The sequence below is a fragment of the Thermosulfurimonas sp. F29 genome (assembly GCF_019688735.1).
Taxonomy (GTDB): Bacteria; Desulfobacterota; Thermodesulfobacteria; order Thermodesulfobacteriales; family Thermodesulfobacteriaceae; genus Thermosulfurimonas_A.
In genome coordinates this window covers 619,284-732,518 of the sequence record NZ_JAIFYA010000002.1, presented here as the reverse complement: position 1 = coordinate 732,518, position 113,235 = coordinate 619,284, and the positions used below count along the sequence as shown (strand labels likewise).

The following is a 113,235-nucleotide window of genomic DNA, read 5'->3' as shown; positions in this document are numbered from 1 at the left end:
CGTCTTTTACGAAGGTCTTCCAGAGCGCCCTTTCCTGCGGGAGCCACCTGCGCCCCAGGCGTTTCCAGAGGTACCATTCCTCAAAGTAGAGGACCTCTCTTTCCCACACGACTCCCTCGTCGTAGTGGAGGGTTTCCAGGACCGCCTCCCGGGGAAAGTAGGGGGCAAGCTCCTGCATCCTTACCAGGAGGTGGATCACCCGGGGATAAAGGCGTTCCCGTTCCGGGTGTTCGGAAAGCCGGGTGTTTCCCAGATCCTCCACCAGTAGCACCCCTTCCGGTTCCCGAAAGGCCAGTATCTCCGGAACCGGTATGCCGTGTGCCCGGAAGAAGAGCCCCAGGCGGTAATAGCTCCGGGCCTCGCGCCGGCCCGGGTCGCCCGGCTGGGGCCAGATCAGGATCAGGGTCTCTCCTCCGGAAAGTTTGAGCCGGAAAAACCTGCGGGCCGAACCGTCTCCGGCAAGCGGCTCTATCTCGTCTATCCGCAGGCCCCACCAGGTCCTTATCAGCTCGCGCAACTCGGAAAGGGGAATCATGGTCCCGGGGCAAAGGGCACCATCACGCCGGAGCGCAGATCCTCCAGGGCCTGGCGATAGGTTTCCGGGGTGCCTATGTCCTGCCAGTAAAATCCGGCGGCCACGAAGGCCCCGGGAAAGAGCCCCCGGGCGATGAGTCTCTCGTAAGCCGGCACCAGTTCCCTTTCCGGGGGAAGGCCCCTAACCCACTCCGGGGAGACCACCTGAATGCCGGTGTAGGCGTAGCCCTCCGGGGAATCCTCACCGAAACCCACCACCCGTCCCTCCCTCACCCGCACCCGGTTCAGCCCCGCCCGCCGGTGACAGAACATGAGGCAGGGCTGCCTCTGGCGGAAAAAGGCCTCGTAGACCACCCGGAAGGGAAAGTTGGTGAGGATGTCCCCGTTGATCACCAGCGTGGGCTCGGTGAAAAAGGAGGAGGCGTAACGCATAGCCCCGCAGGTGCCGAGAAGCTCGGGCTCCACGAAGATACGGAGGTGAGTTCCGGGGTGGTTTCGCCTGAAGGCTTCCGCAAAGGCCAGGATCTTCTCCTTGAGGTGCCAGGCGTTGAGGCCGATGATGTGAAATCCCTGAGCGATGAGGTTTTCCAGGATTATGGAGAGCAGGGGTTTCCCCTGTACGGGAAGAAGAGGTTTGGGCAGGTAGTCCGTATAAGGCCGGAGACGCTCCCCCCGGCCGGCGCAGAGCACGAAGGCCCGCATTTAGGTCTGCTGGGCCTTAACCGTCTCGGTCTTCTCGAGTTTTTCCACCTCCTCTTCCACTTCGGCCTCCCGCAGGGCCTGTTTGAAGGAACGAATGCCCTTGCCCAGCCCGGCTCCGATCTCCGGAAGCCGTTTGGCCCCGAAGAGGAGAAAGGCCAGGAAGAGGATAACCAGAAGTTCCTGGGTACCCAGTCCGAACATGGGAGGACCTCCTTTTAACTTTTGGGTTCAAGTAACCATACCACGAGGATGCTTACCTCGTAAAGGAGGACCAGGGGGATGGCCAGGAAGAGCTGGTTGACCACATCCGGGGTGGGGGTGAGGATGGCGGCCACGACGAAGGCCGCCACGATGGCGTAGGGACGGCCCCGGGAAAGGGTGCTCGCCCGCGTAAGGCCCAGCTTTCCGGCCACGGCCAGGGCCACGGGGATCTCGAAACAGAGTCCGAAGACGGCGAGCATCCTCACGGCAAAACTCACATAATCCCGGAACACGGGTTTAAACTCCAGAAGATCCCCCCCGAAACCGGCCAGAAAACGGAAGGCCTTGGGAAAGACCAGGAAGTAGGCGAAGGCCGCACCCCCGAGAAAGGCCAGACACGAGAAGAGGATCAGGGGACGGGCGAAGCGTTTTTCGTGGGCGTAGAGCCCCGGGGCCACGAATCTCCAGGCCTGATAGATGATCACCGGGCTGGCCAGCACCGCCCCGCAGATGAGGGCCACCTTGAGGTAGGTGAAGAAGGCCTCCTGATAGGCGATAAAGATGATCCGCTGCCCTTCGGGCAGAACCGTCCGGAGCGGTTCTAACAGGAAGTTCAGCAGGGGGTCCAGCTGCCAGTAGCAGATCGCCGAGGCCGCGAGCCAGGCCAGAAGGCTTTTTATCAACCGCTCGCGCAGTTCGATGAGATGGGCGGTGAGGGGGAGGTTCTGATCCTCTTCGGGGAGTCCCTGGCTCACGGTCGCCTCAGGAGAACCTCCATTTCGGCGGAAAGGTCCTCAGGGGTGAGACCGGCCCGGGCGAAGATCTCGTCGGGTTTGCCCGAGGTGGGATACTCCGTAAGGCCCTTGAGACTCAGGGGGACCGTTTTTCCGGAAAGGGCGAGAATCCGGGCACAGAGGGCCCCGAGGCCGTTTTCCACCAGGTGATCCTCCACCACCACTATGGGGCCGATCTCCGCCGCGGCCAGAAGGTCCTCCCGCGGAAAGGGGCGCACCGAGGCTATGTTGAGGACCCCCACCGAGATTCCCTTTTCGCGAAGGATCTCCCTGGCCGCAAGACACCGGTGCACCATGACCCCGCAGGTCACGAAGGTGCCGTGCTCCCCGCGGCGGAGCCAGTCCGCCCGGCCGGGCTCGAAACGATAGTCCCTCCCGAAAAAGGGACGCCCATCTTCGTCGGTGATCACCGGCACCTTGGAGCGTCCCATACCCACGAAGACATTGCCCGGGCGGTTGGCCACGAAACGGATGATCCGGTCGGTCTGATTGGGATCCGCCGGGAGATAGATCTCGAAGTCCTTGAGGCTCAGGAGAAGTCCCAGATAGTCCACGCACTGGTGGGTGGGGCCGTCCTCTCCCACATCGGCCCCCAGGTGGGTGCAGACTACCTTCAGGGCGGTGCGGTTAAGGGCGTTCAGGCGCAGTTGATTGTAAACCTCGTCCACCCCGAAGACCCCGAAGGTGGAAAAGAAGACCAGGAACCCTTCCTTGGAGAGGGCTCCGGCCGCGGCGGCGGTGTGATGCTCCTGGATTCCGGATTCGTGAAAGGCCCGGGGGGAGTGTTTGCGAAAGGCGGTCATTTTGACCGAACCCTCGAGATCGCAGGTGAGCCCCAGGACCCTCGGGGGTTTTCCGGGGAGGTTGTTGCGCTCGGCAAGATCCCGAAGGGCCTTTCCGTAGGCGGAACGGCAATCGGTACGGGTATCCGGATCGTAGAGCACGGGCTCGCCGGGGTCTATCTCCACGGGTTCCGGCTCGTGCGGCTGGTGAGGGAAGGAGACGCCGGCGCTCCGGCGCTTTTCCATCCAGCCATCGAGTTCTCCGGGATCAAAGCCCAGCTCGGAAAGCGCCTTCCGACACAGGTCCGGGGGAAGCGGGGCCCCGTGCCATTTGGCGTCGTTTTCCATGAAGGAGATTCCGTGCCCCATGACCGTGTGAGCCACGATGGCCACCGGTCGTCCCGGAAGCGGCACCTCTCCCAGGACGAAACGCCTGAGCGCCCGGTAGAGTGCCGCAAAGTCGTGACCGTTCACCTCGAGCACATTCCATCCGGTGGCCTCTATCTCGGCCACGAGGTCCTGGGGCATGACCTGGTAGGTGTCCCCCCCGATCTGGAGACGGTTGTAGTCGATGAGGACGCAGAGGTTGTCCAGCCCGAACTTGACCGCCCAGCGCCGGGCCTCGATGACCTGGCCCTTCTGTTGTTCCCCGTCTCCCATGAGACAGAAGACCCGGGCCGGGATCCCCTTGAGTTTGAGGGCCCGGGCCATGCCGCAGGCCGCCGACAACCCCTGCCCCAGATTGCCCGTGTTCCACTCCACCCCGGGGACGGCCTGTTCCACATGCCCGGCGAAGGCCGAACCGGCCCGGCGAAACTCCAGGAGGAAGGGCTCCTCCGGAAAGAAACCGTATTCGCAGAGCACGCTGTAAACCCCCGGGCTGATGTGACCGTGGCTTACCACCACCCGGTCCCTTTCCGGATGGCGGGGATTTTCGGGATTTACCCTGGCCAGGGCGTACACCGCAAGAAGAAGCCCCAGAGAGGATAGGGAGCCTCCCGGGTGTCCGGATCCGGCAAGGGTGGTGGCCAAGAGAACTCTTCTCGCGCAGCGGCGAAAGGCCTCCTCGAACCACTCCAGGGCTTCCGCTCCGGGCTCGGGCTTCCGGGGGTCCAGTTTCAGCATGACGATCCTCCTTGCGAGGAAAGTTACGGGAGAGCTATACCCCTTCCTGAAAAGTTTTCAAGGGACCCGAGGGATTCCCTTCAGGGGGCCTTTTTCTCCCGTTTCATCGCGATGACCCCGGTGCGCACGATCTCCTTGATGCCGAGGGGTTTCAATAGCTCGATCACCGCCTGGAGTTTGCTCTGCGGACCGGTCACCTCAATGGTATAGGTGCGCGGGCTCACATCCACCACCTTGCACCGAAAGATGTCGCACATCCTGAGGACCTCGGCCCGGGTCTCCTTTTCGGCCCGCACCTTGATGAGGGCCATTTCGCGCTCCACGAATTCGCCCTCCTCGGTCACATCCACCACCCGGTAGACATCGATGAGCCGCCGGAGCTGCTTGATGATCTGTTCAATGATCAGGTCGTCCCCGCGAGTCACCAGGGTAAGATGGGAGAGGGTGGGGTCCAGGGTTTCGGCCACGCACAGGCTATCGATGTTGAACCCACGGCCGCTGAAAAGGCCCGCGATTCGGGCGAGCGCTCCCGGAGTGTTTTCCACCAGCACCGAAAGGGTGTGTTTCTTTTCCGACATTTTCGCCTCCTACACCAGGATCATTTCCGTGGTGGCCCTTCCGGCCGGAACCATGGGGAAGACGCCCTCCTCGGGGGCGATGTGAATGTCCACCAGGGTGAGCCGGTCGCTGGCCAGGGCCTCCCTAAGGACCGGTTCCACCTCCTCGGGCCGGGTGGCCCTCAGCCCCAGGGCCCCGTAAGCCTCGGCCAGTTTCACGAAATCCGGAAGGACCTGGAACTTCACCGCCGAATACCTGCGCTCGTAGAAGAGTTCCTGCCACTGACGGACCATGCCCAGGTAACCGTTGTTCAGAATGATCACCTTTACGGGGAGGCCCTGCTCCATGGCCGTGGCCATTTCCTGGATGTTCATCTGGATGGAACCGTCGCCGGCTATGTCAATGACGGTCTTGTCGGGGTTTCCCATCTGGGCCCCGATGGCCGCCGGGAATCCGAAGCCCATGGTGCCGAGCCCTCCGGAGGTGATGAGGGTGCGGGGCTTGTCGAACTTGTAGTACTGGGCCGTCCACATCTGATTCTGCCCCACCTCGGTGGTCACGATGGCCTCCCCCCGGGTGAGCTCGTAGAGCTTCTCGATCACGAATTGAGGCTTGATGTAGTCCCCTTCCTGCTTGTAGGTCAGGGGATAGCGTTTCTTCCAGATCTCGATCTGTTCCCACCAGTCCTTGAACTGTTCGCGCCAGATCTTTTCCGGGCGCCCCACCTCCTTTATCACGGAGAGGAGTTTTTCCAGGGCCCGCTTGCAGTCGCCCACGATGGGCACATCCACCCGAACATTCTTCTGAATGGAGGTGGGATCTATGTCTATGTGGATAATTTTGGCCATGGGGGCGAAGGCGTCCACCTTTCCGGTAACCCGGTCGTCGAACCGGGCCCCCACGGCCAGGATCAGGTCGCTGTTGGCCACGGCCATGTTGGCGTAATAGGTGCCGTGCATGCCGAGCATGCCCAGGGACTGGGGGTGCGTGCCCGGGAATCCCCCGAGCCCCATGAGGGTCATGGTGACGGGAAGGTGCAGGCGTTCGGCCAGTTCGCGGATCTCCTCGTGCGCACCGGAGGCGATGGCCCCGCCTCCCACCAGCACCACCGGACGGGTGCAGCTCTCGAGCAACCGGTAGGCCTTTTCCACCTGGCGGGGATGGGGATCGTAAACCGGATTGTAACTCCGCAGACGGATCTCCTCCGGCCAGTAGAATTCGGCCTTGCCCTGCTGGACATCCTTGGGGAGGTCCACCAGCACCGGGCCGGGACGACCAGTGCGGGCTATGTGAAAGGCGGCCTTGAGGATGCGCGGAAGATCCTCCGTGCGTTTCACCAGGAAGTTGTGCTTGGTGCAGGGACGGGTGATCCCGGTGATGTCCACCTCCTGGAAGGCGTCGTTTCCGATGAGTTTGGTGGGCACCTGTCCGGTGAGGATAACCATGGGGATGGAGTCCATGTAGGCCGTGGCGATCCCGGTTACGGTGTTGGTGGCTCCGGGACCGGAGGTTACCAGACACACCCCCACCTTACCCGTGGATCGGGCATATCCGTCGGCCGCGTGCGCCGCCCCCTGCTCGTGACGCACGAGCACATGCTTGATCTCCGGAGTCCGGTACAGTTCGTCGTAAATGTCAATAACCGCTCCCCCGGGATAACCGAAAATCACCTCCACTCCTTCGCGTTTCAGGGCCTCCACGATCATCTGGGCCCCGGTCATGACCTTGCTCACCGCCTAACCTCCTTCCCGTTTTATTAGTTCGTAAATCCGATCCTTAAGGGCCAGCTTCTCCTTCTGGATTCTCTTCTTCCGCACCTCCTCCTCCGCGGTCAGGTAAGCCTTGCGCACCAGCTCGGAAAGCTCCTTCTCCAGAGCCTGATGCCTTTCGAAAAGCTCCCGTATCTCCGGATTCCTTTCGGCATACCTCTTCACCAGTTCTTTGTCCATAGGCCTCTCCTTTTATTGGGATTTGGAGGGGTTGTCAAGGTTTGTGAAAATGGTCTCAATAAGGCGGGAAAAACCATCTTCACTTTCTATGCTAGCCCGGAAGAATCGCTTAAGTCAAGCCCTTTTCTTTCTAATGAAAAATTTCACGATCCCTGCCTCCCTTACCCAAAAATAGGATCGGATCCTATTTTTGGGGGGTCGGATGTGGTTGAAAGGGAAGGTAAGGCGTAGTAAAAGGTAAGTTCCGAATTTTTTAGAGGGAGGGTGCGTGATGGCGGAGGCTCGAAGGTACAGGATAGCGGTGATTCCCGGAGACGGAACCGGTCCGGAGGTTATCCGGGAGGGGGTTAAGGTCCTTCAGGCCGCGGCCGGCCGCTTCGGTTTCGACCTGGAACTCAACTACTTCGACTGGGGTGGGGAGCGCTACCTCCGTACCGGGGAGACCATCCCCGAAGGCGGGATCGAGGAACTCAAAAAGCACGACGCCATTTACCTCGGGGCCATCGGGCACCCGGAAGTGAAGCCGGGGATCCTCGAGAAGGGGATTCTCCTCAGGATCCGCTTCGAGCTGGATCAATATGTGAACCTCCGGCCCGTGAAGCTCTATCCCGGGGTCTGGACCCCCATTAAGGACAAGGGGCCGGAGGACATCGACTTCGTGGTGGTGCGGGAAAACACCGAGGGGCTTTACGCCGGAGGCGGAGGATTCCTGCGCAAGGGCACTCCCCACGAGGTGGCCATACAGGAGTCCATCAACACCCGTTTCGGGGTGGAGCGGTGCATCCGGTTCGCCTTCGAGTACTGCCGCAAGCGTAACAAGAAAAAGAAGGTCACCCTGGTGGGCAAGACCAATGTGCTCACCTACGCCTGGGACCTCTGGGAGCGGACTTTTTACGAGGTGGCCCGGGAATATCCCGACATCGAAGCAGACTACGCCCATGTGGACGCCACCTGCATGTGGTTCGTAAAGAATCCCGAGTGGTTCGATGTGATCGTTACCGACAACATGTTCGGGGACATCATTACCGACCTCGGGGCCATGATCCAGGGCGGTATGGGGATCGCCGCCGGAGGCAACATCAATCCCCAGGGGGTTTCTATGTTCGAGCCCATCGGCGGTTCCGCCCCGAAGTACACCGGAAAGAATGTGATCAATCCCCTTGCGGCCATATGCGCGGGAATGATGATGCTCGAGCACTTGGGCGAGGAGGAGGCGGCCCGGGCCATCGAGAACGCGGTGATAAAGGTCTGCCGGGACCACCTCAAAAGTATGTCGGCCGGCAAGATGGGCTACACCACGAGCGAGGTGGGTGATCTGGTGGCCAGGTACACCGAGGAAGGGGTGGAGCTTTAGGCATGACCGAGCTTGAGGCGGCGCGCCGGGGAGAGATCACCGAGGCCGTCCGGAAGGCCGCCGAGGCCGAGGGCGTGAGCCCGGAATTTATCCGCGAGGGGGTGGCCAGAGGCACCATCGTGCTAATCAAGGCCCCCCAGAGCGGGCGGGTGGTGGCGGTGGGCGAGGGGGTGCGCACCAAGGTAAACGCCTCCATCGGGACCTCGAGTGACCTCTGCGATCTGGAGCTCGAGAAGCGCAAGGCCCGCCTGGCCGAGGCCCACGGGGCTGACACCCTGATGGAACTCTCCGCCGCCGGCGACATCGACCTCATCCGGCGGGAGATCATCGGGAGCGTGAGCCTTCCCGTGGGCAATGTCCCCCTCTACCAGGCCTTCTGCGACACCCTCCGGAAGTACGGCGATCCGGCCAGGCTCGATCCCGAATATCTCTTCGAGCTCATCGAACGCCAGTGCGCCGACGGGATCGCCTTCATGGCCATCCACTGCGGAATAAACCTCTTCACCCTGGAGCGTCTCAAGGCCCAGGGATACCGCTACGGAGGGCTGGTCTCCAAGGGCGGGGCCCTCATGGCCCAGTGGATGGTGAAAAACGGGAGGGAGAACCCTCTTTACGAGGAGTTCGATCGGCTGTTGGGGATCCTCAAAAAGTACGACACCGTGCTTTCCCTGGGAAACGGGATGCGGGCCGGAGCCATCCACGACTCGCTGGATCGGGCCCAGGTGGCCGAGCTTCTCATTAATTGCGAGCTGGCCGAGCGGGCCCGGGAGGCGGGTTGTCAGGTCATGGTGGAGGGCCCGGGGCATGTGCCGCTTGACGAAATCGAGACCTCGGTGCGGCTGGCCAAAAAGATGAGCGGGGGAGCCCCGCACTACATGCTGGGGCCTCTTCCCTGCGATGTGGGAGCCAGCCAGGATCACATCACCGCGGCCGTTGGTGCGGCGCTTTCGGCCTGGTACGGGGCGGACCTCATCTGTTATGTAACCCCGGCCGAGCACCTGGGTCTTCCCAACGAGGAGGATGTGGTGGTGGGGGTGCGGGCCGCGCGGCTGGCCGCCCACATTGGAGATACCGTCAAGCTCCGGGGCCGGGCCGACCGGCGAGACAAACTGGTGAGCAAGGCCCGGCGAGACCTTAACTGGGCGGAACAGCTCAAACACCTTCTCTTCCCGGAAGAGGCCCGGCGGTTCATTGAGGAACGCCGCTCCGTGAAGGGCAAACGCTGCTCCATGTGCGGAGAGCTCTGCGCCCTGGACAACGCTGAGGCGGTCTTTAAGGACTTCCTGCGGGGGGACAGGAAGTAAAAGGGGGGCTTTCAGCCCCCCTGACTATACCCTGAAACGGGCGGCGTGTTCCTTCATCCGTGTAGAGATTTCCCGCAACTCCTGGGCCGAACGCTGGATGTTTTCGGCGATCCTTAGGAACTCCTCGGCCACGGCCCGGGCACTTTCCGCCGCGGCGGAGACCTCCCGGGAGCGTTCGAGCCCGGCCTCCACATTGGTGCGAATCTCGGACAGCACCGCGGTCTGCTCCTCGGCGGCGCCGGCGATGTGAGCGGCCTGTTCACTCACCCCGTTCACTATCTCCTCCACATCCCTCACCGCCCCCACCGCGGCTTCCACCTCGGCCCGGATGGTCTCCACCGTGCGCCGGATGTTGTCCGTGGCCTCGGTGGTCTGCCGGGCCAGTTCCTTCACCTCGCCGGCCACCACGGCGAAGCCCTTTCCGGCCTCCCCGGCCCGGGCCGCCTCGATGGTGGCGTTGAGGGCCAGCAGGTTGGTCTGGTTGGCGATGGCCTCGATCACCTCCACCATCTCACCGATCTTCTGGGAGGAGGCGTCGAGCAGCCCGATCTTTTCCGTGGCCAGCTGCACCCGGCCTCGCACCTCCTCCATCCCCTGAGAGGTCTGGGTGATACCCCTCACCACCTCCTGCACCGCCTCGGCGAACTGATCCAGGGCCTTGGAGATGTCCTCCATGCCCTGCGAGGCGGCCCGGGTCAGCTCGCTCATCCGGGCTACCTCTTCCTTGACCCGTTCGCTTCCGCCCTGGACCTCCTCCGCCCGCCGGGCCGTGTCTTCGGCGATGGCGGAAAGATCCCCGGCCTGTTTCTGCATTTCCCTGACAAAACTGCTGAAGGCTTCCATCATTCGATTCAGGGACGCGGCTAGACGACACATCTCCGAGGCGCCGCTTTCGGCCACCGAGACATCCAGTCGCCCCCCGCTCACCCTTTCGGTGGCCTCAAGCAAAGCCCTCATGGGGCGGGAAACCCCCACCCAGATAGCACCTACTACCACCCCTGCGGCCAGAATCAGCATCAACACCGTCTCAATCACGCTTCGCAAGATGTTCTTTTTAAGTCTGCCCAGAAGCGGACGCAGATCCATAAAACGTACATAAACCCCCACGGCTTTCCCACTGTAGTCTCTTACCGGGGAAACGAGAAGCAGACGTCCCTCCCTCTCCAGGGTAAAGCTCTTACTGAGGCCCTTTTCCACGAGATCCTCGCTAACCAGGCGCATCTCCTCGGGGTGTGCGGCAAGAAGGATCTTGAACCGCCCCAGGTGTTGGCCCACCCTCTCGGTCATCACCGTGGCCTTGACCGTCTCGATCCAGAAGAGGGCGTTTTCCACCTTAAGGGTTTTGCGCAGGGATCTGGCCACCGCGGTGAGACTGGAGAAAACTTCCACGCTACCCACCACCCGTCCCTTATAGATGATCGGCACTACGCCCCTTACGGCGAGTCCCGCCCGGCCCGGCTCAATCCCCATGACCGGCCTTCCGGTGGTCTGGGCGGTAACCACCGTCTTGCGAAATCCGGATATATCGTCCCCCCACTTGTCCGGTTTCCAGACCCGAAGGAGACTCACCCCCGGCGGCACATGGAAGTGGATCTTGAGGGGAAAAGCCCTTCCCCGGTTGATCTCCCGGGAAAGCGGTCCGGCGATGGAGAGAAGCTTCTCCCGATCCCGCTCGGCCACGGCCCTCTGGATCTCCGGCATGGCCGCTAGGGTGAGGGCCAGCTCCAGATACTGACGTTCGAGATCCTCGGTAAGGGTTCGGAACTGCTCCGTTTCGTGGGAGAGACGAAGCATGTAACTTTCTTTATCTCGCCTGGCCCATCGATAGGCGTCCAATATGCGAAAAAAAGTAAAAATCAAGAGAATTGCAATCACGGGAACTACAATTCTTACTGCCAGTGGAACCCGAGTACATTTCATAGTAAAAAACCTCCTAGTTACACTGAGTATTTTTGGTAATTAAATCAAATTTCTGAAAATGAATCAAGGATCGGGTGGAGACTCTACGGGTCGGAAAGGGACCACCTCTCCGGGGGAAGGCCGCCGGCCACGGCCCGTCCCAGGGCCTCGGCCTCCGAAAGCGCCGTGGGGTGTTCCCTCACGGCGCCCCGTTTCTCGATCCCCCGGTAGAAGAGTCCGCCCCGGTAGGTGACTCCCACGGCGTCGAAGAAGTAGCGCACCACCCGCTGCACCCCCTCGAAGAGTTTCTTCCCCCGGGTGGCCCCCAGGCATAAGAGAAGGCCGTGGGCATCTCTCGGGGAGAGGTTCTTCAGCACATAGCGGCGCACCCAGAGGGCCTGAGCCCTTTCCACCAGGGCCTGGGTGCGGGAGGTGAGGTTGTAGAAAAAGATGGGCGAGGCCAGCACGATTACATCGGAGTCCAGAAGATCGGTATAGACGGGGGTGAGGTCGTCCTCGAGCACGCATTCCCCGGTGCGGTCGCAACCTCCGCACTCAAGGCACCCCTTGTAGTCCATCCGATAGAGATCGTAGCGACGCACTTCGGCCCCGGCCTCTTCGGCACCCCTCAGAAAGGCCGAAAGGAGAAGATCGGTGTTGCCACCAAAACGCGGACTTCCCTGAAAAGCCAGTATCTTCACCGCGAGCTCCTTTTCTATCCTATTTGAAATGGGATTCCCGGGATGGCCGGATGCTCCGGTACCCTCTCGTACGGCGTCTTCGGCTCCTCGTAAATCTCCTTAACCTTGCTCCCTATACGCCTCTTCTCAATCAGCTTCACCGAAGGCCGAAAGACCTCCGGAACCTCCAGGCCTTCCTCCTTATCATACCGAAAATAGCCAAAATATCTTCGGGCTACCGTCCAGTTCTTCTGTTCCACCCGTAGTATTTTTTGGCGTAAGAGAGGACAAGCTTCTTACGGGTCATAAGGTCAAACTCCTTATCGGGCATAATTCTCCTCCCCTGGAGGATGATCTGGGGAGGAGGTCAAAGGTTTTTGAGCAGATTTTTAAATGAGGCAATTCGGAAGGTTGACAACCCCGTCGGAGGTTGCTAAAAATTCGAAAATGTCAAGGGAAGGCGCGTAGCTCAGTGGGAGAGCGCTTGCTTGACGCGCAAGAGGTCGGCGGTTCGATCCCGCCCGCGCCTACCATTGAAAGACGAGGCCTCTTCGGGGAGATCCCCAAGAGGCCTTACTTTTATTTGAAGGGAGAGGGGGAGGTGAAAATCCGGATTTCCTGGCAGGGAAAAGAGGTCGAGATTGAAAGCGGTTCTCCGGGGGCGGTACTGGTCGAGGCCTTCGGCTGGAAGGATCCCCGTCCGATAGCTATTCGGCTGGGGGGCGAACTCCTGGATCTTCATTCCCCACTTAATCGCGAAGGGGAGGTGGAGCCCGTTTTTCCCGAAGACCCGGAGGCCCTTCCGGTCCTGCGACACACCGCGGCCCATGTACTGGCTCAGGCGGTAAAGGAACTCTTCCCCGAGGCCAGACTGGGTATAGGTCCGGCCACGGAGGAGGGTTTCTATTACGACTTCGAGGTGCCCCGTCCCTTTACGGAGGAGGATCTCGAGGCCATCGAAAAGAAGATGAAACAAATCGTAAAACGCTGCTATCCCCTCCGGAGGGAGGAACTTTCGAAGGAGGAGGCGGAGAGACTCTTTTCCGAACGGGGCGAGACCTACAAGGTGGAACTGATCCGGGAGATACCGGAGGATAGGGTAAGCGTGTATCGTCAGGGGGATTTTGTGGATCTGTGTCGCGGGCCTCATCTGCCGCACACGGGGATGGTGAAGGCCTTCAAGCTCCTTTCCGTGGCCGGCGCCTACTGGAGGGGAGACGAACGCAATCCTCAGCTCCAGCGCATTTACGGCACGGCCTTTTTTGATAAGGAGGCCTTAAAGGCCTATCTTGAAAGGCTCGAGGAGGCCAAAAGGCGAGATCACCGGAAGCTGGGCCGGGAGCTCGAGCTTTTCAGCATCGAGGAGGAGGTGGGCCCGGGGCTCATCCTTTGGCACCCCAAGGGAGCCATCGTGCGCAAGGAGATAGAGGACTTCTGGCGCGAGGAGCATCTGCGCCGGGGGTATCAGCTGGTCTACACCCCCCACATCGCCCTGCGGGACCTGTGGAAGGTGTCCGGACACCTGGACTTTTACGCCGAAAACATGTTCGCTCCCATGGAGATCGACGAGAGGGCCTACCAGCTAAAACCCATGAACTGTCCCTTTCACATCCTCATATACAAGAGCCGCAAGCGAAGCTATCGGGAGTTTCCCATCCGCTATTGCGAACTGGGCACCGTGTATCGCTACGAGAGAAGCGGGGTGCTGCACGGTCTTCTGCGGGTGCGGGGATTCACCCAGGACGACGCCCACATCTTCTGTCGGGAGGATCAGCTGGAGGAGGAGATCTTCAGGGTGCTCGATCTGGTGGTCTATTTCCTTTCCGTGTTCGGGTTTGAGGAGTATCAGATCTATCTCTCCACGCGCCCGGAGAAGTATGTGGGTTCGGAGGAGATCTGGGAGAAAGCCGAGGGGGCGCTTGCGGCGGCTCTGGAGAAGAAGGGTCTTTCCTACGAGATCGATCCGGGGGAAGGGGTTTTTTACGGTCCGAAGATCGATCTCAAGATCCGGGATGTGCTGGGACGATTCTGGCAGTGTTCCACCATCCAGGTGGACTTCAACATCCCCGAGCGGTTCGATCTCAGCTACATCGGGCCGGACAACCGGCCCCATCGGCCCATCATGATCCACCGGGCCCTGCTGGGTTCACTGGAGAGGTTTTTCGGAGTTCTCATCGAACACTACGCCGGGGCCTTTCCGGTGTGGCTGGCTCCGGTGCAGGCCGTGGTGCTCACGGTGGCGGATCGGCACCTGCCCTTTGCCGAGGAGGTGCAGCGAGAACTTTCCCGGGCGGGCATTCGGGCGGAACTCGACGCCCGGGGGGAACGGCTTGGCTTCAAGATTAGGGAAGCCCAGGTGAAAAAAATTCCCTACATGGTTATTATCGGGGATAAGGAGGTGGAGGGGCGCCGGCTCACGGTACGGACGCGAAAGGGGGAAAATCTGGAACTGGGGCTGGAGGAGTTTTGCGCGCGGGTCAGGCGAGAGATCGCCGAAAAAATAGTCTTCTAGGAGGGGGTTTTTGGGAAGCATCGACAAACGCAAGTACAGGGTGAACGAAAGGATTCGGGCCCGGGAGGTAAGGCTCATCGGGCCGGACGGGAAACAGATCGGGATCGTCCCCCTGCGGGAGGCCCTGGCCAGGGCTGAGGAATACGGTCTGGATCTGGTGGAAGTGGCCCCTCAGGCCAACCCCCCGGTGTGCAAGATCATGGACTACGGGCAGTTCCTTTACCAGGAGGCTAAGAAGGCCAAGGAGGCCAAGAAGCGCCAGACGCAGGTGGAACTCAAGGAGATCAAGGTCCGGCCCAAGACCGAGGAGCACGATCTTCAGACCAAGATCCGGCACATCCGGCGTTTCCTCGAGGATCGCAACAAGGTCAAGATCCGGGTCTTTTTCCGGGGCCGGGAGATCGTCCATCCGGAGCTGGCCCATCAGGTCTTGCAAAAAATTCAGGATGCGGTTAAGGATTTGGGCCAGGTGGAAATGGCCCCCCGCATGGAGGGGCGGCAGATGATCATGATTCTGGCTCCGGTGAAAAAGTAGAACCTCCCTTCTCAGGGGTCGGGGCCGGCACGAAAATTTTCAGCTTTCGGGGGAAGGAATGGGCAAGAAAAATAAGATGAAGACCAATCGTTCGGCAGCCAAACGGTTTAAAGTTACGGGAAAGGGGAAGATCGTTCACTTTAGGGCCGGAAAGAGTCACCTTAACCGTAAGAAAAGCGCCAAGCGGAAGAGGAATCTTCGGCACGACAAGGTCCTCGAGGGCGGCTATGTCAAACATGTAAAGCGCCTGATCCCGTACAAGTTTTAATTCAAGCCGGGTGTTATAAGAATAAAAAAGAGGAAGGGAGGGCTTGAGCGATGCCTCGAGCGAAAGGCGGGTTTAAGACCCGGAGGCGACACAAGAAGTGGATTAAGATGGCCAAGGGTTACTGGGGACAGCGTAAGAATTGTTTCCGTCGGGTCCGTGAGACGGTGGAACGGGCCCTGGTGTATGCCTATCGGGATCGGAAACAGAAGAAACGCGATTTTCGTCGGCTCTGGCAGATAAGGATCAATGCGGCGGCCAGGCTCCACGGCCTCAACTACAGCCGGTTCATGGGGGGGTTGCGCAAGGCCGGGGTAGCGCTTGATCGGAAGATTTTGGCCAATCTCGCGATCACCGAACCCGAGGTCTTTGCCAGACTGGTGGAGAAGGCCAAGGCGGCCTGGCAATGAGGATGGACGGTCGCGGTTTTCGGGGCTCCCCGCGTCGGAGAACCCTGAGTGAATCCTATGACGGAAAAAGAGCTTGAGGAACTGAGGTCCCGGGCTCTTGAGGAACTCTCCGGGGCCCGGGATTTAAAAGTTCTGGAGGAACTCCGGGTTCGTTATCTGGGGAAAAGGGGGCTTCTCACCTCCATCCTCAAGACTCTTAAGGATCTTCCTCCCGAGCTTCGGCGCACCATCGGACGCCGGGCGAACGAAATCAAGGCGGAGCTCGAGGGTCTCGTCCGGCAACGGCGGGAGGCCCTGCTTCGGGCCGCGGAGGACGAGGCCCCGGGAGTGGACCTCACCCTTCCCGGTCGTCCCTACGAACTGGGAAGACTTCATCCCATCACCCAGGTGCTTCAGGAGATATGTGCTATTTTTCTGCGTCTGGGGTTCAGCGTGGCCCGCGGGCCGGAGGTGGAAACCGATTACTACAATTTCGAGGCCCTGAACATCCCTCCGGACCATCCGGCCCGGGAGATGCAGGACACTTTTTACTTTCCGGAGGGATTCCTCCTGCGCACCCACACCTCTCCCATTCAGATCCGCACCATGCTCTCCCGCAAACCCCCTCTCCGGATCATCGCTCCGGGAAAGGTTTACCGGTGTGACTCCGATGTGCGCCACACCCCCATGTTCCATCAGGTGGAGGGGCTGCTGGTGGATCGCGAGGTGAGCTTTGCGGACCTCAAGGGGCTTCTTACCTACTTTGCCCGGGAGATTTTCGGAGCGGATACCCGGGTGCGCTTCCGTCCCAGTTATTTCCCCTTCACCGAACCCAGTGCGGAGATGGACATAGAGTGCGTGATATGTAAGGGCGGTGGCTGTCGGCTCTGCGGGGAGACCGGATGGCTGGAGATCCTGGGGGCGGGGATGGTGCACCCCCATGTTTTTCGGGCGGTGGGTTACGATACCGAGAAGTGGCGGGGTTTTGCCTTCGGTCTGGGGGTGGAGCGCATCGCCATGCTCAAGTTCGGCATAGACGACATACGACTTTTTTACGAGAACCATCTGCGTTTCCTGGAGCAGTTCTGACATGCGGGTGCCCTGGAGCTGGCTTAGGGAATTCGTTGAGGTGGATCTCTCCCCGGAGGAGGTGGCCGAACTCCTCACCCTGGGAGGTCTTGAGGTGGAGGGGGTGGAGGAGGCCTACGAAGCACTGGGGCCGGTGGTGGTGGCGGAGATCCTTTCGGTAACCCCTCATCCCGAAGCCGAAAACTTAAAAATCTGCGAGGTCACCCACGGTCGGGAACGATTCGAGGTGGTTTCCGGGGCTCCGGGGCTTGAAAAGGGGCTCAAGGTGGCCCTTGCGCTTCCCGGGGCCGTCACCTTCTCCGGAGAGAGGATCCGGGAGGTCCGTATTCGCGGGGTGCTCTCCCGGGGAATGATCCTTTCTCCCTACGAGGCGGGGGTCGCCGGGGATAGGGATCGGGTGCTGGTCCTTCCTCCGGAGGCGGAACCGGGGGAGCCCTTTTACCGGGCTCTCGCGCTTTCGGAACCCGTGCTTGAGGTGGCGGTGACTCCCAACCGGGGGGACTGTCTCTCGGTGCTGGGGGTGGCCCGGGAGGTGGCGGCTCTCTGTGAAACGGAGGTGCATCTTCCGGATCCGCCGGACCTTCCCGAAGGGGAGGACATCCTTCGGGAGGCCCGGGTGGAGATCCTGGAGCCGGATCTCTGCGGACGCTATGCCGGTCGGCTCATCCGGGGGGTTTCGGTGAGGGAATCCCCCTTCGAGATGGCCCGCCGTCTCTGGATGTGCGGTTTGCGGCCCATCAACAACCTGGTGGATGTCACCAATTATGTAATGCTGGAGCTTGGACAGCCCCTGCACGCCTTCGACTGGTCGAAGATCCGCGGGCGAAGGATAGTAGTGCGTCGGGCCAGGGATGGTGAGCGCCTCCGGACTCTGGACGGAGAGGAGAGGGAACTTTCCCGGGACATTCTGGTAATCGCCGACGAGGAAGGAGCGGTGGCCGTAGCCGGGGTGATGGGCGGGGCGGAAAGCGGGATAGGGGAGGGGACCGGGGAGGTTTTTCTCGAGGCGGCCTGGTTCAACCCCTCCTCCATTCGGCGCACCGCCCGGGGCCTCAGACTTTCCACGGAAAGTTCCTATCGGTTCGAACGCGGCGTGGATCCCGAGGGGGTTCCCCTAGCGCTCGATCGCGCCGCGGCTCTAGTCCTGGAGACCGCCGGGGGGGCTCCGGTTCCCGGGAGGATAGATGTCTATCCCCGCCCCCATCGCCCCCCCCGGATCACGCTTCGGCTCTCCCGTCTTGAAGGGTATCTCCGGGTGGAGATGGCCTCCGAGGAGGTGGCTCGAGTCCTCGAGCGTACGGGAGGACGGGTGGAGGGTCGGGGAGAGGTTCTGACCTACGAGCCGCCCTCCTTCCGGCACGATCTTTCGCTGGAAGAGGACCTCATAGAGGAGGTGGCCCGCCTGTACGGTTACGACCGTCTTCCGGTGAGTCTTCCGGTGGGGGAGCTCTCGGCGGAGGCGCCGCACCGGGAGGACACCTTCGTGGAGCGCACCCGGGAGGTCCTGCGGGCCCTGGGGTTTTACGAGGTCATAAATTACAGTTTCATATCTCCGGAGGCGCTCGCGGCCCTCGAGCTTTCCGGGGAGGATCCCCGGGCGCGTCCGCTGCGGCTGGCCAATCCCCTTTCCGAGACCCAGTCCGTGATGCGCACGCTGCTTCTTCCGGGGCTTCTCGAGACCGCCCGTTTCAACTACTTTCGGGAGATAGATCGTCTTAAAGTGTTTGAAGTGGGACGGGTTTTCCTCCCCCGGGGAGGGGAGCTTCCCGAGGAACGGTTGCACTTAGGGTTTCTGATCATGGGGGAGGCTACGCCGGAGTTCTGGGGTGATAAGGGTCGTCCTGCGGATGTTTACGATCTCAAGGGGGTGCTGGAGCGTCTTCTATGCGAATGGCGGCTTGAGGGGGTGGAGCTAACTCCCGGCTCGGGAGAGCCCTTTCTCAAGAGGGGACTCTCCTTAAGCCTTGCGGCGCGGGGTAGAACCGTGGGGTTTGCCGGAGCCCTAAAGACCTATCTCCGGGCCCGGTTCGAGCTTCCGGAGCCGGTATGGGTGGCGGAGGTGGATCTATCCGCGCTTCTCGAGCTTCCGGAGTCCCCCAGGGTCTATCGGGGCCTTCCCCGTTTCCCCGCCACGGTGAGAGACCTTACCATGGTGGTGCGGGAGGATCTTCCCGCCGGAGAGGTCTTGCGTTTCGTGCGGGAGATGGGTATTCCTTATCTGGAGAGGGTGGAGGTGGTGGATGTGTATCGGGGAGATCCCATTCCGCCGGGAGAAAAGAGCGTGACCTTCCGGTTCGTCTATCGCTCCGCGGAGCGCACGTTGGAGGACCGCGAGGTGAACGCCGTTCAGGAGGAGGCGGTCCGGCGTATCCTGGAGACCTTTAAGGCCCGACCCAGATAAGATGTCCCGGGGAAAGACCATTACCAAGAGGGATCTGGCCCGCAGGCTTCACGAGAGGTTCGGTTTTTCGGAAAGGAGCATGTATCGTCTGGTAGAGGTACTGCTTGAGGAGATAAAGACGGCCCTTGAGCGGGGGGAGGAGGTCAAGATCTTTCACTTCGGTTCCTTCAGGGTGCACCGACGCAGACCCCGGCGCGGTGTGAATCCCCGTACCAGGGAACCCATTATTATTCCCGGAGCGCGTACGGTGATCTTTCGCCCGGCGCCCACCCTCAAAGCCCTGCTGCATGCGGAAGAATGATCCCGAAAGGTATTACACCATAAGGGAGGCGGCCGAACTTCTGGGCCTGGAGCCCCATGTGATCCGTTACTGGGAAAAGGAGTTTCCGCAGCTCAAGCCCCGGCGGGTGGCGGGGCGACGGTTTTACGGCCCGGAGGAGCTGGCGCTACTCCGGCGTATAAAACACCTCCTCTACGAAGAAGGGTACACCATCGCCGGGGCCAGGAAGGCCCTTTCCGGGAGTTCTTCCCGCGAGCTCTCCGCCGAAAAGGTCCTCTCCGAGATCCGCCGGGAACTGGAGACCCTCTACCGGATGCTCTCCTGAAACTGGACTTGACAGGTCGATTTTAGTATTTTAGATTTTTTAGATAAATAAAATCCACAAAAGGAGGTTTAGGGATGGCGGAGAGGCTAGGGATTTACCGATGCAATGTGTGTGGCAACATAGTGATGGTGCTCAATGCCGGGCGGGGGGAGCTGGTCTGCTGCGGCCAGCCCATGGAGAAGCTTGAGCCGGGCACGGTGGATGCGGCCCAGGAGAAACATGTTCCGGTGATCGAGAAGGTGGAGGGAGGCTACAAGGTGAAGGTGGGAAGCGTCCCGCACCCCATGGAGGAGAAGCACTACATTCAGTGGATCGAGCTTCGGGCCGATGGCAAGTCCTACATTCAGTTTCTTAAACCCGGTGAGGCCCCGGAGGCTTTCTTTGCGGTGGAGGCCGAAAGGGTGGTGGCCCTCGAGTACTGTAACCTTCACGGTCTCTGGGAAAGTAAGGTCTAGGGGAGGTGGGTTATGAAGAAGTATCAGTGCAGCGTCTGCGGTTACATCTACGACCCGGCGCAGGGGGATCCCGATCGGGGGTATCCTCCGGGAACGGCCTTCGAGGATCTTCCCGACGACTGGACCTGTCCGGTGTGCGGAGCCGCCAAGAGCGAATTCGCACCCTACGAGGAATAACGAAAGGAGGTGAGAGAGCATGGCCGCGGTCAGGATAAAGGACGGATTTTACTGGGTCGGTGCGGTGGACTGGAATGTTCGCGACTTCCACGGCTACACCACCCATCGGGGCACCACCTACAATTCCTACCTCCTGGTGGACGAGAAGATCGTGCTCTTTGACACCGTCAAAGCCCCCTTCTTCGAGACTCTCATGGCCCACATTCGTGAGGTCATCGGAGATCCCCAGAAGATCGACTATCTGGTCATCAATCACATCGAGCCCGACCACGGCGGGGCCATAGCCAAGGTGGTGGAGGCCGTAAAACCGGAGAAGATCTTCTGCACCCGGAACGCCCGGCTCGGGATGATCGGGTACTTCCACCGGGAGGACTGGCCTTTTGTCGAGGTCAAGACCGGAGACGAGCTCAAGGTGGGCCGACGCACCATCAAGTTCCTGGAGACCCCCATGGTGCACTGGCCGGACAGCATGGTTTCCTACATCCCGGAGGACAGGATCCTCATCTCCCAGGACGCCTTCGGGGAGCACTACGCCACCAGCACCCGTTTTGACGACGAGGCCAACTTCTGCGAGCTCTTCCAGGAGGTGGCCAAGTATTACGCCAACATCGTGCTGCCCTTCTCGCCGCAGGTCCAAAAAGTGCTCAAGACGGTGCGGGATCTCAAGCTCGAACTCGACATGATCTGTCCGGATCACGGGGTCATCTGGCGCAGGCATGTGAAGGAGATCGTTGAGGCTTACGACCGCTGGAGCCGGTACGAGGCCAGGCCCCGGGTGCTGGTCATCTACGACACCATGTGGAACAGCACGGAGAAGATGGCCCGGGCCCTTTACCAGGGGGTTCTTAAAGAAGGCGTGGAGGTGGAGTTCTTCAAGCTCTCCGTCTCCGACGAAACCGAGCTCATGGCCGAGGTACTAGAGGCCAAGGGGCTGGCCTTCGGGTCGCCCACCCTCAATAACGGGTTGCTCCCCACGGTGGCCGGTTTCACCACTTACATGAAGGGGTTGCGGCCCCGGAAAAAGCTCGGAGTGGCCTTCGGGTCCTACGGCTGGAGCGGGGAGGCCGTGAAACACCTCAACAGGATCTTCGAGGAGACCAAGACCGAGATCGTGCACGAGGGTTTCAAAGTCAAGTACGCTCCCACGGAAGAGGACCTCAGGAAGTGTGAGGAGATCGGGCGCCTTCTTGCCCGCAAGGTGAAAGAGGCCTGCGGTGTCCAGGGTTAGGGAACTCAAGCGGGAGGTCTGGGGTCTCCTCGAGCGGGCCCCGGACCTCCCCGTTCTATATCGCGAACTCGAGCGGTTTCCTCCCCGGAAGCTGGTGAGCCCTCTCATCGGGGCCTTCTGTCACCGGGACGAGCGGGTGCGCTGGCTGGCCATCGCGGGTCTCGGACCCACGGTGGCTCGCATCGCCCGGGAAGACCTGGAATCGGCCCGGGTGGTCATCCGGCGCCTCATGTGGATGCTCAACGAGGAATCCGGGGGCATGGCCTGGGGAGCCCCCGAGGCCATGGCGGAGTGTCTCTTCTGGCACCGGGGACTCGCCGAGGAGTACGCCCACATTCTCGTTTCCTACCTGCGTCCCGACGGCAACATGCTGGAATACCCCCCAGCTCAAAGGGGGGTGGCTTGGGGAATAGGCCGCCTGGCGCAGAAAAAAAGGGAAGAGCTGCTCGCGCTCGAGGCCCACGGGTATCTTTTTCCCCTTCTCGATTCGCCGGATGAGAGAGTGCGGGTCTTTTCCGCGTGGGCGTTTTCCTTTCTGGCGCCCTTTGATGGGGCGGAGCGAGTCCTCGCCGGACTGAAGCACGCCGAAGCCCCTCCCGTAAGGATCGTCTTTTTCGACGGAGAGAACCTGCGGGAGGTGGAACTCGGCGTCCTGTTGCGGGATTCTCTGGAAAGGCTCAGGCGAGCTTCTCCACCAGCTCGAAGGTGATCTGACGGCGTCGCACATTTACCTCTTTTACCCGGACGCGGACCCTGTCCCCGAGACGGAACATCTTTCCCGTGCGCCGTCCCACCAGCCGGTGGTTTTTCTCGTCCAGGAAGTAATAGTCGTCGTGCAGATCCACCAGCCGCACCAGACCGGAAACGAAGTATTCCTCCAGCTCCACGAAGAATCCGAAGGCCGCCACTCCCGAGATGATACCGGTGAAAACTTCCCCCACATGGTCGCGCATGAAACGCACCTGCACCCGTTCGAACATTTCCCGCTCGGCCTCCATGGCCGTGCGTTCGCGCTGAGAGAGGTGTTTACCGACCTCAACCAACTCCTCGTAAGAGTAGGGCGGGCGTTTTTTTCGGAGGGCCGCTTTTAAGGCCCGATGCACCACCAGATCGGGATACCGACGGATGGGAGAGGTGAAGTGGCAGTAGCATTCGGAAGCCAGTCCGAAGTGGCCGATGTTTTCCGGAGAATACTGGGCCTGTTTCATGGAACGCAGAAGCAGGGTGTTTACCAGATAGGCGTAGGGTTTTCCGGTGGCGAGCTCCACCACCTCCTGAACCCAGGAGGGGTCGGGCTCCACCGGGACCTCCAGCTCCAGCCCCAGACTTCGGGCAAATTCCGTGAATTCTTTCAATTTCAGGGGTTCGGGGGGTTCGTGTACCCGATAGAGAATGGGGTAGCCCCGTTCGGTGAGAAAACGAGCCACGGCCTCGTTGGCCGCAATCATGAATTCTTCGATGATGAAGTGAGCCAGGTGTCTTTCCCGTCTCACGATGTCGCGTACGGCTCCCTGAAGATCCAGGCGGACCTCGGGTTCGGGAAGGTCGAAGTCTATGCTTCCCCGGGAAAGACGCCTTTCCCGAAGGATCAAGGCCAGTTCGGCGGCGTTCTCAAGCATTCTCAGAAGAGGTTTGTACCTGCGGCGTAGCTCACGGTCCCGGTCCACCAGCATGGCCTTTACTTCCGTGTAGGTGAGGCGGGCGTGGCTGAAGATGACCGCGGGATAAAACCTGCTCCTTCGGACCCGGCCTTCCCGATCAAAGTCTATCTCCACGGTCATGGCCAGTCGTTCCACCCGGGGATTGAGACTGCAGATGCCGTTTGAGAGCTTTTCCGGGAACATGGGTACCACCATGTTCGGGAAGTAAACGCTGGTGCCCCGGAGATAGGCTTCCTGATCCAGGGGAGATCCGGGCGGAACATAGTGCGAGACATCGGCGATGGCCACATAGAGCTTGTAGCCCGTGCGGGTCCTGCGCACACAGATGGCGTCGTCGAAGTCCCGGGCGTTCTCCCCGTCGATGGTCACCAGCGGCACCCGGGTGAGGTCCCTGCGTCCCGCTTTGTCCTCCGGGCGCACCTCTTCGGGTATGTCTTCCAGGGCCTTGCGCACCCGACGGTTCCAGCGGTGAGGAAGATCGTAGTTGTAGATAACGGCCCTGGCCTGGGTGGAGAGATCCTCCGGGTCCCCCAGCACGGCCACGATACGGCCCTCGGGGATACGACGCCCCGGGGAAAAGTCGGTGATCTCGGCCACCACCAGGTCGCCGTCCTCGGCCCCCCGGGTCTGGTCCGGTGGAATCAGGATCTCGATGGGGAGCCGTTCGTCCTCGGGAACGACGGTGGAGACGCGGCGGCTACGGTAAAAGAAGCCCACGATCTTTTTGCGGCGTCGTTCCAGTATCCTTATAATTGAACCCTCGGGACCTTTTCTGGTGCGGCGTTCGATGCGGGCCACCACCAGGTCGCCGTCCAGGGCCCCCTTGAGCCGCCCCGGGGGAATGAAGACCGAAGGGGCCTTTTCGTCTTCCGGGTTCACGAAGGCGTAGCCATCAGGGTGGACGGCCAGGCGCCCGGTGACCAGCTGCATTTGTTCCGGAAGCCCGTATCGGCGCCCCTTTATGTGGATCAGGACTCCCTCGCGAACCAGGCGCTTTACGAGGCGCCTGAAAGCGGGTCTTTCGGTCTTGGGAATGCCGAGGAGGTGATAAATTTCTCGCAACAGAAGGGGTCTTCCAGCCTTTTTCAGGGCTTCTACTATTCTTTTTCCCGGATCTGCGGTCTTGCGGCCGGCCACCGGTTCATCTCGCAAAAAGGTTGAGGAGAGTGATCAGAATGGCTAGAAGGGAGAATCCTGCCCCCATGAACCACCGAAGAGAGGAGAGACGCTTTTTCATGGCCTCGAAGTATTTTTCCATTAGTATTATTCCTTTATTTCCCCGAGATCCGCGGCATCCGGGACCACCTCTATACCCAGGGTGGGCAGCAGCGGCAGGGCTCTGGGATCCACCATGGGGGAAACAATGATCTTGCGGTCCACCCTTCGTCCTTCCCGTTTTTCATAGAAACGTACCTTTCTTTCGAAGGCGTAAAGGTCGGCCTTGCTCACCGAGGACTTGATTTCGATTACCCACACCTCACCGTTCCTGATCACTACATCCAGCTCCACCTGATCAGGGTGTCCGAAGACCTCACCTTTTTCGTCGTAAGCCAGGTATCTGGAGACCCGGTAATTCGTAAGGGACTGGAGGACCTTCTGCATACCGGCTCTGAAGGCCTCCTCGGACTGCAGGCCCCATCGCGCTCCCAGGCCTCCGAGGGTTCTTTCCACCCGGTTCCAGAACTCCTTAAACCTTTCGTCCCATCGGCGATTATATTCTTCGAGCTGTTGCCGCCAGGCCCTCTGCTCTTCCTCGAATTTTTTCTCCCACAATTTTTGTTGCTCCTGGAATCTTTTCTCCCAGGCTTTTTGTTCCTCCTGGAATTTCCTTTCCCAGGCTTTTTGTTCCTCCTGGAATTTCCTTTCCCAGGCTTTTTGTTCCTCCTGGAATTTCCTTTCCCAGGCTTTTTGTTGCTCCTGGAATCTTTTCTCCCAGGCGCGATTCTGGGCCTCCAGTTTTTCCTCCCACCTGTCCTCCCTTTCCTGCAGATACTTCCAGATGCGCCGGGTCTCTTCCCGAATGTCCCGGATTTCTTTCAGGAGTTTTTCGAACCGGCTTTCGGCCTCATCTCGGGGAAGAGCCGTTTCCCGCAGAATTTTCTCTATCTCGAAGCGCACCTCGGGATGTTCCCGGAGGATCCGGGGAAGAATATCTCTCACGATTTTTTCTACTTCTTCATGCCGGGTAAGCATCAGGTACAGTATAACAGGAGTTATTTACTTCGCGAAGGGATTTAGGAGAGGTCGATGGGCTCGAAGCGACTGTTTATTTCGCGAAGAATGGAGATCTGGATCTCCCGCAGGGCCCTGAGTTCCTCCTCCACCCGAACGATCCGCTCGAGGAGGGAGAACTCCCGGGCCCGCTCCTCGTTGCGGCGAACATCTTCCTCCACCGCCCGGGCCACCAGGGAGCTCAGTCTGGCCTCAAGGATCCTTTCCACCAGGGCTTCGAGGTTCTGATTTTCCGTTTGCATCTTTCAGAGCCCAGAATAATAACAAACGGGCGAGGGGTAAACCCCCTCGCCCGTAAAACCCGCAGATCAGATCCTAATATTTTTACCGCTTGAGGTTGATGAGCTCGTCGAGCATGGTGTCGGTGACGGTGATGATGCGGGCGTCGGCCTGGAAGCCCCTCTGGAAGATGATCATCTTCACGAACTGTTCACCCAGGTCCACATTGGACTGCTCCAGGCTGTTGGGGGCGATGGATCCCAGCCCGTTGGTACGGGGTTTTCCGGTAATGGGGGGGCCGGAACCGGTGGTCTCCCTGAATAGGTTCCCGCCCACTTTGTCGAGCCTTTCCGGTGCGTTGAAGTTGGCCAGCGCCACCATCCAGAGGGGGATGACCCGGCCGTTCGAGTAGTGCCCGGTGATCACCCCGTCGGTGTCCACGGAGAGGGACTCCAGGGAGCCCGGACCGAATCCGTTCTGGTCGTAAAAAATGGTGGAGTTGCTGGTGGCGTACTGGGTGGTGCGCACGGATTCCGAGCGCCAGGAGTCCTTGTAATAGTAGCCGAAGTTTAGTTCGATCTGCTGGAGGGCCTTGGCGTTGGCCCCCTGATCCTGTTCGGAACCGGCGGGACGGTTGTCCACCAGATCTATACCCAAAAAGTCTGCAATCAGCAGGGGATAACCGTTGGCTCCGGTGGCTTCAAAGCCATCGGTGGGATCGGCCACCGGCACACCGCTGGTGTTAATAATCCTGACCGGAGCTCCGGTATTGGCATCCAGGCGATAGGTTTCGTAAAACACTTTTACATTTCCCTGATTGTCGAAAGCGAGACGGCCGTACATAAGTACTCCCCGTTTGCTTTGCGCAAAAGTGTTACCTGATTGAACTTCTCGGGTAACGGTGATATTGCCCTCCTCGGTGGTCCACTGCATAGGATCAGTATCTCTTACGAAATCTCTCTGATCCTCGCTCGGATTGCAGGTGACCAGAAATTCGTAGGTGTTGTCCCGGGTGGTGGTGTCGTAATAGATGGTGATCTCGTGAGGGGTGCCCAGGGAATCGTAGATGGTAAGGGTGGTGCGGTAAGTATATTCGGTGGAGGCTAGAGGGGTTTCATTGCGGGCATCCCAGCGATCGAATAGGGTCGGGATCTCCTGAAGGGGATATTCGGTGTCCGCCAGAGTGGTTACCGCCGTCCCGGTTCCGGAAGTAGGCACCTGCGACCAGTCTATGGTTACCATCTGGGTGGTTCCGTCCAGGAAGAACCAGGCCGAGGTGTCGGCCACATTGGTTCCCTGGGCCAGGATGGTGCCTCCCTCTCCGGTGGGATCCGCCGGAGCCGGGGTGGTCGGATTTTCTACTACATAGTAATCCCACCGACTATCCCCGCTGTCGTAATAGAGCCATATTCTCAAATTACGATCCGTACCGTTGGCATCTTTAACGGTGAAATCCCTATAGACCCAGGTGTCATTCTGAAGGTAGTCGTTGGCCCCCCCGCTCAAACTTATTTCCACTCTCCCCTCCCGGCCGGGGGCTGAAAGGCTGTCCGGGGAAGAAGTATGAGTGAGGGCGCTCCAGTCGATTATAACATTTTCTTTAGTATCGGGGAGTTGAAGGGTGGCCCGGGTACTCGTTACCCCGGTTCCCTGAGCCAGCACGGCTCCGGAAGGGCCGTTTTCCCTGAAGGTGTAATCCCACTTGTTAAGGGTGGCATTGTAGGTAAGTTCCACATAGATTTTGTGATCCACACCGTTCACATCCCTAATTACAAAAGTAGTGTTAACCGTGTTCCCATCATCCACATCTCCGTTGAGATTTACTATGATACTCTCCAGTTCCTCCCGGGCGTCGAGATTGGTGATGACATCTATCTTAGAGGTGGCCACGGGGGAGGAGGTCCGATCGATCCGGATGTCGGTGATGGCCCCGGTGATGTCCCCGGTATTTTCGTCTATCTGCCAGCCCTGTACCCGAAAGCCCGCCGGGTTCACCAGGTAGCCGTTCTTGTCCACGGTGAACTGGCCGTCCCGGGTGTAAAACACATTTCCGGTGGACCCCGGTTCCTTCACCATGAAGAATCCGTTTCCGGCGATGGCCAGATCCGTGGGGCTGGCGGTGGATTCGAAGGAGCCCTGCCCGAAGGTGGGGTAGAGGGCCTGGACCGTGGCTCCCCGGCCGAGCTGTCCCGAACCGCTCGCGGTGTTAATGCTCTGGGCCATCACATCCTGGAAGGTGACCCGGGCCCCCTTAAAGGCCGTGGTGTTGAGGTTGGCCACATTATCACCGACCACGCTCATCCCGTGCCCCAGGCTTTTCAATCCGCTCGTTCCGGTGAAAAGGGCGTCCGTAAGTGCCATGGCCTATCCCTCCTTCCTATAATTTTCGGTTATTTTCCAAAAAACTTCATTTTCCCCCTCCCCCTGGCCCCCTCCCGGAGGGAGGGGGGATTTTTTTAGCGGGCCCGCAGGAAGTCCTCCAGCATCTGGTCCGCGGTGGTGATGACCCGCGCGTTCGACTGAAAGGCCCGCTGAAGGGTAATGAGCCGGATCATTTCCTCGGCCAGATCCACATTGGAGCCCTCGAGAGCCCCGGATCTAAGACCTCCCGGCGCCATCCTTCCCGGGGAGAAGATCCGCGGAGTGGCCTCCGAGCGGGCCCGGAAGAGGTTTCCTCCGGCTCTAGTGAGGGAATCCTCCAGACCCGTGAAGTCGGCCAGAAAGATGCGGGCCACCTCCTGGGTCTGCTGATTGGTGTAATGGGCCCTCACCAGTCCTTCGCCGTCTATCTCCACCCGGTCGAAGACCCCCGGGGGATAGCCGTCCTGGTTCTGGTAATAGACGGCGAAAGGGGCGCCGTAGAGGTGAACGGAGTGGGGGGTGCGGACGAGGTCGGTCCCCTGATAATAGAACCCCAGGTCCAGCGTGACGGTCTGGGGAGCCCCGGTAAGGTTCAGGGTAAAGCGGGGGCGCCCCAGGGTGGTGAGATCCTGTGGGGTCGCAGAGCGCCCGCCCGCCGGATCAACATCGTAAAATTCCGCGGAGGTGATCTCACCGCTGGCTCCGAAGTTGAGGGTGCCCCACAGAAGGGCTCCCTGATAGCGACCGGTCCCACGCTGATCCTCCGCGGGATCCGCCAGGGCCACCAGTACCTCGTATTGATTGTTCTGGTCCGTGGTGTCGAAGTAAAGGTTAAGAAGGTGGGATACCCCCGTGGGATCGTAAACCTCCACCGAGGTCACGAATTCGTAATCCTGAGGGGAAATCGGCTCCCCGGCCCGGGTGGCGTCCCAGGCTTCGAGGAGACTCCTGGAGGTGGTTTCCCGCTCCTTCCGGGCGTCCAGGTTCATTTCCAGCGTGAGGGTTTCGGTGGCCTTGCCGGGTATGCTCTGAGGGATCTCTATCGGGGAAAGGGTGGTCAGACCGGGATTGGTGGCGTCGGGAGCGGCCCCGAGGAGACTCAAGCCCAGGGGAGTGATCATTCTCAGGGTGCCCTGTCCGGTGTCCTCCAGGGTGAACTGACCGTCCCGGGTGTAAAAGACCTGGTTGCCGTCGGAGACCACGAAAAAGCCCCTTCCGTTGATGGCCAGGTCCGTAGGTATGTCGGTGGTGTCCAGGCTCCCCGAGGAAAAGTCGATCTGGATGTCCTTCACCAGACTTCCCAGCCCCCGATCCCGGGGGAGGACCTCCCCCACGGCCCGGGTGAAAAGATCCTCGAAGAGGGCGCGGGAGCCCTTAAAGGCCGTGGTGTTAAGGTTGGAGAGGTCGTCCGCCACCACCCGCAGGCCGGTGCTCTGGGTCTTCACCCCGGAGGTCCCCAGGTAAATGCTTCCGAAAAGACTCATCCCCACCCCTCCTCTAGGAGTCCAGGATTTCCAGAATCTCGTCCAGTCCCACGCGCATCGTTTCGTTGACCAGGACCTTGTTTTCCTCCCCGAGAACGGCTCCGGTTACCCGACCATAGACCCTAACGGGAACGGAGGTTTTTTCCCTCCGGTCGGGAAGGATCACCTTTATGCGGTAGTTCCCGTCGGGGACGGGCTGGCCGTTTTCGTCCGTGGCGTCCCACTGAATCCGGTGCATTCCCGCGGGAAGGGCCCCCAGATTAAGACGCTTTACGATCTCTCCGTTTTCCCTGGTTATGACCACCTCCACCCGGTTGGCCGGATCCTTGAGCTCGAATTCCGCCCCGAGAAAGTGTCCGTTCTCCACCCGGCCCTTGTCCCCCTCCACCTTTACCCTCTTGCCCACCAGGGAGACCAGCGTGGCCATGGTCTGGTTTTCCGCCGTTTTAAGCAATTTTTCGAAGTTTTCGTTGAGGTCGAAGAGCTGATCCACCTGGCTGAAAAGGGCCATCTGCATGGCCATCTCGTTGTTCTCGATGGGTTTCATGGGATCCTGGTACTGGAGCTGTTTGATGAAGAGGAGCATGAAGTCCTCTCTGTCCAAGACCTTCTTCGGGGTCCTGGTTAGGGCGAGCGGCTGTCCGGTCTCCTTGTTTATTCCGGAAATCATGGGTTCACCTCCCTAAACGACGAGGTTGAGACGCCCGTTGTGCCAGCCCTCCCGGGGCGCGATCTTTAAAGCTTCTTCCCGGTCTCCATCCTCTATGCGCTCCACGCCCTTCTTTTGCGGTTTCTCCTCATGAGGAGTGTCCTCCCGAAAACGCCATCCGCTCTCGGAACCGGCAAGGGCGATCTGGAAGTCCGTGAGCCGGAGGCCCAGTTCGTCCAGGGCCTTTTCGAGGTGGGCAAGGTGCATCTGGAGCTGATGCGCGGCCTCGGGTTTTTCCACCCTGAGAAACAGGGTGACCTCCCTGTGACGGACCCGGAGATCCACCTCCACCTCTCCCAGATCCGGGGGCTCCAGCCTTAGCCGGGCCTTCTTTTCCCCGGAGGGATGAACCTCAAGGACCATGTCCTTTATCATCCGGGGCACTTCCACCGGCGGAATGTGAGAGGAGCCCGGAAGAGAAAAACCTCGCTGTGGCGGAACGATCCGCGGGGTCTCCGGAGCGGAATGAGCGTGCCCCGGAGGAGAGGTGAGTTTAAGGAAAGACGGCTCCCGTCCCTCCCGGGAGGCAGATCCCGAAGGGAGGGAGGGTTCCGGATCCCGCCCTCTCGTTCCCTCGGGTAAAAAGGCCCCCTGCTTCGAAAAACCGCGGCCCTCCCCGGGGGTGAAAAACCGGAGGGATTCGGCCCCGGGTTTCCCCTTCGTCGGCGCACTTTCGGCTTTGTAAAGTCCGACCTTCTTTTTTCCGGAAGGCGGGGCGTCGAAGCGCCGGGGCGGTCTTGAGGTAAAGGCGAGGAGCTCCTCCTCGGTAGTTTCGGGGAGGGATGAGGTTCCAACGGGGGGAGCCGAAGATCCATCGCGCCTTTCCGGATTTGCGGGCTTTCCGGACCCCGTCCCGGGATCCGAAAGCGGAGGAAATTTCTCCTGCGTGCGGGGAGCTTCCCCCTGAACGATCGGAGGATTTCCCGGTTCCCGGATGACGGGAGGGGCTTCCCGGCTGACTCTGGGGGATTCCGGAGAAGGTAGGGTGTTTCCCAGGAGCGGGCTCCCCGGAGGTGGAGATTCAGAAGGGGAGGTTGCGGCCTCCGGGGAGAGGGAAGCGGAGGGATCCGGGGGGATAAATCCCGGAAGGCCCCCCGTGGCCTCGTGAGGTCCTTCGGTTCCGGTCGTCTTTTTTTCACCGGGAATCCCTTTACGGTTTACGGAAAGCTCCTGAAGGAGGTCTTCCGTAGCGCTCTCCCCTTCCCTCGAGACCTCTCCCTGGGGGAAAAGAAGACTCAGGAGCAGGGCCAGGAAGTCCAGCACCTGAGGAGAAAAAGACCCTCCCCCTGCCTCTTTCCCGGAGAATAGTTGCGCAAATCCGGTGGCAAAACCGATCCTCTCCATAACCGGCTCCTTGCGAGAACCTTCGTCCGGTGATTACGCAAGACCTGTGCCAGGCTCTGAAAGGCCCTCGTGGCCCGATTCGCGGGAAAATTTTTCCTCTCCGGGAATATTTTTCCGGGAAGGTTTTACTTGACCGGTCCGGGGGGCGTTCTTACCTTAGTTCTCGGATCGTTTTCGAAAAACTTTAACTTCGGGAGGTTTGAGGAAATGAGACTGGATCGTTTCACCTTTAAGGCTCAGGATGCGCTTCAGGAGGCGCAGAGGATAGCCGAATCGCGCGGACATCAGCAGCTCGAGCCGGAGCACCTGCTCAAGGCCCTGGTGGAACAGGAGGGCGGCCTGGTGCCCATGATTCTCGAACGCCTGGGGGTAAACAACCGGCTGGTGGCCTCGGACCTTGACGAATACCTGGATAGACTGCCGCAGGTATCCGGCACCGGCTATCAGGTCTATCTTTCCATGACCCTGAAGCAGATCCTGGATCGGGCCGAACGCCTGGCCCGGGAGATGCGCGACGAGTACATCTCCACCGAGCACCTCCTCCTTTCCATCTTGGAGACTCACACCGAGGCGGCCCGGGTGCTTCAGAACAGAGGGGTCACGAAGGAGAATGTGCTCGAGACCATCCGCCAGATCCGCAAGGGACAGCGCATCACCGACCAGAACCCCGAGGACAAGTACCAGGCCCTGGAGAAGTTCGGACGCGACCTCACGGCCCTGGCCCGGACCGGCAAACTCGATCCGGTGATCGGAAGGGACGAGGAAATCCGCCGGGTGATCCAGATCCTCTCCCGACGCACGAAGAACAACCCCGTGCTGGTGGGCGAGCCCGGAGTGGGTAAGACCGCCATCGTGGAGGGCCTGGCCCAGCGCATCGTGGCCGGCGATGTGCCGGATCCTCTCAAGAACAAGCGCCTCGTTCAGCTCGATCTGGGGGCCCTCATCGCCGGAACCAAGTTCCGGGGAGAGTTCGAGGAACGGCTCAAGGCCGTTCTGCGCGAGATCCAGGCCAGCGAGGGGGAGATCATTCTTTTCATCGACGAGATCCACACCCTGGTGGGGGCCGGGGCGGCCGAGGGGGCCATGGACGCCGCCAACATGCTTAAACCGGCTCTGGCCCGGGGTGAACTCCACTGCATAGGAGCCACCACCATAGACGAGTACCGCAAGCACATCGAGAAGGACCCGGCCCTCGAACGCCGATTCCAGCCGGTAATGGTGGAGGAACCTTCGGTGGAAGAGGCCATTGCCATCCTCCGGGGGCTTAAGGAGAAGTACGAGGTCCATCACGGGGTGCGCATTACCGACAGCGCCATCGTGGCCGCGGTGACCCTCTCGCACCGCTACATCACGGACCGGTATCTGCCGGACAAGGCCATCGACCTCATCGACGAGGCCGCGGCCAAGCTGCGGATCGAGATTGACTCCATGCCCATGGAGATCGACGAGGTGGAGCGCAAGATCAAGCAGCTCGAAATCGAGAAGGTGGCCCTGGAGAAGGAGACCGATCCGCGGGCCCGGGAACGGCTTCAGAAGATCGAAAGCCAGCTCGAGGAGCTGAGGGCCCGGGCCGACGAGATGAAACGCCAGTGGCAGGAGGAACGGGAGGTCATCGTAAAGATCCGGAACCTCAAGGAGAGGATCGACCAGCTCCGCATCGAGGCCCAGCAGGCCGAACGCAAGGGGGACCTCAACCGGGTGGCGGAGATCATTTACGGCCAGATTCCTCAGCTTGAGAAGGAACTGGAGGAGGAGAACCGGCGTCTCGAGGATCTGCACCGGCGGCACGGGCGGCGTTTCCTCAAGGAGGAGGTGGACGCCGAGGATGTGGCCCTTATCGTGGCCAGGTGGACGGGCATTCCGGTCTCGAGGCTCCTTGAGTCCGAGCGCGAGAAGCTTCTCAGGATGGAGGAACGCCTCAAACAGCGGGTGGTGGGGCAGGATCACGCCATCAGCGCCATCGCCAACGCGGTACGGCGGGCCCGGGCCGGACTCAAGGATCCCAACCGGCCCATCGGTTCCTTCATGTTCCTGGGGCCCACCGGCGTGGGGAAAACGGAGCTCGCCAAGGCCCTGGCCGAGTTCATGTTCGACACCGAGGAGGCCATGATCCGTATCGACATGACCGAGTACATGGAAAAACACGCCGTCTCGAGACTCATCGGGGCCCCTCCCGGCTATGTGGGCTACGAGGAGGGAGGACAGCTCACCGAGGCCGTGCGGCGGAGACCTTACTCCGTGATCCTCTTTGACGAGATCGAGAAGGCCCATCCGGATGTCTTCAACATCCTGCTCCAGATCCTCGACGACGGCCGGCTCACCGACGGTAAGGGACGCACGGTGGACTTCCGCAACACCATCATCATCATGACCTCCAACATCGGGAGTCAGTGGATCCAGGAGATCACCGTCGACCGTCAGGAGATGGAGCGGAGGGTGATGGAGGCCCTGCGGGCGCACTTCCGCCCGGAGTTCCTCAACCGGATCGACGAGATCATCATCTTCAATCGTCTGGGGCGCGAGGAGCTCATGCGGATAGTGGACATTCAGATCCGGTACCTGCGGGAACGGCTCTCCGAGAAACACCTCACCATCGAGCTCACGGATCGGGCCCGGGAGTGGCTGGCCAATGTGGGCTACGATCCGGTTTACGGGGCGCGCCCCCTGCGCCGGGCCATCCAGCGTCATGTGGAGGATCCCCTGGCCATGAAGATCCTCGCCGGAGAGTTCGCCGAGGGGGATCACATCGTGGTGGACTACGACGAATCAGCAGGCACCCTGACCTTTCGCAAGGGATAGGAGGTCTTCCTCGTGGGACTGGTATATGTGAAGGGAATCGTATCCAACGGGCCTAAGGAGAGAGAGGAAAATTTTCTGGTGGACAGCGGGGCTACCTATTCTCTCCTTCGCCGGGAGGTCTGGGAGGAGCTGGGTCTTAAACCTTTGCGGGAGGCCGAATTCGTGCTGGCCGATGGCACCACGGTGAAGCGAAAGATCTCCGAGTGTTACTTTCGTTTTCCGTTCGGAGAGGGGCACTCTCCGGTGATCCTGGGGGAGGAGGGAGAGGACGAAAATCTCCTGGGAGTAGTTACGCTCGAGATTTTGGGAGTAATCCTGGATCCCTTCCGCAGAGAGCTTCGTCCGGCGAGGCTGCTTCTCAAATGAGGTATCGCGTGGTTTTTATGGGAACTCCGGAGTTCGCCGTTCCCGCCCTGCGGGGGCTTCTCGAGCGGGAGGAGGTGCTCGCCGTGGTCACTCGGCCCGATCGTCCCCGGGGACGGGGGTGGAAACCGCGCCCCTCGCCGGTGAAGGAGGTGGCCCGGTCCGCGGGGCTTCCGGTGCTGGAACCGGAACGGCTTCGGGATCCGGAGTTTCTTGAAAGCCTCCGGGAGCTTGCCCCGGACCTCGTCGTGGTGGCCGCCTACGGGAAAATTCTTCCCCGCGAGGTTCTCGAGCTTCCCCGTTTCGGTTGCTGGAACATTCACGCCTCCCTCCTTCCCGCCTACAGGGGGGCCGATCCCGTGCGCTGGGCCCTCATTCGCGGCGAAAGGGAGACCGGGATAACCATCATGCAGATGGACGAGGGGCTGGACACGGGTCCCATCCTCCTCCAGAAAGTCACCCCCATAGGGGAGGAGGAGACCGGAGGGGAACTCTACGAGAGGCTGAGCCGGCTAGGGGCCGTGGCCCTGATCGAGGCCCTGGAACTTCACCGGGAGGGGAAGCTCAAGCCCCGTCCTCAGCCGGAGGAGGGAGCCAGTTACGCCCCGCCCTTAAAGAAAGAGGATGCGCGACTGGACTTCTCCCTTTCGGCCGGGGAGCTCGCCGGTCGCATAAGGGCCTTTGATCCCCGCCCCGGGGCTTACACCTTCCTGAAGGGGAAACTCTTCAAGCTCTTCCGTCCCCGGGCCCTTGCGGGGGCTGCCGGGGTCCCGCCGGGAACGATCCTGGGGGTGGAAGAGGGGCGGTTGCTTGTGGCCTGCGGAGAGGGGATTCTCGCCGTGGAAGAGGTGCAGCTCGAGGGCAAGAAACGCCTTCCGGTGCGGGACTTCGTGAGAGGGCATGCCCTCGAGCCCGGCGAGCGGCTGGGCCCCTAGGCGAGGGTCTTACCGGTGGTGGTCATGGAAAGGCTGCAGTGCAGGATGCCCTTAAGGGCCCGGATGCGGTCGGCTAGATCCCGTACCGCCCCGGCCTCTCCCCGCACGATAATCACCTCCAGGCAGTGATCGTGATCCAGGTGCACATGCTGGGTGGAAATTATTCGGGCGTAATGGTCGTGCTGAATGTCTACGAGACGGTCGGTTAATTCCCTCTTGTGGTGGTCGTACACATAGGTGATGGTCCCCACCACCTCGGTTTGACTCTCCCTCCACTCCTCCTCCACCAATTTTTCCCGGATCAGATCCCGGATGGCTTCGGAACGGTTGCGGTAGTGCTTGCGGGCCAGATATTCGTCGAAACGCTTGAGAAGACTTTCCGGAATGGAGACTCCGAATCTAACGAGTTCACTCATACCTGACCCCCGTTTTTCGGAAAGATAGCTTGACTTTTAAAATAGCCTTTGCCTAAAATACCAGCAATGGCTGTTTACTTCACTTTCTGGAAGGGGGAGCGCTTTTTCGCTCTGGGAATAGAAAGCGTGGAGGGCGTGACTAGACTGGATACTTTGACCCCTGCGGACTGGGGGCCAAACTGGCTGGTAGGGTTCAGTTTTTTCCGGGGGCAGACCGTTCCGGTGGTGGATCTGGAGGCCTATCTCGGGGAACCGCGCCCTGTCCCTTTTCGTTATCTGGTGGTCTGCGGAACGGAGGAGAATCTCGGTTTCGGGGCCTCCCGACTGGGGCAACAGTATGATGTCGATACTGAGCCGGAGCCTGTGGAAGGGCTCCCTCCGGGTGTATTGGGCCAGTTGCTTCTGGGAGGTCGCTCGGCACTGGTGCTTAACCCGGCACTCATACTAAAAGAAGGAGGGCAACGATGAGATTCGGTTTCCGGGCCCGGTTCGTTCTGGGGGCCATCCTGGCTTTTTTGGTGGTACAGGGAGTGCTCTTCTATCACCATATCCAGACTCAAAAATTTCTGAGACAGAACCTCCAGGCAAACTTTGCTAACCAGTTTCGCACTCTCAAGGCCCGACTGGAGGAATTTTTTGATCAGCGTATTCTTGAGGTTCGAAGCTGGTCAGGAACCGAGGTGATCAAGACTGCGGTGCTCATAGGCGGCGGACAGGCCGGGGCGAACGATTACCTGGCCAACCTGCTCCGGGTGTATCACACCTATTACGACCTGTGGGTGATCGGTCCCCAGAAGAACATCCTTGCCTCCGGCCGTCCGGAGAATCTGGGAAAGACCCTGAAGCTCGTGCTCCCCGATAAGCCCGGGGTCTTCGTGCTCGAAAGGGTGAGTTTTGGCGGGAAGACCTACCTGGGGCTAGGTGCCATGGTGGAGGCCGGGAATAACGAGCGAGGCTGGTTGCTGGCTACCATTCCGGTGGAAACCCTGGGCCGGGAAATCAAGGATATGCTTATTCTTCCCGGGGCTGAAGCGGTATTGAGGGGGGAGAAGGGGGAACTCATCTGGGGATCTATCAGACTGCCCGCCTTTTTAAAGGCGGAGGCGGGCGTTTCCGAGGTGGATGTAGCCGGGCGTCGGTATTTTGCCGCCCTGCGGTCCCTTCCGATACTGGGCAAACGGTGGAGTCTGGGGCTGGCCGTGCCGGAGGAGACCCTGGCCGTGTTTCTGAAGTTCAATCAGCGCCTTTTCGTGGCGCTGGTAGTGATTGGCGGTTTGCTGGTGCTGGGACTATTCCTAGTGCTTGAGAAGAGTGTTACACGGCCTCTTCTGGCTCAATTACGGAGCCTGAGGGAGATCGTGGGGACTTTTGATCTGGAAAGACGCATGGCTCCCCGGGGAGTACCCGAGGTAGCGGATATTGCAGTGACCATAAATCAGTTTCTGGAGAAGCTTTCCGAGACCGTTAAGGGAATTACCGAAGCCGAAAGCGCTCTGCGAGAGCACGCCCGGGAGCTGGCCGAGAGTGCCCGGGAGATCGTGCATCGTGCCGAGACCAGCGCCCGGGAGACCGAAGAGGTCTTCCGGCTGATCGAGGGGCTGGAGGGTCTGGCCCGGGAGATTGAGGGGGCCGCCAACAAGAGTGCCCAGGCGGTGAGCCGGGCGCAGGAGGCCGTAACCGAGCTTTCCCAGATCGCGGAAAAGATTTCCGCTCTTTCCTCGGAAAACCACGAAAAGGGTGGAGTGGCGCTTGACCAGGTGCAGGACATGGTGCTCATGACCGAGGAGGTGCGGGAGAAGGCCGAGGCCCAGAGCCGCGTCTCCGCTGAGACGGCCCGCGTGCTGGCGGAGGCCGCGGAGGGAATGCGTCGGGCGCTCACCAGGTCGCAGCAGGCGGCGGAACGGGCCTCCCAGGCCCTCACGGAGGTTCAGACCGGAAAGGAGGCCCTCGGTGCCTCTCTGGAGACCCTCCGCGGGGTTACGGAGAGCGTGGCCCAGATGTCCGAAATCATCGATCTCATCCGGGACATTGCGGAGCAGACCAACCTCCTGGCCCTCAACGCCTCCATCGAGGCGGCCCGGGCCGGGGAGGCCGGGCGGGGATTTGCCGTGGTGGCCGAGGAAATTCGCCGGCTCTCCGAGCGAATAGCCGAAAGCTCCGACGAGATAGCCTCTCTCATCGAGCAGAACATCGAACAGGCCCGGAAAGGGAGCGAGGTGGCGGAGAAGGGAGCACGGGCCCTGGAGGGGATCCTGGAGGCCACGGAGGCCAACTACGAGGGGGTAAAGGAGGTGGCGGAGCTGACTAGGACTCAGGCCGACGAGGTGGCCAGGGCCGCCCGGGCCATGGAGGATCTGGAAAAAGCCGCACGGGAGATCTTTGAGTCCTCCCAAAAACAGGAGGAACTGGGCCAGAAGGCGGCTCGATCCATGTTTGAACTGAGAAAGGTGAGCCGGGACATTCTGGAGGTCACCGGAACCATCTCGCAGGTGGCGGACAGGCTGGGGGATGTCTTCGGAGAGGTGGTGGAACACTCCAGCATAATCAGTCGGGACACCAACACCCAGCGTGAGGAGACCGCCGAGGTGCGGCGCCGGATGCAGACCGTGGTGGAAGGGGCCTCCCGGAACGCCGAGGCCGCCACCGAGATGCAGGTGGATGTGGAGGAACTGGTGGCCGTGGCCGAGAAACTCCACGAGGCGGTAAGCTATTTCCGGGTAGGGTCCGCCCTGTGAAAAAGGTATTCGTGCTGGTGTGGTGTTTCCTCCTGTGGTCCGCGCCGAGTCTGCGGGCCGGGGATTTTGTCTTCGGGGTGGTGGCCGCCTCGGAGGTGAGGGAAACCTTTTTTCGCTTTAAACCCCTGGCCCGGGCCCTGGAACGCACCCTGGGAAGGAAGGTTCAGCTGGAACCCCTGCCCTGGCCCAGATTCGAGGCGGCCTTCCGGAGGGGGCGGTTCCACCTGGCCCTGGGGTCCTCGGGGTGCTATCTCCTGAAGGGCCCTTATGAGGGTAGGTGGGTGCTGAAGGATCCCCGTCGGCCGGTGGTGGTTTTCAGGGCCGGGGCGCTGGCCAAACTGTATCGCGGCCGAAAGGCGGCGGTCTGGCCCTACTCCCGTGGAGGATATCTGATCCAGGCCGCCTACTTTTCCGGAAAATTTGGGGGTCTCGATCCCCGGGAGGTCCTTTTTCTGGGTTCAGAGAAGCTGGTGGTGCTCGCGGTGCTCAACGGAAAGGCCTCTCTGGGGTGGGTCTCGCGACGCGCGGCCAGGCGATACGGTAAGTCCCTGAGGGTGGTGGAGATTCCCGGTGAAGAGCGGTGGATACTTTTCGTAAGGCGGGATCTGCCCCCTTCCACCGTCTCTGCGGTGAGATCCGTGATCCTGACCTTTTCCGGGAGGGGTCTCCGGTTTGAACCCCTATCCAGTCCTCCGGACCTCTCCTCTCTGCGCCGATTCGTGTGGTAGAGGGGCTACCCGCAGGTGCAGACCCTTCTGGCCGAGTACCTTTACCGGGGTCCCCGGAGGGATAACGGTTTCCGCGGAGGCCTCCCAGATCTCTCCGGAAACGAAGATCTGGCCCCCGGAGGGGCCCACCTCCGTGATGGTGCGACCCTCCAGACCCAGGAGTCCCTCCTTTCCGGATACCGGGGGGCGCCTCAGGGCCCGCGCCGCAAGCCAGGTAACCACCAGGAAGAACAGGGTTATGATCCCGGTAACGGGAAGCAGGGTGGAATAGGGGACCCTGAGTCCCTCAGGTCCTCTTCCGAAGAGCATGAGGGAGCCCAGGAAAAGACAGACGGTGCCCGTGAGAGCCAGAAGTCCGTAACTGGTGACCTTTATCTCCAGAAAGTAGAGCACTACGGAAAAGAGGATCAGAAGGAGACCGGCGTAATTCACCGGAAGGATCTGAAGAGCGAAGAGTGCCAGGATCAGGGAAAGACCTCCCAGCACCCCCGGCAGGATGGCCCCCGGGTGGGAGAGCTCAAAGTAGAGTCCGGCAAGGCCCAGCATGAGGAGAAAGTAGGCCACCTGGGGGTGGGCCAGCCACTTGAGAACCCTAGTCTTGAGCCCTTCCCGGAAGGTGATGATGGGGGCTCCGCGGGTTTTGAGGATCACGGTCTTTTCCTGAAGCACCACCCTGCGGCCGTTGAGTTTCTGAAGCAGTTCCGCGAGATCCCGGGCCAGGAGGTCCACCACCCCCTTCCTGAGGGCTTCTTCGGCGATGAGGGTTTCGCTTTCGGTCACCGCTTTTGCGGCGAACTCCTGGTTGCGTCCCCGGAGTCGGGCCAGGCTTCTTGCCCACGCCGAGAGATCGTTTTCGATCTTTTTGAGGGTTTTCCGGTCCATCTTCTGCCCCGTGAGGGTAACGGGGTGGGCGGCCCCCAGGTGGGTGCCCGGGGCCATGGCCGCCACATGGGCGGCTAACACCAGGAAGGTTCCGGCCGAGGCGGCGCGGGCTCCCGGAGGGGCCACATAGACCACCACCGGCACCGGTGAGGCCAGCACGGCCTTCACGATCCGACGGGTGGACTCCACCAGGCCCCCGGGGGTATCTATCTCCCAGATAACCGCCTGACAGCCCCGCCTCCGGGCCTCCCCGAGACTGGAGATCAGGAAGTCCGCGGACACCGGGGTGATGGCGTCGTCAAGCTTTACCAGGAGGACGGGGGCTTCGGTGGCCCCGGAAACCCGGAACCCCGGAAGGAGAAACAGGAGCAGCGCGAAAGCCAGCCCTTTCATTTCCCCTCCCGGATAAGACCCTGAAAGAGCTGAAGGTCCTCCCAGGCCGCCCTCTTGGCCGCGGGGTTGCGCAGGAGATAGGCCGGGTGATAGGTGGGCACCACCGGGATACCCTCCAGGTGATGCACCTTCCCCCTGATTCGGGAGAGGGGTTCTTCGGTGAGTAACAGGCTCCGGGCGGCCACCGCCCCCAGGGCCAGGATAGCCCGGGGTTTCACCAGCCGTATTTGCCGGGCCAGGTAGGGACGGCAGGCCTCCAACTCTTCCCTCTCCGGGGTGCGGTTGCCCGGGGGACGGCACTTGACCACATTGGTGATGTAGATTTCGGAGCGTTTCAGCCCGACGGCCGCAAGCATCCTGTCCAGCAACTTCCCCGCGGCTCCCACGAAGGGGCGTCCCTCCAGGTCTTCCTCCCGTCCCGGGGCCTCGCCCACCAGCATCACGGAGGAGGGCGAAGGGCCCTCCCCGGGCACCGGCTGAGTTCGGGTGCGGGAGAGCCCGCACTTTCGACAACTCCGGATCTCCCTGACCAGATCCTCCAGGGTCTCCGGCACCAGGGGATCCAGATCCAGAAAGGACTTTACCTCCGGCCAGGCCGGCACGGACTCCACCCCCAGAAGCTCAAAGTACTCTAGATAGGAACGCAGAAGTCGAATAAAATCTCTCATCGTCTCAATTTAGCGCCGGGGGGAGGAGAGGTAAAGGGTTGTGAAGATCCCCTTTTTGGGGTAGGAAAGGCCTAAAACTTTCGGGAAGGAGGCTTTCATGGCGGAAAAGATCCGGCTCAATCCGGACGGGACCCTTTCCGTGCCCGACGAACCCATCATCCCCTACATCGAAGGCGACGGAATCGGCGTGGACATAACCCCGGTGATGAGGAAGGTGCTGGATGCGGCGGTGGATAAGGCCTACGGTGGGCGCAGGCGCATCCACTGGAAGGAAATCCTGGCCGGGGAGAAGGCCCGTGAGGCCACCGGCTCCTATCTGCCGGAGGAGACTCTTAAGGCCATCAAAGAGCATGTGGTGGCCATCAAGGGGCCCCTTACCACCCCGGTGGGGGGCGGAATTCGCAGTCTCAATGTGACCATTCGGCAGGTCCTGGATCTTTACGCCTGCGTGCGTCCGGTGCGCTGGGTGCCGGGGACCCCTAGCCCGGTGAAACACCCCGAGCTGGTGGACATGGTGGTTTTCCGGGAGAACACCGAGGATGTTTACGCGGGCATAGAATGGGAGTCCGGTTCGAAGGAGGCCCGGCGGCTCATCGAATTCATCCGGGAGGAGTTCGGGAAGGAGATTCGTCCTGATTCCGGGATCGGGATCAAACCCATAAGCCCCTTCGGAACCAAACGCCTGGTGCGCAAGGCCATTCAGTACGCCCTCTCCCGGGGCAAGCCCAGCGTGACCCTGGTGCACAAGGGCAACATCATGAAGTTTACCGAGGGGGCCTTCTGCAGGTGGGGCTACGAGCTGGCCCGGGAGGAATTTCCGGATCGGACGGTGCCCGAGTCCGAGGTGGCGGAGCGCTATCCGGATGGCGTTCCGGAGGGGGTGGTGGTGATCAAGGATCGTATTGCGGATGCCATGTTTCAGTGGGCCCTTCTGCGTCCCGCGGACTACAGCGTGCTGGCCATGCCCAACCTCAACGGGGACTACATGTCCGACGCCCTGGCGGCGCAGGTGGGGGGGTTGGGAATGGCCCCCGGGGGGAACATCGGCGACGGGTACGCCGTCTTCGAGGCCACCCACGGCTCGGCTCCCAAGTACGCCGGTCAGGACAAGGTCAATCCCTCCTCGCTTATCCTTTCCGGTATGATGATGCTCGAGTACCTGGGCTGGGAGGAGGCCGCCCGGCTGGTCTGGGAGGGTGTCGCCCGCACCGTGCAGCAGAAGATCGTGACCTACGATCTCGCCCGCCAGATCGAGGGGGCGAAAGAGGTCAGGTGCTCGGAGTTCGGTGAGGCTGTGATCGAGAACATCAGGAGTCTTTAGGAGGGCCGGAATGGCGGACTGGCGTCCGCAGGAGATCGAGGAAAAGTGGCAGAGGATCTGGGAGGAGAAGGGGATTTTTCGCACCGAGGTGGACCCGGGGCGCCCCAAGTATTATGTGCTTGAAATGTTTCCCTATCCCTCGGGACGCATCCACATGGGGCATGTGCGCAATTACACCATCGGGGATGTCGTCGCCCGGTACCGGAAGATGCGGGGCTTCAATGTGCTTCATCCCATGGGCTGGGATGCCTTCGGGTTGCCCGCGGAAAACGCCGCCCTCCGGCACGGAGTGCACCCCGCGGACTGGACTTACGACAACATAGACTACATGCGCCGTCAGCTCCGCCGTCTGGGGTTCAGCTACGACTGGACCCGGGAATTCGCCACCTGCGACCACGAGTACTACCGGCACGAGCAGCTCTTTTTCATCCAGATGCTCGAGCGGGGGCTGGCCTATCGGAAGAAGACCCTGGTGAACTGGTGTCCGAGCTGTCACACGGTGCTGGCCAACGAACAGGTGGAGGACGGGGCCTGCTGGCGTTGCGGCACGGAGGTCACCCAGCGGGAGATGGAGGGCTGGTTCTTCCGGATCACCGCTTACGCCGAGGAGCTTCTTTCGGGTCTTGAGAGGCTGCGGGGTAAGTGGCCCGAGAAGGTCCTCACCATGCAGCGCAACTGGATCGGGAAGAGCGAGGGGGCCGAAATAGACTTTCCCGTGGAGGGACTTTCGGAAAAGATTACCGTCTTCACCACCCGTCCGGACACCCTCTTCGGGGTGACTTTTGTTTCGCTTTCCCCGGAACATCCCCTGGCCGAGCGCCTGGCCGAAAGGGCCGGGCTTTCCCGTGAACTTTCCGAGCTCCGTGAACGGGCCCGACGGGCGCGCCGCGAGATCGAGGAAGGGGTGGCGGAGAAGGAGGGGCTTTTCCTCCGGGCCTACGCCCTGCATCCCCTGACCGGTGAGAGGGTCCCCATCTACGCGGCCAACTTCGTGCTCATGGAATACGGGACCGGGGCGGTGATGGCCGTGCCGGCTCACGATCAGAGGGACTTCGAGTTCGCCCGCAGGTACGGTCTTCCCGTAAAGGTGGTGATCAACCCTCCGGACGGTGAGCTGGATCCAGCCACCATGGAGGAGGCCTACGAGGCTCCGGGCGTTATGGTGAATTCCGGTCCCTTTACGGGGCTTTCCAGCGAGGAGGGGAAGCGTCGAGTGGTGGAGCATCTTGAGGAAAAAGGGGTGGGGCGTCGGCGGGTGACCTACCGTTTGCGGGACTGGGGGGTGAGCCGGCAGCGCTACTGGGGCTGTCCCATCCCCGTGGTTTACTGTGATCGGTGCGGGATCGTTCCGGAGAAGCCGGAGAACCTTCCAGTAAAACTTCCCTTAAACGCCCAGCTCGACGAAGCCGGTCGCTCCCCGCTTCCCAAGCTCGAAAGTTTCGTCCAGACTTCGTGCCCCCGATGTGGAGGGCCGGCTCGCCGTGAAACTGACACCTTCGACACCTTTGTTGAGTCCTCCTGGTACTTTGCCCGGTTCGCCTGTCCGGAATCCCGGGATCCTCTCGACCGGGAAAAAGTCCATTACTGGCTTCCGGTGGATCAGTACATCGGGGGCATAGAACACGCCATCCTTCACCTCCTTTACGCCCGCTTCTTTACCCGGGTGCTCCGGGATCTGGGATATGTGGACTTTGACGAGCCCTTTGAGAGGCTTCTTACCCAGGGCATGGTCATAAAGGAACCCTACCGGTGTCCCCGTCACGGCTGGCTCTATCCGGAGGAGGTTTCGGAGGAGGGGACCTGTTTGCGGGAGGGTTGCGGGGAGAGGGTTAGGGTAGGGCGCCCGGAGAAGATGTCCAAGAGCAAGTGCAATGTGGTGGACCCTGACGAGATGGTCCGCCGTTACGGGGCCGACACGGTGCGGCTTTTCATGCTCTTTGCCGCTCCGCCGGAAAAGGACCTCGAGTGGAGCGACCGCGGGATAGAGGGAGCTTATCGATTCCTGAAAAGGCTCTACGCGCTGGTGACGGACCGGGCCGGAGAACTTAAAGGGGTAAAGGCCTATGCCGGGGACGGGCGCGATCTTTCGCCCGCACTTCGGGCCCTCCGCCGTAAGACCCATCAAACCATCCGTAAGGTAACGCAGGACCTCGAGGAGCGTCTCCACTTTAACACCGCTATCGCCGCGGTGATGGAGCTGGTGAACTTCCTCGAGGACACCCTGAAGGAGGTCTCCCCCGATGACCCCGCTTTTCCGCCCGTTCTCAAGGAGACCCTGCGGACGGTGGTACTGCTACTGGCTCCCATGACGCCCCACCTCTGCGAGGAGCTCTGGGAGGCCCTGGGGGAGGAGGGTCTGGTCTCCGAGGCTTCCTGGCCGGAGTTCGACGAGGAGGCGGCCCGGGAGGAGGAGATCACCATCGTGGTTCAGGTGAACGGGAAGGTCCGGGACAACCTGCGACTTCCCGCCGGGGTCTCCGAGGAGGAGGTGCGGGAGGCGGCCCTTTCCTCGCCCCGGGTGAAACGACACCTGGAGGGGAAAAACATCCGCAAGGTAATCTTCGTGCCCGGGAGGCTCATCAACTTTGTGGCCGGTTAGAGTCTGGTTGGGCCTTTTTCTGATCTTCCTGGGGGCCTGCGGATATCGCTTCCGGGAAAGACCCCCGGGATTTTCTCCGGACTGGCGCACCGTCTATGTGGCGATCTTTCGCAACCGGACCTCGGAGACGCGGGCCGGGGTGTGGCTGGCCGAAGCCCTGAGGAGGAGGCTGGCCCGGAGTTCGTTTCTTCGCCTGGTGGACTCACCGGAAAAGGCGGACCTGGTGCTTTCCGGGGAGGTGAAGAGTATCGCCATCGGCGGAGTGGCCTACAATGTTTACACCGAGACCCTGGAACGGAGGGTTTCCATAAGGGTGGTGGCGCGCCTGCGCACCCGCGGGGGGCGTCTGGTGTGGCGCAACGCACACCTGTCCCGTTACGAAAACTATCCCGTGGAGGGCACGACCTCCGGGGTACTCGATCCCGGTCGGGAGGCGGCCCTGCGTAAACTAGCGGAGGACCTTGCGGATATAATCTATCACCAGATTACGGCTTCTTTTTGATTTTTTCAAAATTGTAGCCCTCCTTTTTCCCCTTTTGAAGCCTTGACACGCAAGGCTTATCCGTTATTCTGGTTTTAGACCGCCCGTATCCCGTCAAATCCGCCGTTCGTGGTGCTCGGAAGGAGGTGATAGGTCATGCCCCATAAGGTGCAGTTTGTGAGAGACCTCTCGGAACTTCCTCTTTCGACCGAGGAGCGGGCCCGGCTTCAAAAAGTGGCGGACCGCTTTCCGTTTTTTTGTTCGTCTTATTACTTGAGACTCATTAACTTTAACGACCCCGCCGATCCTCTCCGCCGGGTGGTGGTCCCGGACGAGGGGGAGCTTGAGGTCTGGGGGAGGATCGATCCCTCCAGCGAGGGGAGTTATACGGTGATGGAGGGTGTGCAGCACAAGTACGACTCCACGGTTCTGGTCCTGGCCTCCAACCGTTGCGCCGGATTGTGCCGTTACTGTTTCCGCAAGAGACTTTTTCTGGAGACCCCGGAGCGCCGGGAGGAACGCCTTCGTGACCTGGACGGGCTGGTGCGGTATCTCGAAAGACATCCCGAGGTCACCAATGTCATCTTCTCCGGAGGGGACGCCCTCATGCTGTCCACCCCCCGACTCAGAGAACTCATCGAGGCCGTGCGCAGGGTGCCCCATGTGCGTTACATCCGTCTGGGGAGCCGCATTCTCTCCTACTGGCCGGAGCGCATCCTCAACGATCCGGAACTTCTGGAACTGCTCAGGACTTACAGCCGTCCGGGAAAGCGCATCTACCTTATCACCCACTTCGACCATCCCCGGGAGGTTACTCCGGAGGCCGAGAGGGCCTGCGAGCTTCTGCTCAGGGCCGGGGTGCAGCTCCTCAATCAGTGTCCCCTCATCGCCGGCGTAAACGACGACCCCGCGATTCTCGCCGAACTCTTCCGGAAGCTGGCCGGCCTGGGAGTGGCCCCCTACTATGTGTTTCAGTGTCGTCCCACCCTGGGGAACAAGCCCTATGCGGTGCCCGTGGAGAGGGGCTACCGCATCTTTGAGGCCGCCCGGGGACGGGTCTCCGGAATTGCCAAGCGGGTGCGTTTCGTGATGTCCCATGCCATGGGAAAACTGGAAATCGTGGCCCTTACCCGGGAAAACATCGTCTTTAAGTTCCATCGAGCGGCCCGAGAGCAGGACACCGGAAAGGTGCTGATCTATCGCCGCAACCCCGGGGCCTACTGGCTCGACGATTACGCCGAACCGATAGAGGAAGTCCCCCTCTTCGAGGAACCCTTAACCTAGATAGCGAAAACCCTCGAGGGTTTCCCGGACCTCCGCGGGGGGCACATACCGGATCCCCAGCTTGTCCGCCATGAGGAGGACCCCCCGGTCCGCGGAAAGAACGATTCCGTCAAGCTCGAGAGCGAGGAGGATCAGCTCCAGGTCCTCGCGACTGTCCACGATCCCCTCTCGAAGGGCCTCCCGGTATTTGCGCCGTAGAATGTTGATGACCTCCCCCGGTTTTTTCGCCGAGGAGAGGCGCACCGCCTCCTCAGCCACCCGGAGCCCCTTGTTTATGCGTTTGCGCAGATCCTCAATGAACTCGTAAAGAAGAAAGGCCGGGATCTGAAGCTCGTATTTCCGGGGGGACTTTACCTTGAAGATGGCCCGGGCCCGGGGAGGGATGCGCAGATCCTTGACCATCTTTTTGAGTTCCTCGTAGGTGGAGGAGGGCATGTAAACGGCGAGCCCCTCCGCCTCCGCGGCCAGTTCCAGAAATCGCCGGAAGGCCTCGGCGGGGCTTTCCCCGAACTGCCGATAAACATCCGGGTTGGTGAAAATGCTGGTGTCCGGGATAAGGCGTTCCTTTTCGAAAGTGGTAATCTCTAGCCCTCCCCGTAAAGCCAGCGCTGAACGATCCGGGCACCCACCAGATCCCCCCAGACATTCACGCTGGTTCGTAGCATATCCAGAAAACGGTCCACCGCCAAGATCAGTCCGATCCCCTCCAGCGGAAGCCCCACCGACTGGAGCACCATGGTCATGGTGACCAGGCCGGCGCTGGGGATGCCGGCCGCCCCCACCGAGGCCAGCACCGCGGTAAGGAAGATCAGAACCTGCTGGGAAAGGCTCAGGGAAAGGCCGTAGGAGTAAGCAATGAACATGGCGGCCACGGCCTCGTAAAGCGCCGTGCCGTCCATGTTCACCGTGGAGCCCAGGGGGAGCACGAAACCGGCCACCTCCGGCCGGATGCAGGCCTTCTCCTCGGCCACCTCCAGGGTCACCGGAAGGGTGGCCGAACTCGAGGCCGTGGAAAAGGCCAGAAGCAGGGCCTCCCGCACCGAGGCCAGATAGGTAAAGGGAGGGGTTCGGGCCAGCAGGGAAAGGAGGAGGGGCAGGGTGACGAATCCGTGAATCGTAAGCCCCAGAATCACCGTCCCCGCGTACTCCGCCAGGGAAAGGAGGGGTCTTAGTCCCTCCCGGGCCACCAGAGCCCCCACCAGGAAGAAGACCCCCGCGGGGGTGAGCCGGATCACACCCCGGGTGAGGGCCAGGAGGGCTTCGTTTGCGGCCTCGAGGAAGTTCCGGAGACTTTCCGTCTTTTCTCCCGCCCTGAGGGAGGCCGCGGCGAGAACCAGGGCAAAAAATATGAGAGGAAGCACCTCGGTGCGGGCGAGGCTCCGGAAAGGATTCTCCGGAAATAGACCCAGGAGAAGATCCGCAAGGGACACGGTTTTTAGGTGGGGAACTCCGGAGAAATTAAGGGGAGCCGCCGGTTTTATGAGGTTTACCAGAAGGAGTCCGGTGAGGACCGAAAGGGCCGTGGTGCCCAGGTAGTAAAGGAGGGTGCGCAGGCCGAGGCGCTCGATCACGCGGAGATCCCGGAGGCGTGCTACGCTCACGAAGACCGAGGTAAAGATCAACGGAGCCACCACCATCTTGAGGAGCCGCAGAAAGACGCGTCCCAGGATCTCCGTCTTGAGGAAGGGAGCGGGAAAGACGGCGGCCAGGAGTGCGGAAAGCAGGATGGCTATAAGGGTCTGATTTTCGATGCGCCGCAGGAAGGCCACTTTGACGGTTCCCCTTTTTTGCTATATATACCCAAAGCATGGCGAATCTCCAAATGGACACCGCGCGCGTTCTCGTCGAGGCCCTGCCTTACATTCGTCTTTTTTACGGTAAGGTGGTGGTGGTCAAGTACGGCGGCCACGCCATGGTGGATCCGGCCCTGAAGGAGGCCTTCGCTCAGGACATCGTTCTCATGAAGTATGTGGGGATTCGTCCGGTCATCGTTCACGGTGGTGGCCCTCAGATAAGCGAGGTCATGAAGAGGATGGGCCTCAAGCCGGTCTTCGTGGAAGGCCAGAGGGTCACCGATCCCGAGACGATGAGCGTGGTGGAGATGGTCCTGGTGGGCACGGTGAACAAAAGCATCGTGAGTTTGATCAATCGTCACGGGGGCCGGGCGGTGGGGCTTTCCGGCCGTGACGGTGACCTCATCGAGGCCGAAAAGATGCGGGTTTATCGCTACACCGGGGAGGATCGTCCCCCGGAGATCATCGACATCGGCAGGGTGGGGAAGGTGAAACGGGTCAACCCGGAGGTCCTTTTTACCCTCATGGAAAGGGACTTCATTCCGGTGATCGCCCCGGTGGGAGTGGGGCCGGACGGGGAGGCCTACAACATAAACGCCGATCTCGTGGCCGGAGCGGTGGCCGGGTCTCTTTCGGCGGAAAAGGTCATCTACCTCACCGATGTGGAGGGAGTCCTTGACCGGCAGGGGCGTCTCCTCTCAAGTCTTACGCTGAACCAGGTGGATGACCTGCTTGAGGAAGAGGTGGCCCGGGGGGGCATGATTCCCAAGCTGAAAAGTGCCAAAAAGGCCCTTTCGGCCGGGGTGAAGAAGGCTCACATCATCGACGGGCGGGTTCCCCACGCTCTGCTCCTCGAGCTCTTTACCGACCACGGGGTGGGCACGGAGATCGTAAGCGATGAGGGAGAAACTGTTCAGGCTCCTTAAGGAAAGGGCCTATCTGTTTAGGGAGGAGGGGTTCCGCCTGGCCTCCGGGCGGGTGAGCCGGCACTACCTGGATTGCAAACGGGTGACCCTCTTTTCTGAAGCTCTGCCGCTCCTCGGTCGTCTCCTCTGGGAGGAGGTGCGGGAGTTTGAACCCGAGGCCGTGGGAGGTCTTACCCTGGGGGCGGACCCGCTGGTGGCGGCGGTGTGCTTCGCGGCCGGACTTGAGGGATATACCCTGGAGGGTTTTATCGTACGGAAGGAGCCCAAGGGCCACGGTACGCAGAGGTACATTGAAGGGCATGTGCGACCGGGTATGCGGGCGGTCATCCTTGAGGATGTGGTGACCACCGGAGGGTCGGCCCTCAAGGCCTGCGGGCGGGCCGAGGAGTTTGGCCTCAAGGTGCTGGCGGTGGTGGCCCTGGTGGATCGGGAGGAGGGAGGGGCGGAGGCCCTTTCCGAAAGGGGGTTTCCCCTGAGGAGCCTCTTCCGCCTCCGGGACTTTTCTAATCCAGCCGGTTGAGTTCGTCGGAGGTAATCACCCGGAAGAGGACCTTTTTCTTGAGGGATCCCGGTCGGGCTTCCTGAACGATGAGGCTGCGTTTTCCCGCCAGAAACACATGTCGCCGAAAGCCGTCCGGCGGAGTATAGACCAGCTGTATCCCCTGAAGGCGTCCCTCACGATCCACCACCACATCCACCCGCTCGAGAAAGTTGATGTTCCCCGGCCCGAAGCTGGTGATCACATAACCGAGTTCGGTGGGAAAGGCCCGGGGAGCCGGCACCAGGTAAACCGCGTAGACCTCCTTCTCCGTGGTGCTGAGCACCTCGGAGCGAGCGGGAAGGGAAAAGTTCAACAGGACCACTAACGCCAAAACGAAGAACACCTTTCGCATGGACTCCACCTCCTTCGTGCTTAACTTTCAGTATAGGCGGCCTTCTTGACCTGGGTCAAGGTCGGGGGGTGGAGAAGGGATTATCTAATATTGTGGACCAAATAAATCAAGTAAAGGAGGTGCGGAGTATGTTTTGTAACCAGTGTGAACAGACGGCTAAAGGGCAGGCCTGCGTGAAGATCGGGGTCTGCGGAAAGACCCACGAGGTGGACGAACTGCAGGACCTTCTGGTGCACGCCCTGGTGGGGCTTGCGGAGGTTTCGCTTAAGGCCGGGGAGGCGGGCGTTCAGGACCGCCAGGTGGACCGCTTTCTTTGTGAGGCCCTGTTTTCCACCCTTACCAATGTAAACTTCGACCCGGAGCGGATCGCGGAATACATCCGTCGGGCCGTGGATCTGCGGGAGAATCTCCGGACCCGGGCCGGGGTGGAGGGGGTCTCGGAGGTGGCCCGTTTTGAACCCGCCGGCTCCTTGGATGGTCTGGTCAAACAGGGTGAAGAGGTGGAGCTCAAGCCGGAGAAGGCCAGGGATCCGGACATCTTCTCCCTCAAGCTCACCGTGCTTTACGCCCTCAAGGGCATTGCGGCCTACGCCTATCACGCGGCCAAGCTCGGCAAGGAGGACGAGGAGGTTTATCGTTTCATGAAAGAGGCCCTGACTAAGCTCTATCGCGACGACCTCTCCCTTGAGGACTGGGTGGGGGTGGCCCTTGAGGCCGGGAGGATCAACCTTCGGACCATGGAGCTCCTTGACGCCGCCAATACCGAGACTTTCGGGCATCCCGTACCCACCAAGGTGCCCCTGGGCCACAAAGCCGGTCCGGCCATTCTGGTCTCCGGGCACGATCTCAAGGATCTTTACGAGCTTCTGAAGCAGACCGAGGGCAAGGGCATTTATGTGTACACCCACGGAGAGATGCTCCCGGCCCACGGCTATCCCGAGCTCAAGAAGTTCAAGCACCTTTACGGACACTACGGGACGGCCTGGCAGAATCAGCAAAAAGAGTTCGCCGAATTTCCCGGCCCCATCGTCATGACCACCAACTGTCTCATGCCTCCCAAGGATTCCTATAAGGATCGGGTCTTTACCCTGGGGCCGGTGGGGTTTCCCGGAGTGAAACACCTTGCGGACGAAAACTTCGCCCCGGTCATCAAAATGGCCGAAAAGATGGGAGGCTTTAAGGAAGACGCCCCGGGCAAAGAGGTGATGACCGGGTTCGCCCGCAATGCCGTCCTTTCGGTGGCGGACAAGGTGATCGAGGCGGTAAAGAGCGGGGCCATCCGGCACTTCTTCCTGGTGGGTGGCTGTGACGGAGCCAAGCCCGTCCGAAACTACTACACCGAGTTCGTGGAGAAGGTGCCCAAGGACTGCGTGGTCCTGACCCTGGCCTGCGGAAAGTTCCGGTTCTTCGACAAGGATCTCGGGGACATCGGGGGCATTCCGCGGTTGCTGGACATCGGGCAGTGCAACGACGCCTACAGCGCCATCCAGATCGCCCTGGCCCTGGCCAAGGCCTTCAATGTGGAGGTGAACGAGCTTCCGCTCTCCCTGATCATTTCCTGGTACGAGCAGAAGGCCGTGGCCATCCTGCTGACCCTGCTTTACCTGGGGATCAAGAACATCCGTCTGGGGCCCAGCGTTCCGGCCTTTCTCACCCCGAATGTGCTGAACTTTCTCGCGGAAAAGTACAACCTGAGACCCATTTCCACCCCTGAAGAGGATCTCAAGGCCTGTCTGAGCTAAGTTTTGTCGGGGCCGGGGGGACCCCCGGCCCCAGATCTTGACGAGCTTAGAGTCTCAGTTTAAAAATTGAACGGATGCCGAGGTGGCGGAATTGGTAGACGCGCTGGCTTGAGGGGCTAGTGGGCTTCGGCCCGTGCGGGTTCGAGTCCCGCCCTCGGCACCATCTTTCCTTTGATTATCAAGGGTTTCAGAAAGTCCAAACTCCTCCTGGGGACAACCTGTGGACAAATTCTCGGGAACTCTTGATACATAAAGGATAGAGACCTGAGACTCTTCCTCAATAAGTGAGGTTTAGGGGATTCGATTTCCGATTTTGGGTGATTATTCCCGACTGACCTGCTCCCCATTTTTCGAACCACCTGGAATGTTAGGATTTATAGGAATGGCAACTCAAAGTAATGGAGGTTAGCCACGAAAAAGTTTGCTATCGACCGGATCATCAGAATCCTGGCCGAGGCCGACACCCCCGGTAACTCCGTAGCCGCTATCGCAAGAAAATACGGTGTATCGCGAGACCATCTACCGGTGGCGCAAAAAATACCGCGGGTTTTCCTCCTCCGAGGCCAAACGACTAAAAGCCCTGGAAGAAGAAAATGCCCGGCTGAAACGACTGCTGGCCGAAAAAGAACTCGAAATCCAGGCCCTAACTCAGGTAATTAAAAAAAATTTTTGACCCCGGAGGAAAAGAAAATGTTAGTCGCTGAACTGGTTGAAAATGGTCTTTCCTTAAATAAAGCCTTACGCCTGGTCGACCTATCCAAGTCCTCTTACTTCTATCGGAGTAAAAAGGCTTCTTACGAAGAAAAACTGGCCAACCAGTCTTTGTCTTCGCAAGAAGCGAGGCTGGCGGAGGCCCCCGAGAACGGAAGAAGCTTTTCCCATTGAGGTTGCCAGAAAGCCTTTGAAACGATGGAGCATGGACTTCAAGGAGGAACGGTTAGCTGACGGAAAAGTTCCGGATCTTTCAGGTCATGGACGAGGCTACCCGATTTTTTCTGGGAGCGTGGTGGGACAGAAGGATAGATGGGAAGATGGGTGCGGAGTACTTTGACCATTTATGCCGGCATTATGGGCCACCGGAGGAGATAAGGCGGGACGATGGTCCTGAGTTTCGCTCTAGGGAATTCCAGAGGGTTTGTAGGAGATGGAGGGTCAGACAGAGGGTAATTCCTCCGGGCAGTCCTTATTGGAATGGATTCATAGAGAGCTTGCACGGTAAAGAGGAAATTGAGCGGCTTTCCAGGGAGGAAATCGAGGATTTTTGGGATGCCCGTATTCCGACCCGGGATGTTGCTGTGCCGGAGAAATTTGGGAGGAAGATAGGTATACTCATGAGGAAAGTTGGTCCGGAAAGTGGCAGCGATGAGTAAAAACCCGTCCACTCAACGCCACTGTTTTACTTTCACCACCCCTTCGCTCAACACAGTTCCTCCGCCTTCACCCGGTATCCAGAGCTTATAGGAGATATCCCCTTCGGTGGATGGGAAGGAAAGGGTCTTGGTAAGATGAAATTCGTCCCTAGCTCCCATGGCTGAGGTGAGAAGAGGTGGAACCCGGTAGGGATAGGAATTCTCCCGTTGCCCCTGGGTTACAGTTAAAACCACCTCCACGGGAGGGGTGGCCTGCCGGGAGCTTCCGTTGCGCAGGGTGAAATCAAAGGGCACGTGGACCTGAGTTTGCGGGCTTATACGGACTTTAAATGTATGGGGGGTCCTGTCTTTTATCTCAAACAGATCTTCCGGGGCGGGAGGCTGTGAGGAAGGAGAGGATGTAAGAGTGCCGCTGACAGTATTGTTTAAGTCACAGAGCTCACTTATCTCTCTGGCCGGATTCACGGTTACATAGAAGACCTCTCCCCCACTAACGGGAACCGGAAACGATGGCCCTTCAATCTCAATCCATCTTCCTGCACCGATGGCTTTCACCGGGATGGGATCATGTACCAGGAAGTCTCCTTCTTTGTTCCATCCGGGAGCAGAAACAGACTGGCTCCTCTTGGGCTTATACTTGAGCCTCAGATAGCTGGGGTTGGCGATGCCATCGCCGATGTTTTTCACGATGAATTTCAGCCTGTTACCCTCCTGCTGATAGGCCACGCGCAGATCGGGCAGGGGCTTGATCAGATAGCCACGCTTTTCAAAGGTGGTCTCGCTGGGGCCTTTTGAACTCTTTCGCCCTACATGAATACTTATGTCATATCTTCCACCGGTTTTGAGATTGAAGGTTCTTTTAAGGGACAATTCCCTGTTATCCAGTAAAGGTCCTGCTAAAATCTCTTTTTGTTTAACCAGTTTTCGCCCTCTGGAAAAGGTAAAGCGCACAGGGAAGGGCTGATCCTGGTAGCCGCCTTTGTTTTCTATCATCAGGTTTATTTTAACCTTGTAGGGCTTAGTCTTGCATTTTGAAATCTCCTGCGAGATGGAACCGGCTTTTATCCTGAGTCGTGGAGGTGTTGATGAGCGGATCCGAAAGGCTTCACTTACCCCCCATCCGTCCCGGCCCTCCACCTTGATCCGATAGAGACCGTGGGGAAGCTCACGCCTTACCAGAAGATCAAAGGAGCGGCCCGATACATTTTCCGCAAATTTTATGGGCTCTCCGGGGTGATCCGGAAAGATCAGACTCAGGGTGTAGGGTCCCCGGGCCTCTCCGATCCAGGCAACCTGATAGGTCCTTCCCTTGGTCCAGACCTTGTCTTTTGTGGGAGAGATGATGGTGAGGGGATGGGGGTTTTTCTTCCCTGTTCCGAGGAGCGAGGAGTATTTCTTTTTCATGACCGAAGCTATGCCTGAAGTAACTCCCTGAGATTTTGCCACCCTGTATCGCCTTTCCAAGAGAGGAATTAAAGTATAGTTTCCATTACTTCCTCGCAAAATTTTAAGACTAAAATCGAGCCAAGGAGATTCACTAAGAATCCCCGGTTCCAAGCGGTAACCGTTCAATTTAAAACGTATAGTCTCACCAGGATACACAATTGAACTGCCATACATTTCTACGAGTTTAGTCTTCCCGTTAAATATTCCGAATATCTCCAGTACCTTTGGACACGGCACATGATCAGGCGAATAGCATTGAAGGACAAGAAAGGGTTCAAAGCGTGCCGAGGCATCAATGGTTTGTGTCTCCGGGATACCGTAGATCTCCTTGAGGATCAATTGCGGAGGGCGCGGGTTGTCCTCGGGCATCGGTTCCGTGTGCGTAAAGACCTGGAAACGTCCCGCAGTAAAATTATTGGTTTCATCAGACTCCGGAATAACCCCGTCAATGTCCACATAAGCGGAGTATCTCTTGATTCCTGTTGTGTAAAACCTTTTGGTGAAAGTATCCGTCCATTCTTGTCCTACATCCAGGGGAGGCACAGTGAAATAGTGGTTCTCTTTCCTTTGAATGGTCAGCTTCACCCTCGCGTTTTCTGTTGTAGGGGAATAACCGGCATTTTTCACCCTTACACGGAAGGTTACTTTATCAAGAAGATTTTTGTTTTTAATTCTATCTACCATTACGATAAGATCAGGACGTTTACAGGTCATTAGAAAAAACTCTTTAACTTCGCTGCTGGAAGAATACTGATGTGTAAAGTCAGGGTCCACTTTGATTATGTGTGACTTATCAGAGATGACAGGAAAGGTTATTGATACATAGGTCTTGCTGTTACGATTTAGAGAATTGATGACAAGAGTCTTCTCTTTTATCAGGTATCTATCTTTAACCCAACTTTGACACCCCGGGCAAAAAAATTCTCTTGTATCAACGGTTTTCGGGCACACTACCTCCACGTTCCACAACACCTTCTTCCTCTCCTGCCTCCAGCACCCTTCCCGGCACCCTCATACCCACCGCCCTGAACGCCTCATACGCCCTCCCCTCAAGCTCCGTCCTCACCAAATACTTCTTCCCGTCAACCGCAACCTCCACCGCCTTGAGCCTCTCAAGATCCCTCATCACCTCCCTGTAAGACCCCTTACATCCCGCCTCCTTAAGCCTCCTCATCATCACCACCTCCAGCACAAAGGCCAAAAAGCAAACCATTATGTGGCCCCGTATCCGCTTCTCTGTCCAGTGATAAATAGGCCTCAGCTCCAAACCACTCTTGATCTCCCGAAAAGCCCTCTCCACCCTCCAAAGATCCCTATACGCCAGCGCCGCCTCCTCCACCCCAAGCTCCGTATTCGTCTCAAGCACATACTTCCCATCATACCGCGCCTCCTCCTCCAATACCTCCCGATCTATCGTAACCTCCGCCCCCTTCACCTTCAAATATCGACGATAACCCCTATTCCCTATAAGCCCCTTAAGACCACCCGCCTTAAGCTTCTCCTCAAGCTTCCTTACCACCTCCTCCCTCGCAGCCCTCTCCCTCTCCGCCTCCTCCGGATTAAAACAAACCAGGTAACGCCTGCCTTCATGCCAGACCTCTTTTACCCTCAAATTCCCTTTCACCTTCCGGAAACGGCCCCCTCTACCCAAAACCTCCTTCATGGCCCTAAGCTTCCGCATCCTCACCCCCACCAAATACTCAAGCCCCAAAGCCTCGATCTCCTCCAAAATCTTCCGGCTCACCATCCCACGGTCAGCCACCAAAATCACCCGCCTCACCCGAAACCGACCCCGCAACTCCTTAAGCACCGCCCAAAATGTCTCTACATCCGCCGTAGCCCCGGGAAACACCTCGTGCCCTATCGGCATCCCCTCCCGCGTCATAAGTAAACCCAATATCACCTGCACACGGTCCGGCCTCCGGTCCTTCGAATATCCATACTCGCAAAACCCCTCCGCCCCTCTCCCCTCAAAATACGCGCTCGTCGTGTCCCAAAACACCAAATCAAGCTCCAGACTGAAAAGATCCTTTATCCTCTCGAAAAGCTCTACCTCAATCTCGTCCTTATGATCGGCCAAAAAATCAAGAGCCCGGTAAAAATGATGAAGCTCAAGCCTCTCAAACTCCGGCCGATATACCGTCTCCTTCCATCGGCTAACCCCAAGCTTCGAGGCCGGGTCACAGAGCCTGTTCAAAACCATGGCAAAAACCGCTTCTTCCACATCTATGGAAATTTCCGTCCCAGAAAGAAGCTTCCTCAGAATCCTATCAAGCTTAAGATCTTCCCATAGCCTTCTAAAGATCAACGCCGGACCGAAATCCTTGGCCCATTTGGCCTCAAGGGATCGGGCACAAGCCTCTATCCATTGCCTCCGGGAAAACCTGGCCAGCCCTTCTATCAGCTTGTCCAGTTGACCCTCCTTAAGTTTTTCCAGCCGTCCCAGGTTGGCTACGATCCTCTGGCGTACTTTTCCGTTAACCCGCTTGCCCTCAACGATATAGAGGTAGGTCCTGGTGGAGCCGTCTTTGTTTTTGAAGGTTTTGGTGCGGATATACATAGCACTAAAATAGTAGCATGATTTTCTTGTTTGTCAAGATGTAATTTTGTAGGCATAGCACAACATTTGAAGGCTAAGAGGATGAGTCGTAGGTGGAAGGAGGGAATTAGAGGGGCATTTAGGGGTTATTTCGGGCCGAAAATGCTCACTTGAGATTCCCCAGCCCCTTCCGACTGTCAAACTTGGGTTTAACATCTGGGCCTTGGACATATGCGCCTATTTTTACTTGAAAGGGTTGTAGGGCATCGTATCCTTCATTTTTTATTTCTACCTTAACCGTATATGAATTCCCCACCTCATAACAGCGTCCACTTGCATAATCACCATTTACAAATCCAGCACCTACCCGCAGCCGGGGCCGATCTATAGAAAAATTGGTATAAATGTAACGGTTTTCCCCTTGACGCCCGATTTCAAGCCTCAGGTGATATCTTCCCGGGGGCAGAAGGCGGGTGTCCATCCGGTAGCTGCTCGCCTGGGGGGACATGTCTCTGGCCAGGGTCAGATCCGGAATCAGGGGCGGGTTTTCGTCCGATATGAGCTCCAGTCTCAGTCGTGTGGTCAGGCCCCTTCATTTCCTCAGGCAGGGTCCACTCAACCCTATAGCTCTCCCCCACGGGGAGCACCTCACCCTTCCGCGGACGGACGAACATGGCCATACTCCCCTCGTAGGTGGAGATCCCCGGGGGTTTCTTTGCGGCCTTGAGCCACATCCGGTTTTTCAGGTGCTTCTCCATTCCCGGTTTGAAGGGAAAAGGTGTTTTTTTCTGGGGATGTCGGTTTTTCACCATCCTTCCGGGAACATGTCTTTTGAGGGGAAAGGCCCTTCGGGTCTTGGAGATGACGATCTTTCGGGCCGGTGTCCGGGGAAAGAAGGGGAAGCTCTTTTGCAGGGTGTTGTTTTTCCTGTTGACGGGATCCTTCACGGTGGCCCTGAGCGTGTTTATGCCCGCCCCCGGCTTGATTGTCCAGCTTATCCTTGTGCTCTGGCCGGGATTGAGGGGCTTGAGGTTCCAGGATTTGCCGAGCTTTCCCCTTTGCCGGATGAGGACGGCGGAGAGTTTTGTGGCCGGGGACCTTGCAGTGCCCACATTCGTGACGGTAATGGTCACGGTGGCTGAAGTCCCTTTCGGGCTGAAGGCGATGCTGGTTACGGCGAGATCGGCCATGGGGGGAGGTTTGATGGGAGTTTTGGGAAGCGAGGGGAAATAGAGCCCTTGCGAGAGGGATGAAGAAGCAGTAGTCATGAGAAAGATCAAGGCGAGACCACCAGCAATATATTCCCTGAATATCAAAAATTTTAGCTTTAAAGCTCTACTTCTAAACATCATAATTTTCCTTTCATTGTCTTTGTAAGTTTGTATCATCTACAGCAAGGGGAAATAGGAAACTCTTTTACCCTGGCCACGCGATGATTCCCTTTTCCATCCCGCCAGCTTACAATGGCACGGATTTTTACACGCTTGGCCCTTTTTGGAGGACGACGGAAACCAAACTGGCATATATAACGCCTTTCAAAATCACCCGGGAGCCTGTCACTAAAAACCCGGCACACATAAGCAAATTGTTCCGTGCCAGGAGTTCCTTTCATAACTGTTAACTGTCTCTGTACAATAACATCAACAATTCTCATTTCTTCACCTGTGTTTTCTATTGTTACCTCCGTATTACATGTGCAGCGAGGACCATAACCTCGTTCCAGTGCAATTTCTTTTACAAATATGTCAGGTTTATCAAAAGATCCCAAATGTCCGGGGCCTTTTATTGTGGGAAACTTCACAGCTATGTTTGAGATCTCATCGTGGATCCTGTAGTTGAGCACCTCAATTCTCAGGGTATAGGTTCCCACATCTCTGTAGCCCACCTTCCAGAGGAAATCATGGTTGTTTGGCCCCTGGTAAAGCCGCCTTTTTTTGTTTCCCTGTATGAGGTAGATCCTCACCGTGGCCGGGTTAGAAACCTCAACGGTCTGCCAGGTGATATGATAGCTTCTACCGACATACAATACACTTCCCGCACGAGGGCTGGTGATGGAAACACTGGGAAGATCCACCACCTCAAAAGGCTTGCCCTGTCCCCAGATGCGGCGGTCAACGGTCTCTATTTTTATCCGGTATCTTCCGCTGGGAATGTTCCGGGGGATGGTGATAAAGTTATAGAGACCATATCCTATTCGGGCGTCTGTGGCCAGGGTGAAGCTACGCAATCCGTGTTCTGATACAAGATAGATGGAAGCCCTGGCCTGTGAACCATCAATCCCGCACTCTATACTCCATCTCACCCTGGATCTTGTTCCCTTGTAGCAGACTCTTCGTCCCGAATAGCCATAAGGTGTGCCCTGAGGAACAAAGGGAGGTTCGGTAACCGTGATCAATTCGGCACGATGAGGCACAGAGCTCACCTCAAAGAACGCAGTCTCTCCATAGATTTGAGAATCTCCGGCCAGAACAACCCTTATCTTGTATTCACCATCGGGAATATTTCCCGGAACACCCCAGCCATACTGGCCCTGGCCATTGTTCCAGACCCCGGTGGCAATGATTATGGAGCGGCCGGACTTTGGGATCAAAAGGATGTTTACGGGACCCTGGATCGGTGATCCTCCCGAGGAGCGCCAGCGGATCAGGTGTCTGTAGTGCCCCTTATAAAGGGGCGTACATCTCTTTGGGGCATAGGAAACTATAAACGACCTGGCCGCCCAAACTCCCGTGGCACCTGAGAAGAAAAGGGCTAACACCACTATCAAGTTTAAAAATCTTTTCATGACCGCCTCCCTTGATTTAATCCCGAGGAATCCGAGATATTCCCTCAATAAACTCCCGACATGACGCACATTTTTCCCGGATCGGTTTCTACTTTTTGATTGTTATTGGGGTTCGTATCCACGAACGGTCTCTGTGGAGTTATCTTTGCCCAGATTCCCATGCGCGCACCTATAAGAAGGGGATGATTTACCACCGTCACCAGGACCTCTCTGGGCTGTCCTTTACAGGGAACGGTAAAGGTCTTGCTCTGGGTTACAATCCGATGAGCCGAAATGCTGTAGTAGCTGACCGTTAATGTACCGGTAGCACTCCTAACATTTCGGGCGCTACACCTGATTCCCACGGTGATGTCGTTCAGAAAAATGGCATCGACTTTGCCAAGTTCCGACTGACAGGGGGTGCAACCCGAGACATAATTTTTATTACCGGCGACGAATATGGAGAGATCCACCGGTATTCTTGCCGGGGGCGGGATGCGAACAGGTCCTTTTCCCTTTACGGTCTTCCCTGTGCGGAATCCTTCCGTCTGTCCGGCGGAACAGATACCCGAGGATAAGGCCACAGAAATTGCACATAACATGATTGCCCATTTTTTAACATCCATAATTTTCCCTCCTGCAATGAATTATGTTATATCCATTCCCGAGATAAAGTTTATAGAGGGACAAGGACTCCATTTTTCGTAGGCTTGGAAGCCTCTATAGGAGTCTGTCCCTCTGTCCCTCAACTCCCAATTGGTTGGTTGGGCGCAAAAGCCCCTGCCAAACGGGAGGATGGAGCTGAGGGACATATACCTTATCCCAGGAGGTAGCCTATGTTCTACATAGGTATCGATGTCGCCAAAAATTCCTTCCAGTTCTGTATCCTTCACCCACAAAAGGGAAAGCTCGTATCCAAAAACCTCCCCATGTCTTCCAAAGGCTTCGAAGACTTCCTCCAAACTCTCTCCGCCTATACCCCAAACCATATCGTCCTTGAATCCTCCGGACGCTTCCACCTCCCTCTCCTCGCCTTCCTCCTGGACCAGGACTTCCGGGTATCCCTCCTCAACCCTAAAATGGTTCATCACTTCGTCCGGTTCGTCTCCGCTAACAACCCCTCTAAGTCCGATAAAAAAGACGCCTTCCTCCTGGCGCTCTTTGCCCTCTCCAATCCCCACCTCCTTAAACCAGCTACCCTCCCCTCCGAAACCAAACTCCTGGCCCGACAAATCCAAAAACTCAAACAGGAAATCGCCGAGGCCAAAACCCAAATCAAACACTCCCTCGCCGCCCTTTTCCCCGAAGCCGAAAAACACTTCAATGTCTTCTCTCGGGCCTTCCTTGAAATCCTCAGCCGCTACCCCTCCGCTAAAAGAATTGCCAAAGCCGGTTGGGGAAAAATAGACTATATCCTCTCCCGACTGCCGGGCCGTAAACCTTCCTTCTCCGCTCAAGACCTCGTGCAGGTGGCCCAAAACTCGGTGGGGATCTCTCATAAAGGCCTGGAAAAAATCCTCCAAATTTACATCCAAAAGATCTTCTTCCTCCAATCCATGATCGAAAAACTGGAAAAAGACCTCCAGACGGAGATCGAAACTACCATGAAAACTCAGCTGGAATGCCTCTCCTCCATAAAAGGCATCTCCCGCGACCTCGCCTCCAGGTTCCTGGCCGAAGTCGAAAACATAAAACGCTTCAGTAACGCCAAAAAACTGATCAAATATGCCGGAACAGATCCCGTGGTCAAACAATCCGGAAAATGGAAGGTCCGTATGAACATCTCCAAACAGGGAAATCCTTACCTTCGAAATATCCTCTTCCAGATGGCCGTAGGAACGGTCAAGTGGGAGAAAACTTTTCAGCATTACTTCCGAAGGAAATACACCCAGTTCAGAAGCTATAAAAAAGCCATGATAGCCGTAGTTAACAAACTGATCCGGGTAATCTATGCCCTCTCTACTCGTAATCAATTCTTCGATCCTTCTAAACTTGCTCCTGCGGGGGTGCCCCATGCCTAGCTATCAATTCCTGATAGTTGACTCCTTATGAAAAATTTTTTAACAACTATATTTTTAGTGTCTCTTACCCGCGGAAAGGTTCAAAAGGGTATCTTCCCGGCACAATCCAGACCGGAAGAGGCGGTTCTCCAGGGCGCAGAGACTCCCGGGAAGGGGGGCCATCTTCTCCCGTGGAAGATGCCCCCGGTACTTCTCCAGGGCCAGGGCCAGGAGGCCGCTGGTTGCGGCCGCGGCCATGGAGGAGCCGGAGAGAAAATTGAAACGGTCTCCGGGGAAGGTGGTGAGGATCTTCTCCCCCGGAGCGATAATATCGGCTTCTGAGTCGGTTCTCATCCCCACCGCGAGCACCGCGGGATGGGACGCGGGAAAGAGGGGTTCCTTTTCCCCCGCCGGGGCCACCAGAAGGATACCCCGGGCCGCGGCTTTCTCGATCAGACGGGAGAGCAGGGGATCGCGGACCCGGCCCCCCAGACTCAGGTTTACAATTTCGGCCCCCTCGGTGATGGCCCGATCCAGGGCCCGGGCCAGGGTCTCGCTGTAACATTCCCCGGGCGGCTCTCCCGGGACCAGTTCACGGCAGGCCCTTAAGGCCAGAAGTTCCGCCTCCGGGGCCAGCCCTTCGATCCCGAAGTCGTTGATCGAAGCCGCAATCACCCCGGCCACCGCGGTGCCGTGGATCTCCGGACGATACCCTTCTTTCGGCACGAAGTTCAGGTGAAGACGCACCCGATCCCGGAGGTCCCGGTGCCGAAAGTCCACCCCGGTGTCCACCACCGCCACCAGCACCCCCTGCCCCAGGTAGCGACGGTGCAACTCATCCACACCCAGAAGATCAAGAATCGCCTGTCGGGCCCGCAGGGGCTCGGAGCGGGTGCGAAAGACGAAATTGGGCTGAGCCAGAAATACCCCGCCCTCCCGGGAAAGACTCCGCACCAGGGCCGGGATGTCCGCCCTCGGGTCGGGAGTTCGTAACAGGAAGACCCTGAGCCTCAGGGCCTCCAAGGAAAAGTTCCGGATCTCGGAAAGCCGGTATCTTTCCGTAAGGGCTCGCAGAAGCCCGGACGAAAATCTCCGACTCCGAAAAGCCAGCAGGATCTCTCCCGGCACATAGGTCTTTTCCACGGGGAGACGAAAACTCCAGATCGGGCTTTCGGCCACCAGACTGCGGGCGGAATCGAAACCGCTTACCCGCCAGAAATACCGTTTGCCCGGAGAGAAAAAGCGACGAAGGACGGGCTGCGGAAGGCGATAGGAGGTGGAACGGGTGTAGGCCGAAAAGACGGGGGGTTTGTCCGGGGACTCGAAGAACTGCACCAGATAGAGGGAGGTGCGGTTCAGGCCCTCCCAGCGGAATTCCGGGGCTTCGGACGTCAGCGAGGTCCCGTTTGCCGGTGAGATCAGCCGCAGGGTCAGCACGCGGGACTCACCGGTGGTTACGAAGTAAAGGATGGTGGGAAGTTCGAAGGCCGGGGGCGGATCCTCGATCACGAAACGCACCAGGTGGGTGCCGGGCTCGTAGGTGGGAAGAGGCGGGATGCGGGGGCTTTCCAGCACGAGCTCTCCGGAATAGGTGAGGTGGCGCTGCACATAGGAAAGGACGCGGCCGTCCACCTCCCAGTAGCCCCGCAGGAGATCGGAGCCGCTGTAGCGCAAACGGGCGTAGGCCCGGAGATCCCGGAAGTGGCGGGGCACGGTGATCTCGGCCCGACGATTCTCGAAGTAAAGCTCGAGGCGCCGGATGCGGAGTCCGCCGGTGGCCTCCGTAACGATGCGTATGGGAAGCCGGGTGCTCACGGTGACCGGGCCGGTGAAGGTGCGTTCGTAGGTGATGAGTGTCGCTCCACGCCTCAAGGCCCGCTCCAGAACCGCAACCGGGACGGTCAGATTTTCGGTAAGCACCGCCCGCCCGCCCCGAAGGGTCACCGAAAGGGAACGGGGAACCGTCCCCAGGGTTGTCGCTCCGAGCCTGAAATAGCCCCGCGAGGAGGTGAGGGTAACCGGAGCCGCGGTGGAAGACCGGAAGTTATAGACGAGGTGCCAGAGGCTGCTTTCCCCCCGGGGGACCCGGAGACTCGCGGGAGAAAGGGTGACCGTGACCGTAAGGGCGGGGGTGATGTTCACCGTGGTGGTGGCGGGATCGGGAGGATCGGGGGGATAGGCCAGATCACAGGAACCGGGATCATGTTGTACTCTTATAGTGTAGGTTCCCGAAGAGGTGTAAGCGTGGGTGGTGGAAAAAGAGCAAGGAGTGGTTGTACATGTGCCCAGAGTAAACCAGCTGGCACTATCCCCGTAATTGATCTGGAGAGTACAGGAAGTAATTCCCGAAGAAAAGGTCGCGGTAATATTGAAGTTGACGGTGTCTCCCACGCGGGCACTGCCCGGGGTGGCCGTGACCGTGATGGCCCCGGCCTTACCCGGCCACCAGAGGCCCCATATCACAAACAGAACAAAAATCGGATAGATCCTGCGCATGGCTCACCTCCTAAAGGGAAAAACTCCAGTTTACGGTAAGGATCAGGTAAATTCCGTATTCCTCGTCGGAATGGTCGTAAACGCGATCCTCGTTCCGCCGGTAGCGCCCCTGAAGCTGAAGGGTGCTCCTCAGGGAATCCTGAAAGAGCGGTTTCAGGCTGTAGCTCAGGTTGAGGTTCAGGTCGAGGTTGCGGTTGTCCACGGAATCGTCGTCCGCCCGCACCAGATTGTAGGCGCCGCTCAGGGCCAGGTTCCCCCTCCCGGCGAGAAAGTCCTTCCGCACATCCAGGGTCAGGGTGTAGGTGCGGGTCTTTACCCCGGAGGCCAGGTCCCGGGATTCGTTGTAGGAAAGGGAAGGACTTAGGGAAAAACCCTCTCCGCCGTAAGAGGGAGCCAGAGTAAGGACCAGATTGGCGGTATCCCGATCCTCCGGCGTGCGGTCGTTCATAAAGGAGAAGCTTCCGGAAAAGGCCAGATTCAGCCGGCCCAGAAGGAGAGTGGCCTGAGCGGAAAGGGTATCGGTATGCATTTTAAGGGGAGGGGTGCCCTCGGGTTCGTCCCGGCTGTCCTGGATGTTCTTCTGATAGGAAAGCCCCAGCGGGAGTCGCCGGAAGCGATTGCAGGTATAGGTAAGGCCGAGATCCGTGCTGTAGGTCCGGGGAAAGAGGGGATCCTTTTCCACATTGTCGTGGTATCGGGAGACCTCAAGCTGGAGATCGTGCACCCCCCGGGAGGCTCCGCCCCTAATGCGAAAACCCGCCCGATCCCTGGGAGGGGCCTGCCCCACCACGGCGTAATCCCGGCCGAAGTATTCGTAAGCGGCCTCGTAGCGATAGGCCCCCCACATTCCCCGGAAACCGGCCCGGTAGGCCGCCCCGCTTTCCTTGCCGAATTCGTCCGAGGTGTCGGGATCGTAGCGAGAGAAATCGGCCTCGGCCTCGGCTTCCAGTTTCTCGCTCAGGGGAGTCGAGACGAGAACCCCGAAGACCTCTCCCCTGGTGCCCCCGGCCCCGGCGAAGACCCCGAAGGACTCCCCGGGTTCCTCCCCTCCGGCGTATACGGTGGTGAGACGGAATTTTCCGTTGAAGAAGCGGGCCTCCCCGGCCACACCCAGGATGTGATCCTCGGTTTCGGTGCCGATTCCCGTGCCCCCCTTGAGTCCGAAGACCTGGGCGCTCTTTACGCTGAAGAATCGCAGGGCGTAATCCCCGAAACCGAAACGGAAATACCCGCCTCTTCGGGCAAGGGCGCTTACGGTGTAAGGGGTTTCACTGATCTGCACATCTCCGATTTCGGCCCGGAAACGCAGGGCATCCTTCTCATAGGCCCCGGTGAAAAGCCAGTGGGTCAGATCCAGACCCTTTTCCTGGGGAGGGCTCAGGGGAGTATTCTGATCCACGAAGCGCAACTCGGTGCGCAGTCCGGTGCTCCAGGGGCCATCCCTCAGACGGGCCTCGGAGGAAAGGTTGGCCTCCACCCGGGAGTCCGGCTCGTCGGGGGGAGAATCCGGCTTTCTCACGGTAAAACGGTAGTAAGCCGAAAGCTCGTTATCGACCCGGGCTTCCTCGAAGGGCCGGGTGTGACGGGTGTAAAAGAGGACGGTTTCCTCCAGGGGCTGTCCCCGGATGTCCCGCAGACTCACCACCAGCCGGTGTTCTCCCGGAGGCAGCACCCGAAAGGGCCGGAAGGAAACCTCTCCCTCCTCGAGTTTCAGCACCGGGGTGATGTCGGTGTCATCAAGAAGCACCAGCAGGGAATCCCTCTCAAAGGGCACCAGGATACGGAAACGGATCTCCGGGCGGCGGGCCACGAGACGGGCCCCCCTTTCGGGGGAAATCATCTCGAGCCAGGCTCCCTCCTGGGCCCTAACCCCCGCGACCAGAAAAAGAATACCCCCCAGCCCCAGGACCAGATGCCAGAACCTCATCCCCCCTCCTTTCCCCGGGAGAGCGCGGACCTTGCCCCGACCGGACAGGAATCTCCCTCAGGAGGCCCTTTCGGCCATGATCACCAGAGGGCTCTTCCTGAAAACGGTCAAAGCCTGTCTCGCCTCCCCGGGAGGAACGGTTATCACATAAAGCCCCGAGGGATAGGGACCGTCCACTATCCGGGCCCCCTGAGAGAGGAGCAGTTTCCTGATCTCTCCCTCGGTGGCATTCTGCCGAAACACGATGTTTATTCGATATCCCTTTTCGGAGCACACCGGAGAACTCAGGGTGTAATACCTGGGAGAGCGGAGGGAATGTATGCCGAGAAGGATGATGATCAGAAGCTGAAGGACGATTATCACCGCCTGCCAGGAATGCCGCCACCGCCGGCGAAGAAATATCCGCACCCGGCCGCCGAAACCACCCCGGGTTCTCCTCCGGATCTCCGCGTAAAGATCGGAGGAGGGACCAGGAAGAGTCCGGGCCAGATCCCCGTAAGCCTCCTTAAGGAGCCGCCACCCCTCAAGCTCCCTTTGTAATTCCGGGTCCCCGGCCAGGGCCTCCTCAAGCCTTTTCCTTTCTTCCTTGGGGAGGGATCCCGCCAGGTAAAGAGGAATGAGCGCTCTCAGATCGTCTTTTTCCCTAGAGCACATCATCCCTCTTCACCCCCATACCCTCCAGAATCTTTCGCAACTTTTTCCTGGCATGGAAAACCCGGGTCTTTACGGTGTTGACCGGAATGTTAAGGATCCCGGCAATCTCCTCATAGGTTAACCCGTGAAGAAAAACCAAATCCAGCACCTCCCGGTGTTTTAGGGGGAGGGCTTCCAGGGCTTTTCTCACCAGGGCCCGGATCTCCAACCTGAGACATTCCCGAAACGGATCTTCTTCGGAGACAGGGGAATTTTCCCCTTCCTCCGGATCCTCTTCCATCCTCCTCCCGCGGAGGGTCCGATAGGTGAGCCGGCGGGCGATGGCGTAAATCCAGGTAAGGGCCTTCGACTCCCCCCGAAAGCCCGGAGCCGAACGCCAGACCTCCGTGTAGGTCATAACCGTAAGTTCGTCGGCCATTTCCCTGTCTCCACAGAGACGCCAGATGTAACTCCACACCCTCCGGCCCGTAAGCTCGTAAAGCTCCTTAAGAGCCCCTTCATCGCCCTCCGCCAGGCGCCTCAGTAAATCTTCTATCACATAGTGCTCCGTTCAAGAAAAAAGGTTCAATAGTTCCCTTACGGACAGGATATAAAATTTTTGGAGTAAAATATCAAGTATGACGATAAAGCGGACTAATCCCAAGAGAAGAATAAACTCTCTCCAGATAATCCCAGAATTCCGGGAAGGACTTGGCCACGCAGGCCGGATTGCGGATGACCATGCCCGGGACCTTGAGGCCCAGGACCGCAAAGGCCATGGCAATCCGGTGGTCGTCGTAGGTCTCGATCTCGGCTCCCCGAAGGGGGGTTCCCCCCTGAATCTCGATCCCGTCGGGAAACTCCGTAAGAGAGACCCCGCACTTCTTAAGCTCCGTGGCCATGGCGGCTATGCGGTCGCATTCCTTGTACCGGAGATGCGGAGCCCCATAGATACGGCTACGCCCTTCGGCCACCGCAGCCAGCACGCAGAGCGTGGGGAAGAGATCCGGGGCCTCCCTGAGGTTGACCTCAAAGGCCCGGGGCCTTTCGGAAAAAGAGACCCGCACGCCCCCTCCCGCCGACTCCACCAGACCTCCAATCCCAGAGAGGATCTTGAGGAGCAGGGTGTCGGCCTGGGGAGAGTCCGGAGGAAGGTTTTCCACCTTCACCGAACCCCCGAGAAGGGCCGGAAGAATGAGAAAATAGGAGGCACTTGAGGCGTCGCCTTCCACTTCATAGGGCCGGCCCCGGTAGCCACCCTCGCGAACCCTGAAACCACCGGAAATCCTTTCCACCTCGGCTCCGAAGGCCCTCATCACCGAAAGGGTGAGCTCCACATAGGGGGTGGAGACCATCTCTCCTTCGATCTCAAGCTCAAGCCCTCCCGGAAGATAGGGACCAATGAGAAGAAGGGCCGAGATGTACTGGCTGCTGTGGGTGGCCGGAAGCCTGATCCGACCGCCGGAAAGCTCTCCGGGCAAGACCCTTACCGGAAGATAACCTTCGCGCTCGAGACACTCCACCCTCGCCCCGAGGTCCCTCAGGGCCGAAATCAGTGGCCCCATGGGTCTTTCATGGAGCCGAGGTTTTCCGTAGAGGACGACCTCTCCCTTCCGGGTAAGTGCGGCGTAAGCCAGGAAGAACCGGGACCCGGTGCCGTTGTTTCCGAAAAAGATCTCCTTCCCGGAAAAGGAAGGCCGGCCTTTTATCCCCGAGACCGTAAAAGATCCGTCCCTCAACTCCACCGCGCAACCGGAAACCCTTAGAGCCGCGGCCAGGAGCTCCGTATCCTCGCTGAGGAGTGGGTTCCGGATCTCCGAGAATCCCTCCGCCAGAGCCGCACACAGAAGGGCCCTCTGCGTAAGGCTCTTTGAACCAGGAAGCCGGAGTTTTAACGCCACCGGCCCCTTAAGAGGCCTGATCTCTCTCTTTTCCACGAAGGACCTCCAGAGCCGCCTCGTACATGAGTTCCACCGGAGGCTCGTATCCGGTAAAGAGACGGAATTGCTCCGCTCCCTGATAAACCAGCATCTTAAGGCCGTCAATGGTCTTACAGCCCGCGGCCGCAGCCTCGACAAGAAACCGCGTCTTGAGCGGTACATACACTATGTCCATGGCCACCCGGAAATTTTTGAAAACCTCCTCCGGAACCGGGCTCTCCCGGCTCTTCAACCCCACGCTCGTGGTCTGAATGACGATCTCTCCGGAGGCCCTCATGATTTCGGAGAGGGGATAGGCTCTCCCCCCGAAATCCCGGGCAAGCCTTTCGGCCTTTTCCACTGTGCGGTTGTAGATCTCGACCTCCGCTCCCAGCTCCCGCAGGGCATAGACCACCGCCCGGGCCGCACCCCCGGCCCCCACCACCACGGCCCGCTTTCCCGAAAGCTCGAGACCGGCCTCCTCGAGACTGCGCTTGACCCCGAGCCAGTCGGTGTTGGTCCCGAAAAGTCGCCCCTCCCGGTTCACCACCGTGTTGACCGCTCCGATCCTTTCGGCCACCGGATCTATTTCGTCAAGAAAGGACATTACGGCCTCCTTGTGGGGCACGGTCACCGAAAGCCCTCCTATCCCCAGGGCCCGGACTCCGGAGATGGCCGCCTCAAGCTCCTCCGGTCTCACCTCAAAGGCCCCGTAAACCGCGGATATTCCCAGGTGTCTCAGGGCCGCGTTGTGCATCACCGGTGAGAGGGAATGCGAAACCGGATAGCCTATGACCCCGAAAACCTTCACGAAATACGCTCCCCGGAAATGAGGTCTAACGCCCTGCGCAACTCCTCCACCGTAAGCTGCCCCGGGGCGGTCGCGCCACTGGGCTTTGCGGCTGCATAGGTAAAGGGCGCTCCCAGAAGCACCGAGACCACCCGGGTCCACTTCCCGAGCGGCCCCATGGCAAAGGCTATGAGCGGGAAGTCGAATCGTCGCCTGGCCCAGGAAATGAGACCGAGAAGCCGTAACCCGTCCTCCACCTCTTTCGCCATGCAGACCACCTTTCCGATGGCCGCCCCTAGCTCAACCATCTCTTTAATTTTGTCTTTTAAGTAATCTTCTTTTGGGGTATTTTTGAAGTTATGGTAAGAAAGAATGAGTCTTGTGGTGCGTGAGATTTTGTGGAGTTCCCGGATGGCCTCGGGGCCGGCGGCAAGTTCGATGTCTACATAGTCCGCCCCGGCGGAGGCGGCTTCCGAGAGCCATCGGAGGCGCTGGGGGAGCGGAACGGAACGGAAACCGCCTTCATCTTCCGCCCGGAAGGTGAAAAGAAGGGGCTTTCTTCGGGCGGGAAGAAAGGGCGCAACCGCGGGTTCCTCAAGGGCATCAAGCCTTATCTCGCAGAGATCGGCCTGTGCTTCGGCCTGCGCGAGAGTCGTAAGGGCGTCCTCAACCGTGGGTTCCGCAATGGAAACGCATATCATCTATTCCTCGGGAGGGGAGACCCGCGCCAGGTATTCCGCGATGGCCCGATCGTAACCGGAGGTAGTCTCAAAGACCTTACGGGCCAGCTCAAACCGGGTCTTGAGGGTGGTGGCCCCGTCGTGGGCCCTCATCTCGGAGAGCACCCTCTCGTAGTCCGCGGGATCCACGATCACGGTCACATATTTAAAGTTTTTGGCCGCGGCCCGAAGAAGGGTGGGCCCGCCGATGTCTATGTTCTCGATGGCGGTCTCAAGGTCCGCCCCCGAGGCCACCGTCTTCTCAAAGGCGTAGAGGTTCACCGCCACTAGGTCTATGGGCTTTATGCCGTGCTCCTCGATCTGACGCACATGCTCCTCTTTGTCCCTTATGAAAAGAAGTCCCCCGTGGATTTTGGGATGGAGGGTCTTCACCCGGCCGTCTAGCATCTCAGGGAAACCGGTAACCTCCGAAACATCCGTCACCGGGACTCCGGCCTCCCTGATCACCCGGGCCGTGCCCCCGGTGGAAACGATCTCCACCCCCATCTCGTGCAGGGCCCTGGCAAATTCCGCCACCCCGGTCTTGTCTGTAACGCTTATGAGCGCCCGCTCGATCTTTTTCATGATGCCCCTCCTTTCCTCAGGCGAACCCGTAGCGCCTGAGAATCTCCCGCAGTCTGGGTTCCTCCCGGGCATAATCCCGCAGTATCCCCAGAAGCCTTTCCACCGCTTCATCCCTGGCCCGATTTACGATGGTGCGCCGATCCCACAGGGCAAAGGCTATCACCGCTACCATGATGGAGGTAAAGATCCCGGTGATGATCCACAGAAAGGTATACAGCTGATCGAAACGGTGATTTACCTCCTCGAATCGCTTGTTGATGTCCTCGAATCGCTTGTTAATGTCCTCGAATCGCTTGTTGATGTCTTCGAATCGCTTGTTGATGTCCTCGAAGCGTCGATTCATGTCCTCGAAGCGCTTGTTGGTCTGTTCCATGAAAACCCGCAGGGTGGCTTTGATCTCGGTTACATCCCGCAGGAGTTGACGCTCCTCCTCGGGCGTAAAAGCCGGAGCCGAAGGAGTCCGGAGCAGAAAGAGGAAGATTATTACCCCGGCCACGGCCACAATTTCCCGGAATCTGTGCATTTCCACCTCCTCAGGCCACCCCTATCTCCTCGTCCGTAAGGTAGCAGGCCGGATCCGGGGCCCAGACATCGCCGGTGGCGGCCTCGGCCCGGACCCGGAAGTTTCCGGCACAGACCTCAAGGAAGCGGCACCGGGCACACCGGCCCTTCACCCACTTCTTCTTTTCCTTGAGCTTGGCCATGAGGGGGTCCGAGGTGTCCATCCAGATCTCGCTGAAGGGTCTCTCCCGCACATTTCCGAAGGAGTAATGCCGCCAGAACTGGTCCGCATGCACGGAGCCGTCCCAGGAGACGCAACCTATCCCCACCCCGGAATTGTTCCCACCGTTCATCTTGAGAAGTTCGTAAACCTCCTCGGCCCGGGGGTTACCCTCCCGTTTCATGCGCAGGTATAGATAGGGGCCGTCGGCGTGATTGTCCACCGTGAGGACCTCCACCTTAAGGCCCTTGTCGTGAAGTTCCTTGGTGCGATCGATGATGTAGTCCACCCAGCGCCGGGTCTCCTCGTGGGAGAGATCCTGTTCCATGAGACGCGAACCGCGTCCGGCATAGACCAGATGGTAGAAACAGATCCGCGGGATCTGATACTCCTCGACCAGGTCAAAGATACCGGGAATCTCTCCGGCGTTGAGTTTGTTAATGGTAAACCGCAGGCCCACCTTTATCCCCTCGGCCTTACAGTTCTCCACGGCCTCCATGGCCTTGTCGAAGGCCCCCTTCACCCCCCGGAAACGGTCGTGGACCTCACGAAGCCCGTCCATGCTGATGCCCACATAGGAAAGACCAAGTTTCTTGAGTTCCCGGGCCAGGGCCCGGTCGATAAGGACCCCGTTGGTGGAAAGCACGGCCCGCATGCCGAGATCCACGGCCTTCTTGATGAGGTCCAGGATGTCCGGGCGCATGAGGGGTTCCCCCCCCGAAAAGAGGACCACCGGGCAACCGAACTGCGCCAGATCCTCAAGGAGGGCCAGCCCCTCCCGTGTGGTGAGCTCGTCGGGGTGAGGGGAGGGATCCGCCGAGGCGTAACAGTGGACGCAGCGCAGGTTGCAGCGCTTGGTCACATTCCATACCACCACCGGCCGTTTGTCCGCGGAAAACTGAAGGAGATGGGAGGGCAGATCCTTCGCCCTGCGCCCGTACCGCAGGGGATCGGAGGCCTCCACCGTACCGCAGTAAAGCTTGGAAATTCCGATCATTACTTTACCTCGCCAGATGTCTTTTTATCAAATTGCGGAAACTTTCCCGATCAAAAGGATAACACACATAATCGTCACAGCCAGCGTCCCGGGCCTTTTCGGCCTCGGCATCCGTTAGACACTTGCAGATACCCACCACCGGGACCTCCGCGGTCTCAGGGTCGTTTTTGAGCAGCAGCACCACGGCGTAACCGTCCAGTTTGGGGATCTCCTTTTCTATTATTATAAGGTCCGGCGGCTGTCTGCGGGAGAGTTCGATGAGGCTCTCTCCGTCGGGCACATGCACCAGGCGGCACTTCAGATCCTTTATGGCCTCCTCCACCTTTGAGGCCACGCTTTCCGAGAGACTGAGATAGATCGTGGGAGTCCTGGGCATGGGACTAGTCCAGATGGTAGGAGGTGCTTACCAGACGATTGAGAAAGGCCTCCGGAGAACGGACCGCCTCCCGGGGAAGTTCAAAGGTGCGTTTTCCGGTGCGGTCTCCCACCAGTTTAAGGCCGTATTCCAGGACGCTGAGGATTCGATCGCAAAAGGCGTAAACGCCCTCGTCCCTGCGGAGCACCTCCTTCAGGATTAGATCCTTGGCCTCCTCCGAAAAAGACACGCGCAATCCGCTGCGCCGTTCGAAACTCTTCTCAAAGCTCCGGATCTGCCGCCAGAGCATCAGAAGCTCCTCCAGGGCCTGCTGGGGTTCTAGATCCTCCCGCCGATGAAGTTCCAATACCAGATCCAGCCGGGCCGGGGTCAACGGAAAGCGATACTTTTCGAAGAAGGAACGCTTGCGCTCCTTGAGGAAGGAACGCAGACGCTTTTCTTCGTCCCGCAGGGCCGCCTCGTACCATTCCCGCCACAGGGGGCGTTCCGGGTTTTCCCGCATCTCCCTCAACACCCCCTCGGGGTCCTCCACCACCTCGCGCGTTACCCCCAGAAAGGAAAGACTCATGGAGGGCAGGGCCTTTTCAAAGGGAATGAGGGTGCGTTCCAGCACCCGGGTTAGGGCCCGGGCCCCGGTGTTCTCCCGGGCCGCGAGTTCGGCCAGGTGTTGCAGGGCCTCGTCGGTGAAGGCCAGATCGATACCGTAGGCCCGGAAGTCCCGCTTCTTGCTCACCACGATGACGCTGTTGGGATTGGCCAGGATGTGGAAGAGGTCCTCCCGGGTGAGGGGGTCGAACACGGCGATGACCGGAAACCGCCCCACGAATTCGGACTCGAACCCGTAGGCGATGAGGTCCTCAGGTACCACGAACTTGAGGTAGTTGAGCCCCACATCCTCGCGCCCCTCGAGTTCGGCGAGGAACCCCAGTTTCTGCTTGTGGAGCCTCTTGCGGACGATCTCCTCGAGCCCGCCGAAGGCCCCGCTGGCTATGAAGAGGATGTAACGGGTGTTTATGGTGTTGCGACGCCGGCGTCCGGTCCGCCGGTAGTATTCCACGGCTTCCATCTGACTGATGGGATCGTGAGGGGTGCGGAGTTCTACCTCGGTCTCCTCCAGGGGCTTGAGCAGCGCCCTCTGCACTCCGGTGCGCGAGACATCCGGCCCCACGATGTTTCCGCTCGAGGCGATCTTGTCCACCTCGTCCAGATACACTATGCCGAAGCGGGCCCGCTCCACATTGCCGTCGGCCTCCTGGACCAGATCCCGGATCAGATCCTCCACATCGCCGCCCACATAGCCGGTTTCGCTGAACTTGGTGGCGTCGCCCTTTACGAAGGGTACCCCAATGCGCCGGGCAATGAGCTTGATCATAAAGGTTTTTCCCACGCCGGTGGGGCCGATGATGATGATGTTGTTCTTGACGAACCCCACCTCGTCGAAACGCTCGCCCCGTTCCAGAAAGTACTTGACCCGGTGAAAGTGGGTGCAGATCTTGGTGGCCAGTATGCCCTTGGCCTCCCTCTGGCCGATGAGATACTCGTCCAGATAGGCCTCAAGCTCCTCGGGCTTGAGGTCGAAGTTGATCAGGGAGTTCCTCTCCCTGTCGGCCCAGTTTATCCTCTGGGGCGCAAAACGAGCAGTCATGCGGGAACATTATAACAGTTCCTCGGGATCTCTATCAAGGGTCAATCGGACTCCGGGAGGAAGCAGGTTTTTTTCCTGCCGGTATAAAACCTCCAGGGCTCGCTCCAGCACCGAATTTTTCGCCGAGCGCAGGAGGACCTGCCAGCGATAGCGTCCGGCCAGCCGGTAAAGGGGAGCCGGAACCGGGCCCAGGACCTCCGCTTCCGCTCCATTCCTCAGGTGTTCGGCACATCGCCGGGCGGCCTCCTCGGCCCGCTCGGCCCTTACCGCGGAAAAGACCAGAAGGACCAGTCTCGCAAAAGGGGGGAAACCGAGGCGTTTCCTGGCCACGATCTCCTGCCGGTAGAACTTTTCGTAATCCTGGGCCAGGGCGGCCCGGATGACATAGTGCTCCGGAAGCCGGGTCTGGAGAATCACCCTTCCCGGGACGGATCCCCTTCCGGCCCGTCCGGCCACCTGCACCAGGAGCTGGAAGGTGCGCTCGGCGGCTCGAAAGTCCGGAAGGTGAAGCCCCCCTTCGGCCCAGAGTATCCCCACCAACGCCACCCCCGGAAGATCGTGCCCCTGGGCCACCATCTGGGTGCCCACCAGGATCCGGATCTCTCCCCGGCGGAGGCCTTTCAAAAGCTCATAAAGTTTTTTTTCGGAGGTTATCGTGTCCCGGTCGAGCCGGGCCACCCCGATCCCGGGAAAGTGCTTGGCCAGGGTTTCCTCCACCCTCTCAGTTCCGGCCCCCACGAGACGAAATTCCGTGCCCCCGCAGCGTGGACAGACCGGGAAGGCCGGGGCCTCGTGGCCGCAGTGATGACAGAGGAGACCCCCTCTGGAACGGTGATAGGTCAGCGTGAGGGTGCAGTTGGGACATCCCAGGGCCTCTCCGCAGTCGCGGCAGAAGGCCACGGGGGCGTATCCCCTTCGGTTCAGAAAGAGGAGGACCTGGTGCCCCCGGGATAGCGTTTCCCGCATAGCCGCAAGCAGCGGGGGAGTGAGGATCTCCCCGGGGCGTTTGAGAGGGACCACCTCTATCTTCGGAAGGTTTCTTCCCCCCGGTCGCTCCGTGAGGGTAAGGAGCCGATAGCGTCCGCTTCGGGCCAGGAAGTAGCTTTTCACGCTGGGGGTGGCCGATCCCAGGATCACCACCGCTCCGGCAAGCTTGCCCCGCAGCAGGGCCAGATCCCGGGCCTGATAGCGCAGCCCCTCGGACTGCTTGTAGGCCCCCTCGTGCTCCTCGTCCACCACGATGAGACCGAGGTCTTTCAGCGGGGCAAACACCGCGGATCGGGCCCCCACCACTACCCGGGCCTCTCCCCGGGCCACCCGGAACCACTCCGCCGACCGGGCCCGGGGAGAAAGACCGCTGTGGAGCACCGCTACCCTTTCCCCGAAACGGGCCACGAAGTGGGTCTCCACATAGGGGGTGAGGGCGATCTCCGGAACCAGAACCAGGACGCTTCGGCCCAGTTCAAGCGTCCTGGCCGCGGCCTCGAGATACACCAGGGTCTTACCGCTTCCCGTAACGCCGTGGAGAAGAAAGGGCTGAAAGCCCCGGCCCAGGACTCCCCGAATCTCATCGAGGGCCCTTTTCTGTTCCTCGTTGGGAACCGGGGGTTCGAGGCTTTCAAAGACCGGGCCCCGTCTCAGGCGGGGGAGCCTTACCTTTCGCCCCCTTCCGCGGCGAAGGAGGACTTTCACCTCCTCGACACCGAACCTTTCCCGCAGAAAACGGAGGGGCCATCGACCTCTGTCCGCGAGAAATCGCTCGAGGTCGTTTTCGGGTTCGACGAAATTTTTTTCCACCCAGGTCTCCAGGGGTGGCTCGAGTCCCGAAAGGTCGTCCACCTCCTCCAGGATCCCCGCGGCGAGCCAGCGCTCCACTTCCGCCCGGGAAAATCCCCTTCTCGGTATGGCTCTGCGGCTTCGGGGGCGAAGAAAGTACCTCAGGGATTCGGGGACTTCCCCGCTCTCAAGCGCCCGGCGCCCTTTGAGGCTCAGGCGCACCCGGGGCCGGATTTCCCGGAAAAGTCCGGGAGGGAAGGCCTGACGCACCACCTCCCCGGGCGGACACCGGTAATAATTCCAGCACCACCTCAAAAACTCCAGAAGCTCTCCGGGGAAAAGAGGCTCCGGATCCAGAACCTCTTCTACCTTCCGGATCTCGGTTTCCGGCGGAGGAGGTCCCTCGTTTTTTTCAAAAATTAGCCCCACCGTGCGCCTTTTTTTTACCGGAACGATGACCCGAATTCCCCGGGGAAGTTCCTCGGAGGATTCGTAAAGGAGAAGGTTTTTCAGGGGAAGGGGAACGACGACACTATAAAGGGGCACCGTCAGAGGAGGTCCGAAAGAAATTTCCGGATTTTGGGCCCCAGTTCGGGATCCTTCAGGGCCAGGGCGACGGTGGCTTTTACGAAGCCCTCGGGGTTCCCGGTGTCGTAACGGACACCCTTCAACTCTAGGGCATAGACCTCCTTACCGTCCCGGATCATGGCCGCGAGAGCGTCGGTGAGCTGTATCTCTCCGCCGGCCCCGGGGGGAATCTTTTCCAGATAGGTAAATATTTCGGGAAAGAATACATAGCGGCCTATGATGGCCAGTTCCGAGGGGGCCTCCTCCGGCCGGGGCTTTTCCACCACATCGTTTATTCGATAAAGGCCCTCCCTCAGCGGTTCGCCGTCTATTACCCCGTAACGGTGAACCTCCTCCCGGGGAAGACGCTCCACCCCGATGACCGGGGCCCTGAGCTCCTCCGCAGCCCGGATGAGCTGCCTGAGGCAGGGTTCCTCGGCCTCCACGATGTCGTCTCCCAGAAGGACCGCAAAGGGTTCGTCCCCCACCAGGGGAGCGGCCACCAGAATGGCGTGTCCGAGGCCTAGGGCCTTTTTCTGGCGCACGGCGGAAAGATTTTCCACGAGCCCGCTTACCCGGCGCACCTCATCGAGAAGGGCCTTCTTCCCCCTCTCCTCGAGCTCGGCCTCGAGTTCCGGGGAAAAATCGAAGTGGTCGAGTATGGCCTCCTTGCCCCGGGAAACCACGAAGATGAGGTCGCGGATCCCGGAAGCCACGGCCTCCTCCACTATGTACTGGATGACGGGTTTGTTGATCAGACACAGCATTTCCTTGGGCACGGCCTTGGTGGCCGGAAGCATCCTGGTCCCCAGGCCGGCTACCGGAAGTACGGCTTTGCGAATCATGCGGCACTTTCCTCCTTCAGGGCTTGATAATAGGGCTGGTAAAGGGCCTCCCAGTAACGGCGGGCCTTACCGTAGATTTCCTCAAAGCGTCCCAGGTGGTCGGGCTGGCAGATCATGTGCATCCCCGAATAGAAGACCTCCCGGGGCTCAAGCGTCTTATACCGGGAGGTAATCCAGGCCCGGAAGATACGCCGATAATCCTGCATGGGAAGATCGGAGGTAAGGAGTTCTTCGAAGGCCTGCACCTGATCCGCCTCCTCCGTGCCGTACACGAGGAGTTCCGGAATGAAGATGCGCAGCCAGCTTCGCAGCTCCGCAAGCGTGGTAAAACGCCTCAGGGCGAAGCCCTTTTCGGAGAGCACCCTTTCCACCGGGGAGAAATCCGCGGGAAGGTCCCAGTAAATCAGGGCCACCGGCCCGGTGAGGAGGAAGTCTTCCAGCACTCCGGATCCTTCTTCCTCCCGGCGAGGAAAGACCAGTTTCCCCCCGCACTGGGGACAGAAGAGGAGGTCCTCCTTTATCTCCTCGGGGGGACGCCGCAGACGGTACTTCCTTCCGCAGCCCTCACAGGTGAGTTCTATTTTTTCCACCGCCAGTCCCCCTCGTCTATTTCCAGACGCAGTTTTTCCACATCGAGATCCGAGGTCTTTTCCCCGCGGGAGGCCTTGACGATGTCGATCTCGCGCCCCACGATGTCCCTTCTCACGCAATAAGCTAGGGCCGTTTCCTCGGTGATCAAGCCCTGCTTGAAGAGCTCGATTATGTGCTGATCGAAGGTCTGCATGTGGTAGGGGCTACCCTGACGCATGACATCGTAGAAGGTGCGCCCCTCTTCCTCGCCGCGGAGGATGATTTCCCGGGCGCGGATGTTGTTGTAGAGGATGTCGAAGATGGCCACCCGGCCTCCGCCCACCCTGGGAAGGAGCCTCTGGCCCACGATCCATCGAATGGCGTCGGCCAGACGCCCCCGTACCTGATGCTCCTCCTCGATGGTGAAGAACCCCAGGATGCGATTTATGGTGTTGGCCGCCCCGATGGTGTGCATGGTGGACAGCACCAGGTGTCCGGTTTCGGCGGCGGCCAGGGCTATTTCCATGGTTTCCCTATCCCGGATCTCCCCCACCAGGATCACCTGGGGAGCCTGACGCAGGGCCGCCCTGAGGCCGTGGGCAAAACTGTCGAAGTCCGTGCCCAGCTCCCTCTGACTGAAGGTGGCCTTCTTGGGGGTGTGGACATACTCCACCGGATCCTCCAGGGTGACGATGTGCACCGCCTCCCGCTCGTTTATCTCGTTGAGAATGGCCGCAAGCGAGGTGGTCTTGCCCTGGCCGGTGGCTCCGGTGACCAGGACGATCCCGTTTTTTTCCTGGGCGATGCGGTAGAAGGCCTGGGGGAGCCCCAGATCCGCTATGGAGGGCACCCGGGCCGGCAGCTTTCGCATGACGATGTTGTAGGTGCCCTGCCGGGAGTAGATGTTGACCCGGAAACGGGTGCCGTCGGGCAGACGGTAGGAGAGATCGGCCGAGCCCGTCTCCACCAGATCCCGGAAGAGCCGGGGATTCTTGCGCATGAGGTTGAAGGCGATGGTTTCGGTCTGAAGGGGGGTGAGCTTCTCTATGGGCCAGTCGGGAAGGCGGACCTCGTGGAGACGCCCGTCGGCCGCCACCAGAAAGGGCCGACCGGCCACGAAAAGAAGGTCACTTACCCGTTCGTGGGACCGGGCCAGGGCCCCTATGAGCTCGCTTATGTCGATGTCCCGAATCATCCCGGTATCTCCGTAAAGTCAGCCAGTTCGGCCTTTTTCACGAAGGGCATGAATCTCGACTTGTCCAAGGCCTTGTTCAGGGCCTCCTCCGGGCTGATGATGCCCTTCTGAAGGTAGTCCATGATGGAGTCGTCCAGCGAGATCATGCCGTACTTGCGTCCGGTCTGAATGATGGAGGGAATCTGATAGGTCTTGCCCTCTCGAATGAGGTTGCGCACCGCCGGGGTGGCGATCAGGATTTCGAAGGCCACCACCCTTCCCGGACGGTCTATCCTCTTGAACATGGTCTGGGAGATCACCGCGCGCAGGGATTCGGCCAGCGAGGAGCGGATCTGCGGTTGCTGCTCGTGGGGAAAGATCTCGATGATTCGATCCACGGTCTGGGCTGCGGAGATGGTGTGCAGCGTGGACATGACCAGATGTCCGGTGAGGGCGGCCTCCAGCGCCAGGGAGATGGTCTCCAGATCGCGCATCTCACCCACCAGGATGATGTCCGGGTCCTCGCGCAGGGCCGCCCGCAGGGCCGCAGCAAAAGATCGGGTGTGGACCCCTACCTCCCGCTGGTTGACCAGGCAGTTTTTGGGTTGATGCACGAACTCGATGGGATCCTCGATGGTGAGGATGTGGTCCTTGCGCATGCGGTTGGCGTAATCCACCATGGCCGCAAGGGTGGTGGACTTTCCGGACCCCGTGGGCCCGGTGACCAGGATGAGCCCCTTGGGAAGGAGGGCCAGCTTGTTCAGGATCTGGGGAAGCCCCAGTTCCTCCACCGTGCGGATCTGACTGGGAATCAGCCGGAAGACCGCGGCCACTCCCCGGTGCTGCTGGAAGAAGTTGACCCTGAAACGGGCCAGCCCCGGTAGCTCGAAGCCGAAGTCCACATCCCCGGTCTCCTCGAATTGCTTGATCTTTTCCTCCGGGGTGATCTCGTAGAGCATGGCCTTGAGTTCTTCGTTTTCCAGGGGCTTGTACTTGACCCGCTGAAGATCCCCGTGGATGCGCAGGATAGGGGGGTTTCCGGTGGAAAGGTGCAGGTCCGAGGCCCCGGTGTCCACCATGAGTTTCAGAAAGGCGTCTATCTTGGCCATGGTCCTCTTCTTTTCCGAATCTTTTTGAGTATAATAGCAAAGATCGCCGAAATGAAAACCTTCGAAAAGTATATTCTTCGGCTGGAAGGGGTTTCCAAGTTTTACAGTCCCTATATCAGGGCGCTGGAAAATATTACTCTCGAGATCAAGCGGGGAGAATTCGTATTTATCACCGGATCCAGCGGGGCGGGGAAGACCACCCTTCTGAACCTCATCTTCGGTCTGGACACACCCTCCGCGGGCAGGATCTTTTATCAGGGGGAAGAATACGGACGCCTCTCCCGGGGGCGTCTGGCCAGGCTCCGACGCAAAATGGGTTTCGTGTTTCAGGATTTTCGGCTCCTTCCGGAAAAGACCGTCTACGAGAACATTTACCTCGGGCTTGAGGTTCTGGGGGTGTCCCCGGCGGAGGCCCGACATAGAATAGAGGCCATTCTCAGGCGTCTGGGACTTTTGGGGAAACGCGATCTTAAGGTGAAGGCCCTCTCCGGGGGCGAAAAACAGCGGGTGGCCATAGCCCGGGCGGTGGTGCGGGAGCCGGAGCTCATCCTGGCCGACGAGCCTACCGGAAATCTTGATCCCCAGCGCAGCCGGGAGATCCTGGAGATCCTGGAGGAGCTCAATGCCGAGGGGATCACCGTGATCGTGGCCACGCACGACGAGTCCCTTTACCGGGATCGTCATCGCCGGATTCTGGTCCTTAAAAACGGGAGGCTCGTGGGGGAATATGCTTAGACGGCTTGCGGCGGAGCTGAAACTTAATCGCGGCACCTACCTGATGACCCTCTTTATCCTGGCCTCCTCGGTGGCGGTGCTCCTCTTTTTCGCCTTTCTTTACTACAATATCTACATTTTTTCGCAGAAGACCGCCCGGAGTCTCGCCCTCACGGTTTATCTGAAGCCGGATCTCAATCCCGCGGAGGAAAAGCGAATTCTTCGGCGTCTCAAAGCACTTCCCGGTGTGCGGGAGGTTCGTCTCGTCCCGCGGGAGGAGGTGCTGAGGGAGCTAAAGAAGATCTTCCGGGAAAATCCCGAGATCCTGGAGGAACTGGATCTGTCCCGCTTGCCCCCCTTCTTTGAGGTGATCTTCGAGAATCCCCTTCGCGACCTTGAGCGCGCGCGCGGTAGCTTCCCGGAAATCGAACGCCTTCCCGGGGTCCTGAAGATACGCTATGCGGAAAGCTGGCTGGGGAGAATCTATCACCTGGCTAAGCTGATAAAGAGGCTCACCATTCTGAGCGGAGCCCTGCTCCTGGCCTCTCTGGCCTTTCTCATGGGGATTACCATCCATTACGGTCTTGAGAAACAGAAGGAGGAAATCGAGATCCTTTCCCTTCTCGGGGCCACCCCGGGCTACATCTCCCGGCCCAAGGTGGCGGTGGGGTTCCTGGTGGGGTTCGGTGCGGCTCTTATGGCCCTGGGAATTCTAGCCGGATTGAAGACCTATCTGGATCAGATGCTTCTGGGGCTCTGGCCGTTTGTGGATTTTCGCTGGAAGGACATTCCCCTCAAGTATTTAATTCTGGGAGCAGGAGGCGTGGGATTATTTTCCGCTCTGGTTTCGTGGTTTTCGGTGCGGCGCTACTTCTCCTGATAGCGACAGTCCCGGCCAGCGCCGCGGTCTCGCTAAAAGAGAAAATCCGGGAGAAGGAACACCTCCTCCGCAAAACGGAGCTAAAGGAAAAGTCCATTCTGCGGGAACTCCGGGATCTGGCGCGGGAAATCTCCCGCCTGGGAAGGGAAATTGCCCTCCTCGAGAAAGAAACGGCAATCATCCGTCAGGAGATAACCCGGATTGAAAAACGCATAAAAGCAATAAACGAGCAGGAGGACCTCCTCAGAGACCGGCTCAGCCGCGAACTTGCCGTTTTCAGCACCCTTTCCCGGACCGCCTGGCTAAACCTTCTCTTCGCACCCCGGGAGATAAACGCTTTTTTACGCAGGGAGGACTACCTTGAGGCCATCATCCAGAACGAACTACAGAAACTGAGGGAACTTAAAGCCTACCGCGAAAAACTGCTTACCCTCAAGAAGGAACGGGAAAGGGAACTGGCTCTCCTCGGAAAAAGAGAGGAGCAACTCCGCCGAAAAAAGAAGGAACTCCTCCTGGTCCGAAAGGAGAAAGAGACCCTCCTTGAGGCTGTCCGCAAAAACAAGCGCCTTTACCGGGAGACCCTGGATCTTCTGCTGGCCGCCCAGGAGGAGATCGAAAAGCTTGCCCGGGAAATAACGGCCACCCGGAGAAAGCTGGAAAAAATGAGTCAGGAGAAGGCACGCCCCTCCTCCCCCGGAATTGTATTGCGCCCGCTCTTTGAAGTAAAGGGGTTTCTGAGGCCCCCGGTCTCCGGAAGGGTGCTGCGCTTCTTCGGGCTTGATCGGGATCTCTTTACCGGAAAGATTTCCTTCAGCCCGGGGATCTTTATCGGGGCCCCTCCCGGCACCGAGGTGAGGGCCCCTTTTTCGGCCCGGGTGGTCCGTTTAAAATGGGTGGAGGGTCGCGGAAAGGTGCTGGTACTGGATCACGGCTACGGGTTCGTTTCGGTGATCGGAGGTCTCTCGGAGATAAAAGTCCTTCCCGGAACGGAGGTCTCCACCGGGGAGGTTCTGGGCAGGGTAGGGGCCTCGCCTTTTGGCCCCAGCGGGGTATATTACGAATTGCGCTACGAGGGGAAGCCTCAGAATCCCCTGGAATGGTTGAACCTTAAATATCTCAGACTGGTGAGGTAGAGGTATGAGACGCTTTACGGTTTTGTGGGTGGCCATCCTTTTCCTGTGGACCGGGCCGGTTTTTTCGGCGAAAAAGGCCTCCTCCACCACGGAGGACCCCTACGAGGCCCTGAAGTTATTCTCGCAGGTACTCGAGCTGGTGGAGGAAAATTATGTGAAGAAGGTCTCCACCAGGGATCTCATTTACGGGGCCATTCAGGGTATGCTTGCCAATCTGGATCCCCATTCCTCCTTTCTGAAACCCGACGATTACAGGGAATTGCAGATAGAGACCAAGGGGAGCTTCACCGGTATAGGGATCGAGATCACCATCAAGGACGGAGTGCTTACGGTGGTGGCTCCCATTGAGGGAACTCCGGCCTGGAAGGCCGGGCTTAAGCCCGGGGACAAGATCATCAAGATCAACGGGAAACCCACCAAGGGCATGAGTCTCATCGAGGCGGTAAAACTCCTGCGAGGGCCCAAAGGCACCAAGGTCACCATCTCCATATATCGGGAGGGCTTCAAGGAACTCAAGGACATCACCCTGGTGCGGGATGTCATTCCCATAAAGAGCGTGCGTTACAAACTGCTTGAGCCCGGATACGGCTATGTGCGGATTACGAGCTTTCAGGAAAAGACTCCCGTGGAACTGCGCCAGGCCCTTCGGGACCTGGAAAAGGACGGACTCAAGGGACTCATCATCGACCTGCGCAACAATCCCGGGGGTCTTCTGGATTCGGCGGTGCAGGTGGCTGACGAGTTTCTGGACAGCGGACTCATCGTCTACACCAAGGGGCGTCGCAAGGATCAGAACTTCAAGTTTGAGGCCCATCCTGATCACGGAAAACACCACTATCCCATCGTGGTCCTGGTGAACGCTGGCTCGGCCTCGGCCTCGGAGATCGTGGCCGGAGCCCTTCAGGATCACCATCGTGCGGTGATCGTGGGAACCCGCACCTTCGGAAAGGGCTCGGTGCAGACCATCATTCCGCTTCCGGACGGTTCGGCGGTGCGCCTCACCACGGCCCAGTACTACACCCCCAGCGGGCGTTCCATTCAGGCCGAGGGCATCGAACCCGACCTGGAGATCCCGGAACTCAAACCGGGTTGCCTGCGCAAGCATCCCACCATCCGGGAGAAGGATCTCAAGGGACACCTCGAGAATCCCGAAAAGGAAGAGGTCCAGACGGAGATCAAGGCCAAGGATCTTCTGGCCAAAGACTTCCAGCTTCGCGAGGCCCTGAAGATCCTGAAGAGCCTTCCGAACCTCACCAGGCTTAAGTACTAACCCTTGGCCAGAAGGAATTCCCGCAAGCGGCGCAGTCCCCACAGGCCCCGGGAGATTCCCGGGGCGCTGGCCTGGGCCTTTCTCGGGTTCCTTCTGCTCCTCGGGTTTCTTGCCCTTTTGCGGGTTCTCAAACCTCCCGGGGGTTCGCCCCCGAAGACCTCCCCCGCAGGTCCGGTGTCCCGGAAGGCTCCGCCGTCTTCCCCCCGGCCGGTGAAAAGGGAACGGGAATCCCCTTCCCGAAAGCGGAAAGAGACCTTTACCCCGCTTCGTCCGCGGGTGGCCATAATCATTGACGATATGGGGCAGCGTCCGGCCCTGGAGAGGCGTTTTTTTCGCCTGGGGCTTCCCCTCAATTTTTCCTTTCTTCCCGAGGCCCCCTTCACCCGAATCCTGGCCCGGGAGGCCCATGCCCGGGGTTTTACGGTCATGGTGCATATTCCTATGGAGGCCGAGGGCGGAAAGAATCCCGGCCCGGGTGCCCTTACGGTCTCCATGGGGGAGAGGGAGATCCGGAGCCGGGTGCGGCGCATGCTCACCCTGGTGCCCTACGCCGAGGGGGCCAACCAGCACATGGGCTCCCTCTTTTCCCAGGACCCCCTGCGAATGCGGTGGGTTCTCGAAGAAATAAAGAAAAAGGGGTTCTTTTTTGTGGATAGTCGCACCACACCCGCCACCGTAATTCCTTTCGTGGCTCAATCCCTCGGCATTCCATTTGCCGAAAGGCACTTTTTTCTGGATAATAACCTGAGCAAGAAGCAGATGGAAAAGAGCCTTGCGGATATGTTTCGCGAGGCCGGGAGGCGCGGAAAACTGGTGGTCATAGCTCATCCCCACAGGATAACCCTGCAGGTACTCGCCGAACACCGCAGAGAACTCCTTACGCGCCTGAAACTGGTTTCCATCAAGACCATGGTGGAGGTAAGGCGCTGATGGCTCGACCCAAGGGAGCCAAACAACTCGCCGAGGAACTCTGGAAGGCCCAAAGGAAGTGGAACGGGGTTCCCCGCTGCGCCATCTGCGGGGAACCCATTCCCGAGGTGAAACAGGCCTACCTCGGGCGCAAGGGTTGATTTAATGTGCTCGCGTGCCGGGAGCACGCCCTCCCTTCCATGAGGAAGGGGTGTACCCTCTAGGTTATTTTTCCACCCTGATTTTAATGGTCTTCCCTCGGGCCTCGGCCTTCTTGGGCAGCACGATCTTCAGGACGCCGTTTTTATAGGTGGCCTCCGCTTTGTCGCCCTCCACCTCCGCGGGAAGCTCCACAGTGCGCACGAAACTTCCGTAAACCCGCTCCACCCGATAGAAGTTTTCCTTCTTTTCTTCCTTCTCCTGTTTCTTCTCTCCCCGGATGGTGAGGAGGTTTCCGGAGATGTTCACCTCCAGGTCCTCCGGATCGAGGCCGGGCACATCCGCCCGCACCACCACGCTGTCCTCGGTCTCCGAAACATCCACCGCCGGGGCCCATTCAAAGCCCTCCCACCGCTCCGGGAAACGAACCCTTCCGAAAAACTCGTCCCAAATACGATCTATTTCCCGCCTCAATTCCTGAAGAGGACGCCATATGGTTAGCTCAGCCATATTAAGCACCTCCTTTTGGACATTTCTATTATTCTCTGCAGATAAAAATAAGTATGCCTTTCGTTAAGGCAAGTGATCGGGAGATGAACGACGAATTTAGAGGTAAACTCTTACCAGAGCGTAAAGGGGACGCAGCCTTTCCAGATAAAGTATGTCCTGCAGATAGAGCCAGAAGAGGATCTTGAGGATTAGAACCACCAGGGTGAGCCCCAGGATCAAGATGGTCAGGATCTTTTCCCGGCGAGGCCAGGGAGGAAATTTGCGTACAGGCATCGGGCTTAAGGGATCGAAGCCCCGCAGGAGCAGGGCCTCGGCTAGCCGACGGGATTCCTTCACCGAGCGGGTAAGAAGGGGTTTTACCATCGAGAGCTCCACAGCAATGGATCTCAAGGGGTGCCGGAGATCGAAACGATAACCCCTGAGCCTCAGGGCCTGACGGACGAGATGCAGGTCTTCGCTTACCCGGGGCAGGAAACGCACCGCCGAGGCCGCAAGGAGGGTAAGCCCTCGGGGAGCCGGAAGGGTTGCAAGCGCCCTCATGAGCATTTCCACGGGGGTGGTGGTCACCAGATAGAGTCCGGCTGAAAGTCCGGCCACCATCCTGAGGGACTGAAGGGCTCCGTAAGAAAGTCCCTCCCGGATGAGACAGAGTCCGGAAAAATATTTTCCCGGAGGAATAAGGCACCAAAGGACGGTGCGGGGATAGTCCTGATAGAAAAATCCCTGACTTATCGTGAGTCCCCAGACTGTGGCCCCGGTGAAAATCAGATAGGTTTTGAGGGTTCGAGGGGAGGGGCGGGAGAGAAGAAAGGCGGTCACGGAGAAGGCAGCCAAAACGGAGATGGCTCGAACTCCGTCCAGAAGCACGGAAAATCCAGAAATCGCAAACACCAGTGCCAGTTTGGTGTAGGGATGAAGGTCTCTCATGCGGTCCTCTTAACCCCGGAAGACAGTGGGAAACGGAGTATACGGCTGGCCAGGGCCCTGGCTATGTCCTCCTCGTGGGTGGAGAAAAAGAGGAGGTCGGCGGAAAGGGCGGAGAGAAGCCCGCTCAGATGCCGTGGATCCTGTGCGGTGGTCGGTTCATCCAGTAGGAGCACCCGGGGCTTTCCTGTGAGTATCGCTCCCAGGGCTACCCGGAGTCTTTCTCCTCGGGAGAGGGCCAGAGGATTCCGTCCCAGATGCCCCTCCAGATCTAGCTTTCGGGCCACCTCCCGAATTCGAATTTCCCGTTGCATTTTAGGGAGTCCCAGGTTTTGAGGGGTAAACTCGAGCTCCGAGGCCACCCGCTCGTGAACGAGCATGAGGTCGGGATCCTGGAGAAGGAGTCCCACCCTCAGGCTGTCGCGAGAATCGGGAAGATGCCATCTTATTTCTCCTCCGGAGGGCTTGAGCAGTCCGCCCAAAAGATGGAGAAAGGTGCTCTTTCCGGAGCCGTTTTCACCGAGAAGGGCTATCCTTTCTCCGGTTCGGAAAGCAAGATTCACCCCGGAGAAGATTGGCGGACGCCCCGGGTAAGCAAAGCTCAGATTGCGCAATTCGAGTCTTACCTCACCAGAACGCGAGGGACGCGGGCGAGGGAGACTTCTTTCCGGAGGGGTGAAGTTTTGCGGCCGGCCGTCGTAAACCTTGCGTCCCCCGCTGAGATGGATTATGCGGTCCACCTCGGTGATAGCCAGGTTCAGACGATGTTCCGCAAGCACTACGGTTATTCCACGGCGGGAGAGTTTCCGAAGAAGGGTCATGATCCTCCGGGCGGCTTTGTGGTCAAGCTGGGCCAGCGGTTCGTCAAGAAGAAGTAATTTCGGTCTCAGGGCCAGGGCCGCGGCCAGGGCCGCCCTCTGTCTTTCCCCTCCGGAAAGTTCGGAAAGTTTTCGGTCCTCAAACCCCCCTAGCCCCACCGCGGAGAGGGCCTCCTCTACCCGGAGGACTATTTCCCTTTCCGGATAGCCCAAATTCTCCAGCCCGAAGGCCACCTCGGAAAAGACCGTGTCCGCCACTAGTCCCTCAGCCGGATTCTGAAGCACTACGGCTACTTCTGGAAAAATGTCCGCTGGAGAAAAAGGGGCCTTTCGCCCCAGGACCTCCACTTCACCGGAAAATTCACCTCCGGCCTGTGAGGGAATGAGCCCGCACAGTACGGAAAGAAGCGTGCTTTTTCCCGAACCGGTCTCCCCGGAAAGAAGAAGTAATTCCCCCGGATACACCTTAAGGGAGACCCTTGACAGGGCTTCACGGCACCCCCCGGGATATCGATAGGAAAGATTGTTAACGCGGATCATGTATTACACCCGGGCGCTCGCGGGTTTATACCCGCAGCAAAGTTTAACAACATACGGGAGAGTTTGCACAGGCTCTTACGGTCCGGAAAGTCATGGTGTGAGAGCCTGGCAAAAAGAATTTTGCAAAGCTCTCTGAAGCAAAAAATAAAAAAAGGGGGGCTAAACCCCCAACGCGGTCCTGGTTCTATTCAGGTATGGCGAGGTTCCGGGAGGCCAAAGGGCTTTTTAGAAAATTTTTTAAAGGGGGCGTTTGCGGGGATTGGTGACCTCCTGCAAGGTTTCGCCCAGGAGGTTGAAGGCCAGCACGGTGAAGAGGATGGCCAGCCCCGGAAATACCGAAAGCCACCAGGCCACCTCCAAGCAGCTTTTACCCTCGGTGAGCATGTTGCCCCAGGAGGGCGTGGGGGGCTGTACCCCCAGTCCCAGGAAGGAGAGAGCGGACTCGATGAGGATGGCGTTGCCCACCCCCAGGGTGGCGGCCACCAGAATGGGGGGTAGGGCGTTGGGAAGGAGGTGCACGAAGATGATCCTCAGGTCCGAGGCCCCGCTCAATCGCGCCGAAAGCACGAACTCCCGTTCCCGGAGGCTCAGAAACTCCGCCCGCACCAGACGGGCCACCCCCATCCAGCTGGTTAGTCCGATCACGATCATGATGTTCAGGATGGAGGGCTCCAGATAGGCGATGACCGCAAGGATCAGAAAGATGGTGGGGAAACAGAGCATGATGTCGATCAGCCGGGAGATGAGGGTGTCCACCCAGCCTCCGTAATAGCCGGCCAGCGCCCCGAGCACCGTGCCCACGGCCAGCGACACTCCCACCGCCACCACCCCCACCTCGAGCGAAATCCTGGTTCCGTAAATCATTCGCGAGAGCACATCCCGTCCCAGAAGATCGGTGCCGAAGGGATGGTGCCAGGAGGGTGGGGCGAGCACCTCTTTTACATTTACGGCCAGCGGATCGTAGGGAGCCAGATAAGGGGCCGCTGCCGCCACCAGGATCAATCCGCCCACGGCCAGAAGAGAGAGCCGTCCCCAGGGATGCCGCCACAGCAGCCGCAGGGTCTCCATCAGCTTCGTCCCTCAAGGCGAATTCGGGGATCCGCCAGGGCGTAACCCAGGTCCGCCAGCAGGTTCCCCAGAAGGGTGAGCACGGACACGATCACCAGGTTGCCCATGATCACGGGGTAATCCCTGGCCATGACCGCCTGCCACATGAGCTGTCCCACCCCGGGGATCCCGAAGATGGACTCGAAGATGACGCTTCCGCCCACGAGCCCGGGCACCGAGAGCCCCAGAATGGTGATGATGGGAAGAAGGGCGTTTCTCAGGGCGTGTTTGTAAACCACCTCCCTTTCCGAAAGACCCTTGGCCCGGGCGGTAAGGATGTAGTCCTGGGAGAGGGCCTCGAGCATGCTGTGGCGCATGTAACGGGAGACCCCGGCGAGCCCTCCGAAGGCGGCCACGAAGACCGGAAGCACCAGGTGTTTGGCCCAGTCGAGCACCTTTCCCGTAAGGCTGAGGGACTGGTAGCCCATGAGACTGTGGAGGCCCGAGACCGGGAGCCATCCCAGCTTGATCCCGAAAAGGAGCATGAGAAGAAGGGCCAGCCAGAAGCCGGGCATGGCGTAGCCCACGAAGACCAGGATGGTGGTGGCGCGGTCGAAGAGGCTCCCCTCCCGCACCGCCGAGGCCACCCCCAGGGGGATGCCCACCGCCAGGATCAGCCCCATGGCCAGCACATTTATGAGGACGGTGATCGGGAGTCGTTCCCGGATCTTTTCCCAGACCGGCCGGCGATCCGGGGCAAAGGATCTTCCGAGATCAAGGGTGGCCAGTCCCTTGAGCCACCGAAGGTACTGCTTGTAAAGCGGCTGATCCAGCCCGAACTCCCGTCGCAGCCGTTCCCGCATCTCGGGGGTGAACCTGGGGTTGAATTCCGCCACCGAGCTCACCGGACTTCCGGGGGCCAGATGGATAACCGCAAAACTGATCACCGTGATCCCGAAAAAGGTGATGGCCAGGGAAACCAGGCGTCGGAGGAGAAATCTAAACACCGCTTAACCCCCGGGCCCTTTCGGCCTCGGTGGCCCGCAGGTAAAGAGGCACCAGCCGGGCCGGATCGGCGAATTCCCCGCGCCGGGCCTTTTCGGCGGCCAGCGCCGCCACCGCCGCGGCCCGCCCCTCCCGGAGATGCACCGGGGCCTCCCGAAAATGGGCCCCAAGCCTTTCCCGGAAAAAGGCCCCGTAAACCCTGAGCCCTTCTCCCACGAAGAGAGTCGGTTCCGTAATACTTTCGCAGAGTCTCTCCGGGGAAAGCACCGTGGGGGGGAGAAGAGGGACCAACCGTCCTTCCTCGCGGCGATAGAGGGCGGCAAAGACCTCGCCCCGCCTCGCGTCGAGCACCGGGCAGATCGGCCAGGGCACCTCCGCAACCAGCGCCGCAAGGGCTTCCAGGGTTTCCACCGCCACCACCCGACACCCCAGGGCCAGGCTCAGACCCTTTACCGTGGCCAGACCGATGCGCAATCCCGTAAAACTCCCCGGACCTATGGATACCGCCAGGATCTCCACCTCCCGCAGAGAGAGATCCAGCTGGCGCAGGAGAAACTCCACCGCCGGAAGCAACCTGCGGGAGTAGGTGATCGAACCGGAGAGGAGCACCTCCCCGAGGAGTCGCTCCCGGTGGAGGGCCACTCCGCCGGTCTCGCCCGAGGTTTCAAAGGCCAGAATCAGGGGTGAGGTATTCTGGGTACCCATCGCGGGAAGAGACGCACCAGGTCGTTGTAAAACACCAGAACCATCAGGGTAATGAGGAGGGCCAGGCCGACCTTCTGGATCCTTTCCTGGGTTTTGGGGGAGAGAGGTCGCCCTCGCACCGCCTCCACCGCATAGAAAACCAGGTGCCCTCCGTCAAGCATGGGGATGGGGAGCAGGTTGATCACCCCCAGGTTGACCGAGAGGATTCCCGCGAAGAGAAGCAGGGCCAGGAAACCCTCCCGGGCCTGCTGACCGGCCATCTGAGCGATGAGGAGAGGCCCTCCCAGCGAGGAAAGGGGAAGCACCCGTTCGACGAGTTTCACTATGGCCACCAGGGTGAGCTTGATGAGGGAAAGGGTGCGTGCGAGTCCCTCCCATACCGCCGACCACGGAGCCACCCTTTCCGTTTCGAACCTCCCGGAAGCCACGATCCCTATCACCGGGACCCGGATCGTTTCTCCGAAGATGTTCCGGGTCTCCTTTACTTCCGGACGGAGTCTTATCCGGAGGGTCCGATCGCCTCGCTTCAGGACGAGGAGAAGCGGGCGTTCGGTGTGTTTGCGCACCGCCCGGGTGAGTTCCTCCCAGGTGCGCACCCGGACCCCGTCCACGGAAAGGATCCGGTCTCCGGGCTTGAGGCCGGCCCGGGCCGCGGGGCTCTCCGGAAGGACCTTTCCCACCTCCGGCAGGAGAAGAGGGCGTCCCTTCACGACGAAAAACAGGGTGAAGACCAGCCAGGCCAGGAGGAAGTTGAACACGGGCCCCGCCGCCACGATGAGGGCCCTCTGCCACAGGGGTCTGGTGGAAAAGGCCCGGTGGCGCCATTCGGGGGGAACCTCCTCCTCGCCCTCCCCCAGGAGTTTCACATAACCCCCGAGGGGCACCGCCGAGACACAGAAGTCTGTTTCCCCAACGGTCTTTCCGAAGATTCGTGGGCCGAAACCTATGGAAAACCGCAGAACCCGGACTCCGCAGAGTCTTGCCGCCAGAAAGTGTCCCCATTCGTGAATGATGATGAGAAGCGACAGCACGAAGAGGGCCGCGGCTACGGTGAGCATGTCCACTCCTCAACCAGTCTTTCGGCCAGCGCCCTGGTCCTGCGGTCCGCCGAAAGGATTTCCTCTAAACTACCCGGTTTCCCGGAAAAGGAAAGTCTGGAGAGGGTCTCTTCGATGAGCACCGGGATCCGATCGAAGGAAAGACGACGCTCGAGAAAGGCGGCCACCGCCACCTCGTTGGCCGCGTTCAGGGCCACGGGCCAGAAGCCGCCCCGTCTTCCCGCCTCGTAAGCCAGGGTCAGACAGGGGAAACGCTCCGGATCCGGGGGCTCAAAGGTGAGTCGCCCCACCTCCACCAGGGAAAGACGCGGATAGGGCAGGGGAAGTCTTTCCGGGTAGGAGAGGGCGTAGGCGATGGGAAGGCGCATGTCCGGAAGGCTTAGCTGAGCCAGCAGGCTCCCGTCCCGGAATTCCACCAGGGAGTGCACGATGCTTTCGGGATGGATGACCACCCGGATGCGGTCGTAGGAGACCCGAAAGAGGTAGTGGGCCTCGATCACCTCCAGGCCCTTGTTCATCAGGGTGGCGGAGTCCACGGTGATCTTGGCCCCCATGCGCCAGCGGGGATGTTTCAGGGCCTCCTCCGGGCTGATGCGGGCGAAGCTCTCCCGGGGACGGGTGCGGAAGGGGCCGCCGGAGGCGGTAAGGATGATGCGCTTCAGGTCCCGACGGCGCTGGCCTTTAAGGACCTGAAATATGGCCGAGTGTTCGCTGTCCACCGGAAGTATCCGGGCTCGACTTTTTCTGAGGGTCCCCCGGACCAGTTCTCCCCCGGTCACCAGGGCCTCCTTGTTGGCGAGGGCCACGGTTTTTCCGGCGGAAAGCGCCGCAAGGGTGGGGGAAAGGCCGGCCATTCCCACTATGGCCGAGACCACCAGATCGGCCTCCGGATGGGAGGCCACCTCCGAAAGGGCCCTCTCCCCGCAAAGGACCTCCGTCTCTCCCGGCAGGGCCTCCCGCAGGGGGGAATAAAGATCCTCCCTCAGGATGACCACCACCCGGGGGCGAAAACGGCGGGCCTGCTCGGCAAGAAGTTTCCAGTTTCCGGCGGCGGTGAGGGCCAGGACTCGGAAGCGATCCGGAAATTCCTCCACCACCTCAAGGGTCTGACGGCCCACCGAACCCGTGGAACCCAGAACGACTATGTTTTTCAAGGGCCTCCCCCTCGTATCTCCAGATAGGCACGGAAGAGAGGGGCCAGGAAGATGAGGGCGTCTACCCGGTCGAGAAGCCCCCCGTGACCGGGAAGGATCCTCCCGGAGTCCTTGACCCCGCAGGCCCTCTTAACCATGGACTCCAGCAGGTCTCCGGCCGGGGCAAGGACCGAAAGGGAAAGGCCCAGAAGAAGGGCCTCCCCCGGAGGAAAAAGCCCGGTCCTCACCGCCAGCACGAAGGCCGCCGCCGTTCCGGCGAACACCCCGCAGAGGTATCCCTCCAGGGTCTTTTTCGGGCTTACCGCGGCAAAAAAGGGATGTCGTCCGAAGGACCTTCCTCCGAAGTAGGCCGCGGTGTCCTCCGTAAAGATCAGAGTCAGAAGAAAAAGCAGGCTGAGCCGCCCCGCCTCGCTCAAACGGTAAAGGGACCAGAATCCCACGAAGGTATAGATCAGTCCCGCAAGCGCCAGCGAGAAGGGAACCAGGAAGTTTTCCTTCTCGAACCGGAGGAGAAAGTAAAGGGTGGGGGTCGCGAGCAGTACCCAGAGAGCCCCGATGAGACTTCTTTCGGCCAGGAAAAAGGCCGCGAAGTATCCTGCGACGGCCAGAAGGAAGAGCCCCCGGGGGAATCCGGTCATCTCCCACCACTCGCGCAGGGCGTGTCCCCCGGCAAGAAGCGTTACCAGAAAGAGGGCCCACGAGGGTCCGCGGAGTACGAGCAGGATAAGGGGAGGAAGGAGGGCGACCGCGGTAAGGACCCGGAAAACGAGGTTTCTCATACCCTTCCGAAGCGGCGTTCGCGGCGCTGATAGTCCGCAAGCGCCTTCAGGAATTCCTCCTCGGTGAAGTCCGGCCAGAGGACCGGGGTGAAGTAAAACTCCGTATAGGCGCACTGGTAGAGAAGGAAGTTGGATAGCCTCATCTCCCCGCTGGTGCGGATGAGGAGGTCGGGGTCCGGAAGATCGACGGTGTAGAGGTGCCGGGAGAGGGTTTCCGGGGTGATGTCCTCCGGCCGCAGACGCCCGGCGCAGACCTCCTCGGCAAGCAACCGGGCCGCCCGGGCCAATTCGTGCCGGGCCCCGTAGCTCAGAGCCAGCACCAGGGTCATCCGCTCGCCGGAAGCGGTCTCCTTCTCCACCCGCGCGATCATCTCCTGTATGTCCCCCGGGAAACGCTCCCTCTCCCCGATCACGCGAAACCGAATGCCCCTCTCCAGCATGGTGGGAAGCTCCTCCCGGAGGTAGGCCCGCAGGAGGTCCATGAGAACCGCGACTTCCTCCCGGGGGCGTTCCCAGTTTTCCCTGGAGAAGGCGTAAAGGGTGAGCACCGGGATGGGAATTTCGCAGGCCTTGGTGATGATGCGCTTGGCGGTCTTCACCCCCTCCCGATGTCCGAAAAAGCGCGGAAGCCCCCGCCGTCTGGCCCAGCGGCCGTTTCCGTCCATGATGATGGCCACATGGCGGGGAAGTCTTTCGGGATCAAGCTCTACCACCGGTCTAAACCGTAAGTATTTCCTTCTCCTTTTCCTCGAGCACCTCTTCTATCTTTCCGATAAACTCGTCCGTGAGCTTCTGGACCTGATCCTGAAAGCGGTGGAAGTCGTCCTCGGATATCTCCCCCTCTTTTTTCATCCTTTTGAGTTCGTCCATGAGCTCCCGCCGGATGTTCCGGATGGCCACCCGGGCCTCCTCGGCCATCTTGCGAACCAGCTTCACCAGATCTCGTCGGCGTTCCTCGGTAAGAGGGGGGACGGTGATGCGGATGATCTTTCCGTCGCTGGTAGGCGTGAGCCCCAGGTCGGATTCCATGATGGCCTTTTCGATGGCCTTCACCGTGGAGACATCCCAGGGCTGAATCACGATGTAACGCCCCTCCTGAACGGTCACCGTGGCCATCTGGGGAATGGGCATCTTGGTGCCGTAATAATCCACCTTGATCCCCTCAAGGAGGCTTACGGAGGCCCGTCCGGTGCGCACCCGGGCCATTTCCTCCTTGAAGGCCTTGAGACTCTTCTGCATCCGTTTGCGTCCGTCCTCAAAAAGTTCCTTCATTTCCTCTCACCCCCCACCAGAGTGCCCACTTTTTCGCCCAGTACCGCCCGCTTTATGTTTCCGGATTTTAACATGTTAAACACGAGAAGAGGAAGCCCGTGCTCCCGGGCCAGGGAGAAGGCCGTGAGATCCATCACCGCGAGCCTCCGGGAAAGGACCTCCTCGTAGGAAAGATAATCATACCTTCGGGCCGTGGGATCCCGCACGGGATCCTTATCGTAAACCCCGTCCACCTTGGTGGCCTTGAGGAGGGCCTCGGCCCCCAGTTCCAGAGCCCGCAATACCGCGGCGGTGTCGGTGGTGAAGAAGGGGTTTCCCGTGCCGCAGGCCAGGATTACCACCCGTCCACCGGCGAGGTGTTCAAGCGCCCGATCCCGGTGGTAGGGTTCGCCCACCCCCTCCACGGAAAGGGCCGAAAGCACCCGGTTTTCCACCCCTTCCCGGCGCAGGGCCTCGGAGAGGGCCAGCGCGTTTATGAGGGTGGCGAGCATGCCCATCTGGTCGGCCCGCACCCGGTCGAATTCGCGGGTCGCGGCTCCCCGCAGGATGTTGCCTCCTCCCACCACCAGCGCCAGCTCCACGCCCACCGCCCGGGCCTCCGCCAGCTCCCGGGCCACATAACGGAGCCTTTCCGGGGAAAGCCCGCCGCCCCCCTCGCCCAGGGCCTCCCCGGAAACCTTAAGAAGAAGGCGCCGGTAGTGTGGTTCCACTACTCCTCACCCACCTGAAACCGGGCGAATCGCCTGATGACGATCTTCTCCCCGGTCTTGGCGATGAGCTCGTTCAGGAGGTCCTGAATGGTGAGATCCGGATTCTTGATGTAGGGCTGCTCCAGAAGCACCGCCTCCTGATAAAACTTTTCAAGTTTCCCCTGCACGATCTTCTCGATCACATTTTCGGGCTTGCCGCTCTCCCTGGCCTGCTCCTCGTAAAGTCTCTTCTCCCGCTCCAGCACCTCGGCCGGCACCTCCTCCCGCCTCACCGCGATGGGGTTGGTGGCCGCGATCTGCATGGCCACATTGTGGGCGAATTCCTTGAACTCGTCCGTGCGGGCCACGAAGTCGGTCTCACAGTTGACCTCCACCAGAACCCCGATCTTGTGGTTGGCGTGGATGTAAGCCGCCACCACCCCCTCGCTCGTGGCCTTGGCCGCCCTCTTGGCGGCGATGGCCAGCCCCTTCTTCCTCAAAATGTCCACGGCCTTTTCCATGTCCCCGCCGGCTTCCTCAAGGGCCTTCTTGCAGTCCATAAAGCCCGCCGCCGTGCGGGCCCGGAGCTCCTTGATCATGTCCATGGTGATTTCCGCCATCTTTTAACCCCCTCCTCTCCGGAATTATTCTTCCTCTTCCTCCAGTTTCTGGGCCTCTTCCTCCAGTTCGGCCTCCTTTTCCTCCTCCCTGAGGACCTCTTCTATGATGGCCTCGGCCTTCTCCTCCTCGGACAGTTCCTCCCCGGCCTCCTCCACCTCCTTGTCGGATTCGGCGGCCACCTTCTCCCGGTAAATTTCCAGCCCCTCCACCACCGCGTCGGCAATCCGGGAGGTGAGAAGCTTTATGGCCCGGATGGCGTCGTCGTTTCCGGGGATGATGTAGTCGATGAGGTCCGGGTCGCAGTTGGTATCGGTGATGGCCACCACCGGAATACCCAGCTTGCGGGCCTCGAGCACTGCGATTTCCTCCTTCTTCGGATCCACCACATAGAGGACCTGGGGCAGGGTTTCCATGTCCTTGATGCCCCCCAGGTTCCTTTCCAGTTTCTGACGCAGGCGTTCCAGCTTGAGCCGTTCCTTTTTGGGGAAGCGTTCGATGGTGCCATCCTCCATCCACTGCTCGATGCGGCGCAGCTTTTCCACGCTCTGTCTGATGGTGCGAAAGTTGGTGAGCGTGCCGCCGAGCCAGCGATGGTCCACATAGTACATGCCGCAACGGGTGGCCTCCTCCCGGATAGTGTCCTGGGCCTGGCGCTTGGTGCCCACGAAAAGGACCTTGCCCCCCTCGGCCACGGTGTTCTTCACGAACTCGTAGGCGATCTCGAAGTACTTCAGGGTCTGCTGGAGGTCGATGATGTGGATCCCGTTGCGTTCCCCGAAGATGAAGGGCTTCATCTTCGGATTCCAGCGCCGGGTCTGGTGACCGAAGTGCACCCCGGCCTCGAGCAATTGCTTCATGGTGATGTGGGACATAGGGAGACCTCCTTTCGGGTTTTTTCCTCCGCCCCGGATCCTCCCATCCGGAAAGACCGGACACCCCGGAGGATCCGTTTCCCGGGCGTGTGTTTTCGGCGGCCTTTTTACCACCTTTCGGAGGGCTTCGCAAGCGGGGAAGGTTGGAGTTTAATGGGGCCTGATGAGGCGCGGATGGGTGGCGATTTTAACCGTGATGTTGCTTGCGGCCTGTTCCGCCGGACCCGAGCGTTCCCTCCCCGCGCCCTCCTTTCCCGAAAAATTCGTGAACGCTCCCTCGCACTACACCCTTCCGCGGCTCCCGGATCGCTGGTGGACCACCCTGGGGATCGGAGAGCTCGACGAGCTGGTGGAGAGGGTGCTCAACCGGAATTACGACTTGCGGGAGGCCTCCTGGCGGATTCGGGAGCTTGCGGCCAGGTTCGGGATCCGGCGTTCGGAAAGGTGGCCCCGGGCCGAGGCCGGGCTTTCCGGCACCCGCCAGCGCCTCTCCTTCGTGGGGACCCCCTATCCGGGGGCTTCGGGATATATCTACGGCGAGTTCCGGGGACGCCTGGGAATCTCTTACGAGGTGGACCTCTGGCGGCGCATTTCCGCCGAGGCCGCTTCCGCCCGGTGGGAATGGCTGGCCTCCACGGAGGATCGCCGGGCCCTGGCCATCTCCCTGGTCTCCGAAACCGTCTCCCTTTACCTGCGGGCCGCCTTTACCCGCTGCGAGCTGGATCTTCTACGCCGGGAGAGAGGGGTGCTTTCCCGCTACCTCGCCCTTGTGGAGGGGCGTTTTGCGGCCGGACGGGCTTCGGCCTCCGAGGTTCTCGCCCTCCGCAGGCGCCTGGCCGCCCTTTCCGCGGAGATCCCGGAGAAAAAGCGGACTCTTTCCGGGATCTTCCAGCAGCTCGCCCTTCTGGCCGGGGACTATCCCTCCGGGCGATCCTTCCTGCGTTTTCCCGAGGGGATCTGTTCCCTGACGGTGCCCCTCCCACCCCCCGGTCTTCCCTCGGAGCTTCTCCGCCGGCGTCCGGACATACGGGCCGCCGAGGCCCGTCTCCGGGCCGCGAGGGCCCGGGTGCGGGCCGCGAGGGCCGCCCGGTTCCCCCGGCTCGTTCTCACCGCCGAGGAAGGACGGGTCTCGAACGCCCTTTCCGATCTCCTGGCCCACCGGAACCGCCTCTGGTCCCTCACCTTTTCCCTCACCCATCCGCTCTTTGAGGGCGGGAAACTCGCCGCCGGGGAGAGGGCCGAACGGGCCGCCCTCAGGGAGGCCGAGGCCCGTTACGCCTCAACCTTACTTACGGCCTTTCGGGAGGTGGAGTTCGCCCTGCTTTCCGAGGAGAGACTCCGCCGCCGGCTTTCGGAAACGGAAAGGGAGGTGCGGGCGTCGGAGACCGAACTCCGCTTCTGCACGGAGCGTTTCGGGGAGGGGCTGGTGACGCTCCCCGTGTGCCTGGAAAAGCGCCTCACCCTTCTCGAACTTAAAAGAAGGCTTCTTTCCGCACGGCTGGCCCTGCTTTTGAACAGGGTCTCCCTGTTTGAGGCTCTGGGGGGAGGATTTTCCGTGGACACCACCGGCGGAGGCCACCCATGAAAAAAGGGATCCTTCAGGCCCTGGCCGCGTTTCTGGTGCTTACGGTCGGGGCGGGGCTTTCGTACTACCTCGTCGTATCGAGACCCAGGCCCCGGGCGGTGAAGCGCCCCCGGGCCGCCTTCGCGGTGCGGGTGCTCGTGGCCCGTCCCCGGTCCTACACCTACACCGTGGAGACCACCGGCACGGTGGTGGCCCCGCGGCGCACGGAGCTGGCCGCGGAGGTGGCCGGAAGGATTATCTATGTGTCCCCCCGTCTTCTTCCCGGGGCGGTGGTGGAGCGGGGGGAGGTGCTGGTGCGGATCGACCCCACGGATTATCGGGCGGCCGTGTCCCGGGCCGAGGCGGAGCTCGCCGAGGCCGAAAGGGCCCTTGCCGAGCTTTCCGCCGAGGCGGAGCGCTCGGTGGCCGAATGGCGAACGCTTCATCCGGAGGAGCCTCCCCCGCCGCTAGTGGCCAAAACCCCGGAGCTTTCCGCCGCGAGGGCCCGGGTGCGGGCGGCCCGGGCGGCCCTCACCCGGGCCCGGGCCGATCTCGCCCGCACGGAGATAAGGGCCCCTTACCGGGGACGGGTCCTCGAGGCCGGGGTGGAGGTGGGCGGTTACGCCTCCCCGGGGCGGGTGCTCGCCGTCCTCTATCCGGTGGTGGGGGTGGAGGTCTACGCCCCGGTGGCCGATTACTTTCTCCCCTATCTCAGGGTGCCGGGATTTAACGCCTCCGGCAAGACCGAAGGGTCCCGGGCGGAGGTGGTCTGGAAGGCCGGGGATCGAATCTATCGCTACCGGGCCAGGGTGGTGCGGGCCGGAGGGGCGGTGGAGGAAAAGACCCGTCTCTTTCCCCTCTATCTCCGTCTGGAGGACCCTCCGGGCCGTCCTCCCCTTCTTCCGAACACCTTCGTTACCGTAAGAATATTCGGTTCCACCTATCCGAAGGTGTTCGTGCTTCCGCGGGAGGCCCTTCACCGGGTGCGGGGGGAGGCCTTCGTCTGGGTGGTGGGGACCGGTGAGAGACTCGAGCGCCGCCGGGTGCGGGTCCTCCAGGAGAACGAGGACACCGTGGTGGTGCTTTCCGGACTCAAGGCCGGCGACCGGGTGGTGGCCCAGAGGCTTTCCGGAGCCACGGAGGGAGCCCTGGTGAAGGTGGTCCGATGAGGTCGCTCATCTCCTGGTTTACCGAAAACCATGTGGCCGCCAACCTTCTCATGATCTTCGTGCTGGTCGCCGGGCTCCTTTCCCTTTTCACCATTAAGGTGGAGGTCTTTCCGGAGGTGGCCCCGGATCAGATCGTGGTCTCCGTGGAATACCGCGGGGCCTCGCCCCGGGAGATCGAGGAATCGGTGGTCAAGCCCATTGAGGAGCGGGTGGCCTCTCTTTCGGGAATCGAGCGGATCGTGTCCGTGGCCCGGGAGGGGGAGGCGCGGATCACCATCGAGGTGGCCCGCGGCCGCGATCCCGGGGAGCTTCTGGAGGAGGTAAAAACCGAGGTGGACGGCATCTCCTCCCTCCCGGCGGAGGCGGAGCGACCCGTGGTCAAGAGGGTGGTCCTCCGCAGCGAGGTGCTGAATCTCGCCCTCTACGGTGAGGTGGATCGGGAGACCCTCAAGTACTGGACCGAGAGGGTCAAGAACGCCCTCCTTTCTCTTCCCGGGGTGACCGAGGTGGAGTACTACGGACTCTTTCCCCGGGAGATTCACATCGAAATCCCGGAGGAGAAGCTCCGCAAGTACGGCCTCAGTCTTTCGGAGGTTGCGGAGATCATCCGTCGCGAGACCCTGGATCTTCCCGCCGGTCGTCTCAAGAATCCCCACGAGGAATACCTGGTCCGGGTGCGCGGTCGCCGATATTTCGGGGAGGAATACGGGACGCTCCGGATCCTGGCCGGGGACAAAGGCGGGGTGGTTCGTCTGCGGGATCTCGCCCGGATCCGGGAGGAACTGCGGGACAGCGTGGACTACGCGGTCTTTTACGCCGGGAAACCCGCGGCGGTGATCGAGGTCTTCCGCATGGGGGATCAGAGCGTGCTCACCATCGCGAACACGGTCAAACGCCACCTTCCGGAGATACGAGCCCTTCTCCCCCCGGGTCTTCACCTGGAAATCATGCGGGACTGGACCGAGGTCCTCCGGGCCCGGATGAAACTCCTTCTCAAGAACATGACCTACGGCATGATCCTGGTGACCGTCCTCCTGGGGCTCTTCCTGCACCTCAATCTGGCCTTCTGGGTGGTCCTGGGTATCCCGGTCTCCTTTGCCTTTGCCCTCTGGTTGATGCCGCACTTCGGGGTCTCGCTCAACATGATCTCCCTCTTTGCCTTCATCCTGGTGCTGGGCATCGTGGTGGACGACGCCATAGTGGTGGGGGAGAGTGTGTTCAAGAAACGCGAGGAGGGGCGGGATCCCTTTTCCGCCGCCGTGGAGGGGACTCTTGAGGTGGCCACTCCGGTGATCTTTTCCGTGCTCACCACCATCGCCGCCTTCTGGCCGTTGCTTTACGGGGTGGGGGCCATGGGGCGCTTCATGCGGGTGATCCCTCTGGTGGTGATCCTGGTTCTGGCCGGCTCCCTCACCGAGGCCCTCCTGGTGCTTCCGACCCACCTTCGCGGGGCCACCATTCCTCGCCGAAGGCCCCTTCTTTCGGGTCCGCTCGAGCGGTTCCTGGAAAGGATCTATCGGCCGGGGCTCGTCCGGATCCTTTCCTGGCGCTGGCTGACGGTGGCTTCTCTTCTTTCCCTCCTCCTTATCGTGTTTTCCCTGTGGCTCGGGGGGAGGCTGCGGTTCAGTTTCTTCCCCCGGGTGGAGGGAAATCGCCTCATGGCGGTGGTGCGACTTCCCGCGGGATCTCCCGTGGAGGAAACCCTGGCCGTGGCCCGTCGCATCGAGGCCGCGGGGGTTCGGGTAGTGCGGGAGGCGGAAAGGCGCTACGGACGCAGGCTCCTCGAGTACAGTCTCGTTTCCGTGGGGTCCACCATATCCACCCCTCACGGAGGCCCTCCGGAGATGGGCAGCCACATCGCCGGAATCGAGATCCGTCTGGTGGAGGCCGGGAAACGACCCGGGATAAGCACCCGGGAACTCGTTTCCGCCTGGCGCAGGGCGGTGGGGCCCGTCCCCGAGGTGGATTCCCTGGTCTTTTCCGGGGAACTCTTCTCCTTCGGGAAGCCCGTTTCGGTGGCCCTTTCCCATCCGGATGAAAGGGTCCTCCTTTCCGCGGTGGAGGATCTCAAAAAGAGACTCGCCGGAATGAAGGGTATTTACGACATAGAGGACAGCTATGTGGAGGGCAAGGAGGAGTTGCGTTTCCGTCTCAAACCCGGGGCGAGGTCCCTGGGGATTACCCTTTCGGATGTGGCCCGCACCGTGCGGGCGGCCTTCTACGGGGCCGAGGCCTTGCGCTTCCAGCGCGGCGAGGACGAGATCTCCGTCCTGGTGCGCCTTACCCGAAAGGAGCGGGAGACCCTGGAAACCCTCAAACACCTCCGGATTCACCTTCCGGGGGGTCGAAGCGTGCCGCTTCTCGAGGTGGCCGAGCCTTACTTTGCCCCCGGTTATGTGAAACTCGAGCGGCTCAATCGTCGGCGGGTGATCTATGTGCGGGCCGGGGTGGACGAAAGCAAGATCACCGGGAGCGAGGCCCGCAGGATCCTCAGGGAAAAAATCCTTCCCGAACTGGTGAAGCGCTATCCCGGGCTCACCTGGTCCTTCGAGGGGGAGGGGCGTGAGGAGGCCCGCACCCTCCGTCAGATCCGCAAGGAATTCGTCCTGGCCCTCGTGCTCATCTATGTCCTCATCGCCATTCCCCTTCGCTCCTTCACCCAGCCCCTCATCATCATGCTGGCCATCCCCTTCGGCATAGTGGGGGCCTTCCTGGGACATATCCTGCTGGGGTATCAGCTCTCCATCCTGAGTCTCTTCGGCATCGTGGGGCTTTCCGGGGTGGTGGTGAACGACGCCATCATCCTGGTGGACCTGATAAATCGACTGAAAGGGGAGGGAATCCCGCTCTCCGAGGCGGTGATTACCGCGTGCGTGCGGCGGTTCCGGCCGGTGATTCTCACCACGCTCACCACCTTCTTGGGACTTTTTCCCATGATTCTCGAAAAGAGCCTTCAGGCCCGATTTCTGATTCCCATGGCCATAAGTCTGGCCTTCGGGGTGCTCTTCGCCACGGTGATTACCCTGATCCTGGTACCCTCCTGCTACTTGATTCTTGAGGACCTTTCTGCCATTATTAGATTCGGGGAGAGGGCATGAACATCCTGGTTTCCATAAAACAGGTTCCGGACACCACGAACATCCGAATCAATCCGGAGACCGGGACCCTGGTGCGGGAGGGGGTACCCTCCATCGTAAATCCCTACGATGTGCACGCCCTGGCCCTGGCCTCGGAGCTCAAGAGGCGGTACGGGGGGCGGATTACGGTGATCACCATGGGGCCGCCGCAGGCCGAGGCCGCCCTGAGGGAGGCCGTGGAGTGCGGTGCCGACCGGGTGATCCTCCTTTCGGACCGGAAGTTTGCCGGGGCCGACACCCTGGCCACGAGCTACACCCTGGCCGAGGCCATAAGGCATCTCGCCCGCGAGACCCCTTTTGATCTTCTCCTTTTCGGGAAACAGGCCATTGACGGTGATACCGCGCAGGTGGGGCCCGGGGTGGCCCGAAGGCTTAACCTTCCTCTCATAACCTACGCCGTCAGGGTGGAAAGGCTGGATCCGGAGGCCCGGGAGATCGTGGTCCATAGGAAGACGGAACGAGGCCTGGAGATCCTTAAGGCCCCGCTTCCGGTGCTTCTCACCTGCGACAGGGAGGTGGCCGAGCCTCCCTTTGCCCCCCTTTCGGAGCTCATTCGGGCGGCGCGGGTGCGTCCCGAGGTCTTTACCGCCTCCGAGCCCGTGCCCTTTGCCCGGGAAAAACTGGGGCTCAAGGGGTCTCCCACCCGGGTCCATCGCGTCTTTACCCCGGAGCTTAAGAGCCCCGGGGAGAGGATCTTCGTGTCCGAGGTGGGGGTGGAGGAAGCGGTAAGAAGGATCGTATCGGCTCTCAAAGAAAGGGGGGTCCTGTGAACCCCCGGGTCTGGGTCTTCGTGGAACAGGAGGAGGGGAGAGCCCATCCGGTGTCCTGGGAGCTTCTGGGCAAGGCGCGGGAGCTGGCGAAGGACCTTTCGGGCGGGGTGGAGGCCCTGGTTCTGGGACACGGGGTCGAACCCCTGGCCCGGGAGGCCATCGCCTACGGGGCCGAAAGGGTCTATCTCGTGGACGACCCCGTCCTGGAATATTACCGGAACGAGACCTACGCCCACGGGATCATCAGGCTGTGCGAAAAGTATCGGCCGGAGATCCTTTTGCTGGGGGCCACCACCCTGGGCCGGGATCTTGCCGGCTCCATCGCCACGGCCCTTGAGACCGGGCTTACCGCCGATGTGACCGGACTCGAGATCGATCCGGAGACCAAAAACCTCATCATGACCCGTCCGGCCTTCGGCGGGAACATCATGGCCAGCATCCTCTGCCCGGATCACCGGCCCCAGATGTCCACGGTCCGCCCCCGGACCTTTCCCCTTCCGGAAAGAGATCCTTCCCGCGAAGGGGAGATCGTAAGGGAGGAACTGGGCCTTAGCGAGGACGAGGTGCGGGTCAAGCGGGTGGGCTTCATCCCGAAGGAGAAGACCGTCAATCTCGAATACGCGGAGGTTATCGTTTCCGGCGGACGGGGGCTGGGAGGGCCCGAGGGTTTTGACCTGCTGAAGGAGCTCGCCGCTCTCCTGGGAGGGGAGGTGGGGGCCAGTCGGGCGGTGGTGGACGCCGGCTGGATAGATTACGAGCACCAGGTGGGGCAGACCGGAAAGACGGTGAGACCCAGGGTGTACCTCGCCTTCGGCATTTCCGGGGCCATTCAGCACCGGGTGGGGATGCAGAACTCGGACTTCGTCATCGCGGTGAACACGGATCCCGAGGCTCCCATCTTCCGGATCGCGGATCTCGGCATCGTGGGCGACCTTTACGAGATCCTTCCGGCCCTCATCGAGGCCGTGAGGAAGGAAAAGGGCCATGGGGAGCCCTGAGGTCAAATTCTTCGACAGGGAGGAGGAAGCACGGAGGCTGAGGTCCATTCTCGGCGGGGTTCCGCATCTGCTGTATTTCGTGTACGGACCCATAAACACCGGTAAGACCGCCCTTCTCATCCACCTCCTGGAGACCCTGCCCGAGGGGTACTGTTCCTTTTACATAAATTTTCGCTGGCGCAATGTGCGAAAAGTCGAAGACCTCATAAGGGTCCTGTTTCTGGTAAGAAAACAAAAACATGCGGAAATAAAAAACTTTTTGAAGGAATTGATCCGGGAGAGTAGTCGCGCATTGCGGGTTCTTAAGGGCATTCCGATTCCCGAAGGAGTGTTCGATCTTCTCTTCGGAGATAAAGAAAGTGTGGAGGACATTTTTGCCTTTCTTGAGGATTATTTTACCGAAATTGAAGAAGAAGGATTGAAACCGGTGCTTTTTCTTGACGAGATGCAGACCATAAAGGATTTGCTGAACGCTTCGGGCCGACCGGTGTTGAGTGGGCTCTTCAATTTTTTTGTGGGGATGACCAAGGAGCGACACCTGGTTCACATTCTTTGTGCTACCAGTGACAGTCTGTTTCTGGAGGAGGTTTACCGGGATGCTCATCTGGAGGGAAGGGCCGGTTACCTCCTGGTGGACGATCTTTCGAAGGAGAGAGCCCTTGCGGTGTACGAGGAATTCGGTTTCCGGGAGAAGGAAGATATTTGGTGCTACCTCGGGGGGAAGCTGGGGGATATGATCCGGCTTTACGAGAAGAAGAGGGAGGGGTGGGGGGAGAGGGAGGCCCTCAGGGCGATGCTTCTTGCGGAACGCACCCGTCTGGAGTGGGTGTTGCGCCGGGCGGAAGAAAGGGGATTTGCGGAGGGGGTGGGAAGGGCCCTGGAGGTGCTGAGGCGGGAGGGGAAAAAGAGGTACATGGAGCTGCCGGACCGGGAGGTTCGTTTTCTGGTGGAGGAAAATGTTCTCTTTTACGATCCGGTGGAAGGGATGGTTAGGCCTCAGGGAAGGCTGATAGAGAGGGCTATGGAAGAGTTTGGGGTTGGGGGAGCATGAGGGGCGATTTTTCCTACGATGTGGTCGTGGTTGGTGGAGGGCCGGCGGGGCTTTCCGCGGCCATCGTCTGTGCCCGGGCCGGGCTTTCGGTGATTTTGCTTGAGCGCGGACGTTTTTCCGGGGCGAAGAACCTCTTCGGGGGAGTGGTCTATACGGAATCCATCCTTTCTCTGGTGCCGGATCTCTTTTCGGAAAAGAGGTTACCCTTTGAACGCCCGGTGACCGAGGAGGGCTGGTGGATCCTTTCGGAAAACGGGGTGGTGAAGATTACCCATACCGAGGAGACCCGCAGGACGGGTCCCCCCCGGGCCTACACGGCCTTTCGAGCCCGGTTTGATCCCTGGCTGGAGGGCAGGGCCCGGGAAGCCGGGGTCCTGGTGGTGCCCAAGGTCCGGGTGGTGGATGTGCTCCGGGAAGGGGGGAGAATGTCCGGCGTTCTGGTGGATCGCCCCCGAAGCTGGGATCGTCCCGAGCCCGCCGAGGTGCGAGCCCCGGTAACCATCATTTCCGAGGGGGTGAACCGGATCCTCACGCGGAAGGCCGGCCTCGTTCCCCGGGACTTCGCCCCCGAGGAGGTGGCCCTTTCGGTGAAGGAGGTCATCCAGCTTCCGAAAGGCGAGGTGGAAAAGAGGTTCGGTCTTTCGGAGGAGGAAGGGCTTGCGGTGGAGCTTATCGGGGAGGCCACCCTTGGGCTTCCGGGAAGCGGCTTTCTCTACACCAACACCACCTCGGTGTCGCTGGGGGTGGGGCTTTTTCTTTCGGACTTTGCCGAAAAAGGGATCAAACCCTACGAGCTTCTGGAGAACCTCAAGCGACACCCGGTGCTTTCCCGGCTCCTTTCCGGGGGCGAGATTCTGGAGTACGGGGCGCACCTCATTCCGGAGTGGGGGTTCGAGGGTCTGCCCCGTCTCTGTGGCGACGGGGTGATGGTGGTGGGGGACGCCGCCGGTCTGGTGAATCCCCTTTTCCGGGAGGGGACGAATCTGGCCATTTACTCCGGAATCATGGCGGGGAAGGCCGCCGTTTTTGCCCACGAGCGGGGGGATTTCTCCCGGGCCGCCCTTTACCTCTACGAGGAGGCCTTCCGTCAGAGTTACATTTACCGGGATCTGAAGTACTTTCGCAAACTCAAGAGGTTTCTCCGGGAAAACCGGCACTTCTTCGAAATCTATCCCGAAATCCTCAATCAGGTGTTGCACCTCTACCTCACCGCCCAGGGGCGGGCGAAGGAGGAGGTTTTCCGGGAGATCTTCACGCTATTCCGGAAGAAGCGAGGGCTTGCGGGTCTGTTGCGGGATTTTCTGAGGATGGGGAGATTTCTGCGGGGATGGTAGATCCGCGCAGGATAAGAACCATAGAGGACCTGAGAGAGTTTTTGCGGGAGTTTCTGGCCGGTCGAGGGGTAAGGGTGTATCTTTTCGGTTCCCGCGCCCGGGGGGAGGAGGCCCCCCATTCGGATGTGGACCTGGCCTTTGAGGGCGGGGAGGAGCTGGGGCCTCTCCTTGCCGAGCTTGAGGAAATCCTGGAGGAATCGCTTCTACCCCAGAAGGTGGATCTGGTGGATCTCCGGGTGGCCGGAGAGGAGTTGCGCCGAAGGGTGCTGGAGGAGGGAAAACTCTGGGTACCCTGAAACTGCGCCTTGAGGATTTTCCTGAAAAAGGAGGTGGGGGATGAAGCCCCTTCCCCGGGTCAACATTGACGACCGAATCTTTACCCTTAAGTACTATGTGGACGAAAAGTATGCCCATTTGAAAATAAAAGATCCCACGGTGTGCAAACGATGCGCGGAAAAGCCCTGTTTGCACTTCTGTCCGGCGGGGGTTTATCGTCTGGACCGCCGGGGAGAGATCACCGTGGGGTATCAGGCCTGCGTGGAGTGCGGTTCCTGTCGGGTGGCCTGTCCCCACGCCAACATAGAGTGGGATTACCCCCGGGGGGGCTACGGTGTGGCCTACAAGTTCGGCTAATCCGAAAGAGGCCGTTATCCTGGCCCTCAAAATCCTTCTGGTTTTTCTGGTGATAGCCGCGGGTTTGAGCCTGCGTTTCGACGATCTTCGTATCTGGGAGAAACGGAAAAATATATGGTATCTCGACGACAATCGTCCTATTTTTACCTCTTACGACGCCTTCTACTTTGCCCGTCTGGCCCGGGACTGGCAGGAGGGACGCTATCGTTCCGGGAAACCCGACCCCTATCGTTTCGTCCCGGACAATTACCTGACCGAAAATGTAACCTATCCCTTTCCGATCCCCCTCATGAGTCTTTCGGCGGCCAAACTTTCCGACTGGCTGGGGATCCCTCTTGAGAAGGTGGCCCTTTACTACACTCCCATTACCGCGGTGCTTTTCGTGATCCCCCTTTTTCTTTACCTGGAGAGTCTGGGTTACACCGCGGCTGGACTCCTAGGGGGGCTATGCGGGGTCACGGCCTTCATCTATGTGATACGCACCAGCATCGGCCGTTTTGACACCGATTCCCTCAATCTATTTTTTCCGATCCTCATAGCCTGGGCCCTTTTCATGTACTTTCGAGGCCGAAGACCCCTGGTGTGGGCCGGCGTGGCTTCGGCGGGGGCCTTCCTATATTACTGGTGGTACGCCCATCCCCACCTCATTCTGGTCCAGTTTCTGATCTTCGTCTTTCTTCTTTACCGGGAAAGGGGTGGTCGAAGAGAACTCCTCAGGAGGGACTGGTGGGCTATCGGGATCCTCTTTCTCCCCAACCTCTGGTATCTCTGGAAGTCCCCGGTGGCCCTTTTTAAGCAGATCTTTGAACTGATTCTTTCCATCGCCTCCTCCGCCCAGACGGGAATATTCCGGGACTATCCCAACATTCTGCAATCCATTTCCGAGCTCCAGAAGACCAAATCCGTCACTCAGGTGGCTGCGCTTACCGTGCAGAACAGATTTTTCTTCGTGCCGGGGCTTCTCGGGGCCCTGGGACTTCTTTTACGGGAAAGAAAAGCCCTGGCCTACCTCTGGCCTTACTTCGTCATCGGTCTTCTGGTATTCCGTTCAGGGAATCGTTTTGCCATGTATCTGGCTCCTTTCGTGGGGATGGGGTTGGGGTTTCTCGTTCATATTCTCGTGGAAAAAAGCCTTCCCCGCCTCGGCCTGGACCTTTCTTCCTCTCTGCGCAATCTGCTCGTCCTTCTGGTGATGGTCGTGGTGGGGGTGATTGTCTTCGGGGGGCAGAGAAGCAGTCGCGCCTATGTACCGGTGCCCAAGGCCAATTCCTTCGTGGCCCGGGACATGGAGAAACTCTCCCGTATTCTTCCGGAAGGGGCCTGGATCTGGAGCTGGTGGGATTACGGGTACGCCTTCGTTTACCTTTCCAGACGGGCGGTATTTATCGACGGCGGTTCGCAAACCACTCCCAAGACCTACTATGTAGCCCTTTCCTTTGCGTCTTCCTCGCCGGAGGAGGCCCGGAACATCACCGCCTTCGTGGCCCGGGAGGGGAAAACGGGCCTCAAGAAACTCCTCGAGGAGGGACATTCCGCCGAGGAGATTACGGATTCCGCCCGAAAGGGGCGCTTCTATGCACCTCCGGAACACCCCGTTTACTGGGTTTTCACCCAGGATCTCCCCCCGAAATACGGCTGGATAGGTTATTTCGGTACCTGGGACTTCCGCACCCGAAGGGGACATTTCGGTCTGGTGTTGGATCTCGCTCCATGTCGGAGGATGGGAAGGGGGCAGGTCCTTTTGTGCAGACGGGGAATAAGGGTGGATCTCGCCGCCCACAGGGTTTATCTGGGAGGCCGGAGCTATAATATTTCCAGGATGGTCTTTAAGACTCCCGAGGGAGTGCATTCCCGCAGCTTCGGGGAAAGAGGGTTCATCCTGGAGGTGGTCCCCACCCGTTACGGGGAAACCCTCTTTCTGGTGGACGAGCGCTCCTTTAAGAGTAATTTCAACCAGATGTACATCCTTCGTCGTTACGATCCCCGGTATTTTGATCTGGTAATGGACGATTTTCCCTTCATGGTGGTCTACCGGGTCAAGTGGAAACCGTGATTAATATTCCTTGAATACAAATTAATGGAATCACAAATAGTGAACCTTTCTGTTGGAACATCTTGATCCTAATTGCGGTGCTTCTAAGGAGATTCCGGGCGGAGGTTGAAACGGATTGGTTACCCGCACTCTTGGGGTTTCCACCTAGGAATTTTTGAGCCTTGTCCTGAACTTTCGGGGTAGAGGCGCTTTTTTGAAAGGCGTTGATGGTAGAAATTTTGATGCCAATCGCGGGGGTGAGGAGCTCGTAGGCGAAGCTAGAGGTACACGCTCAGAGCTTCCGCCTGGGGAATTTTTGCGTTATTTTGAATATCGCAGGAGGTAAATTTAAAGATTTGAAAAAACTTAAAGGTTATAAAGATTTCTATAGAATAAGAATAGGCGACTATAGGATTGGTCTTCAGATTAAAGAAAATAAGATTATTTTTGTTAGATTTTTGCATAGGAAGGAAATTTATAGGTGCTTTCCTTAGTACTGATGAGTCTGATTGGGTAAAAACAACATGCCGGTTGCGGTGGCGCTAAGCAGAGTTCGGGAGAAGCTTGAGGCGGATGCGCATTTCAGGGAGCTGGTGAAGGGCGGGGCCACTTTTTTCGTCCTTAGGATTCTCGGCATGGCCGTGGCCTACGCCTTTACGCCTGCGGTTACCCGCACTCTTGGGGCTTTCGCGTGGGGAATTTTTTATTTTTGACTATATATTAGGAAATCTTTGACACAAATTTAGCTATAATAGTGGAGGATAAAAATGCCTATTGTAGTAAGTATTCCTGATGAAATTTTAGAAGGTATGAAGTTGCCTAAAGATATTGCAGCAGCAAAAATAAAAGAAGAATTAGCTTTTTCACTTTATGAAAGAGGGATAATCTCTATGGGATTAGCAAGAAAATTATCCGGACTTAGTAAGTGGAAATTTATAGAAGCATTAGCAGAGAGAAAGGTGAAAAGGCATTATGGAGAGAGAGCTAATGGAAGATATAGAGTATGGAAGTAGTTAGTAATTCTTCTCCTATAATACATCTTGCCAAGATTGGAAAGCTTGATTTATTGAATCTTTTATTCGAGACAATAAAAATTCCAAAAGCTGTCTATCAGGAGTGTGTAATAGAAGGAGGTAGTAGGCCGGAAGTTAAGGTTATTAAAAATGCAAGATGGATTAAAGTACTTGAAGTTGACGATACAAATTTAATTAAGCTTTTAAAAACACAAATTGACGAAGGAGAATCAGAGGTAATTGTTTTAGCTTTAGAGATAGGTGCGGATTTAGTGTTGTTAGATGACTATGAAGTGAGAGAAAAAGCAAGATTGTTCGGATTTAAAGTGACAGAAACAATAGGTGTCTTGCTTAAAGCGAAGAAGAAAGGACTGATAAAAAGTTTAAAAAAAGAAATTGAGAATTTACAAAGTAGTGGATTCTGGATAAGAAAGGATCTTATAAAAGAAATACTAAGAGTGGCAGGTGAAAGTTAGAGATTTGTTTATTGGGGTATCTTGATCTCAATTGCGGTGGTACTGAGGAGATTCTAGCTAAGATTAAGGCGTATGCGGTTATCTGCACTCTCGGGACTTCTGTCTGGTGAATCTTTGTGATATATATCACTATGTTACAAATAGCTTTGTTGCTGGATAAGTGGGGGTGGCTTAGTCTTTTATGAATAATCTCTCGGTTGCGGTGGCGCTGGGGAGACTCCGGGCGAAGCTTGAGGCGGATGCGGTCATTCGTGCTATTGGAGCTTCTATTCGGACAATTCTTGCGTTATGCTTTGAAAAGATATTTGAGAGGTAGTTGACATGGAAATTAGGGAATTTCTAATCGAACACATAAAGTCCATGGTAAAAGAAGTAAGATGATTACTTCAGAAAGACGAGATAGGTTATGAATTATTTCTTTGACACTTCCGCTTTAGTTAAGCATTTCTCTAAAATACCTTCAATTCAGCAGTGGTTCATGAAGCGATAAATTTTTAAAAAGTCTAAAACCTTCCTTATAAAGGT

The 113,235-nt window shown here is 59.5% G+C and carries 111 protein-coding genes and 2 tRNA genes (1 of these 113 cut by a window edge); 53 read left to right on the top strand and 60 right to left on the bottom strand.

Annotated features, from left to right (window positions below):
• The 8 genes from K3767_RS08305 to K3767_RS08270 form a co-directional block, all read right to left on the bottom strand.
• A protein-coding gene (locus K3767_RS08305) for an aminoglycoside phosphotransferase family protein (protein ID WP_221173101.1) crosses the window boundary here: on the bottom strand, positions 1-535 show its 5' portion. The gene continues 395 nt to the left of window position 1, outside the view; the window shows 535 of its 930 coding nt (coding positions 1-535); its start codon is at positions 533-535; its stop codon lies off the left edge, out of view.
• Positions 532-1,236 (bottom strand): sugar phosphate nucleotidyltransferase, encoded by a 705-nt coding sequence (locus K3767_RS08300; protein WP_221173100.1) that lies wholly within the window; start codon positions 1,234-1,236, stop codon positions 532-534. The genes K3767_RS08305 and K3767_RS08300 overlap by 4 nt, the downstream gene beginning before the upstream one ends.
• On the bottom strand, positions 1,237-1,437 hold the full coding sequence (locus tag K3767_RS08295; protein ID WP_221173099.1) for a twin-arginine translocase TatA/TatE family subunit: 201 nt from the start codon (positions 1,435-1,437) through the stop codon (positions 1,237-1,239).
• A gap of 14 nt (positions 1,438-1,451) precedes the next feature.
• Positions 1,452-2,192 carry a twin-arginine translocase subunit TatC gene (tatC, locus tag K3767_RS08290; protein ID WP_221173098.1) on the bottom strand — a complete coding sequence of 247 codons (741 nt, stop codon included), beginning with the start codon at positions 2,190-2,192 and terminating at the stop codon, positions 1,452-1,454.
• The gene (locus K3767_RS08285; protein ID WP_221173097.1) at positions 2,189-4,138 is read right to left on the bottom strand and encodes a transketolase; all 1,950 of its coding nucleotides are present in this window, start codon (positions 4,136-4,138) and stop codon (positions 2,189-2,191) included. The genes tatC and K3767_RS08285 overlap by 4 nt, the downstream gene beginning before the upstream one ends.
• 80 nt (positions 4,139-4,218) lie before the next feature.
• The gene (gene ilvN / locus K3767_RS08280; protein WP_221173096.1) at positions 4,219-4,716 is read right to left on the bottom strand and encodes an acetolactate synthase small subunit; all 498 of its coding nucleotides are present in this window, start codon (positions 4,714-4,716) and stop codon (positions 4,219-4,221) included.
• Between the two features lie 9 nt (positions 4,717-4,725).
• Positions 4,726-6,417, bottom strand: coding sequence for a biosynthetic-type acetolactate synthase large subunit (gene ilvB / locus K3767_RS08275; protein ID WP_221173125.1), 1,692 nt, complete (start codon positions 6,415-6,417; stop codon positions 4,726-4,728).
• A 15-nt stretch (positions 6,418-6,432) separates the two neighbouring features.
• Positions 6,433-6,645, bottom strand: coding sequence for a YdcH family protein (locus tag K3767_RS08270; protein WP_221173095.1), 213 nt, complete (start codon positions 6,643-6,645; stop codon positions 6,433-6,435).
• Between the two features lie 271 nt (positions 6,646-6,916).
• Between K3767_RS08270 and K3767_RS08265 the strand changes: the two genes are divergently transcribed.
• Together K3767_RS08265 and thiC are read left to right on the top strand one after the other, a co-directional pair.
• Positions 6,917-7,999, top strand: a complete 1,083-nt coding sequence (locus tag K3767_RS08265) for a 3-isopropylmalate dehydrogenase (protein WP_221173094.1) — start codon at positions 6,917-6,919, stop codon at positions 7,997-7,999.
• Between the two features lie 2 nt (positions 8,000-8,001).
• Positions 8,002-9,303 carry a phosphomethylpyrimidine synthase ThiC gene (gene thiC / locus K3767_RS08260; protein ID WP_221173093.1) on the top strand — a complete coding sequence of 434 codons (1,302 nt, stop codon included), beginning with the start codon at positions 8,002-8,004 and terminating at the stop codon, positions 9,301-9,303.
• Between the two features lie 24 nt (positions 9,304-9,327).
• Here thiC and K3767_RS08255 read toward each other — a convergent pair whose 3' ends face one another.
• The 3 genes from K3767_RS08255 to K3767_RS12135 all read right to left on the bottom strand — a co-directional run bounded on the left by K3767_RS08255 (position 9,328) and on the right by K3767_RS12135 (position 12,043).
• Positions 9,328-11,097, bottom strand: a complete 1,770-nt coding sequence (locus K3767_RS08255) for a methyl-accepting chemotaxis protein (protein ID WP_221173092.1) — start codon at positions 11,095-11,097, stop codon at positions 9,328-9,330.
• A gap of 209 nt (positions 11,098-11,306) precedes the next feature.
• Positions 11,307-11,903, bottom strand: a complete 597-nt coding sequence (locus K3767_RS08250; RefSeq protein ID WP_221173091.1) for a flavodoxin family protein — start codon at positions 11,901-11,903, stop codon at positions 11,307-11,309.
• A gap of 14 nt (positions 11,904-11,917) precedes the next feature.
• Positions 11,918-12,043, bottom strand: coding sequence for a hypothetical protein (locus K3767_RS12135; RefSeq protein WP_255592347.1), 126 nt, complete (start codon positions 12,041-12,043; stop codon positions 11,918-11,920).
• A 297-nt stretch (positions 12,044-12,340) separates the two neighbouring features.
• On the opposite strand from K3767_RS12135, the gene K3767_RS08245 reads away from it, so the two are divergent.
• The 13 genes from K3767_RS08245 to K3767_RS08185 all read left to right on the top strand — a co-directional run bounded on the left by K3767_RS08245 (position 12,341) and on the right by K3767_RS08185 (position 22,247).
• Positions 12,341-12,415, top strand: a tRNA-Val gene (locus tag K3767_RS08245).
• 68 nt (positions 12,416-12,483) lie between these two features.
• Positions 12,484-14,394 (top strand): threonine--tRNA ligase, encoded by a 1,911-nt coding sequence (thrS, locus tag K3767_RS08240; RefSeq protein WP_221173090.1) that lies wholly within the window; start codon positions 12,484-12,486, stop codon positions 14,392-14,394.
• Positions 14,395-14,404: 10 nt separating this feature from the next.
• A complete protein-coding gene (infC, locus tag K3767_RS08235; protein WP_221173089.1) occupies positions 14,405-14,929 on the top strand; it encodes a translation initiation factor IF-3 in 525 nt (174 codons plus the stop codon).
• 58 nt (positions 14,930-14,987) lie between these two features.
• Positions 14,988-15,197, top strand: coding sequence for a 50S ribosomal protein L35 (gene rpmI, locus K3767_RS08230; RefSeq protein ID WP_221173088.1), 210 nt, complete (start codon positions 14,988-14,990; stop codon positions 15,195-15,197).
• Between the two features lie 50 nt (positions 15,198-15,247).
• Entirely contained in the window at positions 15,248-15,604 is a 357-nt protein-coding gene (gene rplT / locus K3767_RS08225) for a 50S ribosomal protein L20 (RefSeq protein WP_221173087.1), read from the top strand.
• Between the two features lie 57 nt (positions 15,605-15,661).
• A complete protein-coding gene (pheS, locus tag K3767_RS08220; protein ID WP_221173124.1) occupies positions 15,662-16,672 on the top strand; it encodes a phenylalanine--tRNA ligase subunit alpha in 1,011 nt (336 codons plus the stop codon).
• Position 16,673: 1 nt separating this feature from the next.
• Entirely contained in the window at positions 16,674-19,073 is a 2,400-nt protein-coding gene (gene pheT, locus K3767_RS08215) for a phenylalanine--tRNA ligase subunit beta (RefSeq protein WP_221173086.1), read from the top strand.
• A 1-nt stretch (position 19,074) separates the two neighbouring features.
• Positions 19,075-19,374: an HU family DNA-binding protein gene (locus tag K3767_RS08210; protein WP_221173085.1), complete on the top strand. Its 300-nt coding sequence runs from the start codon at positions 19,075-19,077 to the stop codon at positions 19,372-19,374.
• The gene (locus K3767_RS08205) at positions 19,361-19,678 is read left to right on the top strand and encodes a MerR family transcriptional regulator (RefSeq protein ID WP_221173084.1); all 318 of its coding nucleotides are present in this window, start codon (positions 19,361-19,363) and stop codon (positions 19,676-19,678) included. The genes K3767_RS08210 and K3767_RS08205 overlap by 14 nt, the downstream gene beginning before the upstream one ends.
• A 74-nt stretch (positions 19,679-19,752) precedes the next feature.
• The gene (locus K3767_RS08200) at positions 19,753-20,133 is read left to right on the top strand and encodes a desulfoferrodoxin (RefSeq protein ID WP_221173083.1); all 381 of its coding nucleotides are present in this window, start codon (positions 19,753-19,755) and stop codon (positions 20,131-20,133) included.
• A 12-nt stretch (positions 20,134-20,145) separates the two neighbouring features.
• A complete protein-coding gene (gene rd, locus K3767_RS08195; RefSeq protein ID WP_221173082.1) occupies positions 20,146-20,310 on the top strand; it encodes a rubredoxin in 165 nt (54 codons plus the stop codon).
• Between the two features lie 19 nt (positions 20,311-20,329).
• Entirely contained in the window at positions 20,330-21,538 is a 1,209-nt protein-coding gene (locus K3767_RS08190) for an FprA family A-type flavoprotein (RefSeq protein ID WP_221173081.1), read from the top strand.
• Positions 21,525-22,247, top strand: a complete 723-nt coding sequence (locus K3767_RS08185) for a DVU0298 family protein (RefSeq protein ID WP_221173080.1) — start codon at positions 21,525-21,527, stop codon at positions 22,245-22,247. Before K3767_RS08190 ends, K3767_RS08185 begins: the two co-directional genes overlap by 14 nt.
• Here K3767_RS08185 and rnr read toward each other — a convergent pair.
• From rnr to K3767_RS08150, 7 genes are all read right to left on the bottom strand, one after another.
• The gene (gene rnr, locus K3767_RS08180; protein ID WP_221173079.1) at positions 22,216-24,336 is read right to left on the bottom strand and encodes a ribonuclease R; all 2,121 of its coding nucleotides are present in this window, start codon (positions 24,334-24,336) and stop codon (positions 22,216-22,218) included. The genes K3767_RS08185 and rnr overlap by 32 nt on opposite strands.
• 126 nt (positions 24,337-24,462) lie before the next feature.
• Positions 24,463-25,359: a PD-(D/E)XK nuclease family protein gene (locus K3767_RS08175; RefSeq protein WP_221173078.1), complete on the bottom strand. Its 897-nt coding sequence runs from the start codon at positions 25,357-25,359 to the stop codon at positions 24,463-24,465.
• A gap of 74 nt (positions 25,360-25,433) precedes the next feature.
• Positions 25,434-25,673 (bottom strand): hypothetical protein, encoded by a 240-nt coding sequence (locus K3767_RS08170; protein ID WP_221173077.1) that lies wholly within the window; start codon positions 25,671-25,673, stop codon positions 25,434-25,436.
• 82 nt (positions 25,674-25,755) lie between these two features.
• Positions 25,756-28,011, bottom strand: a complete 2,256-nt coding sequence (locus tag K3767_RS08165) for a flagellar hook-basal body complex protein (RefSeq protein ID WP_221173076.1) — start codon at positions 28,009-28,011, stop codon at positions 25,756-25,758.
• A 95-nt stretch (positions 28,012-28,106) separates the two neighbouring features.
• Positions 28,107-29,495 (bottom strand): flagellar hook protein FlgE, encoded by a 1,389-nt coding sequence (locus K3767_RS08160; protein WP_221173075.1) that lies wholly within the window; start codon positions 29,493-29,495, stop codon positions 28,107-28,109.
• 13 nt (positions 29,496-29,508) lie between these two features.
• The gene (locus K3767_RS08155; protein WP_221173074.1) at positions 29,509-30,165 is read right to left on the bottom strand and encodes a flagellar hook assembly protein FlgD; all 657 of its coding nucleotides are present in this window, start codon (positions 30,163-30,165) and stop codon (positions 29,509-29,511) included.
• Positions 30,166-30,177: 12 nt separating this feature from the next.
• Positions 30,178-31,548 (bottom strand): flagellar hook-length control protein FliK, encoded by a 1,371-nt coding sequence (locus K3767_RS08150; RefSeq protein ID WP_221173073.1) that lies wholly within the window; start codon positions 31,546-31,548, stop codon positions 30,178-30,180.
• Between the two features lie 207 nt (positions 31,549-31,755).
• Between K3767_RS08150 and clpB the strand changes: the two genes are divergently transcribed.
• The 3 genes from clpB to fmt are packed head-to-tail and all read left to right on the top strand — an operon-like array spanning position 31,756 to position 35,645.
• A complete protein-coding gene (clpB, locus tag K3767_RS08145; protein ID WP_221173072.1) occupies positions 31,756-34,347 on the top strand; it encodes an ATP-dependent chaperone ClpB in 2,592 nt (863 codons plus the stop codon).
• A gap of 12 nt (positions 34,348-34,359) precedes the next feature.
• Positions 34,360-34,713, top strand: coding sequence for an aspartyl protease family protein (locus K3767_RS08140; RefSeq protein ID WP_221173071.1), 354 nt, complete (start codon positions 34,360-34,362; stop codon positions 34,711-34,713).
• Positions 34,710-35,645, top strand: a complete 936-nt coding sequence (fmt, locus tag K3767_RS08135; RefSeq protein ID WP_221173070.1) for a methionyl-tRNA formyltransferase — start codon at positions 34,710-34,712, stop codon at positions 35,643-35,645. The genes K3767_RS08140 and fmt overlap by 4 nt, the downstream gene beginning before the upstream one ends.
• Here fmt and nikR read toward each other — a convergent pair.
• Complete coding sequence (gene nikR / locus K3767_RS08130) at positions 35,642-36,061, bottom strand: nickel-responsive transcriptional regulator NikR (protein WP_221173069.1); 420 nt, start codon at positions 36,059-36,061, stop codon at positions 35,642-35,644. The two genes, fmt and nikR, sit on opposite strands and share 4 nt — an antisense overlap.
• 66 nt (positions 36,062-36,127) lie before the next feature.
• On the opposite strand from nikR, the gene K3767_RS08125 reads away from it, so the two are divergent.
• Genes K3767_RS08125 through K3767_RS08115 form a run of 3 tightly spaced genes read left to right on the top strand, consistent with a single transcriptional unit; the run spans position 36,128 to position 39,524 of the window.
• Entirely contained in the window at positions 36,128-36,529 is a 402-nt protein-coding gene (locus K3767_RS08125) for a chemotaxis protein CheW (RefSeq protein ID WP_221173068.1), read from the top strand.
• Positions 36,526-38,796 (top strand): methyl-accepting chemotaxis protein, encoded by a 2,271-nt coding sequence (locus tag K3767_RS08120; RefSeq protein WP_221173067.1) that lies wholly within the window; start codon positions 36,526-36,528, stop codon positions 38,794-38,796. The genes K3767_RS08125 and K3767_RS08120 overlap by 4 nt, the downstream gene beginning before the upstream one ends.
• Positions 38,793-39,524 carry a PhnD/SsuA/transferrin family substrate-binding protein gene (locus K3767_RS08115; protein ID WP_221173066.1) on the top strand — a complete coding sequence of 244 codons (732 nt, stop codon included), beginning with the start codon at positions 38,793-38,795 and terminating at the stop codon, positions 39,522-39,524. The genes K3767_RS08120 and K3767_RS08115 overlap by 4 nt, the downstream gene beginning before the upstream one ends.
• Here the strand turns inward: K3767_RS08115 and K3767_RS08110 are convergent.
• On the bottom strand, positions 39,477-40,799 hold the full coding sequence (locus K3767_RS08110) for a nodulation protein NfeD (RefSeq protein WP_221173065.1): 1,323 nt from the start codon (positions 40,797-40,799) through the stop codon (positions 39,477-39,479). The two genes, K3767_RS08115 and K3767_RS08110, sit on opposite strands and share 48 nt — an antisense overlap.
• Complete coding sequence (locus K3767_RS08105) at positions 40,796-41,467, bottom strand: uracil-DNA glycosylase (protein WP_221173064.1); 672 nt, start codon at positions 41,465-41,467, stop codon at positions 40,796-40,798. The genes K3767_RS08110 and K3767_RS08105 overlap by 4 nt, the downstream gene beginning before the upstream one ends.
• A gap of 97 nt (positions 41,468-41,564) precedes the next feature.
• On the opposite strand from K3767_RS08105, the gene icd reads away from it, so the two are divergent.
• The 4 genes from icd (at position 41,565) to K3767_RS08085 (ending at position 47,152) form a co-directional block, all read left to right on the top strand.
• Complete coding sequence (gene icd / locus K3767_RS08100) at positions 41,565-42,788, top strand: isocitrate dehydrogenase (NADP(+)) (RefSeq protein WP_221173063.1); 1,224 nt, start codon at positions 41,565-41,567, stop codon at positions 42,786-42,788.
• Between the two features lie 10 nt (positions 42,789-42,798).
• Entirely contained in the window at positions 42,799-45,387 is a 2,589-nt protein-coding gene (leuS, locus tag K3767_RS08095) for a leucine--tRNA ligase (RefSeq protein WP_221173062.1), read from the top strand.
• Positions 45,374-45,889 (top strand): LptE family protein, encoded by a 516-nt coding sequence (lptE, locus tag K3767_RS08090; RefSeq protein ID WP_221173061.1) that lies wholly within the window; start codon positions 45,374-45,376, stop codon positions 45,887-45,889. Before leuS ends, lptE begins: the two co-directional genes overlap by 14 nt.
• Positions 45,890-46,024: 135 nt before the next feature.
• Positions 46,025-47,152, top strand: coding sequence for a KamA family radical SAM protein (locus K3767_RS08085; protein ID WP_221173060.1), 1,128 nt, complete (start codon positions 46,025-46,027; stop codon positions 47,150-47,152).
• Here the strand turns inward: K3767_RS08085 and K3767_RS08080 are convergent.
• Positions 47,144-47,734: an RNA ligase partner protein gene (locus K3767_RS08080; protein ID WP_370630452.1), complete on the bottom strand. Its 591-nt coding sequence runs from the start codon at positions 47,732-47,734 to the stop codon at positions 47,144-47,146. The two genes, K3767_RS08085 and K3767_RS08080, sit on opposite strands and share 9 nt — an antisense overlap.
• Before the next feature lie 2 nt (positions 47,735-47,736).
• The gene (locus tag K3767_RS08075) at positions 47,737-48,921 is read right to left on the bottom strand and encodes a dicarboxylate/amino acid:cation symporter (protein ID WP_221173059.1); all 1,185 of its coding nucleotides are present in this window, start codon (positions 48,919-48,921) and stop codon (positions 47,737-47,739) included.
• A gap of 53 nt (positions 48,922-48,974) precedes the next feature.
• On the opposite strand from K3767_RS08075, the gene argB reads away from it, so the two are divergent.
• On the top strand, positions 48,975-49,871 hold the full coding sequence (argB, locus tag K3767_RS08070; protein WP_255592344.1) for an acetylglutamate kinase: 897 nt from the start codon (positions 48,975-48,977) through the stop codon (positions 49,869-49,871).
• The gene (gene pyrE, locus K3767_RS08065; protein WP_221173057.1) at positions 49,843-50,391 is read left to right on the top strand and encodes an orotate phosphoribosyltransferase; all 549 of its coding nucleotides are present in this window, start codon (positions 49,843-49,845) and stop codon (positions 50,389-50,391) included. Before argB ends, pyrE begins: the two co-directional genes overlap by 29 nt.
• On the opposite strand, the gene K3767_RS08060 is transcribed toward pyrE, so the two are convergent.
• Entirely contained in the window at positions 50,375-50,764 is a 390-nt protein-coding gene (locus tag K3767_RS08060; protein WP_221173056.1) for a hypothetical protein, read from the bottom strand. The two genes, pyrE and K3767_RS08060, sit on opposite strands and share 17 nt — an antisense overlap.
• Positions 50,765-50,892: 128 nt before the next feature.
• Between K3767_RS08060 and hcp the strand changes: the two genes are divergently transcribed.
• The 5 genes from hcp to K3767_RS08035 all read left to right on the top strand — a co-directional run bounded on the left by hcp (position 50,893) and on the right by K3767_RS08035 (position 53,876).
• A complete protein-coding gene (hcp, locus tag K3767_RS08055; RefSeq protein WP_221173055.1) occupies positions 50,893-52,506 on the top strand; it encodes a hydroxylamine reductase in 1,614 nt (537 codons plus the stop codon).
• Positions 52,507-52,582: 76 nt separating this feature from the next.
• Positions 52,583-52,669 (top strand) — tRNA-Leu (locus K3767_RS08050).
• A 339-nt stretch (positions 52,670-53,008) separates the two neighbouring features.
• On the top strand, positions 53,009-53,179 hold the full coding sequence (locus tag K3767_RS08045) for a transposase (protein WP_221173054.1): 171 nt from the start codon (positions 53,009-53,011) through the stop codon (positions 53,177-53,179).
• Between the two features lie 17 nt (positions 53,180-53,196).
• Positions 53,197-53,391 (top strand): hypothetical protein, encoded by a 195-nt coding sequence (locus K3767_RS08040; protein ID WP_221173053.1) that lies wholly within the window; start codon positions 53,197-53,199, stop codon positions 53,389-53,391.
• Positions 53,392-53,447: 56 nt separating this feature from the next.
• The gene (locus tag K3767_RS08035) at positions 53,448-53,876 is read left to right on the top strand and encodes a DDE-type integrase/transposase/recombinase (protein WP_370630451.1); all 429 of its coding nucleotides are present in this window, start codon (positions 53,448-53,450) and stop codon (positions 53,874-53,876) included.
• A gap of 12 nt (positions 53,877-53,888) precedes the next feature.
• Here the strand turns inward: K3767_RS08035 and K3767_RS08030 are convergent, their stop codons facing one another.
• From K3767_RS08030 to K3767_RS08010, 5 genes are all read right to left on the bottom strand, one after another.
• Positions 53,889-56,294: a CARDB domain-containing protein gene (locus K3767_RS08030; protein ID WP_221173051.1), complete on the bottom strand. Its 2,406-nt coding sequence runs from the start codon at positions 56,292-56,294 to the stop codon at positions 53,889-53,891.
• Positions 56,254-57,882: an IS1634 family transposase gene (locus K3767_RS08025; RefSeq protein ID WP_255592095.1), complete on the bottom strand. Its 1,629-nt coding sequence runs from the start codon at positions 57,880-57,882 to the stop codon at positions 56,254-56,256. Before K3767_RS08025 ends, K3767_RS08030 begins: the two co-directional genes overlap by 41 nt.
• Positions 57,883-58,295: 413 nt before the next feature.
• Complete coding sequence (locus K3767_RS08020; protein ID WP_221173050.1) at positions 58,296-59,210, bottom strand: CARDB domain-containing protein; 915 nt, start codon at positions 59,208-59,210, stop codon at positions 58,296-58,298.
• A 35-nt stretch (positions 59,211-59,245) separates the two neighbouring features.
• Positions 59,246-60,646, bottom strand: a complete 1,401-nt coding sequence (locus tag K3767_RS08015) for a GPI anchored serine-threonine rich family protein (RefSeq protein WP_221173049.1) — start codon at positions 60,644-60,646, stop codon at positions 59,246-59,248.
• 44 nt (positions 60,647-60,690) lie between these two features.
• Positions 60,691-61,251 carry a hypothetical protein gene (locus K3767_RS08010; RefSeq protein ID WP_221173048.1) on the bottom strand — a complete coding sequence of 187 codons (561 nt, stop codon included), beginning with the start codon at positions 61,249-61,251 and terminating at the stop codon, positions 60,691-60,693.
• Between the two features lie 210 nt (positions 61,252-61,461).
• Here K3767_RS08010 and K3767_RS08005 point away from each other — a divergent pair, with 210 nt between their 5' ends.
• On the top strand, positions 61,462-62,646 hold the full coding sequence (locus K3767_RS08005) for an IS110 family transposase (RefSeq protein ID WP_221171521.1): 1,185 nt from the start codon (positions 61,462-61,464) through the stop codon (positions 62,644-62,646).
• A 54-nt stretch (positions 62,647-62,700) separates the two neighbouring features.
• Here the strand turns inward: K3767_RS08005 and K3767_RS08000 are convergent, their stop codons facing one another.
• The 17 genes from K3767_RS08000 to K3767_RS07920 form a co-directional block, all read right to left on the bottom strand.
• A complete protein-coding gene (locus K3767_RS08000; protein WP_221173047.1) occupies positions 62,701-65,121 on the bottom strand; it encodes a S8 family serine peptidase in 2,421 nt (806 codons plus the stop codon).
• A 10-nt stretch (positions 65,122-65,131) separates the two neighbouring features.
• Entirely contained in the window at positions 65,132-67,048 is a 1,917-nt protein-coding gene (locus K3767_RS07995) for a hypothetical protein (protein ID WP_221173046.1), read from the bottom strand.
• Positions 67,049-67,105: 57 nt separating this feature from the next.
• Positions 67,106-67,705 (bottom strand): anti-sigma factor, encoded by a 600-nt coding sequence (locus K3767_RS07990; protein WP_221173045.1) that lies wholly within the window; start codon positions 67,703-67,705, stop codon positions 67,106-67,108.
• Positions 67,692-68,240 carry an RNA polymerase sigma factor gene (locus K3767_RS07985; RefSeq protein WP_221173044.1) on the bottom strand — a complete coding sequence of 183 codons (549 nt, stop codon included), beginning with the start codon at positions 68,238-68,240 and terminating at the stop codon, positions 67,692-67,694. Before K3767_RS07985 ends, K3767_RS07990 begins: the two co-directional genes overlap by 14 nt.
• A 73-nt stretch (positions 68,241-68,313) precedes the next feature.
• Positions 68,314-69,618: a 3-phosphoshikimate 1-carboxyvinyltransferase gene (gene aroA / locus K3767_RS07980; protein ID WP_221173043.1), complete on the bottom strand. Its 1,305-nt coding sequence runs from the start codon at positions 69,616-69,618 to the stop codon at positions 68,314-68,316.
• Positions 69,590-70,411: a shikimate dehydrogenase gene (locus K3767_RS07975; RefSeq protein ID WP_221173042.1), complete on the bottom strand. Its 822-nt coding sequence runs from the start codon at positions 70,409-70,411 to the stop codon at positions 69,590-69,592. The genes aroA and K3767_RS07975 overlap by 29 nt, the downstream gene beginning before the upstream one ends.
• Complete coding sequence (aroD, locus tag K3767_RS07970; protein ID WP_221173041.1) at positions 70,408-71,091, bottom strand: type I 3-dehydroquinate dehydratase; 684 nt, start codon at positions 71,089-71,091, stop codon at positions 70,408-70,410. Before aroD ends, K3767_RS07975 begins: the two co-directional genes overlap by 4 nt.
• Positions 71,092-71,694 carry an IMP cyclohydrolase gene (locus tag K3767_RS07965; RefSeq protein WP_221173040.1) on the bottom strand — a complete coding sequence of 201 codons (603 nt, stop codon included), beginning with the start codon at positions 71,692-71,694 and terminating at the stop codon, positions 71,092-71,094. It lies immediately after the preceding gene.
• A gap of 16 nt (positions 71,695-71,710) precedes the next feature.
• Entirely contained in the window at positions 71,711-72,217 is a 507-nt protein-coding gene (locus K3767_RS07960) for a hypothetical protein (RefSeq protein ID WP_221173039.1), read from the bottom strand.
• 10 nt (positions 72,218-72,227) lie between these two features.
• A complete protein-coding gene (gene ahbC / locus K3767_RS07955; protein ID WP_221173038.1) occupies positions 72,228-73,412 on the bottom strand; it encodes a 12,18-didecarboxysiroheme deacetylase in 1,185 nt (394 codons plus the stop codon).
• 4 nt (positions 73,413-73,416) lie between these two features.
• The gene (locus tag K3767_RS07950) at positions 73,417-73,788 is read right to left on the bottom strand and encodes a response regulator (RefSeq protein WP_221173037.1); all 372 of its coding nucleotides are present in this window, start codon (positions 73,786-73,788) and stop codon (positions 73,417-73,419) included.
• Positions 73,789-73,792: 4 nt separating this feature from the next.
• Positions 73,793-75,433: an AAA family ATPase gene (locus K3767_RS07945; RefSeq protein ID WP_221173036.1), complete on the bottom strand. Its 1,641-nt coding sequence runs from the start codon at positions 75,431-75,433 to the stop codon at positions 73,793-73,795.
• A gap of 9 nt (positions 75,434-75,442) precedes the next feature.
• On the bottom strand, positions 75,443-77,755 hold the full coding sequence (priA, locus tag K3767_RS07940) for a primosomal protein N' (protein ID WP_221173035.1): 2,313 nt from the start codon (positions 77,753-77,755) through the stop codon (positions 75,443-75,445).
• A 2-nt stretch (positions 77,756-77,757) separates the two neighbouring features.
• Entirely contained in the window at positions 77,758-78,621 is an 864-nt protein-coding gene (gene galU, locus K3767_RS07935; RefSeq protein WP_221173034.1) for a UTP--glucose-1-phosphate uridylyltransferase GalU, read from the bottom strand.
• The gene (locus tag K3767_RS07930) at positions 78,618-79,211 is read right to left on the bottom strand and encodes a hypothetical protein (protein ID WP_221173033.1); all 594 of its coding nucleotides are present in this window, start codon (positions 79,209-79,211) and stop codon (positions 78,618-78,620) included. The genes galU and K3767_RS07930 overlap by 4 nt, the downstream gene beginning before the upstream one ends.
• Complete coding sequence (locus tag K3767_RS07925) at positions 79,199-80,386, bottom strand: type IV pilus twitching motility protein PilT (protein ID WP_221173032.1); 1,188 nt, start codon at positions 80,384-80,386, stop codon at positions 79,199-79,201. Before K3767_RS07925 ends, K3767_RS07930 begins: the two co-directional genes overlap by 13 nt.
• Entirely contained in the window at positions 80,383-81,474 is a 1,092-nt protein-coding gene (locus tag K3767_RS07920; protein WP_221173031.1) for a type IV pilus twitching motility protein PilT, read from the bottom strand. Before K3767_RS07920 ends, K3767_RS07925 begins: the two co-directional genes overlap by 4 nt.
• A gap of 51 nt (positions 81,475-81,525) precedes the next feature.
• Between K3767_RS07920 and ftsE the strand changes: the two genes are divergently transcribed.
• Genes ftsE through K3767_RS07890 form a run of 6 tightly spaced genes read left to right on the top strand, consistent with a single transcriptional unit; the run spans position 81,526 to position 86,541 of the window.
• Positions 81,526-82,209, top strand: coding sequence for a cell division ATP-binding protein FtsE (gene ftsE / locus K3767_RS07915; protein WP_221173030.1), 684 nt, complete (start codon positions 81,526-81,528; stop codon positions 82,207-82,209).
• Positions 82,202-83,068, top strand: a complete 867-nt coding sequence (locus tag K3767_RS07910; RefSeq protein WP_221173029.1) for an ABC transporter permease — start codon at positions 82,202-82,204, stop codon at positions 83,066-83,068. The genes ftsE and K3767_RS07910 overlap by 8 nt, the downstream gene beginning before the upstream one ends.
• Positions 83,038-84,201 carry a murein hydrolase activator EnvC gene (locus tag K3767_RS07905; RefSeq protein WP_221173028.1) on the top strand — a complete coding sequence of 388 codons (1,164 nt, stop codon included), beginning with the start codon at positions 83,038-83,040 and terminating at the stop codon, positions 84,199-84,201. Before K3767_RS07910 ends, K3767_RS07905 begins: the two co-directional genes overlap by 31 nt.
• A gap of 4 nt (positions 84,202-84,205) precedes the next feature.
• Complete coding sequence (locus K3767_RS07900; RefSeq protein ID WP_221173027.1) at positions 84,206-85,471, top strand: S41 family peptidase; 1,266 nt, start codon at positions 84,206-84,208, stop codon at positions 85,469-85,471.
• 3 nt (positions 85,472-85,474) lie between these two features.
• Complete coding sequence (locus K3767_RS07895; RefSeq protein ID WP_221173026.1) at positions 85,475-86,401, top strand: divergent polysaccharide deacetylase family protein; 927 nt, start codon at positions 85,475-85,477, stop codon at positions 86,399-86,401.
• Positions 86,401-86,541, top strand: coding sequence for a hypothetical protein (locus K3767_RS07890; RefSeq protein WP_221173025.1), 141 nt, complete (start codon positions 86,401-86,403; stop codon positions 86,539-86,541). The genes K3767_RS07895 and K3767_RS07890 overlap by 1 nt, the downstream gene beginning before the upstream one ends.
• 64 nt (positions 86,542-86,605) lie before the next feature.
• Here the strand turns inward: K3767_RS07890 and K3767_RS07885 are convergent, their stop codons facing one another.
• From K3767_RS07885 to rpsB, 14 genes are all read right to left on the bottom strand, one after another.
• On the bottom strand, positions 86,606-87,049 hold the full coding sequence (locus K3767_RS07885) for an Hsp20/alpha crystallin family protein (RefSeq protein WP_221173024.1): 444 nt from the start codon (positions 87,047-87,049) through the stop codon (positions 86,606-86,608).
• A gap of 96 nt (positions 87,050-87,145) precedes the next feature.
• Positions 87,146-87,976, bottom strand: a complete 831-nt coding sequence (locus tag K3767_RS07880; RefSeq protein WP_221173023.1) for an energy-coupling factor transporter transmembrane component T — start codon at positions 87,974-87,976, stop codon at positions 87,146-87,148.
• The gene (locus tag K3767_RS07875) at positions 87,973-89,331 is read right to left on the bottom strand and encodes an ABC transporter ATP-binding protein (protein ID WP_221173022.1); all 1,359 of its coding nucleotides are present in this window, start codon (positions 89,329-89,331) and stop codon (positions 87,973-87,975) included. The genes K3767_RS07880 and K3767_RS07875 overlap by 4 nt, the downstream gene beginning before the upstream one ends.
• Positions 89,332-89,568: 237 nt before the next feature.
• Positions 89,569-90,399, bottom strand: a complete 831-nt coding sequence (locus K3767_RS07870) for an ABC transporter permease (RefSeq protein ID WP_221173021.1) — start codon at positions 90,397-90,399, stop codon at positions 89,569-89,571.
• On the bottom strand, positions 90,399-91,385 hold the full coding sequence (locus K3767_RS07865; RefSeq protein ID WP_221173020.1) for an ABC transporter permease: 987 nt from the start codon (positions 91,383-91,385) through the stop codon (positions 90,399-90,401). The genes K3767_RS07870 and K3767_RS07865 overlap by 1 nt, the downstream gene beginning before the upstream one ends.
• Positions 91,378-92,088, bottom strand: coding sequence for a tRNA (adenosine(37)-N6)-threonylcarbamoyltransferase complex dimerization subunit type 1 TsaB (gene tsaB, locus K3767_RS07860; RefSeq protein ID WP_221173019.1), 711 nt, complete (start codon positions 92,086-92,088; stop codon positions 91,378-91,380). The genes K3767_RS07865 and tsaB overlap by 8 nt, the downstream gene beginning before the upstream one ends.
• Complete coding sequence (gene rseP, locus K3767_RS07855; protein WP_221173018.1) at positions 92,061-93,146, bottom strand: RIP metalloprotease RseP; 1,086 nt, start codon at positions 93,144-93,146, stop codon at positions 92,061-92,063. The genes tsaB and rseP overlap by 28 nt, the downstream gene beginning before the upstream one ends.
• Entirely contained in the window at positions 93,134-94,300 is a 1,167-nt protein-coding gene (locus K3767_RS07850; RefSeq protein ID WP_221173017.1) for a 1-deoxy-D-xylulose-5-phosphate reductoisomerase, read from the bottom strand. The genes rseP and K3767_RS07850 overlap by 13 nt, the downstream gene beginning before the upstream one ends.
• Complete coding sequence (locus K3767_RS07845; RefSeq protein ID WP_221173016.1) at positions 94,297-95,079, bottom strand: phosphatidate cytidylyltransferase; 783 nt, start codon at positions 95,077-95,079, stop codon at positions 94,297-94,299. The genes K3767_RS07850 and K3767_RS07845 overlap by 4 nt, the downstream gene beginning before the upstream one ends.
• Positions 95,076-95,792 (bottom strand): isoprenyl transferase, encoded by a 717-nt coding sequence (locus K3767_RS07840; RefSeq protein ID WP_221173015.1) that lies wholly within the window; start codon positions 95,790-95,792, stop codon positions 95,076-95,078. Before K3767_RS07840 ends, K3767_RS07845 begins: the two co-directional genes overlap by 4 nt.
• Positions 95,793-95,796: 4 nt before the next feature.
• A complete protein-coding gene (gene frr, locus K3767_RS07835) occupies positions 95,797-96,351 on the bottom strand; it encodes a ribosome recycling factor (protein ID WP_221173014.1) in 555 nt (184 codons plus the stop codon).
• Positions 96,348-97,061, bottom strand: coding sequence for a UMP kinase (pyrH, locus tag K3767_RS07830; protein ID WP_221173013.1), 714 nt, complete (start codon positions 97,059-97,061; stop codon positions 96,348-96,350). Before pyrH ends, frr begins: the two co-directional genes overlap by 4 nt.
• A complete protein-coding gene (gene tsf, locus K3767_RS07825; RefSeq protein WP_221173012.1) occupies positions 97,061-97,660 on the bottom strand; it encodes a translation elongation factor Ts in 600 nt (199 codons plus the stop codon). Before tsf ends, pyrH begins: the two co-directional genes overlap by 1 nt.
• Positions 97,661-97,684: 24 nt before the next feature.
• Positions 97,685-98,533, bottom strand: a complete 849-nt coding sequence (rpsB, locus tag K3767_RS07820; protein ID WP_221173011.1) for a 30S ribosomal protein S2 — start codon at positions 98,531-98,533, stop codon at positions 97,685-97,687.
• 163 nt (positions 98,534-98,696) lie between these two features.
• Between rpsB and K3767_RS07815 the strand changes: the two genes are divergently transcribed.
• From K3767_RS07815 to K3767_RS07750, 14 genes are all read left to right on the top strand, one after another.
• A complete protein-coding gene (locus K3767_RS07815; RefSeq protein WP_221173010.1) occupies positions 98,697-100,118 on the top strand; it encodes an efflux transporter outer membrane subunit in 1,422 nt (473 codons plus the stop codon).
• On the top strand, positions 100,115-101,266 hold the full coding sequence (locus K3767_RS07810) for an efflux RND transporter periplasmic adaptor subunit (protein WP_221173009.1): 1,152 nt from the start codon (positions 100,115-100,117) through the stop codon (positions 101,264-101,266). Before K3767_RS07815 ends, K3767_RS07810 begins: the two co-directional genes overlap by 4 nt.
• Positions 101,263-104,364 carry an efflux RND transporter permease subunit gene (locus K3767_RS07805; RefSeq protein ID WP_221173008.1) on the top strand — a complete coding sequence of 1,034 codons (3,102 nt, stop codon included), beginning with the start codon at positions 101,263-101,265 and terminating at the stop codon, positions 104,362-104,364. The genes K3767_RS07810 and K3767_RS07805 overlap by 4 nt, the downstream gene beginning before the upstream one ends.
• Positions 104,361-105,173 (top strand): electron transfer flavoprotein subunit beta/FixA family protein, encoded by an 813-nt coding sequence (locus K3767_RS07800; protein WP_221173007.1) that lies wholly within the window; start codon positions 104,361-104,363, stop codon positions 105,171-105,173. The genes K3767_RS07805 and K3767_RS07800 overlap by 4 nt, the downstream gene beginning before the upstream one ends.
• The gene (locus K3767_RS07795; protein WP_221173006.1) at positions 105,170-106,171 is read left to right on the top strand and encodes an electron transfer flavoprotein subunit alpha/FixB family protein; all 1,002 of its coding nucleotides are present in this window, start codon (positions 105,170-105,172) and stop codon (positions 106,169-106,171) included. The genes K3767_RS07800 and K3767_RS07795 overlap by 4 nt, the downstream gene beginning before the upstream one ends.
• On the top strand, positions 106,158-107,222 hold the full coding sequence (locus tag K3767_RS07790) for an ATP-binding protein (RefSeq protein WP_221173005.1): 1,065 nt from the start codon (positions 106,158-106,160) through the stop codon (positions 107,220-107,222). Before K3767_RS07795 ends, K3767_RS07790 begins: the two co-directional genes overlap by 14 nt.
• Positions 107,219-108,556 (top strand): FAD-dependent oxidoreductase, encoded by a 1,338-nt coding sequence (locus K3767_RS07785; protein ID WP_221173004.1) that lies wholly within the window; start codon positions 107,219-107,221, stop codon positions 108,554-108,556. Before K3767_RS07790 ends, K3767_RS07785 begins: the two co-directional genes overlap by 4 nt.
• Positions 108,550-108,852, top strand: a complete 303-nt coding sequence (locus K3767_RS07780) for a nucleotidyltransferase family protein (RefSeq protein WP_221173003.1) — start codon at positions 108,550-108,552, stop codon at positions 108,850-108,852. Before K3767_RS07785 ends, K3767_RS07780 begins: the two co-directional genes overlap by 7 nt.
• A gap of 40 nt (positions 108,853-108,892) precedes the next feature.
• Positions 108,893-109,189 carry a ferredoxin family protein gene (locus tag K3767_RS07775; protein ID WP_221173002.1) on the top strand — a complete coding sequence of 99 codons (297 nt, stop codon included), beginning with the start codon at positions 108,893-108,895 and terminating at the stop codon, positions 109,187-109,189.
• A complete protein-coding gene (locus K3767_RS07770; protein WP_221173001.1) occupies positions 109,167-111,242 on the top strand; it encodes an STT3 domain-containing protein in 2,076 nt (691 codons plus the stop codon). Before K3767_RS07775 ends, K3767_RS07770 begins: the two co-directional genes overlap by 23 nt.
• Positions 111,243-111,547: 305 nt before the next feature.
• On the top strand, positions 111,548-111,715 hold the full coding sequence (locus tag K3767_RS12295) for a type II toxin-antitoxin system RelE/ParE family toxin (RefSeq protein WP_370630445.1): 168 nt from the start codon (positions 111,548-111,550) through the stop codon (positions 111,713-111,715).
• A gap of 30 nt (positions 111,716-111,745) precedes the next feature.
• The gene (locus K3767_RS07760) at positions 111,746-111,934 is read left to right on the top strand and encodes a hypothetical protein (RefSeq protein ID WP_221172999.1); all 189 of its coding nucleotides are present in this window, start codon (positions 111,746-111,748) and stop codon (positions 111,932-111,934) included.
• A 54-nt stretch (positions 111,935-111,988) separates the two neighbouring features.
• The gene (locus tag K3767_RS07755) at positions 111,989-112,234 is read left to right on the top strand and encodes a UPF0175 family protein (protein WP_221172998.1); all 246 of its coding nucleotides are present in this window, start codon (positions 111,989-111,991) and stop codon (positions 112,232-112,234) included.
• Positions 112,225-112,710 (top strand): DUF3368 domain-containing protein, encoded by a 486-nt coding sequence (locus tag K3767_RS07750; protein WP_221172997.1) that lies wholly within the window; start codon positions 112,225-112,227, stop codon positions 112,708-112,710. Before K3767_RS07755 ends, K3767_RS07750 begins: the two co-directional genes overlap by 10 nt.
• Positions 112,711-113,235: the final 525 nt, after the last annotated feature.

What these genes read in the sequence shown, in the direction of transcription:
- K3767_RS08300 (WP_221173100.1), bottom strand. Translation starts at nt 1,236, where the DNA reads ATGCGGGCCTTCGTGCTCTGCGCCGGCCGGGGGGAGCGTCTCCGGCCT.
- K3767_RS08295 (WP_221173099.1), bottom strand. Translation starts at nt 1,437, where the DNA reads ATGTTCGGACTGGGTACCCAGGAACTTCTGGTTATCCTCTTCCTGGCC.
- K3767_RS08285 (WP_221173097.1), bottom strand. Translation starts at nt 4,138, where the DNA reads ATGCTGAAACTGGACCCCCGGAAGCCCGAGCCCGGAGCGGAAGCCCTG.
- ilvN (WP_221173096.1), bottom strand. Translation starts at nt 4,716, where the DNA reads ATGTCGGAAAAGAAACACACCCTTTCGGTGCTGGTGGAAAACACTCCG.
- ilvB (WP_221173125.1), bottom strand. Translation starts at nt 6,417, where the DNA reads ATGACCGGGGCCCAGATGATCGTGGAGGCCCTGAAACGCGAAGGAGTG.
- K3767_RS08270 (WP_221173095.1), bottom strand. Translation starts at nt 6,645, where the DNA reads ATGGACAAAGAACTGGTGAAGAGGTATGCCGAAAGGAATCCGGAGATA.
- K3767_RS08265 (WP_221173094.1), top strand. Translation starts at nt 6,917, where the DNA reads ATGGCGGAGGCTCGAAGGTACAGGATAGCGGTGATTCCCGGAGACGGA.
- thiC (WP_221173093.1), top strand. Translation starts at nt 8,002, where the DNA reads ATGACCGAGCTTGAGGCGGCGCGCCGGGGAGAGATCACCGAGGCCGTC.
- K3767_RS08255 (WP_221173092.1), bottom strand. Translation starts at nt 11,097, where the DNA reads ATGCTTCGTCTCTCCCACGAAACGGAGCAGTTCCGAACCCTTACCGAG.
- rpmI (WP_221173088.1), top strand. Translation starts at nt 14,988, where the DNA reads ATGGGCAAGAAAAATAAGATGAAGACCAATCGTTCGGCAGCCAAACGG.
- rplT (WP_221173087.1), top strand. Translation starts at nt 15,248, where the DNA reads ATGCCTCGAGCGAAAGGCGGGTTTAAGACCCGGAGGCGACACAAGAAG.
- pheS (WP_221173124.1), top strand. Translation starts at nt 15,662, where the DNA reads ATGACGGAAAAAGAGCTTGAGGAACTGAGGTCCCGGGCTCTTGAGGAA.
- pheT (WP_221173086.1), top strand. Translation starts at nt 16,674, where the DNA reads ATGCGGGTGCCCTGGAGCTGGCTTAGGGAATTCGTTGAGGTGGATCTC.
- K3767_RS08210 (WP_221173085.1), top strand. Translation starts at nt 19,075, where the DNA reads ATGTCCCGGGGAAAGACCATTACCAAGAGGGATCTGGCCCGCAGGCTT.
- K3767_RS08205 (WP_221173084.1), top strand. Translation starts at nt 19,361, where the DNA reads ATGCGGAAGAATGATCCCGAAAGGTATTACACCATAAGGGAGGCGGCC.
- K3767_RS08200 (WP_221173083.1), top strand. Translation starts at nt 19,753, where the DNA reads ATGGCGGAGAGGCTAGGGATTTACCGATGCAATGTGTGTGGCAACATA.
- rd (WP_221173082.1), top strand. Translation starts at nt 20,146, where the DNA reads ATGAAGAAGTATCAGTGCAGCGTCTGCGGTTACATCTACGACCCGGCG.
- K3767_RS08190 (WP_221173081.1), top strand. Translation starts at nt 20,330, where the DNA reads ATGGCCGCGGTCAGGATAAAGGACGGATTTTACTGGGTCGGTGCGGTG.
- K3767_RS08170 (WP_221173077.1), bottom strand. Translation starts at nt 25,673, where the DNA reads ATGCAAACGGAAAATCAGAACCTCGAAGCCCTGGTGGAAAGGATCCTT.
- K3767_RS08165 (WP_221173076.1), bottom strand. Translation starts at nt 28,011, where the DNA reads ATGGCACTTACGGACGCCCTTTTCACCGGAACGAGCGGATTGAAAAGC.
- K3767_RS08160 (WP_221173075.1), bottom strand. Translation starts at nt 29,495, where the DNA reads ATGAGTCTTTTCGGAAGCATTTACCTGGGGACCTCCGGGGTGAAGACC.
- K3767_RS08155 (WP_221173074.1), bottom strand. Translation starts at nt 30,165, where the DNA reads ATGATTTCCGGAATAAACAAGGAGACCGGACAGCCGCTCGCCCTAACC.
- K3767_RS08150 (WP_221173073.1), bottom strand. Translation starts at nt 31,548, where the DNA reads ATGGAGAGGATCGGTTTTGCCACCGGATTTGCGCAACTATTCTCCGGG.
- clpB (WP_221173072.1), top strand. Translation starts at nt 31,756, where the DNA reads ATGAGACTGGATCGTTTCACCTTTAAGGCTCAGGATGCGCTTCAGGAG.
- fmt (WP_221173070.1), top strand. Translation starts at nt 34,710, where the DNA reads ATGAGGTATCGCGTGGTTTTTATGGGAACTCCGGAGTTCGCCGTTCCC.
- nikR (WP_221173069.1), bottom strand. Translation starts at nt 36,061, where the DNA reads ATGAGTGAACTCGTTAGATTCGGAGTCTCCATTCCGGAAAGTCTTCTC.
- K3767_RS08125 (WP_221173068.1), top strand. Translation starts at nt 36,128, where the DNA reads ATGGCTGTTTACTTCACTTTCTGGAAGGGGGAGCGCTTTTTCGCTCTG.
- K3767_RS08120 (WP_221173067.1), top strand. Translation starts at nt 36,526, where the DNA reads ATGAGATTCGGTTTCCGGGCCCGGTTCGTTCTGGGGGCCATCCTGGCT.
- K3767_RS08110 (WP_221173065.1), bottom strand. Translation starts at nt 40,799, where the DNA reads ATGAAAGGGCTGGCTTTCGCGCTGCTCCTGTTTCTCCTTCCGGGGTTC.
- K3767_RS08105 (WP_221173064.1), bottom strand. Translation starts at nt 41,467, where the DNA reads ATGAGAGATTTTATTCGACTTCTGCGTTCCTATCTAGAGTACTTTGAG.
- icd (WP_221173063.1), top strand. Translation starts at nt 41,565, where the DNA reads ATGGCGGAAAAGATCCGGCTCAATCCGGACGGGACCCTTTCCGTGCCC.
- leuS (WP_221173062.1), top strand. Translation starts at nt 42,799, where the DNA reads ATGGCGGACTGGCGTCCGCAGGAGATCGAGGAAAAGTGGCAGAGGATC.
- K3767_RS08085 (WP_221173060.1), top strand. Translation starts at nt 46,025, where the DNA reads ATGCCCCATAAGGTGCAGTTTGTGAGAGACCTCTCGGAACTTCCTCTT.
- argB (WP_255592344.1), top strand. Translation starts at nt 48,975, where the DNA reads ATGGACACCGCGCGCGTTCTCGTCGAGGCCCTGCCTTACATTCGTCTT.
- pyrE (WP_221173057.1), top strand. Translation starts at nt 49,843, where the DNA reads ATGAGGGAGAAACTGTTCAGGCTCCTTAAGGAAAGGGCCTATCTGTTT.
- K3767_RS08060 (WP_221173056.1), bottom strand. Translation starts at nt 50,764, where the DNA reads ATGCGAAAGGTGTTCTTCGTTTTGGCGTTAGTGGTCCTGTTGAACTTT.
- hcp (WP_221173055.1), top strand. Translation starts at nt 50,893, where the DNA reads ATGTTTTGTAACCAGTGTGAACAGACGGCTAAAGGGCAGGCCTGCGTG.
- K3767_RS08040 (WP_221173053.1), top strand. Translation starts at nt 53,197, where the DNA reads ATGTTAGTCGCTGAACTGGTTGAAAATGGTCTTTCCTTAAATAAAGCC.
- K3767_RS08025 (WP_255592095.1), bottom strand. Translation starts at nt 57,882, where the DNA reads ATGTATATCCGCACCAAAACCTTCAAAAACAAAGACGGCTCCACCAGG.
- K3767_RS08020 (WP_221173050.1), bottom strand. Translation starts at nt 59,210, where the DNA reads ATGTTTAGAAGTAGAGCTTTAAAGCTAAAATTTTTGATATTCAGGGAA.
- K3767_RS08015 (WP_221173049.1), bottom strand. Translation starts at nt 60,646, where the DNA reads ATGAAAAGATTTTTAAACTTGATAGTGGTGTTAGCCCTTTTCTTCTCA.
- K3767_RS08010 (WP_221173048.1), bottom strand. Translation starts at nt 61,251, where the DNA reads ATGGATGTTAAAAAATGGGCAATCATGTTATGTGCAATTTCTGTGGCC.
- K3767_RS08005 (WP_221171521.1), top strand. Translation starts at nt 61,462, where the DNA reads ATGTTCTACATAGGTATCGATGTCGCCAAAAATTCCTTCCAGTTCTGT.
- K3767_RS08000 (WP_221173047.1), bottom strand. Translation starts at nt 65,121, where the DNA reads ATGCGCAGGATCTATCCGATTTTTGTTCTGTTTGTGATATGGGGCCTC.
- K3767_RS07995 (WP_221173046.1), bottom strand. Translation starts at nt 67,048, where the DNA reads ATGAGGTTCTGGCATCTGGTCCTGGGGCTGGGGGGTATTCTTTTTCTG.
- K3767_RS07990 (WP_221173045.1), bottom strand. Translation starts at nt 67,705, where the DNA reads ATGATGTGCTCTAGGGAAAAAGACGATCTGAGAGCGCTCATTCCTCTT.
- aroD (WP_221173041.1), bottom strand. Translation starts at nt 71,091, where the DNA reads ATGATATGCGTTTCCATTGCGGAACCCACGGTTGAGGACGCCCTTACG.
- K3767_RS07965 (WP_221173040.1), bottom strand. Translation starts at nt 71,694, where the DNA reads ATGAAAAAGATCGAGCGGGCGCTCATAAGCGTTACAGACAAGACCGGG.
- K3767_RS07960 (WP_221173039.1), bottom strand. Translation starts at nt 72,217, where the DNA reads ATGCACAGATTCCGGGAAATTGTGGCCGTGGCCGGGGTAATAATCTTC.
- ahbC (WP_221173038.1), bottom strand. Translation starts at nt 73,412, where the DNA reads ATGATCGGAATTTCCAAGCTTTACTGCGGTACGGTGGAGGCCTCCGAT.
- K3767_RS07950 (WP_221173037.1), bottom strand. Translation starts at nt 73,788, where the DNA reads ATGCCCAGGACTCCCACGATCTATCTCAGTCTCTCGGAAAGCGTGGCC.
- K3767_RS07945 (WP_221173036.1), bottom strand. Translation starts at nt 75,433, where the DNA reads ATGACTGCTCGTTTTGCGCCCCAGAGGATAAACTGGGCCGACAGGGAG.
- galU (WP_221173034.1), bottom strand. Translation starts at nt 78,621, where the DNA reads ATGATTCGCAAAGCCGTACTTCCGGTAGCCGGCCTGGGGACCAGGATG.
- K3767_RS07925 (WP_221173032.1), bottom strand. Translation starts at nt 80,386, where the DNA reads ATGATTCGGGACATCGACATAAGCGAGCTCATAGGGGCCCTGGCCCGG.
- K3767_RS07920 (WP_221173031.1), bottom strand. Translation starts at nt 81,474, where the DNA reads ATGGCCAAGATAGACGCCTTTCTGAAACTCATGGTGGACACCGGGGCC.
- ftsE (WP_221173030.1), top strand. Translation starts at nt 81,526, where the DNA reads ATGAAAACCTTCGAAAAGTATATTCTTCGGCTGGAAGGGGTTTCCAAG.
- K3767_RS07910 (WP_221173029.1), top strand. Translation starts at nt 82,202, where the DNA reads ATGCTTAGACGGCTTGCGGCGGAGCTGAAACTTAATCGCGGCACCTAC.
- K3767_RS07900 (WP_221173027.1), top strand. Translation starts at nt 84,206, where the DNA reads ATGAGACGCTTTACGGTTTTGTGGGTGGCCATCCTTTTCCTGTGGACC.
- K3767_RS07890 (WP_221173025.1), top strand. Translation starts at nt 86,401, where the DNA reads ATGGCTCGACCCAAGGGAGCCAAACAACTCGCCGAGGAACTCTGGAAG.
- K3767_RS07885 (WP_221173024.1), bottom strand. Translation starts at nt 87,049, where the DNA reads ATGGCTGAGCTAACCATATGGCGTCCTCTTCAGGAATTGAGGCGGGAA.
- K3767_RS07880 (WP_221173023.1), bottom strand. Translation starts at nt 87,976, where the DNA reads ATGAGAGACCTTCATCCCTACACCAAACTGGCACTGGTGTTTGCGATT.
- K3767_RS07875 (WP_221173022.1), bottom strand. Translation starts at nt 89,331, where the DNA reads ATGATCCGCGTTAACAATCTTTCCTATCGATATCCCGGGGGGTGCCGT.
- K3767_RS07870 (WP_221173021.1), bottom strand. Translation starts at nt 90,399, where the DNA reads ATGGAGACCCTGCGGCTGCTGTGGCGGCATCCCTGGGGACGGCTCTCT.
- tsaB (WP_221173019.1), bottom strand. Translation starts at nt 92,088, where the DNA reads ATGGGTACCCAGAATACCTCACCCCTGATTCTGGCCTTTGAAACCTCG.
- rseP (WP_221173018.1), bottom strand. Translation starts at nt 93,146, where the DNA reads ATGCTCACCGTAGCCGCGGCCCTCTTCGTGCTGTCGCTTCTCATCATC.
- K3767_RS07845 (WP_221173016.1), bottom strand. Translation starts at nt 95,079, where the DNA reads ATGAGAAACCTCGTTTTCCGGGTCCTTACCGCGGTCGCCCTCCTTCCT.
- frr (WP_221173014.1), bottom strand. Translation starts at nt 96,351, where the DNA reads ATGAAGGAACTTTTTGAGGACGGACGCAAACGGATGCAGAAGAGTCTC.
- tsf (WP_221173012.1), bottom strand. Translation starts at nt 97,660, where the DNA reads ATGGCGGAAATCACCATGGACATGATCAAGGAGCTCCGGGCCCGCACG.
- rpsB (WP_221173011.1), bottom strand. Translation starts at nt 98,533, where the DNA reads ATGTCCCACATCACCATGAAGCAATTGCTCGAGGCCGGGGTGCACTTC.
- K3767_RS07815 (WP_221173010.1), top strand. Translation starts at nt 98,697, where the DNA reads ATGAGGCGCGGATGGGTGGCGATTTTAACCGTGATGTTGCTTGCGGCC.
- K3767_RS07810 (WP_221173009.1), top strand. Translation starts at nt 100,115, where the DNA reads ATGAAAAAAGGGATCCTTCAGGCCCTGGCCGCGTTTCTGGTGCTTACG.
- K3767_RS07805 (WP_221173008.1), top strand. Translation starts at nt 101,263, where the DNA reads ATGAGGTCGCTCATCTCCTGGTTTACCGAAAACCATGTGGCCGCCAAC.
- K3767_RS07800 (WP_221173007.1), top strand. Translation starts at nt 104,361, where the DNA reads ATGAACATCCTGGTTTCCATAAAACAGGTTCCGGACACCACGAACATC.
- K3767_RS07790 (WP_221173005.1), top strand. Translation starts at nt 106,158, where the DNA reads ATGGGGAGCCCTGAGGTCAAATTCTTCGACAGGGAGGAGGAAGCACGG.
- K3767_RS07785 (WP_221173004.1), top strand. Translation starts at nt 107,219, where the DNA reads ATGAGGGGCGATTTTTCCTACGATGTGGTCGTGGTTGGTGGAGGGCCG.
- K3767_RS07780 (WP_221173003.1), top strand. Translation starts at nt 108,550, where the DNA reads ATGGTAGATCCGCGCAGGATAAGAACCATAGAGGACCTGAGAGAGTTT.
- K3767_RS07775 (WP_221173002.1), top strand. Translation starts at nt 108,893, where the DNA reads ATGAAGCCCCTTCCCCGGGTCAACATTGACGACCGAATCTTTACCCTT.
- K3767_RS07760 (WP_221172999.1), top strand. Translation starts at nt 111,746, where the DNA reads ATGCCGGTTGCGGTGGCGCTAAGCAGAGTTCGGGAGAAGCTTGAGGCG.
- K3767_RS07755 (WP_221172998.1), top strand. Translation starts at nt 111,989, where the DNA reads ATGCCTATTGTAGTAAGTATTCCTGATGAAATTTTAGAAGGTATGAAG.
- K3767_RS07750 (WP_221172997.1), top strand. Translation starts at nt 112,225, where the DNA reads ATGGAAGTAGTTAGTAATTCTTCTCCTATAATACATCTTGCCAAGATT.